Annotated in this window: 84 protein-coding genes and 1 pseudogene (1 of these 85 cut by a window edge); 40 read left to right on the top strand and 45 right to left on the bottom strand. The window is 62.2% G+C overall.

What is annotated here, in order from left to right:
• Positions 1 to 131 precede the first annotated feature (131 nt).
• The 5 genes from PSH78_RS25560 to PSH78_RS25540 all read right to left on the bottom strand — a co-directional run bounded on the left by PSH78_RS25560 (position 132) and on the right by PSH78_RS25540 (position 7,138).
• Positions 132 to 596: an SRPBCC family protein gene (locus PSH78_RS25560; RefSeq protein WP_305497606.1), complete on the bottom strand. Its 465-nt coding sequence runs from the start codon at positions 594 to 596 to the stop codon at positions 132 to 134.
• Between the two features lie 31 nt (positions 597 to 627).
• The gene (locus PSH78_RS25555; RefSeq protein WP_305497605.1) at positions 628 to 4,053 is read right to left on the bottom strand and encodes a non-ribosomal peptide synthetase; all 3,426 of its coding nucleotides are present in this window, start codon (positions 4,051 to 4,053) and stop codon (positions 628 to 630) included.
• A gap of 10 nt (positions 4,054 to 4,063) precedes the next feature.
• Positions 4,064 to 4,996 (bottom strand): diiron oxygenase, encoded by a 933-nt coding sequence (locus PSH78_RS25550; protein ID WP_305497604.1) that lies wholly within the window; start codon positions 4,994 to 4,996, stop codon positions 4,064 to 4,066.
• Positions 4,993 to 5,769, bottom strand: a complete 777-nt coding sequence (locus tag PSH78_RS25545) for a DUF3050 domain-containing protein (RefSeq protein WP_305497603.1) — start codon at positions 5,767 to 5,769, stop codon at positions 4,993 to 4,995. The genes PSH78_RS25550 and PSH78_RS25545 overlap by 4 nt, the downstream gene beginning before the upstream one ends.
• A gap of 688 nt (positions 5,770 to 6,457) precedes the next feature.
• Positions 6,458 to 7,138: a GntR family transcriptional regulator gene (locus PSH78_RS25540; protein WP_305497602.1), complete on the bottom strand. Its 681-nt coding sequence runs from the start codon at positions 7,136 to 7,138 to the stop codon at positions 6,458 to 6,460.
• A 232-nt stretch (positions 7,139 to 7,370) separates the two neighbouring features.
• Here PSH78_RS25540 and lapG point away from each other — a divergent pair, with 232 nt between their 5' ends.
• Together lapG and lapD are read left to right on the top strand one after the other, a co-directional pair.
• Positions 7,371 to 8,033, top strand: coding sequence for a cysteine protease LapG (gene lapG, locus PSH78_RS25535; RefSeq protein ID WP_370871031.1), 663 nt, complete (start codon positions 7,371 to 7,373; stop codon positions 8,031 to 8,033).
• Positions 8,034 to 8,047: 14 nt separating this feature from the next.
• Positions 8,048 to 9,994 carry a cyclic di-GMP receptor LapD gene (gene lapD / locus PSH78_RS25530; RefSeq protein WP_305497600.1) on the top strand — a complete coding sequence of 649 codons (1,947 nt, stop codon included), beginning with the start codon at positions 8,048 to 8,050 and terminating at the stop codon, positions 9,992 to 9,994.
• A gap of 276 nt (positions 9,995 to 10,270) precedes the next feature.
• On the opposite strand, the gene PSH78_RS25525 is transcribed toward lapD, so the two are convergent.
• Positions 10,271 to 10,609 carry a tryptophan synthase subunit beta gene (locus PSH78_RS25525; protein ID WP_305497599.1) on the bottom strand — a complete coding sequence of 113 codons (339 nt, stop codon included), beginning with the start codon at positions 10,607 to 10,609 and terminating at the stop codon, positions 10,271 to 10,273.
• 120 nt (positions 10,610 to 10,729) lie between these two features.
• Complete coding sequence (locus tag PSH78_RS25520) at positions 10,730 to 23,956, bottom strand: retention module-containing protein (RefSeq protein WP_305497598.1); 13,227 nt, start codon at positions 23,954 to 23,956, stop codon at positions 10,730 to 10,732.
• 360 nt (positions 23,957 to 24,316) lie between these two features.
• On the opposite strand from PSH78_RS25520, the gene PSH78_RS25515 reads away from it, so the two are divergent.
• The 14 genes from PSH78_RS25515 (at position 24,317) to PSH78_RS25450 (ending at position 43,192) form a co-directional block, all read left to right on the top strand.
• Positions 24,317 to 25,666, top strand: a complete 1,350-nt coding sequence (locus tag PSH78_RS25515; RefSeq protein ID WP_305497597.1) for a TolC family outer membrane protein — start codon at positions 24,317 to 24,319, stop codon at positions 25,664 to 25,666.
• Between the two features lie 36 nt (positions 25,667 to 25,702).
• Positions 25,703 to 27,859: a type I secretion system permease/ATPase gene (locus PSH78_RS25510; protein ID WP_305497596.1), complete on the top strand. Its 2,157-nt coding sequence runs from the start codon at positions 25,703 to 25,705 to the stop codon at positions 27,857 to 27,859.
• Complete coding sequence (locus PSH78_RS25505; RefSeq protein ID WP_305497595.1) at positions 27,849 to 29,216, top strand: HlyD family type I secretion periplasmic adaptor subunit; 1,368 nt, start codon at positions 27,849 to 27,851, stop codon at positions 29,214 to 29,216. Before PSH78_RS25510 ends, PSH78_RS25505 begins: the two co-directional genes overlap by 11 nt.
• Positions 29,217 to 29,564: 348 nt before the next feature.
• Complete coding sequence (locus PSH78_RS25500) at positions 29,565 to 30,467, top strand: TauD/TfdA family dioxygenase (RefSeq protein WP_305497594.1); 903 nt, start codon at positions 29,565 to 29,567, stop codon at positions 30,465 to 30,467.
• 37 nt (positions 30,468 to 30,504) lie between these two features.
• Entirely contained in the window at positions 30,505 to 31,530 is a 1,026-nt protein-coding gene (locus PSH78_RS25495) for an ABC transporter substrate-binding protein (RefSeq protein WP_305497593.1), read from the top strand.
• Positions 31,531 to 31,535: 5 nt separating this feature from the next.
• Positions 31,536 to 32,396 carry an ABC transporter ATP-binding protein gene (locus tag PSH78_RS25490; RefSeq protein ID WP_305497592.1) on the top strand — a complete coding sequence of 287 codons (861 nt, stop codon included), beginning with the start codon at positions 31,536 to 31,538 and terminating at the stop codon, positions 32,394 to 32,396.
• Between the two features lie 12 nt (positions 32,397 to 32,408).
• Positions 32,409 to 33,275, top strand: a complete 867-nt coding sequence (locus tag PSH78_RS25485) for an ABC transporter permease (RefSeq protein ID WP_305497591.1) — start codon at positions 32,409 to 32,411, stop codon at positions 33,273 to 33,275.
• Positions 33,276 to 33,715: 440 nt separating this feature from the next.
• Positions 33,716 to 34,204: a cell division protein gene (locus tag PSH78_RS25480; RefSeq protein WP_305497590.1), complete on the top strand. Its 489-nt coding sequence runs from the start codon at positions 33,716 to 33,718 to the stop codon at positions 34,202 to 34,204.
• Positions 34,197 to 35,639 carry a TIGR01777 family oxidoreductase gene (locus PSH78_RS25475; RefSeq protein ID WP_305497589.1) on the top strand — a complete coding sequence of 481 codons (1,443 nt, stop codon included), beginning with the start codon at positions 34,197 to 34,199 and terminating at the stop codon, positions 35,637 to 35,639. The genes PSH78_RS25480 and PSH78_RS25475 overlap by 8 nt, the downstream gene beginning before the upstream one ends.
• 9 nt (positions 35,640 to 35,648) lie before the next feature.
• Entirely contained in the window at positions 35,649 to 38,084 is a 2,436-nt protein-coding gene (locus PSH78_RS25470; RefSeq protein ID WP_305497588.1) for an alpha/beta fold hydrolase, read from the top strand.
• A gap of 410 nt (positions 38,085 to 38,494) precedes the next feature.
• A complete protein-coding gene (locus PSH78_RS25465) occupies positions 38,495 to 39,271 on the top strand; it encodes an efflux RND transporter periplasmic adaptor subunit (protein ID WP_305497587.1) in 777 nt (258 codons plus the stop codon).
• Positions 39,268 to 40,587 (top strand): efflux RND transporter periplasmic adaptor subunit, encoded by a 1,320-nt coding sequence (locus tag PSH78_RS25460; protein ID WP_305497586.1) that lies wholly within the window; start codon positions 39,268 to 39,270, stop codon positions 40,585 to 40,587. The genes PSH78_RS25465 and PSH78_RS25460 overlap by 4 nt, the downstream gene beginning before the upstream one ends.
• Position 40,588: 1 nt before the next feature.
• Complete coding sequence (locus PSH78_RS25455) at positions 40,589 to 42,685, top strand: biotin/lipoyl-binding protein (RefSeq protein WP_305497585.1); 2,097 nt, start codon at positions 40,589 to 40,591, stop codon at positions 42,683 to 42,685.
• Positions 42,686 to 42,700: 15 nt separating this feature from the next.
• Complete coding sequence (locus tag PSH78_RS25450; protein WP_305497584.1) at positions 42,701 to 43,192, top strand: GNAT family N-acetyltransferase; 492 nt, start codon at positions 42,701 to 42,703, stop codon at positions 43,190 to 43,192.
• A 174-nt stretch (positions 43,193 to 43,366) separates the two neighbouring features.
• Here PSH78_RS25450 and PSH78_RS25445 read toward each other — a convergent pair whose 3' ends face one another.
• Both PSH78_RS25445 and PSH78_RS25440 read right to left on the bottom strand, forming a co-directional pair.
• A complete protein-coding gene (locus tag PSH78_RS25445; RefSeq protein ID WP_250964233.1) occupies positions 43,367 to 43,678 on the bottom strand; it encodes a hypothetical protein in 312 nt (103 codons plus the stop codon).
• Positions 43,679 to 43,724: 46 nt separating this feature from the next.
• Entirely contained in the window at positions 43,725 to 44,312 is a 588-nt protein-coding gene (locus PSH78_RS25440) for a phage tail protein (protein WP_305497583.1), read from the bottom strand.
• Positions 44,313 to 44,616: 304 nt separating this feature from the next.
• Here PSH78_RS25440 and PSH78_RS25435 point away from each other — a divergent pair, with 304 nt between their 5' ends.
• From PSH78_RS25435 to PSH78_RS25395, 9 genes are all read left to right on the top strand, one after another.
• Positions 44,617 to 45,462: a sulfotransferase gene (locus tag PSH78_RS25435; protein WP_053117203.1), complete on the top strand. Its 846-nt coding sequence runs from the start codon at positions 44,617 to 44,619 to the stop codon at positions 45,460 to 45,462.
• A gap of 51 nt (positions 45,463 to 45,513) precedes the next feature.
• Positions 45,514 to 51,834: an Ig-like domain-containing protein gene (locus PSH78_RS25430; protein ID WP_305497582.1), complete on the top strand. Its 6,321-nt coding sequence runs from the start codon at positions 45,514 to 45,516 to the stop codon at positions 51,832 to 51,834.
• 39 nt (positions 51,835 to 51,873) lie between these two features.
• Positions 51,874 to 53,388: a TolC family protein gene (locus PSH78_RS25425; RefSeq protein ID WP_305497581.1), complete on the top strand. Its 1,515-nt coding sequence runs from the start codon at positions 51,874 to 51,876 to the stop codon at positions 53,386 to 53,388.
• 15 nt (positions 53,389 to 53,403) lie between these two features.
• Complete coding sequence (locus PSH78_RS25420; RefSeq protein ID WP_305501402.1) at positions 53,404 to 54,189, top strand: aspartyl/asparaginyl beta-hydroxylase domain-containing protein; 786 nt, start codon at positions 53,404 to 53,406, stop codon at positions 54,187 to 54,189.
• A complete protein-coding gene (locus PSH78_RS25415; protein ID WP_305497580.1) occupies positions 54,177 to 55,118 on the top strand; it encodes a sulfotransferase family protein in 942 nt (313 codons plus the stop codon). The genes PSH78_RS25420 and PSH78_RS25415 overlap by 13 nt, the downstream gene beginning before the upstream one ends.
• Before the next feature lie 97 nt (positions 55,119 to 55,215).
• Positions 55,216 to 55,461, top strand: coding sequence for a DUF2789 domain-containing protein (locus tag PSH78_RS25410; protein WP_305497579.1), 246 nt, complete (start codon positions 55,216 to 55,218; stop codon positions 55,459 to 55,461).
• Between the two features lie 224 nt (positions 55,462 to 55,685).
• The gene (locus tag PSH78_RS25405; protein WP_305497578.1) at positions 55,686 to 56,267 is read left to right on the top strand and encodes an alpha/beta hydrolase; all 582 of its coding nucleotides are present in this window, start codon (positions 55,686 to 55,688) and stop codon (positions 56,265 to 56,267) included.
• A gap of 47 nt (positions 56,268 to 56,314) precedes the next feature.
• Positions 56,315 to 57,250, top strand: a complete 936-nt coding sequence (locus PSH78_RS25400) for a sigma 54-interacting transcriptional regulator (protein WP_305497577.1) — start codon at positions 56,315 to 56,317, stop codon at positions 57,248 to 57,250.
• A gap of 278 nt (positions 57,251 to 57,528) precedes the next feature.
• The gene (locus PSH78_RS25395) at positions 57,529 to 58,311 is read left to right on the top strand and encodes a MetQ/NlpA family ABC transporter substrate-binding protein (protein ID WP_305497576.1); all 783 of its coding nucleotides are present in this window, start codon (positions 57,529 to 57,531) and stop codon (positions 58,309 to 58,311) included.
• Between the two features lie 290 nt (positions 58,312 to 58,601).
• Here the strand turns inward: PSH78_RS25395 and PSH78_RS25390 are convergent, their stop codons facing one another.
• A complete protein-coding gene (locus PSH78_RS25390; protein ID WP_305497575.1) occupies positions 58,602 to 59,762 on the bottom strand; it encodes an AAA family ATPase in 1,161 nt (386 codons plus the stop codon).
• Between the two features lie 125 nt (positions 59,763 to 59,887).
• On the opposite strand from PSH78_RS25390, the gene PSH78_RS25385 reads away from it, so the two are divergent.
• From PSH78_RS25385 to PSH78_RS25375, 3 genes are read left to right on the top strand one after another with little or no spacing between them, the layout of a single operon-like run.
• Positions 59,888 to 60,991 carry an efflux RND transporter periplasmic adaptor subunit gene (locus PSH78_RS25385; protein WP_305497574.1) on the top strand — a complete coding sequence of 368 codons (1,104 nt, stop codon included), beginning with the start codon at positions 59,888 to 59,890 and terminating at the stop codon, positions 60,989 to 60,991.
• Positions 60,988 to 62,052, top strand: coding sequence for an efflux RND transporter periplasmic adaptor subunit (locus tag PSH78_RS25380; protein WP_305497573.1), 1,065 nt, complete (start codon positions 60,988 to 60,990; stop codon positions 62,050 to 62,052). Before PSH78_RS25385 ends, PSH78_RS25380 begins: the two co-directional genes overlap by 4 nt.
• Complete coding sequence (locus PSH78_RS25375; protein WP_305497572.1) at positions 62,049 to 65,096, top strand: efflux RND transporter permease subunit; 3,048 nt, start codon at positions 62,049 to 62,051, stop codon at positions 65,094 to 65,096. The genes PSH78_RS25380 and PSH78_RS25375 overlap by 4 nt, the downstream gene beginning before the upstream one ends.
• Before the next feature lie 204 nt (positions 65,097 to 65,300).
• Here PSH78_RS25375 and PSH78_RS25370 read toward each other — a convergent pair whose 3' ends face one another.
• The gene (locus tag PSH78_RS25370) at positions 65,301 to 67,520 is read right to left on the bottom strand and encodes a heavy metal translocating P-type ATPase (RefSeq protein WP_305497571.1); all 2,220 of its coding nucleotides are present in this window, start codon (positions 67,518 to 67,520) and stop codon (positions 65,301 to 65,303) included.
• A gap of 85 nt (positions 67,521 to 67,605) precedes the next feature.
• On the opposite strand from PSH78_RS25370, the gene cadR reads away from it, so the two are divergent.
• On the top strand, positions 67,606 to 68,052 hold the full coding sequence (gene cadR / locus PSH78_RS25365) for a Cd(II)/Pb(II)-responsive transcriptional regulator (RefSeq protein WP_305497570.1): 447 nt from the start codon (positions 67,606 to 67,608) through the stop codon (positions 68,050 to 68,052).
• Positions 68,053 to 68,186: 134 nt separating this feature from the next.
• On the opposite strand, the gene PSH78_RS25360 is transcribed toward cadR, so the two are convergent.
• From PSH78_RS25360 to PSH78_RS25350, 3 genes are all read right to left on the bottom strand, one after another.
• Positions 68,187 to 69,158, bottom strand: coding sequence for a thymidylate synthase (locus PSH78_RS25360; protein ID WP_305497569.1), 972 nt, complete (start codon positions 69,156 to 69,158; stop codon positions 68,187 to 68,189).
• A 49-nt stretch (positions 69,159 to 69,207) separates the two neighbouring features.
• Complete coding sequence (gene lgt, locus PSH78_RS25355; protein ID WP_305497568.1) at positions 69,208 to 70,017, bottom strand: prolipoprotein diacylglyceryl transferase; 810 nt, start codon at positions 70,015 to 70,017, stop codon at positions 69,208 to 69,210.
• A gap of 68 nt (positions 70,018 to 70,085) precedes the next feature.
• Positions 70,086 to 70,868, bottom strand: coding sequence for a sulfite exporter TauE/SafE family protein (locus PSH78_RS25350; RefSeq protein ID WP_305501400.1), 783 nt, complete (start codon positions 70,866 to 70,868; stop codon positions 70,086 to 70,088).
• Between the two features lie 144 nt (positions 70,869 to 71,012).
• Here PSH78_RS25350 and PSH78_RS25345 point away from each other — a divergent pair, with 144 nt between their 5' ends.
• Positions 71,013 to 71,759 carry an NRDE family protein gene (locus tag PSH78_RS25345; protein WP_305497567.1) on the top strand — a complete coding sequence of 249 codons (747 nt, stop codon included), beginning with the start codon at positions 71,013 to 71,015 and terminating at the stop codon, positions 71,757 to 71,759.
• Between the two features lie 127 nt (positions 71,760 to 71,886).
• Here the strand turns inward: PSH78_RS25345 and ptsP are convergent, their stop codons facing one another.
• Both ptsP and PSH78_RS25335 read right to left on the bottom strand, forming a co-directional pair.
• Positions 71,887 to 74,166 (bottom strand): phosphoenolpyruvate--protein phosphotransferase, encoded by a 2,280-nt coding sequence (gene ptsP, locus PSH78_RS25340; protein ID WP_305497566.1) that lies wholly within the window; start codon positions 74,164 to 74,166, stop codon positions 71,887 to 71,889.
• A 22-nt stretch (positions 74,167 to 74,188) separates the two neighbouring features.
• Positions 74,189 to 74,668 (bottom strand): RNA pyrophosphohydrolase, encoded by a 480-nt coding sequence (locus PSH78_RS25335; protein WP_003186867.1) that lies wholly within the window; start codon positions 74,666 to 74,668, stop codon positions 74,189 to 74,191.
• Positions 74,669 to 74,811: 143 nt separating this feature from the next.
• On the opposite strand from PSH78_RS25335, the gene PSH78_RS25330 reads away from it, so the two are divergent.
• The gene (locus tag PSH78_RS25330; RefSeq protein WP_305497565.1) at positions 74,812 to 75,468 is read left to right on the top strand and encodes an HAD family phosphatase; all 657 of its coding nucleotides are present in this window, start codon (positions 74,812 to 74,814) and stop codon (positions 75,466 to 75,468) included.
• Between the two features lie 4 nt (positions 75,469 to 75,472).
• Here PSH78_RS25330 and PSH78_RS25325 read toward each other — a convergent pair whose 3' ends face one another.
• The 4 genes from PSH78_RS25325 to ilvA are packed head-to-tail and all read right to left on the bottom strand — an operon-like array spanning position 75,473 to position 79,175.
• The gene (locus PSH78_RS25325) at positions 75,473 to 75,940 is read right to left on the bottom strand and encodes a DUF2269 domain-containing protein (RefSeq protein WP_305497564.1); all 468 of its coding nucleotides are present in this window, start codon (positions 75,938 to 75,940) and stop codon (positions 75,473 to 75,475) included.
• On the bottom strand, positions 75,937 to 77,193 hold the full coding sequence (locus PSH78_RS25320; protein WP_305497563.1) for an SDR family oxidoreductase: 1,257 nt from the start codon (positions 77,191 to 77,193) through the stop codon (positions 75,937 to 75,939). Before PSH78_RS25320 ends, PSH78_RS25325 begins: the two co-directional genes overlap by 4 nt.
• Before the next feature lie 15 nt (positions 77,194 to 77,208).
• Positions 77,209 to 77,622: a DUF2269 family protein gene (locus tag PSH78_RS25315; RefSeq protein WP_305497562.1), complete on the bottom strand. Its 414-nt coding sequence runs from the start codon at positions 77,620 to 77,622 to the stop codon at positions 77,209 to 77,211.
• Between the two features lie 38 nt (positions 77,623 to 77,660).
• Positions 77,661 to 79,175: a threonine ammonia-lyase, biosynthetic gene (gene ilvA, locus PSH78_RS25310; protein WP_305497561.1), complete on the bottom strand. Its 1,515-nt coding sequence runs from the start codon at positions 79,173 to 79,175 to the stop codon at positions 77,661 to 77,663.
• Positions 79,176 to 79,427: 252 nt separating this feature from the next.
• Between ilvA and rpiA the strand changes: the two genes are divergently transcribed.
• Complete coding sequence (gene rpiA, locus PSH78_RS25305) at positions 79,428 to 80,102, top strand: ribose-5-phosphate isomerase RpiA (protein WP_305497560.1); 675 nt, start codon at positions 79,428 to 79,430, stop codon at positions 80,100 to 80,102.
• 139 nt (positions 80,103 to 80,241) lie between these two features.
• On the opposite strand, the gene PSH78_RS25300 is transcribed toward rpiA, so the two are convergent.
• The 4 genes from PSH78_RS25300 to PSH78_RS25285 all read right to left on the bottom strand — a co-directional run bounded on the left by PSH78_RS25300 (position 80,242) and on the right by PSH78_RS25285 (position 84,541).
• Positions 80,242 to 81,156 carry an SdiA-regulated domain-containing protein gene (locus PSH78_RS25300; protein WP_305497559.1) on the bottom strand — a complete coding sequence of 305 codons (915 nt, stop codon included), beginning with the start codon at positions 81,154 to 81,156 and terminating at the stop codon, positions 80,242 to 80,244.
• A 118-nt stretch (positions 81,157 to 81,274) separates the two neighbouring features.
• Positions 81,275 to 82,207 carry an SdiA-regulated domain-containing protein gene (locus PSH78_RS25295; RefSeq protein WP_305497558.1) on the bottom strand — a complete coding sequence of 311 codons (933 nt, stop codon included), beginning with the start codon at positions 82,205 to 82,207 and terminating at the stop codon, positions 81,275 to 81,277.
• 230 nt (positions 82,208 to 82,437) lie between these two features.
• Positions 82,438 to 83,103, bottom strand: coding sequence for a fumarylacetoacetate hydrolase family protein (locus tag PSH78_RS25290; RefSeq protein WP_305497557.1), 666 nt, complete (start codon positions 83,101 to 83,103; stop codon positions 82,438 to 82,440).
• A gap of 43 nt (positions 83,104 to 83,146) precedes the next feature.
• Positions 83,147 to 84,541, bottom strand: coding sequence for an FAD-binding oxidoreductase (locus PSH78_RS25285; RefSeq protein WP_305497556.1), 1,395 nt, complete (start codon positions 84,539 to 84,541; stop codon positions 83,147 to 83,149).
• 204 nt (positions 84,542 to 84,745) lie between these two features.
• On the opposite strand from PSH78_RS25285, the gene serA reads away from it, so the two are divergent.
• Positions 84,746 to 85,975, top strand: coding sequence for a phosphoglycerate dehydrogenase (gene serA, locus PSH78_RS25280; RefSeq protein ID WP_039592617.1), 1,230 nt, complete (start codon positions 84,746 to 84,748; stop codon positions 85,973 to 85,975).
• A gap of 193 nt (positions 85,976 to 86,168) precedes the next feature.
• On the opposite strand, the gene PSH78_RS25275 is transcribed toward serA, so the two are convergent.
• On the bottom strand, positions 86,169 to 86,594 hold the full coding sequence (locus tag PSH78_RS25275; protein WP_305497555.1) for a DUF4399 domain-containing protein: 426 nt from the start codon (positions 86,592 to 86,594) through the stop codon (positions 86,169 to 86,171).
• A 132-nt stretch (positions 86,595 to 86,726) separates the two neighbouring features.
• Here PSH78_RS25275 and PSH78_RS25270 point away from each other — a divergent pair, with 132 nt between their 5' ends.
• Entirely contained in the window at positions 86,727 to 87,293 is a 567-nt protein-coding gene (locus PSH78_RS25270) for a transporter substrate-binding domain-containing protein (RefSeq protein ID WP_305497554.1), read from the top strand.
• Positions 87,294 to 87,453: 160 nt separating this feature from the next.
• On the opposite strand, the gene PSH78_RS25265 is transcribed toward PSH78_RS25270, so the two are convergent.
• The 12 genes and pseudogenes from PSH78_RS25265 to PSH78_RS25210 form a co-directional block, all read right to left on the bottom strand.
• Positions 87,454 to 88,083 (bottom strand): bifunctional 2-polyprenyl-6-hydroxyphenol methylase/3-demethylubiquinol 3-O-methyltransferase UbiG, encoded by a 630-nt coding sequence (locus PSH78_RS25265; protein ID WP_305497553.1) that lies wholly within the window; start codon positions 88,081 to 88,083, stop codon positions 87,454 to 87,456.
• Positions 88,084 to 88,177: 94 nt separating this feature from the next.
• Positions 88,178 to 88,822 (bottom strand): methionine ABC transporter permease, encoded by a 645-nt coding sequence (locus PSH78_RS25260; protein ID WP_305497552.1) that lies wholly within the window; start codon positions 88,820 to 88,822, stop codon positions 88,178 to 88,180.
• Positions 88,812 to 89,936: a methionine ABC transporter ATP-binding protein gene (locus tag PSH78_RS25255; RefSeq protein WP_305497551.1), complete on the bottom strand. Its 1,125-nt coding sequence runs from the start codon at positions 89,934 to 89,936 to the stop codon at positions 88,812 to 88,814. The genes PSH78_RS25260 and PSH78_RS25255 overlap by 11 nt, the downstream gene beginning before the upstream one ends.
• Before the next feature lies 1 nt (position 89,937).
• Complete coding sequence (locus PSH78_RS25250) at positions 89,938 to 90,747, bottom strand: MetQ/NlpA family ABC transporter substrate-binding protein (protein ID WP_305497550.1); 810 nt, start codon at positions 90,745 to 90,747, stop codon at positions 89,938 to 89,940.
• A gap of 191 nt (positions 90,748 to 90,938) precedes the next feature.
• Entirely contained in the window at positions 90,939 to 92,297 is a 1,359-nt protein-coding gene (locus PSH78_RS25245) for an LLM class flavin-dependent oxidoreductase (RefSeq protein ID WP_305497549.1), read from the bottom strand.
• Positions 92,297 to 93,490: an SfnB family sulfur acquisition oxidoreductase gene (locus PSH78_RS25240; protein WP_305497548.1), complete on the bottom strand. Its 1,194-nt coding sequence runs from the start codon at positions 93,488 to 93,490 to the stop codon at positions 92,297 to 92,299. Before PSH78_RS25240 ends, PSH78_RS25245 begins: the two co-directional genes overlap by 1 nt.
• A gap of 23 nt (positions 93,491 to 93,513) precedes the next feature.
• On the bottom strand, positions 93,514 to 94,755 hold the full coding sequence (locus PSH78_RS25235) for an SfnB family sulfur acquisition oxidoreductase (RefSeq protein ID WP_305497547.1): 1,242 nt from the start codon (positions 94,753 to 94,755) through the stop codon (positions 93,514 to 93,516).
• Positions 94,756 to 95,041: 286 nt separating this feature from the next.
• A pseudogene (locus PSH78_RS25230) lies at positions 95,042 to 95,804 on the bottom strand (hypothetical protein); the annotation flags it as partial.
• Positions 95,805 to 96,279: 475 nt separating this feature from the next.
• Complete coding sequence (gene tcyN, locus PSH78_RS25225) at positions 96,280 to 97,038, bottom strand: L-cystine ABC transporter ATP-binding protein TcyN (RefSeq protein ID WP_305497545.1); 759 nt, start codon at positions 97,036 to 97,038, stop codon at positions 96,280 to 96,282.
• Between the two features lie 3 nt (positions 97,039 to 97,041).
• Complete coding sequence (gene tcyL / locus PSH78_RS25220; RefSeq protein WP_305497544.1) at positions 97,042 to 97,707, bottom strand: cystine ABC transporter permease; 666 nt, start codon at positions 97,705 to 97,707, stop codon at positions 97,042 to 97,044.
• Complete coding sequence (tcyJ, locus tag PSH78_RS25215; protein ID WP_305497543.1) at positions 97,707 to 98,507, bottom strand: cystine ABC transporter substrate-binding protein; 801 nt, start codon at positions 98,505 to 98,507, stop codon at positions 97,707 to 97,709. The genes tcyL and tcyJ overlap by 1 nt, the downstream gene beginning before the upstream one ends.
• A 235-nt stretch (positions 98,508 to 98,742) precedes the next feature.
• Entirely contained in the window at positions 98,743 to 99,744 is a 1,002-nt protein-coding gene (locus PSH78_RS25210; RefSeq protein ID WP_305497542.1) for a D-cysteine desulfhydrase, read from the bottom strand.
• A gap of 462 nt (positions 99,745 to 100,206) precedes the next feature.
• On the opposite strand from PSH78_RS25210, the gene betT reads away from it, so the two are divergent.
• Positions 100,207 to 102,168 carry a choline transporter BetT gene (betT, locus tag PSH78_RS25205; RefSeq protein WP_305501398.1) on the top strand — a complete coding sequence of 654 codons (1,962 nt, stop codon included), beginning with the start codon at positions 100,207 to 100,209 and terminating at the stop codon, positions 102,166 to 102,168.
• Between the two features lie 124 nt (positions 102,169 to 102,292).
• Here the strand turns inward: betT and PSH78_RS25200 are convergent, their stop codons facing one another.
• Complete coding sequence (locus PSH78_RS25200; RefSeq protein WP_305497541.1) at positions 102,293 to 103,033, bottom strand: SDR family oxidoreductase; 741 nt, start codon at positions 103,031 to 103,033, stop codon at positions 102,293 to 102,295.
• Between the two features lie 120 nt (positions 103,034 to 103,153).
• Between PSH78_RS25200 and PSH78_RS25195 the strand changes: the two genes are divergently transcribed.
• The 4 genes from PSH78_RS25195 (at position 103,154) to mgrA (ending at position 105,948) form a co-directional block, all read left to right on the top strand.
• Positions 103,154 to 104,044 carry a LysR family transcriptional regulator gene (locus tag PSH78_RS25195; RefSeq protein WP_305497540.1) on the top strand — a complete coding sequence of 297 codons (891 nt, stop codon included), beginning with the start codon at positions 103,154 to 103,156 and terminating at the stop codon, positions 104,042 to 104,044.
• A 129-nt stretch (positions 104,045 to 104,173) separates the two neighbouring features.
• Positions 104,174 to 104,356 (top strand): type II toxin-antitoxin system HicA family toxin, encoded by a 183-nt coding sequence (locus tag PSH78_RS25190; RefSeq protein ID WP_305497539.1) that lies wholly within the window; start codon positions 104,174 to 104,176, stop codon positions 104,354 to 104,356.
• 92 nt (positions 104,357 to 104,448) lie between these two features.
• Positions 104,449 to 104,850, top strand: a complete 402-nt coding sequence (locus PSH78_RS25185) for a type II toxin-antitoxin system HicB family antitoxin (RefSeq protein ID WP_305501396.1) — start codon at positions 104,449 to 104,451, stop codon at positions 104,848 to 104,850.
• A gap of 60 nt (positions 104,851 to 104,910) precedes the next feature.
• Positions 104,911 to 105,948 (top strand): L-glyceraldehyde 3-phosphate reductase, encoded by a 1,038-nt coding sequence (mgrA, locus tag PSH78_RS25180; protein ID WP_305497538.1) that lies wholly within the window; start codon positions 104,911 to 104,913, stop codon positions 105,946 to 105,948.
• A 195-nt stretch (positions 105,949 to 106,143) separates the two neighbouring features.
• Here the strand turns inward: mgrA and tauD are convergent, their stop codons facing one another.
• From tauD to PSH78_RS25145, 7 genes are all read right to left on the bottom strand, one after another.
• A complete protein-coding gene (gene tauD / locus PSH78_RS25175; protein WP_305497537.1) occupies positions 106,144 to 106,986 on the bottom strand; it encodes a taurine dioxygenase in 843 nt (280 codons plus the stop codon).
• Positions 106,987 to 107,033: 47 nt separating this feature from the next.
• Positions 107,034 to 107,873, bottom strand: coding sequence for a taurine ABC transporter permease TauC (tauC, locus tag PSH78_RS25170; protein ID WP_305497536.1), 840 nt, complete (start codon positions 107,871 to 107,873; stop codon positions 107,034 to 107,036).
• Positions 107,870 to 108,664: a taurine ABC transporter ATP-binding subunit gene (gene tauB / locus PSH78_RS25165; protein ID WP_305497535.1), complete on the bottom strand. Its 795-nt coding sequence runs from the start codon at positions 108,662 to 108,664 to the stop codon at positions 107,870 to 107,872. Before tauB ends, tauC begins: the two co-directional genes overlap by 4 nt.
• A gap of 21 nt (positions 108,665 to 108,685) precedes the next feature.
• Entirely contained in the window at positions 108,686 to 109,663 is a 978-nt protein-coding gene (gene tauA, locus PSH78_RS25160; RefSeq protein ID WP_305497534.1) for a taurine ABC transporter substrate-binding protein, read from the bottom strand.
• Between the two features lie 268 nt (positions 109,664 to 109,931).
• Positions 109,932 to 111,515, bottom strand: a complete 1,584-nt coding sequence (gene gshA, locus PSH78_RS25155) for a glutamate--cysteine ligase (protein ID WP_305497533.1) — start codon at positions 111,513 to 111,515, stop codon at positions 109,932 to 109,934.
• Between the two features lie 269 nt (positions 111,516 to 111,784).
• Positions 111,785 to 112,168, bottom strand: a complete 384-nt coding sequence (locus PSH78_RS25150; protein WP_305497532.1) for a PaaI family thioesterase — start codon at positions 112,166 to 112,168, stop codon at positions 111,785 to 111,787.
• Entirely contained in the window at positions 112,168 to 114,492 is a 2,325-nt protein-coding gene (locus PSH78_RS25145; RefSeq protein WP_305497531.1) for a Tex family protein, read from the bottom strand. The genes PSH78_RS25150 and PSH78_RS25145 overlap by 1 nt, the downstream gene beginning before the upstream one ends.
• Positions 114,493 to 114,845: 353 nt before the next feature.
• Here PSH78_RS25145 and ompR point away from each other — a divergent pair, with 353 nt between their 5' ends.
• A protein-coding gene (gene ompR / locus PSH78_RS25140; protein WP_039592639.1) for a two-component system response regulator OmpR crosses the window boundary here: on the top strand, positions 114,846 to 115,343 show its 5' portion. The gene runs 243 nt beyond the window's last position; only the first 498 of its 741 coding nucleotides appear in the window; it begins with the start codon at positions 114,846 to 114,848; its stop codon lies beyond the right edge, outside the window.

The following is a 115,343-nucleotide window of genomic DNA, read 5'->3' as shown; positions in this document are numbered from 1 at the left end:
GCCGGTTTGGCGACTGCTGCGCAGCCGAGCGGGAGCAAGCTCCCTCGCCACGGGGTTTGGGTTGCCCATGAGGGTTTGGGGTGTATGGGCTGACGCTTTCGCGAGCAGGCTCGCTCCCACAGGGATGGTGGTCAGGTGAACATCTTCACCACATTCTCCATCGCTTCATCGGCGAACCCTTGCAGGAAATCCCTGAAGCCCGACGGGGCATGGGCGTCGGTGTGGTCGGCAATGATGGTCCAGGTGGCGCGGCAGCGGTTTTCCGTCAGGGGCTCCACGCGCATGGCCGCCCAGAGGTTGTCGATGCCCAGGGTGTTGTAAATCAGCGTCCAGGTCATGTGCATGGCCTGGTCGTCACGGCTGTTGAGCTGTTCCACCACCAGGTTCTGTCCGTCGACGAAGAATTTCTTGCGCAGGGATCTCACCCCTTCGCCGGTCATTTCGATGCGCTCAAGCGCGGGGATAAAGCGGTTGAACCCGCCAAAATCGCCGACCACTTCCCAGACTCGCGCCGCGTCGGCGGACACTTGCACCGAGGTTTCAACGTGGCAGGCTTGAGGATTCTTGATCAGTGTGTCGGGTTGAAATGTCGTCATGGTCTTGCTCCTTGCTTTGGGGTGGGATGGTTCAGATGAAATCAATGGCCTTGAGGTAGTCCGCGCCACGACGTAGCAGGGCCGGGGATTTTTCCGGGTAGCGCGCACCCATCTGCCGCACGCCGGACCGGGCGTTGTCATGGCGGATCAGCGAGATGTCGCCGATGTCCTCCTCGAAGCCGTTCAGATAGAAACCCAGCACGCCGAACAACGCGTTGTCGGCATCGACCCGCGCCAATTGCCGTTGCCAGTCGGCGACGCTCACCAGGGAAAACGCCCGGCCGCTGTCACGGAACGACGCCACGTAGGCGTCCCAGCTCAGCGGTTCGGGGTTGTGCAGGTTGAACACGGCCTGGTTCGGTTGGTAGCGGCTGGCGTGGAAGGCGATGAAACGGGCCAGGAAGTCCACCGGCATCAGGTCGAAGTTGAGCGACAGGGCCGGCACCTGGCCAAGCTGGATCGAGCCCTTGAGCATCAGCATCAACCGGTTCTTGTGGGGTTGGCAGACCCCCGTCTGGCTGTTGAAGCTGATGTTGCCTGGACGGAACAGATTCACCCGCACGCCAAGGTCACGGGCCCGCTGCAGGATCCGCTCGCCGACCCATTTGGACAGGTTGTAGCCGTTCTTGATGTAGATCGGCGGTGTCTGCGCCGCGGGTTGCTCCAACACCTGGCCATCGGCGTCCAGGGCACTGGAAGCCGAAAGCGTCGAGACGAAGTTGAAGATTTTCTTGCGCCGACCTTCGCACAGGCGCAGGCATTCGAAGATCGGCTCTACGTTGTCCCGCGCCAGGGACTCGTAGTCGAGCACGTGGTTGACGTGGGCCGCGTTGTGCACCAGCGCGCCGAAGGTGCTGTCGATGCGCTGGTAAACGTCGTCCGGCAGGCCCAGTTGCGGTTGAGTAATGTCGGCGGCGTAGACGCTGACGCGACTCAGGTCCAGGTGCTCCAGGCGATTGTCCCGCAGGGCCTGGGCGAACCGTTCGGCCGCGCTTTGCCCGCCGGACTCACGCACCAGGCACGCAACCTCGGTGGCGCCCCACGCCAGCAACGCCTCGACGATGTGCACGCCGAGGAAGCTGTTGGCACCGGTCACCAACACTTTGTGTACGTCACCGCTCTGGCTGATGGGCAGTGGATCAAGGTTGAGCTCCGCCTCGGCGTCAATGAAAGCCTGCGGGCTCAGCGTTGACGTACCGCTCTGTTCGGAGTCGTCGAGCAGCTTCGCCAGGGTGATCAGCGTCGGCGCTTCGATGAAGCGATTGATCGACAGGCTACGGCCGAACGACTGGCGGATGCTCAGCAGCAATTGCGACAACAGAATCGAATGCCCCCCGAGGTTGAAGAAGCTCTCGTCGGTGGCGATGTCCTCGGCCGGCAGTTCCAGCAGCTCGGCCCAAAGCGCTTGCAGCTGGTTTTCCAAGGCGTTCTGCGGCTGGCGTCCCTGGCCTCCGGCCTGGACCGGCCCCGTCGAGGCAAGCAACGCGCGGCGATCAACCTTGCCATTGCTGGTGTAAGGCAGGCTGGGCAGCTCGATGTAGGCCGTCGGGTGCATGTAGCTGGGCAACCTGTCCTGCACATGTTCGCGCAATGCCTGAAGAGCCGCGCCGGGAAGTTCTTGCACAGGGTTCACCAGGAACGCCAGGATCCGCCGTCGTTCATCCACCCCCACCGCCACCTGACGAAACAACTGGCTGTCGCGCAAGCAATGTTCGATCTCCTCGGGCTCGACCCGAAAGCCACGGATCTTCACCTGGTTATCGCGACGTCCACACAGCTCGATCCCAGCGTCCGTCCACTGGCCGATATCACCGGTGCGATAGGCCCGCAGCGTCTGCCCGGTGGGCAGCGTCAGGTTGAGGTAGCGCTCGGCGGTCAGCCCCGGGGCGTTCAGGTATCCCAGGCCGACGCCCGGCCCGGCGATGTAAAGCTCACCGGGCGTGCCGTCGGGCACCGGTTGCCGTTGCTCGTCCAGAATCAGCACTCGGCCATTGGCGATCGGGCTGCCAAGGTTGCGGTTGTTGTCGCCGCTGTCGAACTGCCGCGTGGTCGCCAGCACCGTGGTTTCGGTCGGGCCATAGATGTTGTGGAAGCGGCACTGTGGCGCCAGTTGCTCGATCACATACGGCTCGCAGACATCCCCTCCGGTGACCAGGTGTTCCAGCCCCAGCGGCGCGTCCAGCGGCAGTACGCTCAACAGTGCTGGTGGCAGGAAGGCGTGGCTGATGCGTTGTGCGCGAAGCAACGCGACCAGTTGCTGCGGGTCGCGGCGCTGGTCTTCGCTGGGCACGACCAACAATCCGCCCTGGATGAACGTCGGCAGGATGTCCAGCAGCGACGCGTCGAAGTTGATGGTGGAAAACTGCAGTGCGCGACTGTCGCGCTTCAACTCGACATGGTCGCAGTACCACGCGCAGAAATGGCTGAGGTTGCGCTGGCTGAGCAACACGCCTTTGGGCTGGCCGGTGGTACCGGAGGTGTAGATCGCCACGGCCGGCTCGTCGATGCCCGTCACGCGCCGGATTGTCGAGAGCGGGATGGCCGGTTTCGAAGAGGGCAGTCGATGGACGTCCAGCCTGGGTATTGCGCAGTCGTCCAGATCGCTTTGCAGGTCATGCAGCAGCAGATCGGCCCGGGCATTTTCCAGGATGAAGCGTCGCCGCTGCGCCGGGTGTTGCGGGTCCAGCGGCAGATACACCGCTCCGCATCCCAGGACCGCCAGGATCGCTGCATACAGCGGCGCGGATTTGGGCAGGCACACGCCGATCACCTTCGGGCGATCAGCCGCGCCCGGCAGGATTTCCAGCATCGATTGTTGCAACCTGAGCGTCAGGTCGCGCAAGGATCGGTAGTCGATGAGCTGACCGTCGACCCACAGGGCCGGTTGCGTCGGCTGATCAAGCATGCGTTGTTCGATTCTGTGCATCACCGGCACTTGGGCGGCGGCCAGGAGCCAGGGCACCGGGGCGCGGTTGAGGCGATGTTCGAAAGCCAGCGGCTCCAGCGCATCGAGGCCGTGCAGGGGCTCGTCTGCAACGGCGGTTTCCAGCATCGGCCAGGTGTCGAAGCGGGTCTCGTCCCGCGAGAGCTGGCTGACCAGCCGGGCGCCGTGCTCGACCACCGCCGCCACAGCGCAGAGGCGCAATGACTGACCGTTGCCCCGGCTTGGCGGGGCAATCACGGCCTCGGATAACAGGCGCTGTGCAGCGTCGCGGAAAACCACCACCGGTTGCGGCAATGCCTGGCCTGGCACCGCCTGGAGCGCCACGCGCACATCAAGTCGAAAGCGCGCCTGCGTGGCACACGGCAGCGTACCGTCATCGATCGACAGGTCGACCGCGCCGTGGCCGGTTGGCGATCGAGAATCCCTGACCGAGTGACCGTGAAGTTCAAGTTCCCGGGCCAGTTCGGCCATGGCCTGGCTGGTGCCGGATAGCGCAATTTCGAGGCGTTTCATCGAAAGCTCCTCATGGTGTCAGGTAGTCGGCCAGGGCTTCGCGCACGCATGGTGATGCGAGCATCGAGCTGGTGCGAAAAAAGCGTGTGATGTTGCCCACTAGCGGGTGAAAGTGATTGATCGGGTACGCCAACGCACTGGCGTCATCCCGCAGCGACTGACGTACCGATTCATCGACGGGCAGATGGGCGATCAGCTCGAAATCGAACTGTTGTTGCAGGTCGCTCGCCAGGTACTCGGCAATGAAGCCGGGCATCAGTTGCGCGATGGCTTGGCGGTCTTCTTCCGGTGCGGCGCGCCAGTAAATCTGCACCAGCCGTGTCCAGAAACCGGAGTGTCGGCCCTCATCCTGCAAGTGGTCCGCCATCAAGCCCTTGATCGAGGCCTTGACCGAGTCATCCCGGGCAAAGGCCGCCACTTCGTTGGTCACCGTGTTCTCGGCAATGGCGATGCAGATCAGCTCCACGGCACTGAGCAAGCGCTCCGGTGCCCGCGCCAGCGTGGCCGGGACCGCGCGGCTGAGTTCGATCTGGTCGGGCAGCGGGATCGGCTCGATGCCGGTCATGTCGATGGTCTGTTGCATGAAGTCCATGGCCACCAGCGCGTGATAGTCCTCATCCACCACCACAGTCATCGCGTCGTAGCGACAGGCGAACGGAAACTCGATGCCGAAGCGGTTCTTGGCGATGCGCCGCGCGGTGTGGTCCACCAGCTCAGTCTCGAAAATCACCACGTCATTGATGAATTTGTAGAGGCTCTGCACCAGGACAAAATCGCGCAACTGCGGGCAGTGGCTGAGAAAGGTCTGGCTGTGCACAAGAGGCTGACGGCTCATGGGGAAGATCAGCTTGTCGTCATCCTCGACCCGGCGCCGTGGTCGGGTACGGATGGTGGCGCGGCTTTCCCAGGTGTCGGCGAAGGACTGGTATGAAATGGCGTTCATGGCGTCACCTGCGCAACGGGCAGGGCCATGCTCTGGCGCAAGCCATCCCACAACGCCGCGCGGCTATGGACGGCGGCGAGGGCGGCGGCAAGGACTTCGCGCTCGCGCTGCGGGTCGCCATCGATCAGCCGTGCGAGCAATTTTTCCGCAGCCGGGCCGTGGTCTTCGGAGTCCACTTCGATATGCCGTTGCAGGTAATAACGAAACGTCGGTGCCTGGTCCAGGCCGATGCCCCAGGCATCCAGCATGCGTTGGAACATCTGCGGGATGACGCTTTCGCGACCGTGCACGAACGCGGCAGCCACGCTGTGAGCCGGGGCGTGCAAGGCAGTGTGCAAAGTCTGGCGTACGAAGCGCGCTGCAGCCGGGTCTACCTCGACGCTGTCCAGCGCGGTCTCGGGGCTGACGCCTTCCTGTTGCAGGGCAATGAATTGCTCAATGGCCCGGGTATCCGCGCCGACCTCGCGCATGGCGTCGAGGTACAGCTCGAAATGGCTGCAATAGCCCGCTCCGGGACGGTCATCGGACTCTTCCCCCAAGACGATTTCATTGATCAGCCGTGCTGCGTGCGGGTCGGCCGGAGGCAGCCACGGCAACTGGATACAGGTCAGCTCGCGCTGCAGGCGCTTGGTCAGGGACATGAAATCCCATACGGCAAAAACATGACTTTCCATAAAGCGGCGCAACAGGTCGATTGATGTTATTTCAGAAAAAACCGGGTGTTCACCAAGTGCGAGTTTCTTCAGGAATAGTTGCTCTTTGGTTGGCTGCATTGGAACGTCCTCATCAATGATTTTTGTCCGGAAGTTGCTTCGCCAGTTTTTTCGGTGCGAGCGAGTGCGTGAACCGGAGTCCATGTTTTCTTGATACAGATGTTTTATCTTTGCTCAGGGCTGAAAGGCCTGTTGGAGGCCTTTCTGTCATGAGTTCTGGGATCGAAGGCAACTCGACGTAGAAAAAGTTAGTGCATGTAACAAAGGCTCTGCAAGTTATTTTTTATATATTTAAGTTGACGTATTTCTTGGGCGTGAAGAGGGCTGTTAAAACTTTTCATACAAGTTTTATTGGGTCGAAGTTGCTCCTTCCGATTTATAAGTATCAGAATCGAATGGTACGAGTGAATGCCTCACCCGGAGCACTTCAGAGAACGGGAATCAAGTAAGTGATGTTTTGTGGGCGGGAGACCGACCAGACTTGCGGGTCATCTCGCCGTTCGGACGACGCTCCTTGCGTGATGGCTTCGATTCGCCTGGGCCACAGCCAGGCGCTGACTTCTTCAGGTCTTTTTTGAATCGATAAACGCAAGAGTGAGCCCAAATGGATGGCAGTTCCATCGGACTGACGTCGCGATGGAACGCGGGCGCAGTCAGACCGCGCCGGGCAGGGCCATGGGGGGTCTGGGAAGGATGTGTAAGAAAGTGCTACGCCGGCCGCGTCGCCGGCGCAGAGATGGGGTTGCGCTTATTGGTTGAGGTATCGGCGCATGGTGACGGAGGCTTTTTCCAGGTGCTGCTCCAGCAAGGCGACCGCGCTGTCGACATCCTTCGCCACTGCGGCTGCGAGCATCGCGCGGTGGTCGTCCTGGGTCAGCGTGCCCAGGCCCATCGATGACATGTGAAAGCGCAGGAAACGCTCTTCCTCATTGAGCTCGTGCTCGACCAGGTCAAGCAGCTTGGCGTTGGGTGCCCTGTGGTAAAGCGACATATGAAACAGGCGGTTGAGCCTGGCGATCTCGGCGTAGTCGGTTTGCGCTTCGAGTTGCTCGATGTACTGGGCGGCCATCGCCAGGTCGTTATCGTTGAGCAGCGGAACGGACAGGCGCAGGGCGAAGCTTTCCAGGACCGAACGCAAGGCATAGGTCTCGATCGCATTGCTGGTGATCAGCGGAGCCACCACGGCGCCCTTGTGCTGTACCACGTTGAGCAATGACTGCGCCTCGAGTTGGCGTAATGCCTCGCGTACCGGCATGCGGCTGACGCCGAACAGATCGGCCAGTTCCTGTTGGCGTAGCGCGGTGCCACTGGGCAGGCGACCATCAAGAATGGCTTCACGCAGGGAGCTCTCGATGATGGCGCGGGCCTGGGAGGCGGGAATGGGGCCGTTGACCTGGATAGTGCTTAACGGGTTGGGCTTCTTTGTCACGACAACACCCTGACTGGTAGTAACGAAATTGGATCCAAGCCAACATTAGTTACAGATTGCCAAGCCGTCAAAGTCTCGCGGCGCCGGTTCCTGAACTAAAGTTTAGACTGCTTGCGGTGATTGCATCCTGCCATTGTCTTTTGCCCGGCCAGGCTTCACCATCCAACGAATTTTCCAACGGCCCTTTTCGGACGTATTCCCCTTGGCTGCACCTTTTCCTGTCCTCAGGTCCATGCGTTGGCTGTGTTCGGCATTGTTGCTGGCCGGCCTGCTGCTGGGCGGCCTGCGGGCCGATTGGGACTTTGCGCAGATCAGCCGCCGGGCGCAAGCGTTATATGGGCCTTTGGGCGAAGGGCAGCAACGGATCGACGCGTGGCAGCAACTGTTGGCGACCCAGAAGCAGATTCCGGAACTGGAACAACTCAAGGTAGTGAATCTGTTTTTCAACAAGCAGGTGCGCTACGTCGAAGACATCGACCTGTGGCGTGAGGTTGATTACTGGGAAACCCCTATCCAGGCCTTATGGAAGGGCGCAGGTGATTGCGAGGACTACGCCATCGCCAAATATTTCAGCCTGCGCCGGCTCGGGGTGTCCAGTGACAAACTGCGCATCACCTACGTCAAGGCCTTGCGGCAGAACCGGGCGCACATGGTGCTGACCTACTACGCCACGCCCGATGCCATGCCTTTGGTACTCGACAGCCTGATCGACGGTATCCAGCCGGCCAGCCAGCGAACCGATCTGCTGCCGGTCTACTCTTTCAATGCCGAAGGGCTGTGGCTGCCGGGCGCCAAGGGCAACAGGAAAGTGGGTGATACCAAGCGCCTGTCCCGCTGGCAGGATGTGTTGAAAAAAATGCAGGCCGAAGGTTTTCCGGTCGAGACGACTAACTAGGAGCGCGCGCTCAGATGTCCTTGTTCAAACAGCTGTTGATCGCTATCTGTCTGTTCCTGGTGGTTGCCTTCAGCGGCAGCTTCATGGTCAGCCTGGAAAGCTCGCGGACCCAGTACGTCAATCAATTGCGCTCGCATGCGCAGGATGCGGCCACGGCGCTGGCCTTGTCGCTGACGCCGAATATCGACGACCCGGCAATGGTCGAGCTGATGGTCAGCTCGATCTTCGACAGTGGCTACTACGCGAGCATCCGCGTGGTCGACGTGAAGAACGACAGCACCATCGTCGAACGCACCGGCATTCCGGACGCCGGCAACGTGCCGCAGTGGTTCATCAAGCTCATTGGCCTGGAGCCGGCCGGTGGCGATGCGCTCGTCAGTCGGGGCTGGGAGCAGGCGGCACGGGTCGAAGTGGTCAGCCACCCTATGTTCGCCCTCGCCAAGCTGTGGCAGAGCGCGCTGGGCAGCCTGGGCTGGCTGTTGCTGTGCGGCGCTGTGAGCGCGGTGTTGGGGGCCTTGTTGCTGCGCCGTCAGCTCAAGCCGCTGGATTACATGGTGCACCAGTCCCATGCCATCGCCCGCCGGGAGTTCCTCAGCTTGCCGGAGCTGCCGCGTACCCCTGAGCTGCGCCGGGTGGTGCAGGCGATGAACCAGATGGTCGAAAAGCTCAAGGCGCTGTTCCAGGAGCAGGCCGAGCGCAGCGAAAAGCTGCGGGTCGAGTCCTATCAGGACAACCTCACGGGCCTGGCCAACCGACGTTACTTCGAAATGCAGCTGCATGCCCGGGTGAGCAATCCCGAGCAGGCCAGTTCCGGTTATCTGCTGTTGTTGCGGGTCAGGGACCTGGCCGGGTTGAACCAGCGGCTGGGCGGGCAGCGCACCGACCAGTTGCTCAAGGCCGTGGGCGAGCAATTGCTGCGTGAATGCGCGCGTTATCCGGAAACCCATAACCTGGTGACGCGCATCCGCGGCGGAGAGTTCGCCGTGTTGGCGCCCGGGCTGGTGCGCGAGGAAGCCTTGCAACTGGCGCAGAATCTCGAAGGCGCGTTGGCGAGCCTGCACGCCACCGGCGCGACGGACGTGGCGTCGGTGGCCTCCATCGGGCTGGCGCCGTTCGTCCACGGCGACTCACCGCAAGCGGTGCTCCAGCTCGGCGACCAGGCGCTGGCCCAGGCCGAAACCCAGGGTGAACCGGGCTGGGCCTGCCTGGATCACAGCGCGTCGGCCAGCGTTGGCGATGATCACCATGCCTGGCACAACCTGCTTGACCAGGCGCTGAGCAACCAGCGTTTCGAGCTGTATTTCCAGCCGGTGGTGGCCGCTCAGGAAACCCAGGTGGTGCTGCATTACAAAGTGCTCTCGCGGCTGCTCGACGATCAGGGCCAGAGCATTCCCGCCGGGCGTTTCCTGCCATGGCTGGAGCGCTTCGGCTGGACTGCGCGCCTAGACCGCCTGATGCTCGAACAGGTGCTCAAGCAAATGGCCGGGCACGAGCAATCCCTGGCGCTCAACCTGTCCTCTGCCACGCTGGCCGACCCACAGGCGTTGAACAAGGTCTTTGAAATCCTGCGGGCTCACGGCAATCTCGGGCCGCGCCTGACCCTGGAGATCGGTGAGGAGCAATTACCTGAGCAAGCGGTGCTGGAGCAGTTGACCCGGCAGTTGCGCGAGCTTGGTTTCTCCCTGAGCCTGCAGCGTTTCGGCGGACGGTTCAGCATGATCGGCAATTTGTCGCGGCTGGGGCTGGCGTATCTGAAGATCGACGGCAGTTATATTCGCGCCATCGACCAGGAGAGCGACAAGCGCCTGTTCATCGAAGCCATCCAGCGCGCCGCCCACAGCATCGACCTGCCGCTGATTGCCGAGCGGGTTGAGACGGAAGGGGAACTGGCGATGATTCGCGAGATGGGGTTGTTTGGGGTGCAAGGGCAGTTGGTGGGCGAGCCTAAGCGTTGGGGGTGAGTGCTGCGTTGTCTGTCAGTGAGCCTTCGCGAGCAGGCTCGCTCCCACATGGTTTTTTGTTGGGCTGAAGTTTGAAATCTATCCCCATCCACTGTGAGAGCGAGCCTGCTCGCGATGGCGTCAGCCCGGACACCGCACAAACCGTGGCGAGGGAGCTTGCTCCCGCTCGGCTGCGCAGCAGTCGCCAAACCGGACAACACGATCCGCCTGGAGAAATGCAGGGGCCTGCTTCGCAGCCCAGTGGGAGCAAGCTCCCTCGCCACGGTCAGCGGTGAATCAGATCAACCCCTTCTCATCGTCATCGATCAACCGACTCAACCCGCCCAGCGCTTCCCGTGCCTGGTTGCGGTCCATCAGCTTGGCCTGGGCCGCTGGTGGCAGGTCGGTGACGCGGATCACGCCTTTGCTGGTGAGTACCTGAATCAGGTCGTCGAGTACCCGGATCATCTCCAGGTCGCTCTGCTTGAGTTGCTTGAGGCTGTTCTCTACCGCCTGGTTGGCGAACCAGTCCTGGATCTCATGGTTGTCGGCCGGCAAGGTCTCGGTGGCCTCGGCATAAGCGGCGGCTTCGACGCGCACCAGCAGGCCTTGCGCATCGCGTTGCACATAAAACATCGGGCATCCCTCATGTATGAAGCGGCGTCATGCTGGGCAGCATAGGCCAACTGTGGGGAGTATGAACACTTATCCTGTGGCGAGGGAGCATGCTCCCTCGCCACAGAGTCCGTGTCAGGTTCAGCTGTTGTTGTGATCGATCTTGATGGTCGGGTCACTGCCGGCGATGAGCGAGTTCAGGTTGATGTTCGACCAGTTGTTGCCTTCCAGCTTGATCGTCACGTCCGGCGTCGCCGCAGTGTTGGCCGCGTTGAATTGACCGGTAGTGCTGACTTGCAGGGAAGACACGCCATCGACCGTGCTGATCTTCAGGAAGTGGTCGATGGTGCTGCCGGTTTCGCCCTGCAACAGATCCCGCAGGTCGATCCGGTCACCGTCGCCGGCCTTGAAGTCCTTGATCACATCGGTACCGGTGTCGCCGGATTTCCAGACGAAGGTATCGCCGCCCAGGCCACCGATGAGCGTGTCGTTGCCCTTGCCGCCGATCAGGGTGTCACTGCCGCTGCCACCGAGCAGGATGTCATTGCCCTTGCCGCCGTCGAGCAAATCGTTGCCGCCCTGGCCGAAGAGAATGTCGTTGCCGGCACCGCCCAACAGGGTGTCGTTGCCATCGTGGGCACCGGACACATCGAACGCGGTGTAGTGCTCGGTGATGTACTGGTGCACGTTGCTGGTGGTGACTTTGCTGACGTCGACGCCGCTTTGCTGGGCCACGAACGACTGGATCGCCTGGTAACCCTCGCCGGCGATGCCGTTGAAGCTCACCAGGTCGCCGAACAGGATGTCGTTGCCGTCGCCGCCATTGACCGTGTCGGCACCCGGCAACGTCGCTTCGGTATGGCCGATGATCGAGTTGGCCAGGTCCTTGGGGTCGATGTTGGTTTGCGGCTTGCCATCGGAGTCGTACGGCTTGAGATCGTCCAGGGTCACGCCGTTGTTCAGGCCGATGGCTTCAACGTTGCTCAAGCCCTTGAGCAGAGTGAAGCTGGCCGCTGAGCCGGTTGCTGCTGAGACGTCGCCCCACCCGCCGCCGTCCAGGGTAGAGAACTCGAACGTGCCGTTGCCCTCGGCACGCACCGTGCCGACGTAACTGTCATTCCAGTTCTTGCCGCTCTTGGTCGACAGGTACATGTCGCCATTTTCTTCGATGGTGAATTTGTGTGTGCTGTCGATCGTCTGGGTGTAGTACTTGCCAACGGTATAGTTGGACGCACTCAGTACGTCGTCGAGCTTGACGGTACCGTACAGCGTCGGGTTCGTCTGTTCGCCGGACTGGTAGCGCGTTGGCTCACCGTCGGTGATGAAGTACGTCAGGTTCTTCGCACCGGTATTGCTCAGGGCCTGGGTGCTGTTGAAGAAGTTCGCGGTGGTCTTGAACACGTCTTCATAGTTGGTATTGCCGCCGGACACCATCGAGTCGAGCACGCTCTTGAGCAGTGTCAGCGCGTTCGGATCGTTGAGGTTGACCGCAACGTTCTTGTTGACCTGGTTGTCGAAGTCCGCCAGGAAGATGTTCACCGTCCCGGAGTTGCTGCCCAGGCTCTGCTTGAGCGTGTTGAACACCTGGGTCAGCGAGTTCTTCGCGGCTGTAACGGACGACGAACTCATGCTGCCGGAGCTGTCGACCATGAACGCGATGTTGTAGTTGACGCCCGGTACCACGGTCAGGCCGCCGATGTCGGCGATCACGATGTCGTTGCCGTCGGTACCGGTGACATTGTCGCTGCCGGAGGTGGCGGTGACAGCGTTATAGGTCGCCGGGTAAACGGTGACCGGGATCTGCGCGGTCGTCACTGCCGACCCGCCGAGGGATTCGGTGGAGGTCGACGTTACGGTCAGGTTGATCTGGCCGCTGAAGTAGGTCGGTGGCGTCAGGTTGAGGCTGCCCAGGTTCCAGCCGGTGAGCGAAGCTTCGCCGTTGGCGCCGACGGTTGCGGTGTGTCCCGCGCCATCGCTCAGCACACTGCCTTCCGGCATGCCACCGATTTTCACGCTCAGGCTTTCGGAGCCGTCGGTGTCGGTCAGGGCGGTGGTGATCTTCGACAGCTTCACGCTGCCGCCTTCAGCACCTTCGTTGAGCTTGTAGCCGTCGTAGTAGCCTTCGCCATTGGTGCCGTGCAGGTCGGAAACGGAAACCCCGGCATTCACCAGGTCAGCCACGCCGGTATACAGCGGTACGCCTGCGCTGCTCAGGTCCACCGGCGTGCTGCCGTTGACCGACAGGTTCACGTCATAACTGCCTGGGCCGGTCTGGTTGTGGTGGTAGATGTCCAGGGTGTAGTAGCCGCTGGTGGTCGGCGTGAACGAACCGTTCAACTGGCCGCCCGCACCCCAAGTGATGGCCGCGGCGGTCTTGCCACCGATGGTCACCAGCAGACTGTCGTCGCCGGTGCCGCTGAAGGTGTAGGTCTTGCCGGCTTCGAGGAAAATCAGGCCCGAGGTCTTCGACGCGGTGCCCGGGTTGACGTTGCCGTCGTTCTGAACGTTGCTCACATTGGTGCTGCTGTTCGGCGTGCCGGCGGCATCGATCACCGACTTGAGCGTGCCGGCCGGCGCGCCGTTGCCATCGGTGCCCAGGCCCGACAGGCCGGTCCAGACTTCCTTGATCAGGCCGGTGGAGGTCACGTTGTTGCCGGCGACGTTGAGGGTCGGCGCGTCGGCGGTTGGCGTGATGTCGATCTTCACGGTGCCGGTGTTGCCCAGAGCCTGGCCGTCGGTTGGCTGGAACTTGATCTGCGCGTAGTCAGCCTGCTTGTTGCCCACGCCGCTGCCGCCGTAGCCATCGGCCCCGGATTCGTTGGCATCGGGTGTGAAGCGCAGCTTGCCGGCGTCGATGTCGGCCTTGGTGAAGGTCTGGTTGTTGGCCACGTCCTTCCACGTCGCCCCGTCCAGGTACTGCAACTTGCCATCGCCTGGCAGCCCGGTGATTTTCACGCCCTGGCTGGCGGCGGAACTGTCCACATCGCTGACGCCGAAGCTCGACCAGCCGAGGATCAGCGAGGTGTCCTCGGTGCCGGTCACGGAGCCGCCGGAGGCAACCGGAGCATCATTGACACCGACCACGTTGACCGTGGTGGTGGCGGTATTGGAGTAGCTGACGCCATCGGTCACTTTCACGGTGATGATGCGCGGCACGGTGCTCGGGTCGTCGCTGTTGTTGATGAAGCTGATGTTCTTGATCTGCTGCATGTAGTCGGCCAGCGTCGCATTGCCGGTCAAGGTCAGCGTCACGGTGCCGTCGGTGCTGTTGGCGTTGATGCTGATGCCATTGACGCTGTTGCCCAGATTCAGCGCATCGCCGGGCTGACGGTTGGTCAGCACGACAGTGGCGCCGGTCAGCATCGTGCTGTCCGGGTCGGTGATTTTCAGGTCAGTGTCGCCGATCGATACGCCTGGGCCCGCGGTGCCTTCGGTGAAGGTCACCTGGTAATCGGCGCCGGTCTTGCCGCTGGAATTGTTGGCATCCAGATCGAGTACCGGCGCCGCATCGTTGTCGATGATCGAAGTGCTGACGCTGCCGTTGGTGCCGCTGACTGCCAGGTTCTCGAAGTTGCCGCCGGTGGCCGAGTCGATCTTGACCACGAAGTTCTCAGTGCCTTCGGTGATCTTGTCGTCCAGGGTCGCCACGTTGAAGCTGGCGCTGGTGGCGTTGGCCGGGATCTTCACGGTGTAGACACCGGTGAAGTCCGAGCCATCGGCGGCGGTACCGCTGTAGACGATCTTGACCGTTACCTCGGTTTGCGCCGGGTTTGTCAGGTTGACCGTATACGTGGCGGCCTGGCCTTCGGTGACCGAACTGCTGCCGGTGATGCTGACGGTGGTGTTGTCAGGCGTGTCGGTCACGGCGGTCACGGCTGGCGTGGTGCTCGGCACCAGGTGCTCGAAATTACCCCCGGTGGCCGTCTTGATCGTTGCTTCGACGTTGCCGGCGTCTTTGTAGACGTCGTCCTTTGGCGCATCGACGGTTACGGTGCCGGTCTTGGCGCCGGCGGCGATGTTGATCACCGCGCCGTTGCTCAGGGTCACGGTCACTGGCGAACCAGCGGCGTTGGTGAGGGTCGCGGTATAGGTGATCTGGCCGCCCTCGGCAACCGAGTTGGTGGCGCTCAGGCTCAGGCCGGTGGTGTCCTGGACATCGGTGACGGTGGTGCCGGCAGGCTTACCATCAATTTCCATGTTTTCGTAGTTGCCGCCCTTGGCGTCGTCGATCTTGACGCTGAGGTTGCTGCCGCCCGCCAATGCATCGTTAGGTGCGGTGAAATTCACCGAGCCAGAGCTGGAGCCAACTGGGATGGTGATGCTTTGACCATTCGACAGCGTGACGACCAGCGGAGCGCCGGTGACTGGGGCGTTCACCGAAGCGGTGTAGACCACAACGCCGCCTTCACCCACGGAAGGCGTGGCCGTCAGGCTGACAGTCGAAGTGTCGAGCGTATCGGTGACGTCGGTCACGGCTGGTGCAGTGCTCGGCACCAGGTTTTCGAAGTTGCCACCGACAGCTTTATCGATGCTGACTTCAACCTTGCCGGCATCCTTGTAGACGTCGTCTTTCGGTGCATCGACAGTCACGGTGCCGGTCTTGGCGCCGGCGGCGATGTTGATCACCGCGCCGTTGTTCAGGGTGATGGTCACCGGCGAACCGGCGGCGTTGGTCAAAGTGGCGGTGTAAACAATCGAACCACCTTCTGCTACGGTGCCGGTTGCGGACAGCGTCAGACCGGTAGTGTCTTGAACGTCCGTAACGGTCGTGTCCGCAGGCTTACCGTCAATTTCCAGGTTTTCGTAGTTGCCACCTTTCGCGTCGTCGATCTTGACGCTCAGGTTGCTGCCGCCCGCCAATGCATCGTTAGGTGCGGTGAAATTCACCGACCCGGAACTCGAACCAACCGGAATGGTGATGGACTGGCCGTTGCTCAAGGTCACTACGAGCGGAGCGCCAGTGACTGGAGCGTTTACGGATGCTGTGTAAACCACAGTGCCGCCTTCGCCAACAGTCGAAGTCGCGGTGAGCGAAACGGTGCTGGTGTCGAGTGTGTCGGTGACGTCGGTCACCGCTGGTGCGGTGTTAGGCACCAGGTTTTCGAAGTTGCCACCGACAGCCTTGTCGATGCTGACTTCAACTTTGCCAGCGTCTTTGTAGACGTCGTCCTTCGGAGCATCAACAGTCACGGTGCCAGTGGTGGCGCCAGCGGCGATGTTGATGACCGCGCCGTTGCTCAAAGTGATGGTGACCGGCGAACCTGCTGCGTTGGTCAGGGTGGCGGTGTAAACGATGGAGCCGCCTTCAGCGACAGTATCAGTCGCGGACAGGGTCAGACCGGTAGTGTCTTGAACGTCCGTAACGGTCGTGTCCGCAGGCTTGCCATCGATTTCGAGGTTTTCGTAGTTGCCGCCCTTGGCGTCGTCGATCTTGACGCTCAGGTTGCTTCCGCCCGCCAACGCATCGTTAGGCGCGGTGAAGTTCACTGAGCCAGAGCTTGCGCCAACTGGGATGGTGATAGATTGGCCGTTGCTCAAGGTCACTACGAGCGGGGCACCGGTGACTGGAGCGTTCACCGAGGCGGTGTAAACCACAGTGCCGCCTTCGCCCACGGAAGGGGAAGCCGTCAGGCTGACAGTTGAGGTGTCGAGGGTGTCGGTCACATCGGTCACGGCCGGTGCTGTGTTCGGGACCAGGTTTTCGAAGTTGCCGCCCGTAGCTTTATCGATGCTGACTTCAACCTTGCCGGCATCCTTGTAGACGTCGTCCTTTGGCGCATCGACGGTTACGGTGCCGGTCTTGGCGCCGGCGGCGATGCTGATCACCGCGCCGTTGCTCAGGGTGATGGTGACAGGCGAGCCGGCAGCGTTGGTCAAGGTCGCGGTGTAGACGATGGAGCCGCCTTCGGCCACGGTGTCGGTTGCAGACAGCGTCAGACCGGTAGTGTCCTGGGTATCGGTCACTGCGGTGTCCGCAGGCTTACCGTCGATTTCCAGGTTTTCGTAGTTGCCGCCCTTGGCGTCGTCGATCTTGACGCTGAGGTTGCTGCCGCCCGCCAACGCATCGTTTGGTGCGGTGAAGTTCACCGAGCCGGAGCTTGCGCCGACTGGGATAGTGATGCTTTGGCCATTCGACAGCGTGACGACCAGCGGAGCGCCGGTGACTGGAGCGTTCACCGAAGCGGTGTAGATCACTACGCCGCCCTCGCCAACCGTCGAAGTCGCGGTGAGCGAAACGGTGCTGGTGTCGAGTGTGTCGGTCACATCGGTCACGGCTGGTGCGGTGTTGGGCACCAGGTTTTCGAAGTTGCCGCCAGTAGCTTTATCGATGCTGACTTCGACCTTGCCGGCGTCTTTGTAGACGTCGTCTTTCGGAGCCTCAACAGTCACGGTGCCAGTGGTGGCGCCAGCCGCGATATTGATCACGGCTCCGTTGCTCAGGGTGATGGTGACAGGCGAACCGGCGGCGTTAGTCAGGGTCGCGGTGTAAACAATCGAACCACCTTCCGCTACGGTGTCGGTCGCGGACAAGCTCAGGCCGGTAGGGTCTTGAACGTCCGTAACGGTCGTGTCCGCAGGCTTACCATCAATTTCCAGGTTTTCGTAGTTGCCGCCCTTGGCGTCGTCGATCTTGACGCTGAGGTTGCTACCGCCCGCCAACGCATCGTTAGGTGCGGTGAAATTCACCGAGCCGGAGCTTGCGCCGACCGGGATGGTGATGCTTTGACCATTCGACAGGGTGACGACCAACGGGGCGCCGCTGACTGGAGCGTTCACCGAAGCGGTGTAAACCACAATGCCGCCTTCGCCCACGGAAGGGGAAGCGGTCAAGCTGACAGTCGAAGTGTCTAGGGTATCGGTGACGTCCGTCACGGCTTGAGCAGTGCTTGGCACCAGATTTTCGAAGTTGCCACCGGTGGCTTTATCGATGCTGACTTCAACTTTGCCAGCGTCTTTGTAGACGTCATCTTTCGGCGCGTCGACGGTCACGGTGCCGGTCTTGGCGCCGGCGGCGATATTGATCACCGCGCCGTTGCTCAAAGTGATGGTGACAGGCGAGCCGGCTGCGTTAGTCAGGGTAGCGGTGTAGACGATGGAGCCGCCTTCGGCGACGGTGTCGGTTGCAGACAGTGTCAGACCGGTAGTGTCTTGGGCATCAGTTACTGCGGTATCTGCAGGCTTGCCGTCGATTTCCAGGTTTTCGTAATTGCCGCCCTTGGCGTCGTCGATCTTGACGCTGAGGTTGCTGCCACCCGCCAATGCATCGTTAGGTGCGGTGAAATTCACCGACCCGGAACTCGAACCAACCGGAATGGTGATGCTTTGACCATTCGACAGCGTGACGACCAGCGGGGCGCCGGTGACTGGAGCGTTCACCGAAGCGGTGTAAACCACAGTGCCGCCTTCGCCCACGGAAGGGGAAGCCGTCAGGCTGACAGTCGAAGTGTCGAGCGTATCGGTGACGTCGGTCACGGCAGGTGCAGTATTCGGGATCAGGTTTTCGAAGTTGCCACCGGTAGCCTTGTCGATGCCGACTTCCACTTTTCCGGCGTCTTTGTAGACGTCGTCTTTCGGCGCGTCGACGGTTACGGTGCCGGTCTTGGCGCCGGCGGCGATGTTGATCACCGCGCCGTTGCTCAGGGTGATGGTGACAGGCGAACCGGCGGCGTTGGTCAGGGTCGCGGTGTAAACAATCGAACCGCCCTCGGCGACGGTGTCGGTTGCGGACAGGGTCAGGCCCGTCGTGTCAGTCGAGTCGGTGACTGAGGTGTCCGCAGGCTTGCCATCGATTTCGAGGTTTTCGTAGTTGCCGCCCTTGGCGTCGTCGATCTTGACGCTCAGGTTGCTACCGCCCGCCAACGCATCGTTAGGTGCGGTGAAATTCACAGAGCCGGAGCTTGCGCCGACCGGGATGGTGATGCTTTGACCATTCGACAGGGTGACGACCAACGGGGCGCCGGTGACTGGAGCATTCACCGAAGCGGTGTAGACCACAACGCCGCCCTCGCCAACCGTCGAAGTCGCGGTGAGCGAAACGGTGCTGGTGTCGAGGGTGTCGGTGACGTCGGTCACGGCTGGCGTGGTGCTTGGCACGAGGTTTTCGAAATTACCGCCAACGGCCTTATCGATGCCGACTTCCACTTTTCCGGCGTCTTTGTAGACGTCGTCTTTCGGCGCGTCGACGGTTACGGTGCCGGTCTTGGCGCCGGCGGCGATGTTGATCACCGCGCCGTTGCTCAGGGTGATGGTGACAGGCGAACCGGCGGCGTTGGTCAGGGTCGCGGTGTAAACAATCGAACCGCCCTCGACGACGGTGTCGGTTGCGGAAAGGGTCAAGTCCGTGGCATCAGTCGAATCGGTGACTGCGGTGTCCGCAGGCTTACCATCAATTTCCAGGTTTTCGTAGTTGCCACCTTTCGCGTCGTCGATCTTGACGCTGAGGTTGCTGCCACCCGCCAACGCATCGTTTGGTGCGGTGAAGTTCACCGAGCCGGAGCTTGCGCCGACTGGGATAGTGATGCTTTGGCCATTCGACAGCGTGACGACCAGCGGAGCGCCGGTGACTGGAGCGTTCACCGAAGCGGTGTAGATCACTACGCCGCCCTCGCCAACCGTCGAAGTCGCGGTGAGCGAAACGGTGCTGGTGTCGAGGGTATCGGTCACGTCAGTGACGACGGGTGCAGTGTTAGACACCAAATTCTCAAAGTTACCGCCAACTGCCGTGTCGATGCTGACTTCAACTTTGCCGGCGTCTTTGTAGACGTCATCTTTCGGTGCGTCGACAGTCACGGTCCCAGTGGTAGCGCCGGCGGCGATGTTGATCACCGCGCCGTTGCTCAGGGTGATGGTCACCGGCGAGCCGGCAGCGTTGGTCAAGGTCGCGGTGTAGACGATGGAGCCGCCTTCGGCGACGGTGTCGGTTGCAGACAGTGTCAGACCGGTAGTGTCTTGGGCATCAGTTACTGCGGTGTCTGCAGGCTTGCCGTCGATTTCCAGGTTTTCGTAGTTGCCGCCTTTGGCGTCGTCGATCTTGACGCTCAGGTTGCTGCCGCCGGCCAATGCATCGTTAGGCGCGGTGAAGTTCACTGAGCCAGAGCTTGCGCCAACTGGGATGGTGATGGATTGGCCGTTGTTCAGGGTGACGACCAACGGGGCGCCAGTGACTGGAGCGTTCACCGAAGCGGTGTAAACCACAGTGCCGCCTTCGCCCACGGAAGGGGAAGCGGTCAAGCTGACAGTCGAAGTGTCTAGGGTATCGGTGACGTCCGTCACGGCTTGAGCAGTGCTTGGCACCAGATTTTCGAAGTTGCCACCGGTGGCTTTATCGATGCTGACTTCAACTTTGCCAGCGTCTTTGTAGACGTCATCTTTCGGCGCGTCGACGGTCACGGTGCCGGTCTTGGCGCCGGCGGCGATATTGATCACCGCGCCGTTGGTCAAAGTGATGGTGACAGGCGAGCCGGCTGCGTTAGTCAGGGTAGCGGTGTAGACGATGGAGCCGCCTTCGGCGACGGTGTCGGTTGCAGACAGTGTCAGACCGGTAGTGTCTTGGGCATCAGTTACTGCGGTATCTGCAGGCTTGCCGTCGATTTCCAGGTTTTCGTAATTGCCGCCCTTGGCGTCGTCGATCTTGACGCTGAGGTTGCTGCCACCCGCCAATGCATCGTTAGGTGCGGTGAAATTCACCGACCCGGAACTCGAACCAACCGGAATGGTGATGCTTTGACCATTCGACAGCGTGACGACCAGCGGGGCGCCGGTGACTGGAGCGTTCACCGAAGCGGTGTAAACCACAGTGCCGCCTTCGCCCACGGAAGGGGAAGCCGTCAGGCTGACAGTCGAGGTGTCGAGCGTATCGGTGACGTCGGTCACCGCTGGTGCAGTGTTAGGCACCAGGTTTTCGAAGTTGCCACCGGTAGCCGTGTCGATGCTGACTTCAACTTTGCCAGCGTCTTTGTAGACGTCGTCCTTCGGAGCATCAACAGTCACGGTCCCAGTGGTAGCGCCAGCCGCGATGTTGATGACCGCGCCGTTGCTCAAAGTGATGGTGACCGGCGAGCCCGCTGCGTTGGTCAGGGTCGCGGTGTAAACAATCGAACCGCCTTCCGCTACGGTGTCGGTTGCGGACAGGGTCAGGCCCGTCGTGTCAGTCGAGTCGGTGACTGAGGTGTCCGCAGGCTTGCCATCGATTTCGAGGTTTTCGTAGTTGCCGCCCTTGGCGTCGTCGATCTTGACGCTCAGGTTGCTACCGCCCGCCAACGCATCGTTAGGTGCGGTGAAATTCACCGACCCGGAACTCGAACCAACCGGAATGGTGATGCTTTGACCATTCGACAGCGTGACGACCAGCGGGGCGCCGGTGACTGGAGCGTTCACCGAAGCGGTGTAAACCACAGTGCCGCCCTCGCCAACCGTCGAAGTCGCGGTGAGCGAAACGGTGCTGGTGTCGAGGGTATCGGTCACGTCGGTGACGACGGGTGCAGTGCTAGGCACCAGATTCTCAAAGTTACCGCCAACTGCCGTGTCGATGCTGACTTCAACTTTGCCGGCGTCTTTGTAGACGTCGTCCTTCGGAGCATCAACAGTCACGGTGCCAGTGGTAGCACCGGCGGCGATGTTGATGACCGCGCCGTTGCTCAGGGTGATGGTGACCGGCGAGCCGGCAGCGTTGGTCAAGGTCGCGGTGTAGACGATGGAGCCGCCTTCGGCCACGGTGTCGGTTGCAGAAAGCGTCAGACCGGTAGTGTCCTGGGTATCGGTCACTGCGGTGTCCGCAGGCTTACCATCAATTTCCAGATTTTCGTAATTGCCGCCCTTGGCGTCGTCGATCTTGACGCTCAGGTTGCTACCGCCCGCCAACGCATCGTTTGGTGCGGTGAAGTTCACCGAGCCGGAGCTTGCGCCGACTGGGATGGTGATGGACTGGCCGTTGCTCAAGGTCACTACGAGCGGAGCGCCGGTGACCGGAGCATTCACCGAAGCGGTGTAAACCACGGTGCCGCCTTCGCCAACAGTCGAAGTCGCGGTAAGCGAAACAGTGCTGGTGTCGAGGGTGTCGGTCACGTCGGTGACGACGGGTGCAGTGCTAGGCACCAGGTCCTCAAAGTTACCGCCAACTGCCGTGTCGATGCTGACTTCAACTTTGCCAGCGTCTTTGTAGACGTCGTCCTTCGGTGCGTCGACAGTCACGGTCCCAGTGGTAGCACCAGCCGCGATGTTGATCACCGCACCGTTGCTCAGGGTGATGGTCACCGGCGAGCCGGCAGCGTTGGTCAGGGTCGCGGTGTAAACAATCGAGCCTCCTTCCGCTACGGTGTCGGTTGCGGACAAGGTCAAGCCGGTAGTATCAGCCGAATCAGTGATCGTAGTAACCGCAGGCGTAGTGCTCGGCACCAGATTCTCGAAGTTACCGCCGGTTGCGCCAGTAATCGTAGTACTGACAGTGCTGCCATTGTTGTAGACGTCGTTAGCCGGGGTATCGACAGCCACGGTACCGGTGGTCTGGCCGGCGGCGATAGTGATCACCGAGCCATTGCTCAACGTCACGGTCACCGGCGTCTGGGCCGGATTGGTCAACGTGGCGGTGTAGGTGATCTGGCCGCCTTCGGTGATGGTTTCGCTGGCGGTCAAAGTCAGGCCAGTGGCGTCAGCCGAATCAGTGATCGTAGTAACCGCAGGCGTCGTGCTCGGCACCAGGTTTTCGAAGTTGCCGCCGGTTGCGCCAGTGATCGTGGTGCTGACGGTACTGCCGTTGTTGTAGACGTCGTTGACCGGGGTATCCACGGCAACGGTACCGGTGGTCTGGCCAGCGGCAATGGTAATGACCGAGCCATTGCTCAACGTGACAGTCACTGGCGTCTGAGCCGGATTGGTCAGCGTCGCGGTGTAAGTGATCTGACCGCCTTCGGTGATGGTTTCGCTGGCGCTGAGCGTCAGGCCAGTCGTATCAGCCGAGTCAGAGATCGTGGTGACCGCAGGCGTAGTGTTGGGCACCAGATTCTCGAAATTACCGCCGGTTGCGCCAGTAATCGTAGTGCTGACAGTGCTGCCATTGTTGTAGACGTCGTTAACCGGAGTATTGACCGCCACGGTACCGGTGGTTTGTCCGGCGGCGATGGTAATGACCGAGCCATTGCTCAAGGTCACGGTCACTGGCGTCTGGGCCGGATTGGTCAACGTGGCGGTGTAGGTGATCTGGCCGCCTTCGGTGATGGTTTCGCTGGCGGTCAAAGTCAGGCCAGTGGCGTCAGCCGAATCAGTGATCGTAGTAACCGCAGGCGTAGTGCTCGGCACCAGATTTTCGAAGTTACCGCCAGTGGCGCCGGTAATCGTAGTGCTGACGGTGCTGCCGTTGTTATAGGCATCGTTAGCCGGAGTATCAACAGCCACGGTACCGGTGGTCTGGCCAGCGGCAATCGTGATGACCGAGCCATTGCTCAAGGTCACGGTCACCGGCGTTTGAGCCGGGTTGGTCAGCGTCGCGGTGTAGGTGATCTGGCCGCCTTCGGTGACAGTATTGCCGGCGCTCAGGGTGACGGTGGTGGTGTCGACGGTATCGGTGATCTGCGTCACGGCTGGCGTGGTCGGCAAGGTCACGGCGATGCCGGTGCCGCCAGAGGTGCCGGTGACGGTCACGCTGACTTGGCTGGGATCGTTGTAGACCGTGTCGTTCGGTGCCAGGGGCACGTTGACGCTACCGGTCAGCTGCCCGGCCGGGATCACGATCACCGCGCCGTTGGACAGGGTTACGGTCAGGTTGGTTTGCGGCGCCTGGGTCACGGTCGCGGTGTAGACCAGCACGCCCCCGGCCTCGGTCAGGGTCGGGGTGGCGCTCAAGGTCATTGTCGCATTGAGCACGGCGTTGGCGGTGGTATCGGCGTTGTCGTCACCACCCAGGATGTTGTCATCGGTTGCCGCGGCCGCAGCGAGGCCCTCGGTCGGGAAGCCGATGGTAGGGTCGACGCTGCCGGCCGTGGCATCCAGCACGACGAAGCTATGACCGCCGCCCACGGCTCCGCCTGTACCGGCAGCGGTGGCGCCGGCCGCGGTGGCTTCCAGGGCGGTGGTCGGGTCGACACCGGCGGCGATGGCTTGCTGCAGCTCTTCTACTGAAGGCGCGGCTTGGGCAGTGGCCTGTTCGAGGTCGGTGGAAGAGTCCGGCGCACTGGCGCTCCACTGGGTATCGCGGCCCAGGTCGAGCGTGCGGCCATCAGCCAGTTCCAACGTGACGGCGCCGGCAGGGCCGGTGTCCAACTGATCGCCTACGTTAAGGCGATCGCCTTCAATGAGTACGCGCCGAATGCCCTCGGGGGAAACGACGAAAACCTGACCAACAATGCTTTTGACAACGGCAATAACACTGCTCATTGAAGACTCTCCGGGTACCACGTTCAGTAGACTTCCATGGACCCGACAGCCTCGTTGGCCATAGCGGTCTGGACGTTCATGCGCACAAAGGGATAATGTTTTGACGCTGGAAATATGACGATATTTTGACAGCTAGTTCAGGTTATTTTGTTTCTGCCAAACTATTGACCTTATGCTGGCCATCCTAAACAATCGCCCCTGTAATGTCACATTGATATTTAAGCGGCGACCTGTTCTTTCGGTGCGTGTTCCTGCCCCTGTTTTGAACTTTCCGACATACGGTCATTCCGGTTGCCATCATCCGATGCAGCGACACGTTTCGCTGTGATTCAAGACAAGAGTTTCGGGAATTTTCCAACCATGCTTTCGCACCTGTTCAAGGCTTTACCCTTCGCCCTGGCCGCCAGTTTCGTACAAGCACAAACCTTGCCGCAGGCCATGCAACAAGCATTGGATGTTCATCCGGAAATTCAGGCAGGCGTGAACAGCCGCCTGGCGGCGGACTATCAGCTGAAGGCGGCCAAGGGCGGCTACCTGCCTAGAGTGGACCTCGCAGCCGGTTACGGCCGTGAAGGCACCGACAGCGTGACGACCCGTTCGGGGAGTAACAATCATTGGGAAACCCTGAACCGCAGCGAATCGAGCCTGCGCCTGTCGCAAATGGTTTTTGACGGTTTTGCGACGTCCAGCGAAGTCGGGCGTCAACAAGCCAACGTCAGTGCTCGCGCCTATTCCTTGCTCGATGCCTCCGAGCGCACCGGGCTGACCGTCGCCCAGGTGTACCTGGACGTACTGACCCGCCGTGAGTTCGTGCGCCTGGCCGAGGAAAACCTCAAGAGTCATGAGCGCATTTTCGATCAGATCAAGCTGCGCACTTCCCGGGGCGTAGGTAGCGGCGCCGACCTGGACCAGGCCGAGGCGCGCATGGCCCAGGCCCGCAACAACCTGATCACCGAGCAGACCAACCTGGCCGATGCCGAGACCAACTACCTCAGCGCCGTCGGCCAATTGCCTGACCAATTGGAGCGCCCCGCCGACTTTCTGGCGTTGCTGCCGGCGAACCTGACCGAAGCCCGTGCCCAGATGCTGGAAAACAGCCCGGTGCTGCGCTCGGCCGAAGCCGACATTGCCGCCGCCGAGAAGCAGTACGAGGCCGCCAAGTCGAGCTTCTACCCTCGCTTCGACGCGGAACTGGGACGCACCGCCGACAACGACCTGGACGGCCAGAACGGCCACAACAATGAATGGCAGGCCATGCTGCGCATGCGCTTCAACCTGTACGCCGGTGGCAGCAACAAGGCCGACCTGGAATCCAAGTCCTACCTCTCCAACCAGGCGCTGGATATCCGCAACAACGCGCTACGCCAATTGAACGAAGAGCTGGGCCTGGCGTGGAACGCCCTGAACAACGCCAACGCCCAGGTGCCGATCGCCCAGCAATACGTGGATCGCAGTGCCAACGTGCGCACCGCCTACCAGAAGCAGTTCAGCCTCGGCGAGCGGACCCTGCTCGACTTGCTCGACAGTGAAAACGAGCTGTTCAGCGCCTCCCGCCGTCTGGCGGAAATCAAGAACGTGCAGCTGTTCAGCCAGTACCGGATCAAGGCGACCATGGGCCAGTTGCTGAAAAGCCAAGGCGTGGTCGCGCCGTTGGCATCGGTTGTGCAGACCGACGTGAAACCCAAGGTCCAGTTGCCTGGGATGAATTAAGCCATCCATCCGTTTTTCAGCGAAAGAGTGCCGAGCGTGGAATCAGAAGTCAGTCCAGTCGAACTAGTTCACGACCCGCGCACGCTGCACGATGACCCGCTGCTGGATGGTTTGCTGGCGCTCTGCATGCTGCACCAGAAACCTGCCAGCGCGGCGATGCTGACCACCGGCCTGCCGTTGCCCAAGCAACGCTTGAGCGTCGACTTATTGTCGCGCGCGGCGGCCCGTGCCGGTCTGCAAGGCCGGGTGTTGCAACGCAAGCTCGAACAGATCCCGGCCATCGCCATGCCGGCTCTGCTGCTGCTCAAAGAAGGCCGCAGCGCCGTGCTGCTGGGCTGGGCCGGTGACGACCAGGCGCGCTTGCTGCTCAGCGAAAGCGATGGCGGAGAGGTCACCGTCAGCCGCGAGCTGCTGGCCGATGACTACAGTGGCAAGGTTTTCTTCGCCCAACCGCAGCATAAATTTGACGTCAACCACGGCACGCTGATCCCACGGGCGCGTTCCTGGTTTCGCGACACCCTCAAACGCTCCCGCTGGCTGTACGCCGATGCAATCGCGGCCAGCCTACTGATCAACATCATCGCCATGGCCGCGCCGCTGTTCGTGATGAACGTCTACGACCGCGTGGTGCCGAACCAGGCCGAATCAACCCTGTGGGTACTGGCGGTCGGCATTACCGGCGCCTACATCTTCGACCTGATCCTGAAGATGCTGCGCAGTCTGTGCCTGGACCTGGCGGGCAAGAAAACCGACCTGATCATTTCGGCGACGCTGTTCGAGCGCATCGTCGGCATGGCGATGAAATATCGCCCGGCGCGGGTCGGCAGCTTTGCCCAGAACATCCACGAGTTCCAGAGCCTGCGGGACTTCCTTGCCTCGCTAACCCTGACCAGCCTGATCGACTTGCCGTTCACGCTGCTGATCTTCATGGTCATCGCGATCCTGGGCGGGCACCTGGTGTGGATTCCGGTGCTGGCGTTCCCGATCGCCTTGCTGATTGGCTATGCCTTGCAGAAGCCATTGGTAGCGACCATGGAACGAACCATGGCCCTGGGCGCCGAGCGCCAGTCCAGCCTGATCGAAACCCTGGCCGGCCTGGATGCGGTGAAGGTCAACAACGCCGAAAGTGAACGGCAGTACCAATGGGAACAGACCATCGGCACCCTCAGCCGCCTCGAGCTGCGCGTGAAGATGCTGTCCGGCCTGGCGATGAACATCACCTTGCTGATCCAGCAACTGGCCGGGGTGATCATGATCGTCTTCGGTGTCTACCAGATCATCGCCGGCAACCTGAGCATGGGTGGGCTGATCGCCTGCTACATGCTCAGCGGTCGAGCCCTGAGCCCATTGGCCTCGTTGTCGGGCCTGCTGACCCGCTATCAGCAGGCACGGGTAACCATGACTTCCGTCGACCAGATGATGGAGTTGCCCCAGGAACGCAATTTCGACGAGCGCCCGCTCAGCCGCAAAGTCCTGCAGGGCGCCATTGAATGCCGCCAGTTGAACTTTACCTATCCGAACCAGCAGAACGCCGCGCTGAAGAACATCAACCTGGTGATCAAGCCGGGCGAAAAAATCGGCATCATTGGCCGCAGTGGTTCGGGCAAAAGCTCCCTGGCAAAATTGCTGGTGGGGCTTTACCAGCCGGATGACGGCGCGTTGCTGGTGGACGGCGTGGACATCCGCCAGATCGACGTCAGCGAGCTGCGCTACAACATCGGCTACGTGCCCCAGGACATCCAGCTGCTGTCCGGAACCCTGCGCGACAACCTCACTTCAGGAGCCCGCTACGTCGAGGATGAATTGGTGCTTCAGGCCGCGGAGCTGGCAGGCGTACACGAGTTCGCCCGCTTGCATCCGCAAGGCTATGAACTGCAAGTCGGTGAGCGCGGGCAGAACCTGTCCGGCGGCCAGCGCCAGAACGTCGCCCTGGCTCGCGCGTTGCTGCTCAATCCACCGATCCTGCTCTTGGACGAACCTACCAGCGCGATGGACAACACCGGTGAAGAGCGCCTGAAACAACGCCTCGCCGCCGTGGTGGAAAACAAGACCGTGTTGCTGGTGACGCACCGGGCCTCCTTGCTGTCGCTGGTGGACCGCCTGCTGGTGATCGACCGTGGACAGATTCTCGCCGACGGCCCGAAAGCCGCCGTCATGGAAGCGTTGAAGAAGGGGCAGATCAGTGTTGCTTAAATCCGGTTTCAAGGGCGCTGTGGGTCGTTACTTCAAAGGTTCCGACTCGCTGCATGGCCAACCGCTGCCCGAGGTCAACAAGGCGCTGATCGAAGACGCCCCCCGCGTGGTGCGCCTGACGATCTGGGGGATCATCGGTTTTTTCGTGTTCCTGGTGCTGTGGGCCAACTTCGCCGAGATCGACGAAGTGACCAAGGGCGACGGCAAAGCGATCCCCTCGTCCAAGATCCAGAAAATCCAGAACCTGGAAGGCGGTATCGTCGCCGAACTGTTTGTAAAGGAAGGGCAGATCGTCGACGCCGGTGCGTCGTTGATTCGCCTGGACGACACGCGGTTTGTCTCCAACGTCGGTGAAACCGAGGCGGATCGCCTGTCCATGCTGTTGCGGGTCGAGCGCCTGAGTGCCGAGGTCGATGACCGACCGCTGAATTTCCCGGCCGACGTACTCAAGGCCGTACCGGGTCAGGCTGCCAGCGAAGAGTCGCTGTACATCAGCCGCCGCCAGCAGTTGCACGATGAAATCGGCGGCTTGCAGGAGCAGCTGATCCAGCGTCAGCAGGAATTGCGCGAGTTCGTCTCCAAGCAGGCGCAATACCGCTCCGGCCTGGCGCTGCAACGCCAGGAAATCAACATGTCCGAGCCGCTGGTTGCCCAGGGCGCGGTATCGCCGGTGGAAGTGCTGCGGCTCAAGCGTGCCGAAGTCGAGACCCGTGGGCAACTGGACGCGACGACGCTGGCAATCCCTCGCGCCGAGTCGGCGATCAAGGAAGTGCAGCGCAAGATCGACGAGACTCGCGGCAAGTTCCGCAGCGAGGCACTGACCCAGCTCAATGAGGCGCGCACCGACCTGAACAAGGCTCAGGCCACCGGCAAGGCTCTGGAGGACCGGGTGAGCCGTACCCTGGTGACATCGCCGGTGCGCGGCATTGTCAACAAACTGCTGGTCAACACCATCGGCGGCGTAATCCAGCCCGGCAGCGACCTGGTGGAAATCGTGCCCCTGGACGACACTATCCTAGTGGAAGCGAAGATCCGTCCCCAGGACATCGCTTTCCTGCACCCCGGCCAGGACGCCACGGTGAAATTCACCGCCTACGACTACACCATCTACGGTGGGATGAAAGCCAAGCTGGAACAGATCGGCGCCGACACCATCACCGACGAAGACAAAAAAACCACGTACTACATCATCAAGCTGCGCACCGAACGCAGCCACCTGGGCACGCCTGAAAAGCCCTTGCTGATCATCCCCGGGATGGTGGCGTCGGTGGATATCATTACCGGCAAGAAGACCGTGCTGAGCTACCTGCTCAAGCCCATCATCAAGGCCCGGGCCGAGGCGTTGCATGAGCGGTAAGCCCTAGGCTCAGTGCTCGTGGCTTTTGTGGCGAGGGAGCTTGCTCCCGCTCGGCTGCGCAGCAGTCGCCAAACCGGACAACGCGATCCGCCTGGAGAAATGCCGGGGCCTGCTCCGCAGTCCAGCGGGAGCAAGCTCCATCGCCACAGGACCGTGTTGCTCCCACAGCTTCTGCCATATGGTTATGCATTTTTAGTATTTAAATTAACCTTCTTATACCCTTAAAGTCATCCCCCTGCGTACCTGCCGACCAATCGGCGCGCCGCACGACACAAACCGACACGGTGACCCCGTGAGTTTTTGATCGACTGCGCGCCCATTCAAGCGCGCCGTGCGTGGGAGTGATGTATGCCAGCCGTCTCTTTTTCTGCAGATTCAAATGCCGCGGACATCGCGCCGCAATCATTCGAAGTACGCCCATTCAGCGGTGCCGTAGGTGCCGAGATCGTCGGGCTGGATCTGTCCCTGCCGATCAACGATGAGGATTTCGCGCGCATCCACCGCGCGCACCTGGACTATCACGTCGTGGTGTTCCGCGATCAGCGCATTACCCCCGAGCAGCACATCGCTTTCAGCCGCCGTTTTGGCGTGCTGCAAATCCATGTCCTCAAGCAATTCCTGCTGGCCGGGCATCCGGAAATTCTCATCGTCTCCAACATCATCGAGAACGGCCAGTCCATCGGCCTGGGAGACGCTGGCAAGTTCTGGCATTCGGACCTTTCCTATAAGGAACTGCCGAGCCTCGGCTCGATGCTCCACGCCCAGGAGCTGCCGAGCGAGGGCGGCGACACGCTGTTCGCCGACATGCACAAGGCCTGGGACGGTTTGCCCGAAGCACTGCGTAAAGCGATCGAGGGCCGTTCGGCTGCGCATTCCTACACCGCGCGCTACAGCGAAACCAAATTCGAAGGCAACTGGCGCCCGACGCTGACGCCTGAACAGTTGGCGCAGGTCGCCGAAGTCGTGCACCCGATCGTCCGCACCCACCCGGAAACCGGGCGCAAGGCGTTGTTCGTCAGCGAAGGCTTCACCACCCGCATCGTCGGCCTGCCGGAGGATGAAAGCCAAGCCATCCTGGCCGAGCTGTATGCCCACAGCGTGCTGCCCCAGAACATCTATCGCCATCAATGGCAGCCCCACGACCTGGTGTTCTGGGACAACCGCTCGCTGATCCACCTCGCCGCCGGTTGCCCTAGCCATCTGCGCCGCAAGCTGTATCGCACCACTATCCAGGGCGACGCCCCTTTCTGATCGGCTGCGCAACGCGCAAAGAGCCCGGAGAATCACCATGTCCAAACGCATTGCTTTTGCACCGCTGGCTGCGGCTATCGGCCTGGGGTTCAGCTTGCTCGCCGGCAGCCTGGTCGCGCCGGCCAGCGCCCAGGCCGAGGGCGAGATTCGCATCGCCGAGCAGTTCGGCATCGTCTACCTGCTGCTGAACGTGGTCCGCGACCAGCAATTGATCGAGAAGCACGGCAAGGAGGACGGCATCGACATCAAGGTCGACTGGACCCAGCTGTCCGGCGGTGCGGCGGTCAACGATGCGTTGCTGTCGGGCTCCATCGACATTGCTGGGGCCGGCGTCGGGCCGTTGCTGACGGTCTGGGACCGTACCCGTGGCAAGCAGAACGTCAAGGCCGTGGCCTCCCTCGGCAACTTTCCCTATTACCTGTTGAGCAACAACCCGAACGTCAAGACCATCGCCGACTTCACCGAGAAGGACCGCATCGCGGTGCCGGCGGTGGGCGTGTCGGTGCAGTCGCGTTTCCTGCAGTACGCCGCCGCGAAGCAGTGGGGCGACAAGGCGTTCAATCGCCTCGACAAGTACACCCTGGCCGTCCCGCACCCGGACGCCACGGCCGCGTTGATTGCCGGCGGCACCGAGTTGACCGGGCATTTTTCCAACCCGCCGTTCCAGGACCAGGCCCTGCAAAACCCCAACGTGCATGTGGTGCTCAATTCCTATGACGTGCTCGGGCCGAATTCGCCCACGGTGTTGTTCGCCACCGAGAAATTTCGCGATGAAAACCCGAAGACCTACAAAGCTTTCGTCGAGGCGCTGACTGAAGCGGCCGAGTTCGCCCAGAAGGACAAAGGCGCGGCGGCGGACATTTACCTGCGGGTGACCAAGGCCAAGATCGACCGGGCGACTCTGCTGAAGATCATCGAGAACCCACAGATCGAATTCACCGTCACGCCAAAAAACACCTACCCGCTCGCCGAATTCCTCTACCGCGTCGGCGCCATCAAGAACAAGCCGGCCTCCTGGGAAGACTATTTCTTCCAGGACGCCAAACCGCTGCAGGGGAGCTGATTGTCATGAACGCGCCATTGCAAGGCCACGCGGCCAGCAACGCCACCCGCACCGACACCGCGCTGTTGTCGGTGGATAACGTCAGCCTGGAATACCGCACCCCGCAAAGAGTGGTGCGGGCCACCCATCAGGTGAGTTTCGAAGTCGATCCGGCGGACCGCTTTGTATTGCTCGGCCCGTCCGGGTGCGGCAAGTCCACGTTGCTCAAGGCCATTGGTGGTTTCATATCGCCGTGCGAGGGCGAGATTCGCCTGCAAGGCCAAACCGTCAACGCGCCAGGGCCGGACCGGATCGTGGTGTTCCAAGAGTTCGATCAACTGCCGCCGTGGAAGACCGTCAAGCAGAACGTGATGTTCGCGCTGCTGGCGTCGGGCACGCTCAAACGTCGCGAGGCCGAGGAGCGGGCGCTGCACTACCTCGATAAAGTCGGGTTGGCAGCGTTTGCCGATGCTTATCCGCATACCTTGTCCGGTGGCATGAAGGCCCGTGTCGCGATTGCCCGGGCGCTGGCGATGCAACCGAAGATCCTGCTGATGGACGAGCCCTTTGCGGCGCTGGATGCGCTGACCCGCCGCAAGATGCAGGAGGAATTGCTGCTGCTCTGGGAAGAGGTGCGCTTCACGCTGCTGTTCGTTACCCATTCCATCGAAGAAGCGCTGGTGGTGGGCAATCGCATCCTGCTGCTCTCACCGCACCCAGGGCGGGTCCGGGCGGAAATCCACAGCCATCAATATGATCTGCACAGCCTTGGCGGTGTCGGGTTCCAGCACACGGCGCGGCGGATTCATTCGCTGCTGTTCGAACAAGGCCAGTCGCCGGATGCCGAACGCGAGCTGGGTTTTGCCGACATTCGTATCGCGTACTGAGGAGAGCGTTTCATGAGCCAGTTATCGCCTGCGCGCGAAGAATACGAAGTCGATCTGCAACCGCTGACCCACGTACCGCTGGAGCGGGAGTTGCCCCTGGGCCAGCGCCTTTGGCAGCAGGGTTGGTTGCGTAAATGCTTGATCCTGGTGGTGCTGGCGCTGGTGTGGGAGGGCGTGGCGCGTTACCAGAACAACGACCTGTTGCTGCCGAGCTTTTTGCAGACTGCCAGCGCGCTGTATGACGGTTTGCTCAGTGGCGAGTTGCTGGGCAAGGTGTGGATTTCCCTGGTGGTGCTGCTCAAGGGTTATTTGCTCGGCATCGTCCTGGCGTTTGGCTTGACGACCCTGGCGGTGTCGACGCAGTTGGGGCGTGACCTGCTCAGCACCCTGACGTCGATGTTCAACCCGTTGCCGGCCATCGCGCTGTTGCCGTTGGCGCTGTTGTGGTTCGGCCTGGGGCAGAACAGCCTGATTTTTGTATTGGTGCATTCGGTGCTGTGGGCGCTGGCGTTGAACATGTATGCGGGGTTTCTCGGCGTCTCGGAAACGCTGCGCATGGCCGGGCGCAACTACGGGCTCAAGGGCCTGCGTTTTGTACTGTTCATCCTGATCCCGGCGGCGCTGCCGTCGATCCTCGCCGGGCTGAAAATCGGCTGGGCCTTCGCCTGGCGCACCCTGATCGCCGCCGAACTGGTATTCGGCGCCACCAGCGGCAAGGGCGGCCTGGGCTGGTACATTTTCCAGAACCGCAACGAGCTGTACACCGACAAGGTCTTTGCCGGGCTGGCGGTGGTAATCCTCATCGGGCTGCTGGTGGAGAACCTGGTATTCGACAGCCTGGAGCGGGTGACGGTGAAGCGTTGGGGGATGCAAAGGTAAGCCATTCCGTGGCGAGGGAGCTTGCTCCCGCTCGGCTGCGCAGCAGTCGTAAAATCAGGCAATGCGGTGCCTGAAGGAATGCTGGGGCCTGCTGTGCAGGCCAGCGGGAGCAAGCTCCCTCGCCACGGGGTTTTGGGTTGTCTGGGCTGGCGCCTTCGCGAGCGGGCTCGCTCCCACAGGGTGCTTGGCGTCGTCGTGGATATTTCAGCCGACACTGACCCAATGTGGGAGCGAGCCTGCTCGCGAAAGCGGGCTTCAATTCAGCACAGGCCTCATGAAGAGCAACCTCAAGCCGATCCCCTCGCCACAACGGTGTTCGGCTCAGGTTCAAGCGCTCCAGGCAGCGAATTTTATTTATCGCTGTCCGGCCCATTAGCCAAATAAAACGCCTTCCTTTTCCATTAGACTTGCCGCCTCCAAGCAAGCCTTCAGGACACGGAATGCCAGTCCCTCCCAGCCCCCTTCGCAACGCCTTGGTCGTTTGGCTGTACGCTGCGGCCCTGATGCATCTGCTCGCCGGCCTCGTGCTGACCTGGGCCGGTCACTCCGGCTTGCTCGATGATTACCTGAACACCATCGAGCAGGCGTTCTGGGGGGCGGACATCGTGCCGGTTACCGTCCGCACGCAACAAGTCTGGTGGCTGGCGCTGTTCGGCGCCACGTTGCAAAGCTATGCGTTGTACATGCTCGCCCTGGTCCATCTCGGTGATCGCCTGAAAAGTGCCGTGCCCTGGGGCTGGCTGATCGTCGGCATCCTGCTCTGGGCGCCTCAGGACATGCTGGTTTCCGCCCAGGCGCGGGTCTGGTCGCACCTGTGGTTCGACAGCTTTGCACTACTTGTTCTACTGCCGCCGCTGTTCTGGCTTTATCGCCATGATCGCCGCACCGCCCTGACCGACACCACATCGAGTGAGTCGAACCATGCCTGATTTTTCACCGCTGGACTGGGCCGTTGCCCTGCTGATCGCCCAGGCCATCCTCGGTGCGCTGGATACCTTGTATCACCACGAACTCACCGTCGCCTTGCCCTATCGCCACAGTGCGCGGCTGGAACTCTCCATCCACTCCTTGCGCTCGTGTTTCTACGGGATCCTCTTCCTGGGTATCGCGCATCTGGCCTTCGAAGGGACATGGGCGATCGTCATCGCGCTGCTGTTCGTCCTGGAGATCGGCCTGACGCTGTGGGATTTCGTGGTCGAGGACCGTAGCCGCAAACTGCCGCCCATCGAGCGCATCATGCACACGGTGCTGGCGGTCAACGGGGGGGCTTTCTTCGCGCTGTACGGCGTGCAACTGGCGCAGTGGGCGAGTCTGCCGAGCGGCCTGAGCGCCATCGACCTGGGCTGGCGCGGCTGGCTGCTGACCCTGTTCGCCATCGGCGTCACGGCCTCGGGCATTCGCGACGGCTTGGCCGCCTTGCGCATGCAGCGCCAGGGCAAGCCGGGCAACCCGTTTGCCGGTGGTGCCTACAAGCGCGTGCTGGTCACGGGTGGCACCGGGTTTATCGGCGAGGCCCTGGTCAACCAGTTGCTCGACGCCGGGCATACGGTCAGCGTGTTGGCCCGCGATCCATTGAGGGCGGCCTATCTGTTTGACGGCCGCGCCCGCTGCCTGCGTTCGCTGGGCAAGCTGGGCCATGACGAAACCTTCGATGTACTGATCAACCTGGCGGGCGCGCCGGTAGCCGGGCCCCGCTGGAGTTCCAGGCGCCAGGCGCAACTCATCGCCAGCCGGGTCGATACCACCGAAGCCTTGATGACATGGTTGAAGAACGCCCGGCACAAACCGGCGTTGTGGGTTCAAGCGTCGGCCATCGGTTTTTATGGCGTGCGCGACGCCAGCGAAAGCCTCGATGAAAGCGCCAGCCAGGGCGATGGTTTCATGGCCGAACTTTGTTCGCGCTGGGAAGCCTCAGCGCGGCCCGCAACCGAGTTGGGTGTGCGACAGGTGGTGATGCGCCTGGGGGTGGTGTTCGGTCCGGGCGGTGCGTTGCTGCCATTGCTGATTCCGTTTCGCCTGGGGTTCGGCGGCCGGATGGGCGATGGTCGGCAAATCATGAGTTGGGTGCACCGCGACGATGTGATCCAGGTGATCGCCCGTGCCTTCGAGGACGAAAGCCTGAGCGGCACCTACAACCTGGTAGCGCCGGAAACGGTCAGTCAGGCGCTGTTCGCCGAACGCGTCGGCCAGGCGCTCAAGCGCCCGGTGTGGTTCCACATCCCGGCCGCGCCGGTGCGCGCCCTGGCTGGAGAGATGGCCCAGCTGTTTTTCGACGGCCAGCGCGTAGTACCCGATCGTCTCGTTCAGGCCGGTTATACGTTCCGTTACCCGACACTCGACGCTGCCCTGCGCGACCTGGCCTGAGGACTGTCCATGAGCAAGCCGAGGATGTACCTGCTGGCCGGCAACGGTAGCGCTGCCGATTGGTGGGACGACGCGTTGCCGCACTTCAAGCGCTACGACGTGGTGCCGCTGGAGCTGCCCGGCTTCGGCAACAACCCCCAGGCTCCTTGCGAAGACCTTGCGGCCTACGCCCAGGCGTTGCTCGCGGCAACGGTCAAGGGCAGCGCGATCATGGCGGTCGGGGCGAACGCCTTGCTGGTGCTGCACGCCTTGCAACGCCAGCCCGGACACTTCTGCCGCAGCGTATTGCTGGCGCCGGTGGGTGCGTTCTTGTGGCAGCGACGATTGCCGGCATTGATGTCGCCGCTGCCGATTCGCAAGACCATCCACTGGCTGCTGGCGAACAAGCCAAGGCTGTTTGCCGACAAGTTCTCCCGCCAGCAATGGACGCCCGCGCAGTACCAGCGCATGGGCGCCGGCTATGCCCGCTGCCGGGCCTTTGTCCCGCATTGGGATCTGGTCCGCGCCGATACCGCGCTGCCGTTGCTGGAGTGGATCAGCGACCCGGTCGAGCTGGTCTGGGGCGATCAAGACAAGATACTCGGCGTCGCGCAAGCGGCGGCATGGTCGGCCATTCTTGCCCGTGCCGACTTGACCATCAGCCTCAAACCCGGCTGGGGCCACTATCCATGGATCGATTCACCCGCGCAATTCGCCGCCTGGCTGGAGTCCGGCGAGCGCGGGTTCGTCGCGCACACCAAGGGTGGCCGCTTGCGCCTGGCGGAGCTGGCCGGGCAGCCAGTGCCAGCGGCGCTGTCAATCAATGACTGTGGTGATCCACGCTTGCCAGACTTTCTGCGCAGCCAGCCGGATGCTGTCTGGGCCGTGCGTTCCTCCAGTTATGGGGAGGATCAGGCCGATGCGGCCAATGCGGGCTTGAGTACCACCTACTTGCGCGAGCCGACACACAATGTGCCGACACGCATTGCCGAGCTGAGCGCGGCGGGTGTCGAGGAAGTGGTGGTGCAGCGTTTCATCACCCCACGGCTGTCCGGGATCGCCTTTGTGCGTCACCTTTCGGTTGAGCTGGAATGGGTCGAAGGCCATCTGGAGTCGTTGGCCGATGGCAAGGTGAGCCCTGAGCGAGCGATCATTTCCCGTCTCGGCGAATCTTGGAACAGCGGCGCATTCACGCCGGCCCATGGCCTGACCGCCGAAGCGCTGTGGCAGTTTCTCCAAGGCGTGCTGCGGGTCTTCCACTACGTGCCCGGTGATGTCGAATGGGCCTGGGACGGCAAGCAACTCTGGCTGCTGCAATACCGGCCGATCAGCGACTACGGCTGGCGCCGCCACCTGACCGCCGCCAACATCGCCGAGATCCTGCCGCCACAACCCAGCGTTCTGGTGGAGTACGCCCAGCGTCGCGCGGCGGCAAGCATTCCGGCGATCATGGCGCGTTGGGATTCACGGATTTTGCAGGACAACGAGCCTTTCACCGCGGTGTTTGGCGGCGCCTCGTATATCAACAACGACCTCTTTCTCGCCCGGCTGGCCGACTGGGGCATCAGCGCCAGCAGCTATGCCGGCGAGGTCGGTGGGGCAACGCCGCACTTGCCTTGGCGACCGCTGCGCCTGCTGCGGTCGCTGCCGTTGTTTTTGCGCATGCAACGTATCGCTCGTGGCCATCTGTTGACGCTGGAAAACGGTTTGCGACGCTTCGACCGAGAGCTGCACGAACTGACCGTACAAGGCGCGGACGGCCAGCAATTGGCCGACTGGTTTACCCGCTTCTACGTATTCGTGGTGCAGGGCAACCTGTGCATCGCCAGCGCCTTGGCCAGCAGTGGCGGCGACTGGCTGGGGCGGCCACCGACGGCTTATGACAACCTTGAACACAGCCCTCATCGGCTGCCGTGGGAGACCGACCCGGCCACTGCGCGTCCGGTGCCGACGGAGCTGCCATTGCAAGCATTTCCACGATGGCCGTTGGCGATTCGCCTGGCCCATGGCGCCGGCCTGCCGGGGCTGCGCGGTTATTACTTGCAAGTGCGCGAATGGTATCGCGACAACCTGATGCGGATTTTCTTTCGCTTGCATCACGCCATGCCGGCGGTGGACCGGGCCCATTGGTTCGCCCCGCACCCGGACATCCGCAGCCGCGACGGCAGCTTCTGGCAGGACGGTCGTGAAGGCACCGAGCAGGCGAGTGGTTTCTTGATTTACCCGGGGCAGGCTCAAGGTATTTTGGGCGAGGACATCCTGTTGGAGGACACCCTGGACCCTGGTCGCCACGCCCACTATCAAAGCGCCCGTGCGGTGATCGCGCGCATGGGCGGCCGCTTGTCCCACGGCTCGACGCTGCTGCGTGAATTGCGCAAGCCTTCGGCGGTATTGCCTCAGGTGGATGTGGCTTGGTTGGGGCGTGAGGTGGTGTATTGCGATGGGGTGTTGAGGTTGGTGGATTAGGCTGCGCGATGTCTGCCAACCACATAACCTGTGCGAGAGAGCTTGCTCCCGCTGGGTTGCGCAGCAACCCCAAGCAATTTGAATGCGATCTGCCTGATACACCGAGGCGTTAGGGTTTAGGACTGCTGCGCAGTCCAGCGGGAGCAAGCTCCCTCGCCACAAGGAGTGCGTTCAACTCTGGAGTTGTTCTCAATCCCTAAAACGAAAAAACCGGCCGAAGCCGGTGTTTTCACCCCAACGGCCAGAGAATTTAATCTCTGCGTACGGGGTTGAGTGGGGCCATCCTAAGTTGAAGAAATCACGAGGTCAACACTACCGTTGCCACAGAGATTTCCCTCTCTTCACCGCTACTCCCTTGACGCCCCCCACCGCTGTCGTAGACTCCGCCCATCCGTCAGGGAGTAACGGTCATGCGACGTTTGAGCAGTTGGGTTGTGGGATTGACCTTCATAACGTGCGGGGTCCAGGCGCAAACGCCGGCTTCCGACGATCCGTTGCTGGAGAGCAACGCCTCGGCCAGTGTGTCGGGAAACGAGGCGCGAGGGGTGCTTCGGGCGCGGGATCAGGCGGTGTTGGCCAGTGAGTTGGCCGGGCGGATTGTCGAGTTGCCGTTCAGCGAGGGCGAGTCGTTCAAGAAGGGTGACACCCTGGCGCGTTTCGATTGTTCGGCCTATCAGGCCCAGCTCAATGCGGCTCAGGCGGCCAGCCGTGGTGCCGGTGAAGAACTGGCCCATAACCGGCAACTGGCGGCGTTGAAATCCGTCGGGCGTTTCGAAGTGTCGCGGGCCGAGGCGCGGCTCAGCGAGGCCCAGGCGCAATCCCAGGTGTACCAGGTGCAGGTCAAGCGTTGCAGCGTGATCGCGCCGTTCGATGGACAGGTGGTGGCGCGCAAGGTCCAGCGTTATGAAAGCGTCGCGGCCGGCGCGCCATTGCTGGATGTGGTCGATAACCGCACCCTGGAGATTCACCTGCTGGTGCCTTCACGCTGGATGGACAGGCTCAAGCCCGGCCAGCCCTTTACCTTCGTCCCCGATGAAACCGGCAAGCCGTTGCAAGCGACGGTCAAGCGCCTGGGCGCGCGCATCGACGAGGGCAGCCAGACGCTGCTGCTGGTGGCGAACGTGCCGGATGCCAGCGGCCTGCTGTCCGGCATGAGCGGCACGGCGCGTTTCTCGGAGTCGAAGTGAACGCGCCAGTGACGGGCAGTACCGAGCAGGTGTTCGCCCGCTTCCTCGATCTGGAGCGCCAGACGAGGGCTGCGCGTACATCGGAGCAATTGAGTTACAGCCTGGTCAACGACGGCCAGGCGCTGTTCGGCTTTCGCCACGCCGCGTTGTTGATCGCCGGCAAGGTCCAGGCCGTGACCGGCGTCAGTACCGTGGAGCCGAATGCGCCGTTCGTGGCGTTTGTCGAGCAGGCGGTGGCGCAGTTGTTCAAACAGGGCCTGTTGAACCAGGCCCGGGTGATCGCCGCCGATGGGGTGAGCGAATCCATCCGGGCAGACTGGCGCAGCCTGTCGGCCGGGCAAGTGTTCTGGCTGCCGTTGATCGATCATCAGGGCCAGGTGTTCGGCGGTTTGTGGTTGGCCCGCGACCTGCCATGGACGCCGCCGGAGCAAGTGTTGCTGTCGCAACTGGGCGACACCTACAGTCATGCGTGGTTGGCGTTGCAACCGCGCAAGCCATGGCGCCTGCGCTGGACACCCAAGCGCCAGGTTGCGCTGGTGGCGCTGTTGCTGCTGGGCTTGCTGATCCCGGTGCGCCAGTCCGTTTTGGCCCCGGCCGAAGTGGTACCGCTGGGCGGGCAAGTGGTGGCGGCGCCGTTGGACGGGGTGATCGCCGAGTTCCTGGTCAAGCCCAACCAGAGCGTCAAGAACGGCGACCTGTTGTTGCGTTTCGAAAGTACCAGCCTCAAGGCCCAGGCCGATGTGGCCGAGCGGGCGTTGGGCGTGGCCGAGGCCGAACTCAAGGCCAATTCCCAGCGCTCGTTTGCCGACGCTGAATCCAGCTCCAAGATTGACCTGCTGGCGGCCCGCGTCGAGCAGAAGCGCGCCGAGCGCAACTACGCACTTGAACTGCTCAAGCGCAGCGAAGTGCGCGCCGAGCGGGATGGCATCGCGGTGTTTGCCGACGCTGAGCGCTGGCTCGGCAAGCCCGTGCAGACCGGCGAGCGGCTGATGGAAATCGCCGATCCAAACCAGGCCGAGTTACGCATTGAATTGGCGGTGGGTGACGCGATTGCCCTGGAGCCCGGTGCGCAAGTGGCGTTGTTTCTCGACAGCGACCCGTTGCAGCGGCACCTGGCCCGGCTCGAACGTTCGGCCTATGAAGCGCAGCCTACCGCCGCCGGCCAACTGGCGTATCGATTGGATGCGCGTTTCGATGCCACGGCGCCGCGCATTGGCCTGCGAGGCACGGCGAAGGTCTTCGGCGACCGTGCCCCGCTGGCGTTGTACCTGCTGCGGCGGCCGCTGGCCGGCCTGCGCCAGAGCGTAGGCCTGTAGCATGGACTTGCCAAGCCTGCGGCCGGACCTGCAACTGTCCCCGGCGGCCTCAGACCCGGACGGTTCGCCGCAGTGGACCTTGGCCGATCCGGTGCGCGGACGCTATTTCAAGCTGGGCGCGGCGGCGATGCGCATGTTGCGGCACTGGTCCCTGGGCGATCCGGAACAGGTACTGCAGGCCGCGAACCGCGAGCCGGGCCTACCGCTCAATGGGGAATCGCTGGAGCAGTTGCTGGGCTTCTTGCGTGGTCATGACCTGATCAGCGCGATGGACCCGCAACAGCGTGACAGTTATCTGTTCAAGACCGCCGCGCAACGCCAGAGCGTGTGGCAGATCCTGCTGCACCAATATCTGTTTTTTCGCATTCCGCTGTGGCGCCCGGACGCCTTTCTCAATCGGGCCTGGCCCTGGTTGGCGCGGTTCGGCCCCGGGATCCTGCGTTATGGCCTGCCGCTGACCCTGGGTCTCGGCATCTTCCTGGTGTCGCGGGACTGGCAGCGATTCGTCGCGACGTTTCCACACCTGTTCAGCCTGGGCGGTGCGCTGGCGTTCGGGGCGGCGTTGCTCTTCGCCAAGCTGTGCCACGAGTTCGGCCATGCCTTCATGGCCAAGCGCGCCGGTTGCCGGGTACAGAGCATGGGCGTGGCGTTCATGGTGCTGTTGCCGATGTTCTATACCGACGTCAGCGACGCCTGGCGGATCAGGGATCGCCGCGCACGGTTGCTGATCGGTGCCGGTGGGGTGCTGGCCGAATTGCTGCTGGCGTGCATCGCGCTGCTGGCCTGGTCGTTGTTGCCCGATGGGCCGGCACGTACCGCGGCGTTCATGTTGGCCAGCGCGACCTGGATCACCACGTTGATCATCAACCTGAACCCCTTCATGCGCTTCGACGGGTATTTCCTGCTCAGTGATTTCTGGGCGGTGGATAACCTTCAGGGGCGGGCGTTTGCCCTGTGTCGGTGGCGCCTGCGCGAAGCCTTGTTCGGGTATGGCGCGGCAGCGCCGGAACCGTGGTCGCCGAAGATGCGTCGGCGTTTGCTGGTGTGGGGTTATGGCTCGTGGCTGTGGCGGGCATTGTTGTTTTTCGGGATTGCCTTGGCGGTCTACCACCTGTTCTTCAAGGTGCTGGGCATTTTTCTGATGATGGTGGAATTGGTGTGGTTCATTTTCATGCCCATCGTGAATGAGTGGCGGCAATGGTGGAGTCGTCGTGAGCAAGCCCACGGCGGGCGGATGCTCCTGAGTGGCCTGGTGTTGCTGGCACTCCTGTTGGTGTTGCTGCTCCCCTGGCGCAGCGCGGTGGAAGTGCCGGCCATGCTCGAGGCCGGGCGCGCCAGTGCCTTGCATGCGCCGGTGGCGGCGCGGGTCAAGCAGGTGAATGTGCACGACGGCCAGACCGTGGCCCAGGGCGATGTGCTGATTGAGTTGGAGTCGCCAGACATGGCGTCGCGCCTGGCTATCGTGCGCCGAGAAATCGAGATCCAGCAGTTGCAGATGCGCCGTCAGGCCGGGCGCAGCGAAACCGCCGCCGATGCCGGCATCGTCGAACAGCAACTGGCCGAAGCGGTGGCCGATTACCGCGGGCTGGTGGCCCAGCGCGAACGGCTGTTGTTGCGTGCGCCCCATGCCGGCCAGGTGCGCGATGTGTTGCCGCAACTGTCGATAGGGCGCTGGTTGTCTCCCACACAGGCGCTGGCGCGGGTGGTGCAGACCGATTCGCGGTTGCGCGGCTACCTCACCGAAGCCGAGCTTTGGCGGGTCGGGCCGGGTGCCACGGGCCGGTTCATCGCTGACGATCCGATGCACACATCGATGGCCGTGCGGTTGAATGAAATCGACACCAACGGCGTGGCCTGGGTCGAACAGCAAGCGTTGACGTCCGACCATCACGGGCCGATTGCGGTGCGCCGCGACTCGCAGCAACGGGCCGAGCCGGTGCAGGCGCAATACGGCGTGCGCCTGAGTACGGTGGACGCCACGTCCGCTCCGGTGCAACCGCTGCGTGGCGTGGCGGTGTTGCAGGGCGAGGGCGAGTCGGTGTTGGGAGCGGCCTGGCGTCGGTTGGCGGCGTTGGGTGTCAGGGAAAGCGGGTTCTAGGCCTAGGGGGCAAGCATGGATTCGGTGGCGGCAGAGGGGTTGGTGGTGCGTCCATCGCGGGTCAGCGATGGCCCGTTCCTGCAGGGCCTGTACCAGGCGGCGCGGCCGGACCTGCAATGGATCGACGGCGAGCATGAACAGGTACAGCAGGTGATTGCCCAGCAGTTCCAGGTGCAGGAGCAAGGGTTCGGCGAGAACTTCCCCAACGCCATGCATTACGTCGTGGAAAAACTCGGCACTGCAATTGGCGCCTTGAGCACGGATTTCGGCCCCAATGAGATTCGCGTGCTGTACCTGGCCTTCATCCCCCAGGCGCGTGGGCAGGGGTATGGCCGGGCGGTGTTGCAAGGGGTGCAGAAAGCCGCGCAACAGATCCGTTGCCCGGTGGCGACCGTGGTCTGGGCCAGCAACCCCCACGCCCGTCGGCACTACCTGGCGCTGGGCTTCGAAGTGCAAGAGCGCAACCCGGCGGCGGAGAGGTTGGTCTGGTATCCGAAAGGCAACTGACAAAATTATGCAAACACTATGAACCCTGTGGAAGCCGGCTGTGTGGGAGCAAGGCTTGCCCGCGATGAAAGCGCCGCAGTCTCTTGAGGACCGCAGCGCCTGGATCGCGAGCAAGCTTTGCTCCCACACAGTTGCTCCCACAATAGGTTTGTTTTGAACTCGGGTTTTGTGTGATCAGTTAAACGCGATGTAGAAATACCCCAGCGTCGGATCCCGCCCCATGGGTGGTATCCGTGATACGAACACCCCCTCGATCTTGCCCAGTTCCGGCACTTCCAGAGCGCAGAGTCCGTCAACGAATTCAGTACCTTCCAGGCTGTTGAATTCCACACTGAACGGCATCCGCGCGGTGTTCGGCATCTTCGCCCGTGGGCTTTCTTCAAGGGTTTCGAAGCGCACCGGCAGGCAGCTGCCGTCGGGGAGGGTCAGGCTGCCGGTCTGGCCCAGCAGCGGTTGGAAATGGCGGCTATGAACCTGTTGCAGCATGTCGACACTCCAAAAGGCCGGAGGACCGCAGCCCTCCGGCGGTTCGTCAGTTACGGGACGGGAAGTAACCTTGAAGGGCGATGCTGAAGTTGATGGCCAGGAACGGGTTCATGACCGTCATCGGCGTGTTGCCGCCGGTGGGGGCGACCGTGCCGTTGACCGTGGTGGTGACGCCTTGCAGCGGCACTGGCGAAGCGCCTATCTGGTCGGAATAGATCGCCGCCGAGCCCGGCCCGGTGCCCGAGGTGCCGATGAACGAGTTGGTGGCCGTGGGCGTATTCACCGGGTTGCTGGCCGGGTTGGCCAACTGCAGGGTAGTGGAAGCGGTAATGCCGGTGAGGGCGTGGGTGTGGTTGGGCAGGTTGTTGAGCGTTGCCGTGACGTTTTCGGTGCCGGAGATTTCACCGATGACCCGCGGGGTCAGGCCCAGGCCACTGCCTTGGCCCAAGGGCAGGCGACCTTGCAGGTTGGGCAGCATGAAGGTGGTCTGGCCGTTGCCTCCGTAGGTCACGCCGATCAGGGCGAACAGGGTCTGGTACTGGGAAAGGGCGAGCGTCTGCCCGTTGCACAGCGCCCAATCCCTGGGTGCAAAGTTAAAGGCGAACGACTGGATAGTGCCGATGAATACTTCCATAGATTCCTCATCCTTCAGGTGATTGGTTCTTGCAGTGCCCGGACGTGAAGGACAAGAGTGCGATCAGCCCGACTCCTTGATTCCCTGGCCTGGTCACGCACGGCTGAGCGTAGACCGGGATGTTTGATTTTGCCGGGCGAAGCGGGCGGAAAAATGCCGCGACACGGCTTAATCGATTCAGGTTCCCCAGCGACGCTACCGTCTATCCTTTTTACGGCTTGGGATGAATCTGATATCAAAGTACTACTAGGCGAAGATTATTTCCTCGGCTACGCTTGGCGGTACAAAGGGACTACAAACAAAGGTGAATGGATTGCCGCAGTTTCACTTTATTTCCGGTTTGCCGCGCTCTGGCTCGACCCTGCTCTCTGCCATTTTGTTGCAGAACCCGCGCTTTCATGCCGGCATGACCAGTCCCGTCGGTACGCTGTTCAGCAGCGTCCTGCAGCAATGCAGCGCCGGCAGCGAGTTCGGCTCGGTGATCGACACCGACCTGCGCCGCCGCCTCTTGCGCGGCCTCTTCGATTCCTACTACGCCGACAAAGCCGACAAGCCAGTCATCTTCGACACCAATCGCCAATGGTGTGCCCGCCTGCCAGCCCTGCAGGACCTGTTCCCCCAAGCCAAGACCATCGCTTGCGTGCGCAACGTGGCTTGGGTGCTGGACAGCCTGGAGCGGCTCTACCGCGCCAACCCGTTCGAGAACACCAAGCTGTTCAATGACGATGATGAGCGCAACACCGTCTACAGCCGCTGTGAAACCCTGGCCCAGCGCAACCGCCTGGTGGGGTTCGCCTGGACGGCGCTCAAAGAGGCCTATTACGGCGAGAACGCCGAGTCGCTGCTGATCGTTGACTACGATTTGTTGAGCCAGGCCCCGGAGCGAGTGATGCGCCTGGTGTACGAATTCATCGGCGAGCCCTGGTTCGAACACGATTTCAATCACTTGACCTACGACGCACCGGCCTTCGACCAGGCCCTGGGCGTGGCCGGCCTGCATAAGGTCAAGCCCAAGGTCGCGCCGCAAGCCCGGCGGACCTTGTTGCCGCCGGATCTGTTTGAAAAGTATGCCGAGTTGTCGTTCTGGCGCGATGGGTCAGCAAGCGCCGCCAATGTCATTCGTATGAAAACCGACGCCGCCGTCAGCTGACTGCGGTTTTTTTCATTTGCGTTTCAGAAAGTTCGAGTCCAGGTGATCGTCATGTGGTGGAGCAAAGGCAAATCGCGGGTAACCGAGGGCACACAGGCCCTGGCATCGCCAATGATGATGTCCCTGGAGCCGCGAATGCTGTTCGACGGCGCGGTGGCGGCCACCGTGGCCGATGCCGCGCAGCCGGACGCCCAGCCCACTGCCGAGGCGGCCAAGACGCCAACGGCGGACCAGCCGACCGACACCCATGCGCCCCAGGGCCAGGTCGATGCCACCCAGGCCGCCGTGCCGGGCAAATCCGTGGTGTTTGTCGATTCCCGGGTCAAGGATTCCGCCAGCCTGCTCGAAGGCGTGGCGCCCGGTACCCAGGTCGTGCAGCTGGACACCACCAAGGACGGCTTGCAGCAGATCGCCGATTACCTGGACACCCACCAGGGCGTCAGCTCGGTGCAGATCATCGCCCACGGCAACGCCGGTGATTTGTGGCTGGGCAACAGCTACCTGTCGGCGGATAACGTCCAGGCCCGCAGCGAAGTGCTGGCGCAGATCGGCCAGGACATGAACGCTGGCGGCGATATCCTGATCTATGGCTGCTACACCGCCGAAGGCGAGCGTGGTTTGAGCCTGGTGGATTCATTGGCGCAGTTGACCGGCCGCGATGTGGCGGCGTCCAACGACCGCACCGGCCTGGGTGGCGACTGGAACCTGGAAATCGCCACCGGCACCATCGAAAGCGCCAACGTGCTCTCGGCCAATGCCATGAGCGAATACCAGTGGGGCCTGGCCACCTGGACCGCCACCAACAACCTCAATAGCGGCGTGGGCTCCCTGCGCGCCGCCCTGGCGTCCGCGCAGAGCGGCGACATTGTCACGTTCAATACCAGCATGACCGTCGCCCTGACCCAGGTGCTGGTGGTCAACAGGAACGTCACCATCGATGGTGACCTGAACAATGACAACGTCGCCGACGTGACCCTCGACGGCCAGAACCGCACCCAGATCATGCAAGTGACGTCCGGCACCACGGCCACCCTCGATGGCCTGGTGATCACCCGGGGCATGGTGGCAGGCAACGGTGGTAATGGCGGCGACGATGCGCTGGTGTCCCAGGGCGGCGGCATCTACAACGCCGGCACCTTGACCCTGCGCAACGTTACGGTCACCGCGAACGCCGCTTCGGGCGGTGGTGGCGGCGGCGGAGTGACACCGAATTACGCCGGTGGCGGCGGTGGTGGCGGTGGTGCGGTCGGAAGCGGTATCGGCGGCAAGGGCGGCGACACGCTCAACGCCACGGGTTCCAATGGCTCGGCCGGGCAGGGCGGCGCGGGTGGTGGCTTCTTCAACATTGGCGGGCGTGGCGGTTCCACCATGGGTGGCGCCGGCGGTGCGGCTTACCCGGGATACAGCACCGGTTCGGCCGGCGGCACGGCCTCCAGCGGTGGCTTGTCCATTGGCGGTGGCGGCGGCGGTGACGGGTACGACAACTTCGGCGGCGACGGCGGTGGCGCGGTGGGCGGGATCTACAACGATACCGGCGCGACCCTGCGGATCATCGGCAACTCGACCATTTCCAACAACGTCGGCGCCGGCGGTGGCGGTGGTGGCGGCGGGGCGGGCGGTAGCTATCTCCAGGCAGGTGGCGCGGGCGGTGTCGGTGTCGGTGCCATCTGGAACAAAGGCTCGATCCTGATCACTGCCGCCAACTTCGCCGCCCTGGCCGGTAACGTCGGCGGCAGCGGCGTAGGTGGGACGAGCGCGGGCACCGCAGGTGTTTCGCCAGCGTCGGTGGCCAACGTCTACGGCGATGGCGGCACCATCAACACCAACTATGTGCCGGACGAGACGCCGCCCACCGCGACCGTCGTGGTGACCAATACCAACCTGAACTCCGGTGGCACGTCGACGGTGACCATCACCTTCTCCGAAGCCGTGACCGGCCTCACCGCAGCGGACCTGACGGTGCAGAACGGCACCGTCGGCACCTTGACCAGCAGCAACGGTGGCATCACCTGGACCGGTACGTTGACCGCGGCCAGCAACATCGCCGACACCACCAACATCATCACCCTGAACAACACCGGCGTGGCCGACCTGGCCGGCAACGCCGGGGTGGGCACCACCGATTCGAACAATTACATCGTCAACGACACCGTGGCGCCTACGGCGTCCATCGTGGTGAGTGACACGGCCCTCAGGATTGGCGAGACCTCGACGGTCACCATCACGTTCTCCGAGGCCGTCTCCGGCTTCACCACGGCCGACCTGACCGTCGCCAACGGCTCGATCAGCGGCCTGAGCACCAGCGACGGCGGCATCACCTGGACGGCCACGCTGACGCCGGATGCGACTGTCACCGATACCTCCAATCTCATTGTCCTGAACAACACGGGCGTGGCGGACCTCAATGGCAACGCCGGCGTGGGAACGACCAACTCCAACAACTACGCCATTGACACGCAACGCCCGACGGCCACCATCGTGGTGTCTGACACCGCGCTGCGCATCGGTGAAACCTCCGTGGTGACCATCACCTTCACCGAGGCCGTGAGTGGTTTCACCACCGCCGACCTGACGGTCGCCAATGGCACGGTCACCGGCCTGAGCAGCAGCGACGGTGGTATCACTTGGACCGGGACGCTCACACCCAGTGCCAGCGTCAGCGACACCAGCAACCTGATCACCCTGGATAACACCGGCATTGCCGACTTGTCCGGCAACGCCGGCAGCGGGACCACCGACTCCAACAATTACGCCGTCGACACGTTGCGTCCGACCGCCACCATCGTGGTGGCCGATAACGCGCTGAACATCGGCCAAACGTCCCTGGTCACGATCACCTTCAGCGAGGCCGTCACGGGTTTCACCCTGGCGGACATGACCGTGGCCAACGGCTCCTTGAGCGGTCTGAGCAGCGGTGACGGCGGCATCACCTGGACCGCGACGCTCACCCCGAACGCCAGCATCAGCGATGCCACCAACCTGGTCATCCTGGCCAATACCGGTGTGGCGGACGCGGCCGGGAACGCCGGCAGCGGCACCACCAGTTCCAACAACTACGCCGTCGACACACAGCGCCCAACCGCCAGTATCGTCGTGAGCGACACCTCCCTGAGCGTCGGCGAAACCTCCCTGGTGACCATCACCTTCAACGAGGCGGTGGCCGGCTTTACCACCGCCGACCTGACGGTCGCCAACGGCACGGTCACCGGCCTGAGCAGCGGCGACGGCGGCATTACCTGGACCGGGACGCTCACGCCAAGCGCCAGCACCAGCGACACCAGCAACCTCATCACCCTGGATAACACCGGCGTGAGCGACGCGGCAGGCAATGCCGGCAGCGGCACCACCGATTCCAACAACTACGCCGTCGACACCGCGCGTCCGACCGCCACCGTCGTGGTCGCCGACACGGCCATCGCCGTGGGCGAAACCTCGGTGGTGACCATCACCTTCAGCGAGGCGGTGACCGGTTTCACCCTGGCAGACCTGAGTGTCACCAACGGCAGCCTGAGCGGCCTGAGCACCAGCGACAACATTACCTACACCGCGATTTTTACGCCGAGCGCGGGCGTCAGCGATGCCTCCAACCTGATCACCCTCAATAACACGGGGGTGGTGGACGGCGCGGGCAATACCGGCAGCGGCACCACCGACTCCAACAACTACGCCGTCGATACCCAGCGTCCGACCGCTACCATCGTGGTGGCCGACACGGCGCTGAGCGTCGGCGAAACGTCGCTGGTGACCATTACCTTCAGCGAGGCGGTCACAGGTTTCGACAATTCGGACCTGAGCGTAGCCAACGGCACGCTGAGTGCGGTCAGCAGCAGCGATGGCGGCATCACCTGGACCGCGACGCTCACGCCCAGCCTCGGGGTCACCGACGTCTCCAACCTCATTGTCCTGAACAACACCGGGATCAACGATGGGGCGGGCAACACCGGCACCGGCACGACCAGTTCCAACAACTACGCCATCGACACCAACGTGCCGACGGCGACCGTGGTGGTGGCCGATTCGTCCCTGAGCATCGGTGAAACCACCGTGGTCACCGTGACCTTCAACTCGGCGGTCAGCGGGTTCGACAATGCGGACCTGACCGTCAGCAACGGCAGCCTGAGCACCATGAGCAGCACCGACGGCGGCGTCACCTGGACGGCCACGTTCACGCCGAGCGCGAGCATTTCCGATACCAGCAACGTCATTACCCTGGACAACACTGGCTTGATCAACGGCGCGGGCAATGCCGGTGTGGGCACTACCGACTCGAACAACTACGCGGTCGACACGGTGCGTCCGACCGCGACCATCGTCGTGGCCGACACCGCCATTGCCGCCGGCGAGACTTCGCTGGTGACCATCACCTTCAATGAGGCCGTGACGGGCTTCACCGACGCCGACCTGAGCGTCGCCAACGGTACGCTCAGCGGGCTGAGCAGCAGCGACGGCGGCATCACCTGGACCGCGACCTTCACGCCTGCTGCTGGCATCACCGACACCAGCAATCTCATCACTCTCGCCAACGGCGGCGTCGCCGACCTGGCGGGCAACGCCGGCAGCGGCACCACCGATTCGAACAGCTACAGCGTCGATAGCCAGCGTCCGACCGCCACCATCGTGCTGAGCGATTCGGTGTTGAAACCGGGCGAAACCGCCCAGGTGACCATCACCTTCAGCGAGGCGGTGACGGGTTTCAGCAACGCTGACCTGAGCGTGGCCAACGGCACCCTGAGTGCCGTCAGCAGCAGCGACGGCGGCCTGACCTGGACCGCGACGTTCACGCCGACCCTGGGCGTGACCGACGCCAGCAACCTGATCACCCTGGACAATACCGGTGTGAGCGATGCGGCCGGCAACATCGGGACAGGCACGACCGATTCGGCCAACTATGCGGTCGAGACACGCGTCCCGACGGCCACCATCGTGGTGGCCGACAGTGCGCTGCGGATAGGGGAAACCTCGCAGGTCACCATCACCTTCTCGGAAGCGGTCAGCGGTTTCGACAACAGCGACCTGACCATCAGCAACGGCACGCTGAGCAACGTTTCCTCTTCCGACGGCGGCGTCACCTGGACGGCCACCTTCACCCCGACCACCAGCATCACCGACACCAGCAACCTGATCAGCCTGGACACCAGCGGCGTGGTCAACGCCTCGGGCAACAGTGGTGTCGACGTGGTGAACTCCAACAACTACGCGATCGACACGGTTCGTCCAGGCGCGACCATCACCGTCGGCGATACCACCTTGGGCATTGGCCAGAGCACCACCGTGACCATCAGCTTCAGCGAGGCGGTGTCCGGTTTCGACTTGTCGGACCTCAGCGTCGCCAATGGCGTGTTGTCCAACCTCGCCAGCAGTAACGGCGGCCTGACCTGGACGGCAACACTGACGCCAACTGCGGGCGTCAACGATGCCACCAACCTGATTCTGCTCGACGCCAGCACTGTGCAGGACCTGGCCGGCAACGCCGGGGTGGGCATCGCGATTTCCAGCAACTATGCACTCGACGCCACCCGGCCGACGGCGACCATCGTCGTCGCCGATCCGGACCTGACGGTGGGCGAGACGACCCAAGTGACCTTCACCTTCAGCGAAGCGGTGACGGATTTCGACCTGTCGGACCTCAGCGTCACCAACGGTGAACTGGCCAACCTGACCACCAGCGACGGCGGCAAGACCTGGACGGCGACATTCACGCCAACGGTGAACCTCACCGACCCGAGCAACTTCATCGCCCTGGACACCAGCAACGTCAGCGACCTGACGGGCAACGCCGGGGCCAGCGTGGCGGTGTCCAACAACTATGCGATCGACACCGTGGTGCCCAACGACGTGAGGCCGCCACCGGAGTTCCTGACGTCCGACCCGGTCACGGTGATCCCGCCGTCCGAGGTGCCGCTGCAACCGATCGTCTTTACCCCGCCGACCGGCAACCTGGGTTCGCCGCTGGGCTTCCCGCCGCTGTTCGAGCAGCGGGACGTGGGTGGGGGCCTGCGGCCGATCGGGGATATTTTCATCAACCATGGCGCCTTGGCGCCGAGCTATATCGCCCAGGTGTTCAGCACTGACGCCGCCGGCGACGGTAGCGGCCAGGGGTTCCTGGGCTTTGGTGGGGGCGATGGCGGGGTGTTCGGCAGCAGTACGCTTTCAACCCTGTTCGGCCAGGACTCCGCGTCCGAGGGCGAATCGATGGAGGCCTTCGGCAGCCAGTCGATGCAGGGCGGCGATGTGTCCCAAGGGGTGCGCGGGGTGTTCGGGGCGCCCACCCTGGGTCAGCAACTGCAACAGCTCAAGGACACTGAACAACATCAGGTCGACAGCCTGGCAACCGCGTTACGACAGGTCGGCATCAGCCAAGTGCAGGCCTGAATTCTAAAAATATTTGGGCAGCCAGGGGCAATCCAGGGAATGAACAGAAGTCAGAAGTTATTCGGTATGAGTGTGCTGGCGTTGGTGGTGAGTGGATGTGCGGTCACCAGCGATCCGATCGAGCGTAGCGTCAGCGAACAGCGTGCTCGAACCGACCTGCAGAACATGTACAAGGACCAGGAGCCGCTGAGCGGCCCACTGACCCTGCACCAGGCCATGGCTCGGGCGGTGAAGTACAACCTCGAAGGTCGCTTGAAGATCATGGAGGAAGCCCTGGCCAAGCGTCAGCTGGACCTGGCCAGTTTCGACATGCTGCCGCGCATGGCCCTGGACGCCGGGTACGTGGGCCGTAACAACGTCAGTGCCTCCAGCAGCCAGAGCGTGGAAACCGGTACCCAGTCCCTGGAGCCGTCGACCTCCCAAGACCGTGACCGCGAAGTGGCGGACCTGACCATGGTCTGGAACGTGCTCGATTTCGGTGTCAGCTACATCAGTGCCAAGCAAGCCGGGGACCAGCGGCTGATCGTGCAGGAACGTCGGCGCAAGGTGATCAACACCATCGTCCAGGACGTGCGTTCAGCCTACTGGCGCGCCATGGCCGCCGAGCGCCTGCTCAAGCAGATCGACAGCCTGGTGGTCCGGGTCGAGGCGGCACGTGACAACAGCCAGAGCATGAGTGAACAGCGCATCGGCGACCCGGTGCAAGCCCTGGGTTACCAGCGTTCGCTGATCCAGGCCACCCGCCAACTGGAAGAGCAACGCCGGGCGCTGTCCCTGGCCAAGACCGAACTGGCGACGCTGATCAACTTGCCCCTGGGCACCGAGCTGACCCTGGCGACCCAGGATGAATACACCATCCCGGAACTCAAGGTCGACCTGGCCCGTCTCGAACAGGAAGCCCTGGCCAGTCGTCCGGAATTGCGCGAGCAGGATTACCAGACTCGCATCACCGCTGCCGAAACCCGCAAGGCCATGTTGCGCCTGCTGCCGGGGCTGGAGTTTTCCGCCGGCGGGCACTACGACAGCAACTCGTTTTTGGTGGAACAAGGCTGGGCCGACTATGGCGTGAAAGTCACCTGGAACCTGTTCAACGTGATCTCCGCCCCGGCGGCCATCGACGTGGCCAAGGCCGGTGAAGAAGTGGCGTCGGCACGGCGTCAGGCGATGTCAATCGCCGTGCTGGCGCAGCTATACGTGGCCAATGCCAACTATCGTGAAGCCCTGCGCCAGTTCAAGACCAGCCAGCAACTGTCGGACATCGATGGGCAGATTGTCGGTCAATTGCGTAGCCGTCACCAGGCTGCCGGCATTGGCGAGTTGGACCTGATCCAGGGTGAACTGAACACCTTGCAGGCCGACCTGCGTCGGGACTTGGCTTATGCCGACTTGCGCAACGCCTACGGGCAGATCTTTGCCAGCGCCGGCCTCGATCCACTGCCGAACGAAGTGCAATCGACCGAGGTCCAGTCGATTGCCACGGCGCTGGCCAACCGCGAAGCGGCCTGGGCCCAGGGTGATATCACGCTGCCGAAGCCTGCCACGGTGACTCAATAACCGGGCGCAACCATGATGACGCGCCCGGCGTTTTCCCGGCTGCCGGTGGCGGTGAACCTGCCGTTGCTGTTGCACGCACTGGCGGCCATTGACGACGCACGTTGGCAGGGGCACTTCAACAGTGCCTATCACAGCGGCGACTGGAGCGGCGTGGCGCTGATATCGGCGGCCGATGCCGTTACCGAACTGTCGCCCGGGCACGGTCAGCCCGTGCATCGCGCGCCTTGGACAGCGGACAGTCGCTGGCAAGAGGCATTGCATGACTGGCCCCTGGAGATTGTCTCGGCCCGGCTGCTGCGGTTGGGCCCCGGTGGGCGCATCCACGAGCATCGCGACTATGATCTGGGCGGGCCGGATGCTGATCTGCGCCTGCACGTGCCGCTGCTCAGCCCACCTGACGTGGTTTTTTTCCTGGATGGACACATTATTCCGATGGCGGCCGGCGAGTGCTGGTTTCTCGACCTGGCGCGGCCCCATCGCGTTGTGAATCGAAGTGCTCATTCGCGGGTTCACCTGGTGCTCGATTGTCGCCCAGGGCCGTGGCTGGCCCAGCAGATTGCCGATGGGCTACCCACCACACCCGCCGCGGGCGTCGGGCCAAGCGACTTTGTCCGTTTTCAGCAGCGCGTGGAAACCGATCCTCATCTCGCGCGAACCTTGCAGAACTTGCATGAGCTGGACGCTTTCATTGACTCCGCCCTGGCACTGGGGGCCGAACAAGGGCTTCACTTCACCCGGGAGGAATTGCGGGCTGCGATGCGCACCGGTCGCCAGCAGTGGAGAAACCAGTGGAAGACCTGAATCTGCACGGCTGGTTGCCGATCCGCGTATGGCAAGAGGCCGGGCAGTGGCGGGTCGATTGGTGCTGGTTCGGCGACATGCGACTGTCACAGCCGTTCTTTGGAGATGCGGTGGAAGACGCCCTGCGCCTGCCCTTCAACCAGGCGTTCCGCCGCCAGACACCCTTGGAGGTGCTCGGTCAGTGGCAACGACAAAGCCCGGGCCTGGCGCCCACTGCGTTCATTTTCCATGCCTCCCGTTGCGGCTCGACATTGATCAGCCAGATGCTTGCCCAATTGGACCATCACATCGTCATTTCGGAACCACCGCCCCTGGATACGCTGCTGCGCAGTGATTTGCCGTTGCCCGAGCGGTGCGTGGCGCTCAAGGGCTTGATGTCGGCCTATGGGCAGCGCCGCCGAGGCGTGGAGCAACGGCTGGTGGTCAAGCTCGACGCCTGGAACATCGGTGAACTGCCATTGTTGCGTGAGTGCTTTCCCGACACGCCCTGGTTGTTCGTGTACCGCGACCCCTTGGAAATCTCGGTCTCCCACCTGCGCCGTCCCGGCATGCACATGGTGCCGGGGATGATCGGGGCGACGGTCCTGGATGATGGATTGCCGTTCGCCGGCCAGGAAGATTTCATTCCGCGCCGGGTGGGACGGTTATTGGCGACGGGCTTGGAACACTGCCACGCATTGGCTGGAATGGCGGTCAACTACACCGAACTGCCTGAGGCGATGACGGGCAGGCTGGCGGCGTTTTTCGGCCTCGATGAAGGGCAGTGCAAACAAATGTTCGCAGCGGTCGGGCAACATGCCAAGCAGCCGGCGCAGGTGTTTGTTGGCGACAGCGAGGACAAGCGCCGGGAGGCTTCGGCGCTGTTGCGTGAGCGGCTCCTGCGCTGGGCGCAGGAGCCCTATGAGGCGTTGAACTCACTCCCTCCGTAGCGGGATTCAAACCCGCCCTCGCCACGGTGTGCTCAGCTCCAAGGGGCTAGACTGCAGGAATAGCGCCCAGCCATCCATTCATGCCCAGGAGTCCCGCATGGAAACCCCGATCCATACACTTCCCGCCCTGTTCAAACAACTCGGCCTGCCTGACGACGCCGTCAGCATCGATCAGTTCATCGCCAGCCATTCGCCGCTCAAGCCCGAGCTGCACCTGTCCGATGCGTTCTTCTGGAGCGAGGGTCAGCGGCAGTTGCTGCGCGACGAAATCCTTGAAGACGCCGACTGGGCGGTGGTGGTGGATCAACTCGACGTGCTGTTGCGCAAGGGCCGGAGCGAGTGACTCTCGGTGAAAAAACTGTGGCGAACTGTGGGAGCGAGCCTGCTCGCGAAAGCGGTATGTCTGCCGCACCTATGTTGATTGATGGTCCCATTCGCGAGCAGGCTCGCTCCCACTGAGATATTCTTTTTATTCTATTTAAATATTACCAAATAGCTTCTTATTCCTTAAATAATATAACTCTCCTCCTTATACTCGTCCGGGAACAGACACGCAGGAGAGCACCCATGCGCAACGAATCGATTCGCTACCTGATTGTGCCGGGCTGGCAAGGATCGCCGGAAAATCATTGGCAAACCCACTGGCAGAACAGTTTGCCCAACAGTGCCCGGGTCGAGCAGGCTGACTGGCTGACGCCACGGCGTGAAGACTGGGTCGCCGCGCTGGCTGAAGCCATCGCCAGCGACAGCACACCGGTGATCCTGATCGCCCATAGCCTGGGTTGCATCACGGTGGCCCATTGGGCCGCCACCGCGCCGGTGCCATTCCTGCGGCAGGTGCGTGGCGCGTTGCTGGTGGCTCCGGCGGATGTCGAACGCCCCGCCTGTGCCCCGGCGCTGCGCAACTTCGCGCCGATTCCCACGGACCTGTTGCCGTTTCCCAGCCAAGTGGTCAGTTCCGACAACGACGCGGCGATCAGTGCCGCGCGTGCCGTGGAACTGGCGCGAAACTGGGGGGCCGAGGCCGGGATCCTGGCCGGGGCGGGGCACATCAATGTGACGTCCGGCCACCAGCGTTGGGAGCAGGGTTTCGCTTATCTCTATCGTCTGCAAAACCGCATGGAGCATCACGCCCTGCGTCGCGCCTGAATTTTAATGCCCTCCGTCTCGCCGGCGGTTTGGGGCGGGAGCCTGCCATGAGCCTGCATGAAACCTTCGGTCAGCCCTTGCTGACCTTTCCCGACTCGGAAAAAAGCCCCCTGAGTATCCGTGCCAAGGCACTGGTATTCGTCGACCCGCGTTCGCGGCAGTTGCGCCAGGAGCTGGAACAACTGGCGCCACGGGCGATTTCGGTGCTGATCCGCGGTGAAACCGGCACCGGCAAGGAGTTGCTGGCACGGCACATCCATCGCGAGAGCAATCGCGGTGGGCTGTTTGTTTCGGTCAATTGCGGCGCTATCAGCCCGACCTATGCCGATGCCGAATTGTTCGGTTATTCCGCCGGCAGTTATAGCGGTTCGGCCAGCAGCCGGGCCGGGTGGTTCGGCTCGGCCAACGGCGGCACGCTTTACCTGGATGAAATCGGAGACTTGCCACTGCCGATCCAGATCAAATTGCTGGCGGCGCTGGAAAATCATGAGGTCACGCGTGTTGGCGCCCAACAACCGAGCCCGGTGGACGTGCGCCTGGTAGCGGCCACCAGCATCGATCTGGCGCAAGCGGTGGCCGCTGGAAAATTTCATGATCGGCTTTATCACTACCTGAGCGAGGGACAGCTTGAATTACCCGCCTTGCGTGAAAGGGTGGGTGATGTCCTTTCTCTCGCCGAATACTTTCTGGGCATCTACAGCCAACGCCTTGGCCTGGCCGTGCCGCTGATCAGCGAAGCGGCGCAACGGACGCTCGAACGCCACGATTGGCCGGGCAATACCCGCGAATTGGAAAACGTCGTTCATTTTGCGCTGTTGGTAAGTGCCGGCGATGAGATTTTGCCGGAGCATCTGAATTTGCCGTCCCAGCTGCCGGCCTTGGAACTGGTCGAACGGCAGGTGGAGCAGGTTATTGCACAGGGCTCGCAAGCTGAGCGCACCGCCTTCAAGGCGCTGCTCGATCGCCTGGGCCAAACGCTGTAGACCAGGATATCCATTTGTGGCGAGGGAGCTTGCTCCCGCTGGGCCCCGCAGCGGATCCTAGATTTTTGCGATTGCTGCGCAACCGAGCGGGAGCAAGCTCCCTCGCCACAAGAGCGATTTCGCTATATGAGGAAAATGAATATGAACTTGAATAAAAGATATTGTTAAGGCATAAAAAATGTCGGTATCTTCCGCATCACGCCAGAGATAGCACTTCGCTGGCACACCCACATTTGGCCGTCGTCCGTGACGACAGTGATATTCGATAAGGACACTGCATGAAAAAGGTTCTGTTGTTCACCGCATTGGCGGCAGCCCTGACCTCGGGCCTGGCCCAGGCGGCGGAGAAACTGGTTGTGGCCGCCACACCGGTACCCCACGCTGAAATCCTCGAGCTGATCAAGCCGGCCCTGGCCAAAGAAGGCGTGGATCTGCAGATCAAGGTGTTCACCGACTACGTACAACCCAACGTACAGGTTGACCAGAAGCGTCTGGACGCCAACTACTTCCAGACCCTGCCTTACCTCAAGAGCTTCAACGAAGGCAAAGGCACCAACCTGGTGACGGTGATCGGCGTCCACGTCGAACCGTTCGGCGGCTACTCGAAAAAGGTAAAAAGCCTGGCTGAGCTGAAGGACGGCGCGACCATCGCCATCCCTAACGAAGGCAGCAACAGCGGTCGTGCCCTGATCCTGTTGCAGAAGGCTGGCCTGATCAAACTCAAGGACCCGAAAAACGCCCTGGCGACGCCGAAAGACATCGCCGAGAACCCGAAGAACTTCAAGTTCAAGGAACTGGAATCAGCCATGCTGCCGCGTGTGCTGGATCAGGTCGACCTTGACATGATCAACACCAACTACGCTCTCGAAGCAGGTCTCAACCCGGCCAAGGATGCCTTGGTGATCGAGGGTTCGGATTCGCCTTACGTGAACTTCCTGGTGGCCCGCCCGGACAACAAGGACAGCCCGGCCATCCAGAAACTGGCCAAGGCGCTGACCAGCCCGGAAGTGAAGGCGTTCATCGAGAAGAAATACAGCGGCGCGGTACTGCCGGCGTTCTGATCGGCGCGGTAGACCTTTTCGCAGTTACAAACGCCGACGGCTGATACAGCGTCGGCGTTTTTTTTGTGCTCAACATATCGTGTAGCGACACGGCTTACCCGTGGCGAGGGAGCTTGCTCCCGCTGGCCTGCGCAGCAGGCCCCAGCGTTTTTGCAGGCAGACCGCATCAGCCGGTTTTGCGACTGCTGCGCAGCCGAGCGGGAGCAAGCTCCCTCGCCACGGGGGGGCAGCCACATTTTGACCCACTGTGGGAGCGAGCCCGCTCGCGAAAGCGGTTTGTCAGTCACTACTTATTCAGGCCAATGCCACGCCGGCTCATCCAGCATCCGCTGCCCGACGATTGCGGTCTGTCCCAAGTCTTTTTCCAGCACGATGCAATTGCAGTTTTCATTCTGCTCCAGCGCGGCGATCAGGCGTGTGGCATGGGACACGACCCAGACCTGGCAATTGGCCGAAGCGCGGATGATCAAGCGCGCCAAGGCCGGCAACAGATCCGGGTGCAGGCTGGTTTCCGGTTCGTTGAGCACCATCAGCGAGGGCGGGCGCGGCGTGAGGAGGGCGGCTACCAGCAGCAGGTAGCGCAGGGTTCCATCGGACAGCTCGGCGGCCGACAACGGTCGCAGCAGGCCGTGTTGCTGGAACGCGATGGCGAAACGTCCGCCCTGCAATTTGTCGATGTGCAATCGGGCCCCGGGAAACGCATCGCCAATGGCGGCGTGCAGGGCTTCGAAGTCGCCTATCTCCAGAATCGTTTGCAGCGCTGCAGCCAGGTCGCGTCCGTCGTGGTGCAACACCGGGGTGCGAGTGCCCAGTTGCGGCTGGCGCACCGGGGCGTCGGCGTCGCTGCGAAAGTAGTCGTAGAAGCGCCAGCGACGAATGAACTCGCGCATCTGCAAGACTTCGGGCGAAGCGCGCAGGCTGCCGACCTGGTCGAACAGGCTATCGAAGGTCGGGGTGTGTTGGGCCAAGACGTCCCAGGAACGGCGTTCGCGGGCGCGAATCATCGGCCCGTTGCGGTCCACCAGCAGGCTGGCAGGCCTGTACACCGGCCCGGCCCAGATGCATTCGCGCTTGATTTCAGGGTCCAGTGAAAACGCCGAACTGCTGAGCTCCGGCGGGCCCAGGGCGATCGAATAGCTGAAATTTTCACCGGCAAATCCAAGGCGCAGACGTATGCTGCCCTGACGCACAATTCCCTGGACAGGCACATCGCCGTTACGCATGCGACGGCTGACTTCTTCCGGACCGGCCCAGAAGGTCGAACCCAGCCCACCTTCACGGGCCAGGGCATTGACCACGCCACCCTGCGCCGTCTCCGCCAGCAGGCGCAGGGCGCGATACAGGTTGGATTTGCCACTGCCGTTGGGCCCGGTGATCAGGTTCAGCCTGCCCAGCGGGATAACCAGTTTGTTGATGGACCGGTAGTTGGCCACCGCCAGGGTCGTGAGCATGCGAATTCCCTTCGTACATGGATGTCACAGACGAGTCTGCCCGATTCCTGTGCATTCGGTGAACCCTGTTCTAAGCTCACAGTCGTATCGTCACTGGTACGTCCGTACAACGCAAAGGAGTCTGCATGGCTGGTCCCGGAATCAAATTGATTGTTGGCTTGGGCGTGTGTGCGGTGTTGACGGGGTGCGGTGACAAGAAGCCCGAGGAAAAAGCCTTGCCACGGGTTTTCGTGCAGCAGGCCATACCTTCCGAATACGCCGCCTCGGTGACGCTTACCGGCGATGTCCAGGCTCGAGTGCAGGCTGACCTTTCGTTTCGTGTCGGCGGCAAGATCATCGAGCGCAAAGTCGACGTTGGCGACCGGGTCTCGGCCCGGCAAGTGCTGGCCCGGCTCGACCCGCGGGACCTGCAGACCAACGTCGATTCCGCCGAGGCCCAGGTGGCCGCCGAACAGGCGCGGGTCAAGCAGAGTGCAGCGGCATTTGTGCGCCAGCAGAAGCTCTTGCCCAAGGGCTACACCAGCCAGAGCGAATACGACGCGGCCCAGGCACAACTGCGCAGCAGCCAGAGCGCGCTGGCGGCGGCCCAGGCACAACTGGCCAATGCCCGCGAACAGCTGAGCTACACCGCGCTGATCTCCGAGGCGCCGGGCATCATCACCGCGCGCCAGGCCGAAGTGGGCCAGGTGGTCCAGGCCACGGAGCCGATCTTCAGCCTGGCCCGGGACGGCGAGCGCGACGCGGTGTTCAACATCTACGAGTCGCTGCTGAGCGAACCACCATCGGCCCCGGACATTGTCATCAGCCTGCTCGACAACCCTGCCATCAAGACTACCGGTACGGTGCGCGAGATCACCCCGGCGGTGTCCGCCGAGACCGGCACCGTGCAGGTCAAGGTCACGCTCAACGACTTGCCCGAAGGCATGCGCCTGGGTTCGGTGGTCAGCGCCACCGCCAAATCCGCAGGAAAAACCGCCGTGGAACTGCCCTGGTCGGCACTGACCAAGAATCTCAGTAATCCGGCCGTGTGGCTGGTGGACGGCGAGGGCAAGGCGCAATTGCACAACGTCACCGTCAGCCGCTACCTGACCGGCAAGGTCATTGTCAGCGACGGGCTCAAGGGCGGCGAAAAAGTCATCATTGCCGGCGGGCAGTTGCTTCATCCGGGCATGCGCGTCGAGATCGCTGAAAACAGCTATGAGAAAAACCCGACGGGAGCCCAGCCATGAAGCGCCTGTGGATGGTCGCGGCCGGCCTGCTGCTGGCCGCCTGCTCGAAAGAAGAAGCACCGCCGGAGCCGGTGCGGCCGGTGTTGTCCATTGAGGTCCGGGCCTTGGACCAGCAGGCCCTGGGACGCTTCGCCGGGAATATCCAGGCGCGCTACGAGACCAACGTGGGTTTCCGTGTGCCGGGGCGCATCGCCAGTCGCAACGTCGATGTCGGCGCGGAAGTGAAGAAGGGCGACCTGCTCGCGACCCTCGACCCCACCGACCAGCAGAACCAGTTGCGTGCCGCCCAGGGCGACCTGGCGCGGATCGAGGCGCAGTACATCAATGCCCAGGCCAATGCCCGTCGCCAGCAGCAATTGTTCGACCGTGGCGTCGGTGCCCAGGCGCAACTGGACATCGCCCAGACCGACCTGAAGACCACCGCGGCCTCCCTGGAACAGGCCAAGGCCACGGTGGAACAGGCCCGCGACCAGCTCAACTACAGCGAACTGCATACCGACCATGACGCGGTCGTCACTGCCTGGACGGCCGAGGCGGGGCAGGTGGTGACCGCCGGCCAGCAAGTAGTGACGCTGGCGCGCCCGGACGTCAAGGAAGCGGTGATCGACTTGCCCGCCGGGCTGGCCGAGCGCCTGCCCGAGGATGTGGTGTTCGAAGTCGCCGCGCAACTCGACCCGGCGACCCGCACCACGGCCATCGTGCGCGAGATCGAGCCTCAGGCGCAAAGCGCCACCCGTACCCGCCGCGCGCGCCTGACCCTGACCGATACGCCGCCGGGCTTTCGCCTGGGCACCGCCATCAGCGTGACCCTGAGCTCGGCCATCGAACCGCGCATCGAGCTGCCGCTCAGCGCGCTGCAGGAAGTCGACGGCAAGGCGCGAATCTGGCTGATCGACCCGCAGAGCCAGACAGTCTCGCCACGAGAAGTACAGATTATCGAGCGATCGGCCGGTTCGGTCCTGGTCGCCAACGGCATCAAGCCCGGCGACCGCGTGGTCAGCGCCGGGGTGAACAGTCTCCAGCCGGGGCAAAAAGTGAAACTCGACGAGGACGCACGATGAAAGGGCCTTTCAACTTATCCGAATGGGCCCTGCGGCATCAGTCTTTCGTGTGGTACCTGATGTTCGTCGCATTGCTGATGGGCGTGTTCTCATACATGAACCTGGGCCGCGAAGAAGACCCGTCGTTCACCATCAAGACCATGGTCATCCAGACCCGCTGGCCCGGCGCGACCCAGGAGGAAACCCTCAAGCAGGTCACCGACCGCATCGAGAAAAAACTCGAAGAGCTCGATTCCCTCGATTATGTGAAGAGCTACACCCGGCCCGGGGAGTCGACGGTGTTCGTGTATCTGCGTGATACCACCGGCGCCGAGGAAATCCCCGAGATCTGGTACCAGGTCCGCAAGAAGATCAATGACATTCGTGGCGATTTCCCTGAAGGCTTGCAAGGCCCTGGGTTCAATGATGAGTTCGGCGACGTGTACGGTTCGGTGTATGCCTTTACCGGCGACGGCCTGTCGATGCGTCAGTTGCGCGATTATGTCGAACAGGTGCGCGCCGAAATCCGCGACGTGCCCGGCCTGGGCAAGGTGGAAATGGTCGGCGAGCAGGACGAAGTGCTGTACCTGAATTTTTCCACGCGCAAACTCGCCGCACTGGGCATCGACCAGCGCCAGGTGGTGCAGAGCCTGCAGTCGCAGAACGCCGTGACCCCGGCCGGGGTGATCGACGCCGGGCCGGAGCGGATCTCCGTGCGCACGTCCGGCCAGTTCCAATCGGAAAAGGACCTGGCCAACGTCAACCTGCGCCTCAACGATCGTTTCTATCGCCTCGCCGATATCGCCGACATCCGACGTGGTTACGTCGATCCCGCCACGCCGATGTTCCGCTTCAACGGCACGCCGGCGATCGGTCTTGCCATTGCCATGAAGAAGGGCGGCAACATCCAGGAGTTCGGCAAGGCGCTGCATGCGCGTATGGACGAACTGACCGCGGACCTGCCGGTGGGGGTCGGCGTGCATACGGTGTCGGACCAGGCCGAAGTGGTGGAGGAAGCCGTCGGCGGCTTCACCAGCGCCTTGTTCGAGGCGGTGATCATCGTTCTGGTGGTCAGTTTCATCAGCCTCGGCATCCGCGCCGGGCTGGTGGTGGCCTGCTCGATCCCGCTGGTGCTGGCGATGGTGTTCGTGTTCATGGAATACAGCGGCATCACCATGCAGCGGATTTCCCTCGGTGCATTGATCATCGCCCTCGGCCTGCTGGTGGACGACGCCATGATCACGGTGGAAATGATGGTCACGCGCCTGGAAAAAGGCGATTCCAAGGATCAAGCCGCGACGTTCGCCTATACCTCGACCGCCTTTCCGATGCTCACCGGAACCCTGGTGACCGTGGCCGGTTTTGTGCCCATCGGCCTGAACGCCAGTTCGGCCGGCGAATACACCTTCACCCTGTTCGCGGTGATTGCCGTGGCGATGCTGGTGTCCTGGATCGTCGCGGTGCTGTTCGCCCCGGTGATCGGCGTGCACATTCTCAGCGCCGACGTAAAGCCCCATAGCAACGAGCCGGGACGGGTCGGACGGGCGTTCAACGGTGGCCTGCTGTGGGCGATGCGCAATCGCTGGTGGGCGATCGGCATCACCGTGCTGCTGTTCGCGCTGGCGGTATTCAGCATGCGCTTCGTGCAGAACCAGTTCTTCCCATCCTCGGACCGCCCGGAAATCCTCGTGGACCTCAACCTGCCGCAAAACGCCTCGATGGACGAGACGCGCAAGGCGGTCGATCGTCTGGAAGCTACGCTCAAGGGCGACCCGGACATCGCGCGCTGGAGCACTTACATCGGCGAAGGCGCCATTCGCTTCTACCTGCCGCTGGACCAGCAACTGCAGAACCCGTACTACGCGCAACTGGTGATCGTCAGCAAGGATCTGGAGTCACGCGCGGCCCTCAGCGAACGCCTGCAAAAGCGCCTGCGTGAAGATTTCGTCGGCATCGGCAGCTACGTGCAGGCGCTGGAAATGGGCCCGCCGGTCGGCCGGCCGATCCAGTACCGGGTCAGCGGCAAGGACATCGACCAGGTGCGCAAGCATGCCATCGAGCTTGCCACCGAACTGGACAAGAACTCGCACATTGGCGAGATCATCTACGACTGGAACGAGCCGGGCAAAGTACTGCGCATCGACATCGCCCAGGACAAGGCGCGGCAACTGGGATTGTCTTCGGATGACGTGGCCCGGCTGATGAACAGCATTGTCAGCGGCTCGCCGGTGACCCAGGTCAACGACGATATCTACCTGATCGACGTGGTGGGTCGCGCCGAAGACGCCGAGCGCGGTTCGCCGGAAACCTTGCAGAACCTGCAGATCGTCACACCGGGCGGGACCTCGATCCCGCTGCTGGCGTTTGCCACGGTGCGCTACGAGCTGGAACAACCACTGGTGTGGCGCCGCGACCGCAAGCCGACCATCACCATCAAGGCTGCCGTGCGCGATGAAATCCAGCCGACGGACCTGGTGCGGCAACTGCAACCGGACATCGACAGGTTCGCCGCCAAATTGCCGGTAGGCTACAAGGTCGCCACCGGCGGCACGGTGGAGGAAAGCAGCAAGGCCCAGGGGCCGATCGCCAGCGTGGTGCCGCTGATGCTGTTCCTGATGGCGACGTTCCTGATGATCCAGTTGCACAGCGTGCAGAAATTGTTCCTGGTGGCCAGTGTCGCGCCCCTGGGCTTGATCGGCGTGGTCCTGGCGCTGGTGCCGACGGGCACGCCCATGGGCTTTGTGGCGATCCTCGGGATCCTTGCGCTGATCGGTATCATCATCCGTAACTCGGTGATCCTGGTGACCCAGATCGACGAATATGAACGTGACGGCTATGAACCCTGGGATGCGGTGGTGGAAGCGACCGAGCACCGGCGCCGGCCGATCCTGCTGACGGCGGCGGCGGCGAGCCTGGGGATGATCCCGATCGCCCGGGAAGTGTTCTGGGGCCCGATGGCCTACGCGATGATCGGCGGGATCATCGTCGCCACGCTGCTGACGCTGCTGTTCCTGCCAGCGCTGTATGTGGCCTGGTACAAGATCCGCGAGCCCAAGCGTGATTGACACGGCAGCCTTCGCTGCCCTTGTGGCGAGGGAGCTTGCTCCCGCTGGGCCGCGAAGCGGCCCCAATAAGGCCTGCTGCGCAGCCCATCGCGAGCAAGCTCGCTCCCACAGGGATCTTTAGTGAACACATATTCTATGAGCAACAAAGAACCACTGTGGGAGCGAGCTTGCTCGCGATAGGGCCCTTCCAGTCACCGTCAATCTTTACTTGCGCAACAACCGCAACCCATTGAATACCACCAGCAAGCTCACCCCCATGTCGGCAAACACCGCCATCCACATGGTGGCGAACCCGGCGAAGGTCACCCCAAGGAATATCGCCTTGATCACCAACGCCAGGGCAATGTTCTGCTTGAGGATGCTCGACGTCTGCCGCGACAGCCGGATGAAGGCGGGAATCTTGCGCAGGTCGTCGTCCATCAGCGCGACGTCAGCGGTCTCGATGGCGGTGTCGGTGCCGGCCGCCGCCATGGCGAAGCCGATTTCCGAGCGGGCCAGGGCCGGGGCATCGTTGATGCCGTCGCCCACCATGCCGACCCGGTGACCTTCGGCATAGAGCTTCTCGATGACTTGCAGCTTGTCTTCCGGCAACAGGTCGCCGTGGGCTCGGTCCATGCCTACCTGTGCGGCAATCGCCTCGGCGGTGTGGGCGTTGTCGCCGGTCAGCATCAGCGTCTTGATGCCCAGGTCATGCAACTGCCGGATCGCTTCGCGGCTGGAGTCCTTGACGGTGTCGGCCACGGCAAACAGCGCCAGAGGCCTGGTGCTGTCGAGCAGCAGCACGACGGACTTGCCTTGTTTTTCCAGGGCGAAGAGTTTCGCTTCCAGCTCGGGAGAGCACAGGCCCAGGTCTTCCACGAGGCGATGGTTGCCCAAGTGATAGGTCTGGCCGCCGATGTCGCCGCGAACGCCGCGCCCGGCAAGTGCCGCGAAGTTATCCACAACCTGCTGCGCCAGTTGTTTATCCACAGCCGCGTGGGCAATCGCCCGGGACACCGGATGGTCCGACCGCGCCGCGAGGCTGGCGGCCAGGGCCGGTGCGGTGGTTTCCACGCTCGGGTCGAGTGCCAGGTAATCGGTCTGCACCGGTTTGCCGTGGGTGATCGTGCCGGTCTTGTCCAAGGCCAGGTAATCGAGCTTGTGGCCGCCCTCCAGGTACACGCCGCCCTTGATCAGGATGCCTTTGCGCGCCGCTGCCGCCAGGCCGCTGACGATAGTCACCGGAGTGGAAATTACCAGCGCACACGGGCAGGCGACCACCAGCAGGACCAGCGCCCGATAGATCCAGTCGAACCAGACTGCGCCCATGAACAGCGGCGGGATGACGGCCACAGCCAAGGCCAGGGCAAACACCGCCGGGGTGTAGATTGTCGAGAACCGGTCAACGAAGCGCTGGGTCGGTGCCCGGGCGCCCTGGGCCTGCTCCACGGCATGGATAATCCGCGCCAGGGTGGATTGATCGGCCGCGGCGGTCACGGCGTATTCCAGTTCGCCGGCCTGGTTGATGGTGCCGGCGAACACTTTGTCGCCCACGGTCTTGTCCACCGGCAGGCTTTCCCCGGTGATCGGCGCCTGGTCGATGGTCGAGCGACCTGCGACCACATCGCCATCCAGCCCGACGCGTTCACCGGGGCGAACCCGCACCCGCGCGCCAAGGGCGATGCTCTTCACTTCCTGGACCTGCCAACTGCCATCGGCCTGCTGCACGGTGGCCTGTTCCGGCGCCATCTGCATCAGGCCGCTGATGGCGTTGCGCGCGCGGTCGAGGGACTTGGCCTCGATCAGTTCGGCGACCGTGAACAGGAACATCACCATCGCCGCTTCCGGCCATTGGCCAATCAACACCGCGCCGGTCACGGCGATGCTCATCAGGGCGTTGATGTTCAGGTTCAGGTTCTTCAGGGCGATCCAGCCCTTCTTGTAGGTGGCGAGGCCACCGCTGAGGATCGACACCAGCGCCACCAACGCGACAACCCAGTTCGGCGCCGCGTTGGTGAAGTGAATCACCTCGGCGCCCAATGCCGTGACGCCGGACAACGCCAGCGGCCACCATGGTTTGACTGGGGCGGGCGGGGTGTGAGTCGGTTTGTCCTGGCCGGCCGTCAACGGTTCCGCCTGCATTCCCAAGGATTCGATGGCCTTGATGATCGGCGTGTCGCTGGGCAGGTCATGGGTTACGCCCAGCACGCGGTTGATCAGGTTGAATTCCAGTCGCTGCACGCCTTCAAGTTTGCCGAGCTTGTTCTGGATCAGAGTCTGTTCGGTGGGGCAGTCCATGGCTTCGATGCGGAAACTGCTCAGCCGCGCACCGTCCGTCGGCGTTTTGTCGAGCGTGACTACCGCCGGCGCTGCCTTGGATGAGCAGCAGGAGTGCCCGTGCTCATGGCCATGGGCGGGTCGGGGTGTATGGATGGAATCGTTCATCGGGTTACGTCCGTGAAAAGTGCCTGTTGCGCAGTAAAGACCCTGTAGCCACTATAGGGTCAAGCACCTATTTGGAGTTCATCCGATGAAGATTGGCGAACTGGCGAAAATCACCGACTGCCAGGTCGAGACCATCCGCTATTACGAACGTGAGGGTTTACTGCCGGAACCGGCCCGCAGTGAGGGCAATTACCGCGTCTACACCCAAGCCCATGCCGAGCGGCTGACGTTCATCCGCAACTGCCGGACCCTGGATATGACTCTGGAGGAAATCCGCAGCCTGCTGGCCCTGCGCGACAGCCCCCAGGACCAATGCGAGAGCGTCAACGCACTGATCGACGAACACATCCACCACGTCAAGGCGCGCATCGACGGCCTGCAGGCCTTGCAGGCGCAACTGATTGACCTGCGCCATCGCTGTGGCGAAGGGCCGGATCTTGAGCAGTGCGGGATCTTGCAACGGTTGGAGGTGAGCGGGGCGGTGGCGCCGGAGGTGGAGCATTCACATGTGGGCAGGAGTCATGGGCATTGACCTGATTTTGAAATAACGGAGAACCAAGTCGGAGCGAGCCTGCTCGCGAAAGCGGTGGATCAGTCACATAAATATTCGTATGTGATGACGCTTTCGCGAGCAGGCTCGCTCCCACAGAGGGATGGTGGTGTTTTCTAGACCGCCATCGGCGCGGTCATCGGCGCATGGTGCTGGTAGCCTTCGAGGGAGAAGTCGCTCGGTTCGACCTGCTCCAGCCACTCGGGCTGGTACACGCCGGTCTTGGCAAACTCCGGCACGCGCTCGGAAATCACCAGTCGGGGCATCGGGAACGGCTCGCGCGTGAGCTGTTCATTGAGCATGTCCAAGTGGTTTTCGTAGACGTGGGCATCGCCGATGAAATAGGTGAACCAGCGCGGCGTATAACCGGTCAGGCGACCAATCAGGCTTAGCAGCGCGGCGCCTTCGGTGAGGTTGAACGGCGTGCCCAGGCCCAGGTCGTTAGAGCGGATGTAGAGGGTCAGGGAGATTTCCCGGGTCTCGACATTCGGATGGAACTGATACAGCAGGTGGCACGGTGGCAGGGCCATTTCATCGAGCTGGGCGCAGTTCCAGCCGTGGAACAGGATGCGCCGGCTGCCCGGGTCCTTGATGATGGTGTCGACGCACTGGCGAACCTGATCGATGGCCTTGTACAGCACCACGTAGGCCTGGCCGTTTTCTTCGCCTTCGGCGATCTGCCGGTAGCCCTGGGCCAGCGTCTGCTCGATGGCGGCCGGGTTGCTCAGCGGGATCTGCTTGTAGGCCGGCCACTTGCGCCATTGTACGCCGTAGATCTCGCCCAGGTCGTCCTCGCCCTGGCGGAACGGGTTGGCCAGCCATTGCGCGTTTTCGTTGGCGTTCTGGTCCCAGACCTTGCAGCCCAGTGCCCGGAACTCGGCGGCGTTGTTCACGCCACGCAAGAAACCGCACATCTCGCCGATCGCCGACTTGAAGGCCATCTTGCGCGTAGTGATGGCGGGAAAGCCTTCCTTCAGGTCATAGCGCAGCATCGCGCCAGGGAAACTGATGGTGTTAACGCCGGTGCGGTTGGCTTGCTTGGTGCCGTTCTTGATGACGTGCGCCACCAGGTCGAGATATTGCTTCATGAGTTACCTGTGTCCTTGAACCCGGGGCCAGCGCTCCGGGGTCCGAATTTTAAACCTTGGCCGCCGCAGCCGGTGCACGGTTGTAGGCCAGCCAGATCAGCGCCAGGCCACCGATGATCATCGGCAGGCATAGCACCTGGCCCATGGTCAGCCAGTTCCACGCCAGATAGCCGAGCTGGGCGTCCGGTACGCGGACGAACTCGACGATGAAACGGAAGATCCCGTAGAACAGCGCAAACATGCCCGACACCGCCATGGTCGGCCGCGGCTTGCGCGAGAACAACCAGAGAATCAGGAACAGTGCCACGCCTTCCAGGGCGAACTGGTACAGCTGCGACGGGTGGCGCGGCAGTTGGGCCGGGTCGCTGAACGGCGGGAAGACCATCGCCCACGGCACGTCCGTCGGCTTGCCCCACAGCTCGGCGTTGATGAAATTGCCGATGCGCCCGGCGCCCAGGCCGATCGGCACCATCGGTGCGACGAAGTCCATCAGTTCGAAAAACGACTTGTTGTTGCGCTTGCCGAACCACAGCGCCGCCAGCATCACGCCGATGAAGCCTCCGTGGAACGACATGCCGCCCTTCCAGACTTCAAAGATCAGCGTCGGGTTGGCCAGGTAGGCGCTCAAATCGTAGAACAGTACATAACCCAGGCGTCCGCCAACGATCACGCCCATGGACAGCCAGAACACCAGGTCCGAGAGCTTCTCTCTGTTCCAGGTCGGGTCAAACCGGTTGAGCCGGCGCGAGGCCAGCCACCAGGCACCACCGATACCGATCAGGTACATGAGACCGTACCAGTGGATTTTCAGCGGGCCGATGGCCAGGGCAACCGGATCGATCTGCGGGTAAGGCAGCATTGATATTCCTCGTGAACGTCAAAAATACCCGGGCGAAGCTGCCACCTCGGGATTAAGCCAGGATTGCGTCAGAGCAGGAAACTCAAGCCCACACTGAACAACAAAGCGGCGAATAGCCGCTTGAGCAAGCGCGGCGACAGGCGATGGGCCAGTCGCGCGCCGAAACGGGCGAAAATCATGCTCGTCAGGGCGATGCCCAGCAGTGCCGGCAAATATACAAAACCGAGACTATGGGGCGGCAACAGCGGATCCTGCCACCCCAGAATCATGAAACTTAACGCACTGACCAGGGCGATGGGCAGCCCGCAGGCCGACGAAGTCGCCACCGCTTGTTGCATCGGCACGCTGCGCCAGGTCAGGAACGGTACGGTCAGCGAACCGCCGCCGATACCGAAAATCGCCGAGGCCCAGCCGACAACCGTGCCGGCCAGGCCCAATCCGACCTTGCCCGGCACGGTACGGCTGGCCTTCGGCTTGAAATCCAGCGCCAGTTGCAGGGCCACGAGCATGGCGAATACGCCGATGATTTTTTGCAGATGCGGGCCGGAGATCGCTTCGGCGGTAATGGCGCCGAAACCGGCACCGATCAGGATCCCGACGGTCATCCAGGTAAAGATCTGCCAGCGCACCGCGCCTTTGCGGTGATGCTCGCGTACGGCATTCACCGAGGTAAAGATGATCGATGCCAGGGACGTACCGACAGCCAGGTGCGTCAACACCTGCGGGTCGAAACCCTGCAAGGTGAAACTGAACACCAGCACCGGGACGATGATCATCCCGCCGCCGACGCCAAATAGCCCGGCGAGTACACCGGCACAGGCGCCGAGCAGCAGATAAAGCAGAAATTCCACCAGCGTCGCCTCGACCATCGCAAACAAGAGCGGCATGGTAACGGATCGAGGGGCCTGGGCTCCACTGAAGGCGATGGATGCGTTGGTGATGTGTGGGTAGAGTAGGCACGAAAGCGGAGCTCGGATTTTTAACAGGACAACCTGATGTGCCTGATCGTATTTGCCTGGCGGCCCGGCCACGCCCAGCCGCTGATCGTGGCGGCCAACCGCGACGAGTTCTATGCGCGCCCGACGCTGCCACTGGCGCAATGGCCTGACGCGCCGCACGTGCATGCCGGTCGCGACCTGGAAGCGGGCGGCACCTGGCTCGGGGTCGGCGCCGGGGGCCGCTTTGCCGCGCTGACCAACATCCGCGACCCGGGCCAGCTCCCGGCGTTCAAGTCCCGCGGCGAACTGGTGGCGCGGTTCCTGACCGGGAATCTGTCGATCGTCGATTATCTGAGCGAAATCGTGCCGCGCGCCGCCGAGTACGGTGGCTTCAACCTGTTATTGGGCGACGGCGTCGAACTCTGGCACTACAACGCACGCGATACACGCCCGCAGGCGTTGGCCGAAGGGATCTACGGATTGTCCAACGCCGGGTTGAACACGCCCTGGCCGAAATTGCTCAAGGCCCGGACGGCGTTGAGTGAGGTGCTGCATGACCCGCAACCCCAAGCGCTGCTGGCGCTGTTGAGCGATCCGCAACCGGCCCCGGTGGCCGAGCTGCCGGACACCGGCGTGGGACTGTCCACGGAAATGCTGCTGTCGAGCGTGTTCATCGCCAGCCCGGCCTACGGGACGCGGGCGAGCACGGCGCTGATCGTTAATGCTGACGGGACGCGGCAGATGGTCGAGCGCAGTTTCGGGCCGCATGGGGGGCATTTGGGGGAGGTGGAGCTGCTCGTTTAATGCCGCCGATAACCCCGTGGCGAGGGAGCTTGCTCCCGCTGGGCTACGAAGTAGACCCAAAGCTTTTGGGCGGGCTTCGCCCGCCAGCGGGAGCAAGCTCCCTCGCCACAAATGCTCGCCGCAGGATTCAGAGGGTCTTGTTCGAAGCCGGGTTGATCATCCGCGCCAGCCCGAGGTTTTTCAGCGCCAACTGCAAGGAGCTATGGATCACCTGCGGATTGTCGATGGTCATCAGCTCCGCCAGCAGCTCCTGGGCCTTGCTGAGGTTGATCTGGCGCAGCATCCATTTCACTTTCGGCAGGTTGGTGGCGTTCATCGACAGGCTGTCGAAGCCCATCGCCATCAACAGCACCGCCGCCGCCGGGTCGCCAGCCATTTCGCCGCAGATGCTCACCGGCTTGCCCTCGGCATGGGCGTCGCGCACGACGTTCTGCAAGGCTTGCAGCACGGCCGGGTGCAGGTAGTCGTAGAGGTCGGCCACCCGTGGGTTGTTGCGATCCACGGCCAGCAGGTACTGGGTCAGGTCGTTGGAGCCTACCGACAGGAAGTCCACCTGCCGCGCCAGTTCCTTGGTCTGGTACACCGCTGCCGGAATCTCGATCATCACGCCCACCGGCGGCATGGGTACGTCGGTGCCTTCGTCGCGCACCTCGCCCCAGGCCCGGTGGATCAGGTGCAGGGCTTCTTCCAGCTCATGGGTGCCAGAGATCATCGGCAACAGGATGCGCAGGTTGTTCAGGCCTTCGCTGGCCTTGAGCATGGCGCGGGCCTGGACCAGGAAGATTTCCGGATGGTCGAGCGTCACGCGGATCCCGCGCCAGCCGAGGAACGGGTTGTCTTCCTTGATCGGGAAGTAGGACAGCGATTTGTCGCCGCCGATGTCCAGGCTACGCATGGTCACCGGTTGCGGATGAAACGCGGACAATTGTTCGCGGTAGATCGCCAGCTGTTCCTTTTCGCTGGGGAAGCGCTGGTTGATCATGAACGGCACTTCGGTGCGGTACAGGCCCACGCCCTCGGCGCCACGCTTCTGCGCCCGGGCCACATCGGCCAGCAGGCCGGTGTTGACCCACAGGGGCATGCGATGGCCATCGAGGGTTATGCACGGCAGGTCGCGCAGGGCATCCAGGCCCAGGGAGAGTTGCTTCTCTTCCTCCACCACATCGGCGAACTGCTTGCGCAACACGTCGCTGGGGTTGGTGTAGACCTCGCCGTGGTAGCCGTCGACGATCATCTGGATGCCGTCGACCTTGGAATACGGCAGGTCCACCAGGCCCATCACGGTGGGAATGCCCATGGCCCGGGCCAGGATCGCCACGTGGGAGTTGCCCGAGCCCAGTACCGAGACCAGGCCCGCCAGCTTGCCTTCCGGCACTTCGCCGAGCATCGCCGGGGTCAGCTCTTCGCTCACCAGGATGGTGTTATCGGGGTAGACCAGGGTCTGCTGACGCTCTTGCTGCAGATAGGCGAGCAGGCGGCGACCGAGGTCCTTGACGTCGGAGGCGCGCTCGCGCAGGTAGGCGTCGTCCATCAGTTCGAAACGGTTGACGTGGTCGGTCACCACCTGGCGCAACGCGCCCTGGGCCCATTGGCCGGTCTTGATGACCGTGGTCACTTCGCTGCCCAGGGAGGCATCGTCAAGCATCATCAGGTAGACATCGAACAGCGCGCGCTCTTCAGGCCGCAGTTGCGTCGCCAGCTTGGCGGACAGGGCGCGCATGTCGGCTCGCACGCCTTCGATGGCGGTCTTGAACAAGCCCAGTTCGGCATTGATGTCGGCGATGGTCTTGTCCGGCACCACGTCGAGGTCGGCGGGCGGCAGCATGACCACCGCAGTGCCCACCGCCGCGCCCGGTGAACCCGGCACGCCGACGAACTTGGCTTCCTGGATGCCCTTGCCCTGGCGGCCCAGGCCGCTGATCGAGCCGGTGGCCTCGGCGTGGGCGATAACGCCGGCGAGTTGCGCGCTCATGGTCACGAGGAAGGCTTCTTCGCCCTCGTCGAACTGGCGGCGCTCTTTTTGCTGGATGACCAATACGCCGACGACGCGGCGGTGGTGAATGATCGGCGCGCCGAGGAACGATGCGTAGCGCTCTTCGCCGGTCTCGGCAAAGTAGCGATAGCGCGGGTGATCGGCGGCGTTTTCCAGGTTCAGGGGTTCTTCCCGGGTACCGACCAGGCCGACCAGACCTTCGTTGGGCGCCATGCTGACCTTGCCGATGGAGCGCTTGTTCAGGCCCTCGGTCGCCATCAGCACAAAACGGTTGGTCTCGGGGTCCAGCAGATAGACCGAGCAGACCTGGCTGCCCATGGCCTCTTTGACGCGCAATACAATAATCCCCAACGCCGCCTTGAGATCCTTGGCGGAGTTAACTTCCTGGACGATCTTGCGCAGCGTATTGAGCATGGCTCGGGGTCGAACTCCGTCGTCAGTCGCGCGTCAGCAGGCGCGGGGCAAGCTCTTTGAGAGCGCGTCGATACACCTCGCGCTTGAATGTCACCACCTGGCCCAACGGATACCAATAACTGACCCAGCGCCAGCCATCGAATTCCGGTTTACCGGTCAAATCCATCCGCACCCGCTGCTCGTTCGAGATCAGGCGCAGGAGAAACCATTTCTGCTTCTGGCCGATACACAGCGGTTGGCTGTGCGTGCGGACCAGGCGTTGCGGCAAACGATAGCGCAACCAGCCTCGGGTGCAGGCGAGTATTTCGACATCCTCTCGCTCCAGCCCCACTTCTTCGTTCAACTCGCGGTACAAAGCCTCTTCCGGCGTCTCCTGGGGGTTGATCCCGCCCTGTGGAAACTGCCAGGCGTCTTGATTGATACGGCGAGCCCATAGCACCTGTCCGGCATCATTCGTAAGAATGATCCCCACATTGGGACGGAAACCATCGGGATCGATCACGGCAACAACCTCGCAAACGCATGTCGCCGCATTGTTCCACAAAGGTTGTGAAAGCAGCAACGAGGCTGCCCACCTTATGTGCACTCTTGTGAAAAGTCCGTATTCTGGGCGCCTTTCTCAAGAAATTTCAGCGAGTAACTGCAATGCGGCTGGCTTTATTCGACTTGGACAACACGCTGCTGGGCGGCGACAGCGACCACGCCTGGGGCGATTACCTCTGCGAGCGCGGGTTTCTGGATGCCGTCACCTACAAGGCGCGCAACGATGAGTTTTACCAGGACTACCTGGCCGGCAAGCTGGACAACGCCGCGTACCTGAATTTCTGCCTGGAGATCCTCGGCCGTACCGAGATGAAGGTGCTGGCGCAGTGGCATCTCGAGTACATGCGCGACTGCATCGAGCCGATCGTGTTGCCCCAAGCCATCGAGCTGCTGAAGAAACATCGTGATGCCGGCGACAAGCTGGTGATCATCACCGCCACCAACCGCTTCGTCACCGCGCCGATTGCCGAGCGTCTGGGCGTCGAAACCCTGATCGCCACCGAATGCGAAATGATCGACGGTCGCTACAGCGGGCGCAGCACCGACATCCCCTGTTTCCGCGAGGGCAAGGTGACCCGGCTGAACCGCTGGCTGGAGGAGACCGGGTATTCGCTGGACGACAGCTACTTCTATAGCGACTCGATGAACGATTTGCCGCTGTTGGAAGCAGTGACGCACCCGGTGGCGGTCGATCCGGATCCGAACCTGCGGGCCGAGGCCGAGAAACGCGGTTGGCCGGTGATCAGCCTGCGCAACTGACCTGTCACGCAGGCTTTGCCACCATCAGGTAGAAGATCACCATGAACGCCAGGAACGCCGGCCAGCCCAGCGCGAACCACCAGCGCATGTAGGTGCTGGCCTTGAGCGGCATGGGCGTGCCGTCCTGCAAGGCTTGCTCGGCCATTTTGTGCACGCGGATCTGCAACCAGACCACCGGCAGCCAGCAGACGCCCGCCAGGCAATAAAGGCCGATGCTCCACATCAGCCAGCTCTGTTGCAGGGGCCAGCCGGCCACATGCATCAGGGCCAGGCCGCTCAGCGGCTGGAACACGGCCGTGGTGGCCGTGAACGCCCAATCGGCGAAGACCAGATGCTTGAAGGTGACGGCAATGACTTCAAGCTTGCCGCTGCGCCAGGCCCGCAGCGCATAGTAGGCGGACCCGGCGCCCAGGCCGAAGAGGATGGTCGAAGACAGGATGTGCAGGGTTTTCAGCAGCAGGTAAATGCTCATCGGCGCGGTTCAGTCCAAAGCAGCCATAAAGTGGCGACTATCAGCACCAGGTTCTTGGCGACAGCCGCATAAGGGTCAAACCAATAGTGCGGCAGGATAAAACTGATGCACAGGGTATAGCCGAGCATCAATCCCAACTGCAACCGCAATGCCTGGCGGCGCCAGCGCTTGAATAGCATGCCCAGGCCCAGCGCGCCGTCAAACAGCGCGCCGGCGATTACCGCAAGCTTCGCCCAGGCGCCGTGGACACCGGCTTCGGCCATGATACGCACGCCCCAATCATAGCCGGGGCCGAGGCAGACGATGGCGGTACCCAGCCAGATGATCGCCAGTACCGCGAGCATCAGCGGGCGGATCGCTCTGAGGCTGCTCTGGGCTGCGTTCGGCCAATTCTGCAAGCGGGTTTGTACAGGGGCGACGTAATACCCGCAGATTGACGCGAGTGCCGCGGGGTCGGCCAGATTGTCCCGTTGTGCCAAGGCCAGGCTTTGGCTGTTCAACGCCCGCCAGCCGAACCGATCCCCCAGCCGGCTACCCGGTCCAGTCAACAGCGCAGGAGCCTTGGTGTAGCGGGCCGGCGCCCAACCTTGGGCGGCGCGCAGATGATCGATGAGTCGGGCCAGCGTCATCGGCTCCGGTCCTACCAGCGGCAACACCACCGACTCGGTCGGCCATTGCCGCAGCAGGGCGAGCACCGCGCCCACCAGATCATCGACATGTACAGGCTGGATGCGCGCTTGAAGATTCAGCAAGGGAATCAATGGCCACGGCGAAAGGCCTTCCATCCAGCCGCTGCTCGCGCCGCCTGGTCCCACCACCAATGACGGCCGCAGCACCACCGATACGCTGTCCAGCGTACAAAGATATTCGTCGGCCAAGCCTTTGCTCGCCAGGAACGGCACGTCCGATTGCGCACTCGCGCCCAGCGCGGAAATCTGCAGGATCCGGACGCCGCGGCGCGCGGCCTGGTCGAACAGCGCTCGCGCGCCACGATCCTGGACCAGGCTCAGGGCCTGGGTGTCGACGCTGAGCAGGCCGGCCGCGTTGATCAGCAAGTCGACGTCCAGGGGCAGGTCAAAGTGTTCAGGGTTGCCTGCCAGTACGCCGAGATCCAGCTGCCGCCATTCAACCCCGGGCCAACCTGGCGCCTGGGGTTCACGACTGGTTGCGATGATCGAGTGACCAGCGCTGTGCAACGCTCGCAGCAGATGGCGCCCGATAAAACCGCCGCCTCCCACCAGTAGGATCTTCATGACCGTCCCTGTCGCTTAAATCGGCTTGGCACCCATCAGTGCGGCAATGGACAGGAAGCCGACGCCACCGATGATCGCCAATGCCAGGGTAAACCTGCTGCCGCCACCGCTGCCCAGGCGCAGACGATTGAGCCTTGCCAGCAGCCAGAAAACGCAGAGCGTCGCCACCGTGTAGATCACGCTGGAGCCCAACAGCCAGCTTTGCCCCAACGGCCAGCCCACCAGGTGAACCAGCCACCAGCCGGTGAACGGCATGCTCAGGATGCAGACCAGCACCACGCACCAGGCCAACAGCCAGGGACGCCGCAGCGTGCTGGCCGGTCCCTCGCTGCGTTTACGCCAGGCCAGGACGGCAAGGGCTACACCGCAAGCCAGGAGCAGGACCGTGGCCGCGACGTGCAGGACTTTCAAGGTCAGCAGAGTTTCCATGGGATTTCCTTAAGGCCGATGTCCTTCAGCGTAGCCCTTCAACCAAGAAACAGCTGATAGGCCGGGTTGTCGCTTTCATCCCAATACGGATAGCCGATTTCTTCCAGGGCGGCCGGGACCAGGTGTCGTTCATCGTGGGGTACTTGCAGCCCGGCGACCACGCGACCATCCGCCGCGCCATGGTTGCGGTAGTGGAACATCGAGATATTCCAGCGCCCGCCCAGCTTGTTGAGGAAGTTGAACAACGCGCCCGGACGCTCCGGGAACTCGAAACGCAGCACCACTTCGTCGATGACGTGGGCAGCATGGCCGCCGACCATGTGACGGATGTGCAGCTTGGCCAGTTCATTGTCGGTCAGGTCCAGCACCGGGAAGCCTTGCTCGGTCAGGCTGGCGATCAACTTGCTGCGCGGATCGTTTTCCGGATGCGTCTGTACGCCGACGAAGATGTGCGCTTCGCTGCCGGTGTTGTAGCGGTAGTTGAATTCGGTGATCTGGCGTTTGCCGATGGCTTCGCAGAAGGCCTTGAAGCTGCCCGGCTGCTCAGGAATGGTCACGGCGATGATCGCCTCGCGCCCTTCGCCCAGCTCGGCGCGCTCGGCCACATGGCGCAAGCGATCGAAGTTGACGTTGGCGCCGGAGTCGATGGCCACCAGGGTCTGGCCGCTGATGCCCCGCGATTCGACGTACTTCTTGATCCCGGCCACGCCCAAGGCGCCGGCCGGCTCGGTGATCGAGCGGGTATCGTCGTAGATATCCTTGATGGCTGCGCAGATCTCGTCGGTGCTGACAGTAATCACTTCGTCCACGTAGTGCTTGCAGATATCAAAGGTGTGCTGGCCGATCTGCGCCACGGCCACGCCATCGGCGAACAGGCCGACGGTCGGCAATACCACGCGCTCACCGGCGGCCAGGGCCGCTTGCAGGCAATTGGAGTCGTCGGGCTCGACGCCGATGATCCTGATCTCGGGGCGCAGGTATTTCACGTAGGCTGCGATCCCGGCAATCAGCCCGCCACCGCCCACCGGGACGAATATCGCATCGAGGCGCCCGGGGTGCTGACGGAGGATTTCCATCGCCACGGTGCCCTGCCCGGCGATGGTATGAGGGTCGTCATAGGGATGGATATAAACGTAGCCTTTTTCGTCGACCAGCTTCAGCGAATACGCCAGCGCCTCGGGGAACGAGTCGCCATGCAACACCACTTTGCCGCCGCGGGAGCGTACGCCTTCGACCTTGATTTCCGGGGTGGTCTTGGGCATGACGATGGTGGCTTTGACGCCCAGCACCTTGGCCGCCAGCGCCAGGCCCTGGGCATGGTTGCCCGCCGAGGCCGTGACCACGCCACGAGCGCGCTCTTCGTCGCTGAGCTGGGTCAGCTTGTTGTAGGCCCCGCGAATCTTGAACGAGAACACCGGTTGCAAGTCTTCACGCTTGAGCCAGACGTCATTGCCCAGCCGCTCGGAGAGCTGGCGGGCGGTCTGCAGCGGGGTTTCAACGGCAACGTCATAAACGCGCGAGGTGAGGATCTTCTTGACGTACTGTTCGAGCATCGGAAAGCATCACTGAGCGGGTTGGGCAGGGCCAGGGAGTCTAACCCGGCTTTTGGCCGGGCGACCACACGAATTAAGTGGTCCGAGGGTACCGAACCCCTGTGGCGAGGGAGCTTGCTCCCGCTGGATCGCGAAGCGGTCCCGGAAAAAGCGATGAGCGCTTCGCACTCAAGCGGGAGCAAGCTCCCTCGCCACGGTTTCTGCGCCTATAATGCCGGCCTTTCGTTCCCTCTCGGCACCCTCGGAGCCCGCATGACCCAGGACCAACTCAAACAGGCCGTGGCCCAGGCCGCCGTCGACCTCATTCTCCCGAAGCTGGATGACAAGAGCGTCGTCGGGGTCGGCACCGGCTCGACCGCCAATTGCTTCATCGACGCGCTGGCGCGGCACAAGGGTGCGTTCGACGGCGCGGTCGCCAGCTCCGAAGCCACCGCCGCGCGCCTCAAGGGCCACGGGATCCCGGTGTACGAGCTCAACACCGTGAGCGACCTGGAGTTCTACATCGACGGCGCCGATGAAAGCGATGCGCACCTGAACCTGATCAAGGGCGGTGGCGCTGCATTGACCCGCGAGAAGATTGTCGCGGCAGTCGCCAAGACCTTCATCTGCATCGCCGACGCCAGCAAGCTGGTGCCGGTACTCGGCGCCTTCCCGCTGCCGGTGGAAGTCATCCCCATGGCCCGCAGCCACGTCGCCCGTCAGTTGGTGAAACTGGGCGGCGATCCGGTGTATCGCGAAGGTGTGCTGACCGACAACGGCAACATCATCCTGGATGTCCACAACCTGCAGATCACCAACCCGGTGGAGCTGGAAAGCCAGATCAACGCCATTGTCGGCGTGGTCACCAACGGCCTGTTCGCCGCACGTCCGGCGGATGTGCTGTTGCTGGGGACTGCTGAAGGGGTGAAGACGCTGCGGGCTGAATAGCCCGGCGGATAGTTATTGGTTCACACCGGACCCTGTGGGAGCGAGCTTGCTCGCGATGACGAAGGCACATTCGACATCCATGCAAGCTGACCCACCGCTATCGCGAGCAAGCTCGCTCCCACATGGGGTCTGTGCGAGCTTAGGGCTGCGCCTTCTTGAACACATAAAACAGATTCGGCTCACTCACCAGATACAGGTTGCCATCGTCATCCATGGCCAGGCCTTCAGCCTGGGGGACGGTTTTCTGCAGGCCGTGGCGGCCCTTGCTCAACGACAGCGTGCTCAACGGACGGCCGTTGATATCCAGCTCGATGATCAACCGCGACTCGTCGGACAGCGCCATCAGGTGACCGCTGCGCTCATCGTATTGCAGGCTTGAAAGGTCGCGCACAAAGAGCCCGGCGTCACGCTTGGGATTGTTGACGACGTGCACCGCATAGGATTTTTCCGGGTTGTGGTGGGGAAACCCGTGGACCTCGTAGATCAGCATCGGGTCGCGCTCCTTCGCCACGAATAGCCGCTTGCCCAGGGAGTCGTAGGCCAGCCCTTCGAAACCCTTGTTGCTGCTCATGTGCACCCCGAGCGAGATCTGCTCGGCTTCGGCCGCGTCCAGGAACCGGGTGTCGTCGTCCAGATGGATCTTGATCAGCCGTTGTTGGCGCTCGTCGGTGATGACATAGATGTTCTCGCTGATGAATTCCACCGCTTCCGAATCACCAAACCCGACCAGGGCTATGCGCCGCAAGATCTTGCCGTCCAGCGACAGCTCGATCAGCTCGGGATTCTTGTTGGTCACGGTGAACAGGGTCTTGCGGATCGGATCGAAGGTCAGCGCCGAAACGTCATCGTCCAACCCTTCGATCACCTGCGCCTCGAGCGCGACCTGGTACTGATCCAGTGCGATTGCCTGCTCGTTGACGGGGTGCCACAGGCTGCTCATGTTGAACCAGACGCGTTCGAACAGGCGCAGGTACTGGCCCACCGCGATCAGGGCGATCAACATGATGGCCAGCAACAGCAGGAACAGTGGCTTGGGACGGACAAGTCGACGCATGTAGGAGGGCTCGGATAAAAACAGGTGGTTGGAAATACCACGACTGCCTGAACTGAAGCTTAATGGCCGCGTGCCACATCCTACACGATGGTGGGAAATGTCTTACAAAGTCGCGCTGTCAGTGCTGTTTTTCGAAACGGTAGAACAGGTTCGGTTCACTGACGATGTAGAGGGTGCCGGCTTCATCGACAGTGACGCCTTCGGCCCGAGGGATCGTGTCCTTCAGGCCGTTGAAGCCGCCGAGCAGGGTCATGAAACTGACCTGATTGCCTGCTTCGTCCAGTTCCAGCAATAAATGGGAGTCGGCCGATAGCACCAGCGTGTGGCCGGTGCGCGGGTCTACGGCCAGGGCGGACAGGTTGCGCAGGTCGAGTTCGTTGCTGACATGGATCTGCTTGTCGCCCTTGAGCGACTGGCTCCCGTCGCTTTTCCAGGTGAACAATGCCGGTGGGCGCTCTTCGCCAAGGATCAGTTGCTGGTTCTTCGGGTCCCAGACGATGGCTTCGAATCCCTTGTTCTGGTTCTTCGACGTGCCCAGGTCATATTGGGGGAAATCCTTGATGTTCAGCTCGCGGGTATTGGCGTCGACCTGGATGATCGACAGCGTGTGCTTGCGTTCATCGGTGATGGCCAACAGGCCGTTTTCCATGAAAGCCACGCCTTCAGGGTTGCCCCAGCCCACCAGCGGCATCTTGCGCAATACGTCACCCTGCAGGTTCAGCTCCACCAGGAACGGATTTTTGCCCATCACCGCGAACAGGGTCTTGGTCTGTGGGCTATAGGTCAGGTCGGACGCTTCGTCGTCTTCCATTCCCGGGAGCGCCTTGGCGTCAATGACAGCGTGGTAATCAGGTAGCCAGATGCTTTCCCGGCGCTCGGCCTGGCTCTGGAAGCGCTCCGACACCCAAAGCAGGCCCCGGTCATCCCAGTGCATGGCGAATGCCAGGCCATAAGCGCTGGCGCCCGCGATCAGCAGCCAGACATACCAGGGCAGGGCGAAGCGAGAGCGGCGGGATGTTTTGGGGGTGGGCAGTGCTTGGGTCTTGGCCATCAGGGGACACGTTCCAGGGAATTCGGCTAGGGGCTGGCTGGCTCAGATGCCGCATTGCCCGGAATTATCCGGATGGCATGTGAAAAAAACGGTAAATGGCCGGATGGCCGCTCAGGCTAACCTGTGGGAGCGAGCTTGCTCGCGATAGCGGTGTGTCCGACATGTTGATGTCGGCTGACATGACGCTATCGCGAGCAAGCTCGCTCCCACAGGATGGACAGATGCAGCTGTTAACGAACACTGCTCTCGAAGCGGCTCGCGCCCGGCAGTTCCAGCACCAGCTCGTCACCGACGTTCAACGGCCCGACGCCGGCCGGCGTGCCGGTCAGGATCACGTCGCCGGCCTGCAGCGAGAAACAGCCGGCCATGTACTGGATCATCGGCACGATGGGGTTGAGCATCAGGCTGCTGTTGCCGTCCTGGCGCACTTCGCCATTGATGACCAGGCGAACGGGGATGTCGGTCAGGTCGGCGAAGGTGTCCTTCGAGACAAACGGGGCGATCACCGCCGCGCCGTCGAAAGACTTGGCGACTTCCCAGGGCAGTCCCTTGCCCTTGAGCTCGGCCTGCTTGTCCCGCAGGGTCAGGTCCAGGGCCGGAGCGAAGCCGGAGATCGCGTCCAGCACTTCCTCAGCGCTGGGCCGGGTCGACAGCGGCTTGCCGATCAGCACGGCGATTTCCGCCTCGTAATGCACCGACCCGCGGTCGGTGGGAATGCTGAAACCGCCTTCCAGCGGCACCACGCAACTGCCTGGCTTGATGAACAGCAACGGCTCGGTGGGCACCGGATTATCCAGTTCCTTTGCATGCTCGGCATAGTTGCGGCCAATGCACACCACTTTCCCGATCGGGAAATGAATACGCGTACCGTCGACATACTGGTGCTGATAGCTCATAACCGACTCCTGCCTTTGGATTTTCATCAGGTGTTTATAAGGGTCAAACCGCGAAGATCTTGCCCGGGTTCATGATGCCGTTGGGGTCGAAGACTGCCTTTACCGCTTTCATGTACTCGATCTCCACCGGCGAGCGACTGTAGGTCAGATAGTCGCGTTTGGTCATGCCCACGCCGTGCTCGGCGGAAATCGAGCCGTTGTACTTCTCGACGGTTTCGAACACCCATTTGTTCACCGTCGCGCACTTGGCGAAAAACTCATCCTTGCTCAGGTTTTCCGGCTTGAGGATGTTCAGGTGCAGGTTGCCGTCGCCGATGTGGCCGAACCAGACGATTTCGAAGTCCGGGTAGTGTTCGCCGACGATTGCATCGATTTCCCGCAGGAATGCCGGAACCTTCGAGACGGTTACCGAGATGTCGTTCTTGTACGGCGTCCAGTGGGAGATGGTTTCGGAGATGTACTCGCGCAATTTCCACAGGTTCTGCAACTGGGTTTCGCTCTGGCTCATCACGCCGTCGAGCACCCAGCCTTGTTCGACGCAGTGCTCGAAGGTTTCCAGCGCGTGGTTGGCGACTTCTTCGGTGGTGGCCTCGAACTCCAGAAGGGCGTAGAACGGGCAGTCGGTCTCGAACGGCGCCGGCACGTCGCCACGACCGAGGACCTTGGCCAGAGCCTTGTCGGAGAAAAATTCGAATGCGGTCAGGTCCAGTTTGCCCTGGAAGGCATGCAGCACCGGCATGATCGAATCGAAATCCGGCGTGCCGAGCACCATCGCGGTGAGGTTTTTCGGTGCCCGGTCCAGGCGCATGGTGGCTTCGACCACGAAGCCAAGCGTGCCCTCGGCGCCGATGAACAGCTGGCGCAAATCGTAGCCGGTGGCATTCTTGATCAGGTCCTTGTTCAGCTCCAGCACGTCGCCCTTGCCGGTAACGACTTTCATGCCCGCCACCCAATTACGCGTCATGCCGTAGCGAATGACTTTGATCCCGCCGGCATTGGTGCCGATATTGCCGCCAATCTGGCTGGAACCGGCTGAAGCAAAATCCACCGGGTAGTACAGGCCATGTTCCTCGGCCTTGTTCTGCAGTTGTTCGGTGACCACGCCCGGCTGGCACACGGCGGTGCGGTCGGTCAGGTTCACGTCGAGAATCTGGTTCATGTAGTCGAAGGACACCACGACTTCGCCATTGGCCGCCACGGCCGCGGCGGACAGCCCGGTACGTCCGCCCGAAGGGACCAGCGCGACCTTGTGCGCATTGGCCCAGCGCACGATGGCCTGGACCTGTTCGATGGTCTTGGGAAAGACGATGGCCGTCGGCGCCGGAGCGAAATGCTTGGTCCAATCCTTGCCGTAAGCATTCAGGGAGTCGGCATCGGTCAGGACCTTGCCAGGCTCAACCAGGGTCTTCAGCTCATCTATCACGGCAGGATTGGTCATCGACAGAACTCTCGAACAATTCATGGTCATCCTGAGAACGCTTCACGTCGCAGGAATGGGTGTTTGCGGGGGGCATATGCTAGCATACCGACCCCGCAGCGTAGTGCCCAAAGGCTGTTCTGCGGCGACGGCTGTCACGCCGGTCGGGCCGGCCCAGGCTGCCCGATTCCCTGCCATTTTTCTCCGGGACACAGGTTTACGCAGATGAGCAAGACTTCTCTCGATAAGAGCAAGATCAAGTTCCTTCTTCTCGAAGGCGTCCACCAATCGGCTGTCGACGTCCTCAAGTCGGCGGGCTACACCAGCATCGAGTACATCACCAGTTCTCTGCCGGAAGCCCAGCTCAAGGAAAAGATCGCCGATGCTCACTTCATCGGTATCCGCTCCCGTACTCAACTGACCGAAGAGATCTTCGACCACGCCAAGAAACTGGTCGCGGTCGGCTGCTTCTGCATCGGCACCAACCAGGTTGACCTCAACGCGGCCCGTGAGCGCGGTATCGCGGTGTTCAACGCGCCGTACTCCAACACCCGTTCCGTTGCCGAGCTGGTGCTGGCCGAGGCGATCCTGCTGCTGCGCGGCATCCCCGAGAAAAACGCTTCCTGCCACCGTGGCGGCTGGATCAAGAGCGCGGCCAACTCCTTCGAAATCCGCGGCAAGAAGCTGGGTATCGTCGGCTACGGCTCGATCGGCACCCAGTTGTCGGTACTCGCCGAAGGCCTTGGCATGCAGGTGTTCTTCTATGACACCGTGACCAAGCTGCCGCTGGGCAACGCCACCCAGGTCAACGACCTGCACGAATTGTTGGGCATGTCCGACATCGTCACCCTGCACGTACCGGAAACCCCGGCCACCCAGTGGATGATCGGCGAGAAGGAAATCCGTGCCATCAAGAAAGGCGGGATCCTGATTAACGCCGCGCGTGGCACCGTGGTCAAGCTCGACGCCCTGGCCGAAGCGATCAAGGACAAGCACCTGATCGGCGCCGCCATCGACGTGTTCCCGGTAGAGCCGCGCTCCAACGACGACATCTTCGAGAGCCCGCTGCGTGGCCTGGACAACGTGATCCTGACCCCGCACATCGGCGGTTCCACCGCTGAAGCCCAGGCCAACATCGGTCTGGAAGTGGCGGAAAAACTGGTCAAGTACAGCGACAACGGTACCTCGGTATCGTCGGTGAACTTCCCGGAAGTGGCTCTGCCCGCTCACCCTGGCAAGCATCGCCTGCTGCACATCCACGAGAACATCCCGGGTGTGATGAGCGAGATCAACAAGGTCTTCGCGGAAAACGGCATCAACATTTCCGGCCAGTTCCTGCAGACCAACGAGAAGGTCGGCTACGTCGTGATCGACGTCGATGCCGAATACTCGGACCTGGCGCAGGAGAAGCTGCAGCACATCAACGGCACCATTCGTTGCCGCGTGTTGTTCTAAGCGGGCTGGGTTTGCAATAAAAAAACGGGAGCCCTGAATGGCTCCCGTTTTTTTCTGACACAACCTGGAAACCTTGTGGGAGCGAGCTTGCTCGCGATCGCGCAGTGTCAGAAAAAGATCTATCGACTGAACCACCGCTATCGCGAGCAAGCTCGCTCCCACAGGGGCCTGCGTTGTGTCAGTCGATACGGCGTTACTTCACATTCACCGTGATTTTCTCGGAGACAATCGACGGGTCGAATGGCATATGGCCGCTGTCGCCCAGGATCAATTGCAAGGTGTGCTTGCCCGGGGCCAGCTTGATGGTGGCCTCGGTTTGTGCCTTGCCGAAGTGCATGTGGTGGGCGTCGGTCGGAATCGGCGCGCCTTCCTTCGGCACGTCGTCGACATCGATCAGCAAATGGTGATGGCCAGTGTTCTTGGTCACATCGCCCGCCGGAGCCAGGGCGATATTCTTGACGCCGAACTTGACCTTGAATTCCTGGCTGACGGTGGCGCCATCTTCCGGGGAAACGATGAACACTTCTGCGCCCTTGGGGGCCGGGGTCGCCGCTGTTGCCAGCATCGAGGTGCCCAACAACAGGCCAGCCAACGCGGCACGAGACATAAAGCTTTTCATTTTTTTCTCCAGTTTTTCGATGAAATCCGCTGAGTCATGACAACTTCATGAACAATCGTTGTCGAAGCCTGCAACAACCATAGCAAAGCGAGCCTGAGACGAGCGTCGCTTGTAAAAATTCTAGGAGTGACCATGCGTTTCCTGCCTGGCCTGATCTGCCTGCTACCTCTTTTGAGCCCTTTGGCCCATGCCGAATTGATCGACGATATCAACGACCGGGGCGAGTTGCGCATCGCTCTTGAGGCCAACACGGCGCCCTTCAACTTCAAGGAAGACGGCAAACTCACCGGCTTCGAAGTGGAGCTGGGCGAAATGCTCGCGAACGAACTCGATGTACGGGCCGATTTCGTTGTCACCGATGCCGAGGATTTGTTGGCCGGTGTAGAAACCGGCAAATACGACGTCGCCATCAATCACATAGCACTGACCCCGGAACTGGCGGATCGTTTCGATACCAGTACCCCCTACAGCCAACCGGATGCGCAGTTGCTGGCGAGCAAGGACGAGTCGCAACGTCCGCTGGTCATGGCGCAGTCGTTCCAGGCGCAGGATAAGAAAGGCCCGCCGCCCAGCCTGGTGATTCCGTTCCAGAAGGACAACCCGGCGTTCAAGGCCAGCCTGGACAATGCCCTGGCGCGGATCAAGGAGGATGGGCGGCTTGAGCAGTTGTCGCAGAAGTGGTTGAAACAGCCGGAGTGAAGCTTCCAGGCGATGAGGCCAAGCCTTCAAGCTTCATTGACTATTGGAGCGCTATCGCGAGCAAGCTCGCTCCCACATTGGAATTGCGCTGCTCACAGATCATGAGTTCACAACTGATCGAATGTGGGAGCGAGCTTGCTCGCGATGGCGCCCTCAAGTCCTAAGCAGGTTTACGCCACACACTCGCCAACCAAGGCTGCTGTTCCCGTGGCAGCCCCGCTGGCCGGTAATAATGCTCCAGCTCCACAAAGCCTGCTGCGCCCAGCAGCCTGCGCCAGGCGTCGAGGTCGTGGTAGGCGCCGAAGCGCTGGCCGTTCCAGCCTTCCTGGTTTTCGCCGCGAGGATTTGAGCTGAACAGCACGCCGCCAGGCTTGAGCGTCGCGTGCAGTTCTCTGAGAACCCGTGGCAGTTCCTGGACAGGAATATGAAACAGCACCGCGTTGGCGAAAATTCCATCAAAGCGTTCGGCCGGCAGGTCGAGCTTCAGGAAATCCTGTTGCCGCACCTCGCACCCGCTGTCCTGGCAGGCCATCCGGGCGAATTCTTCGGAACCGTCCAGGCCGACCGCGACATGGCCCATGCCGGTGAACGTACGCAAATCCCGCCCCGGACCGCAGCCGAAGTCGAGAATATGAAACGGTGCCTGGGCCTGAATGTGGCGCAGCAACGCATCGATGTTCTGGCTGACATCATGATCGCGGGTGCCTTCGCGAAAATTATCGGCCACGGCGTTGTAATGACCCAGGGTCGTGGCGGTGATGACGTGCAGGTCTTCGGCAGTGTGTTTCATGATCGCGGGCTTTGCTGGGGAGTGTTTGATGACTATACCGCAAGCCCGCCGGCCGCCAATCGCGAGCAGGCTCGCTCCCACAATGAGTCGCGCTTCAGCGTTTGTTCAGGCCGCGCGCCAGACGATCGCCCCCCAACTGAATCACCGCGACCAGCGCCACCAGCAGCACGATAACCGTGAGCATGATCTGGCTGTCGAACCGCTGGTAGCCGTAACGGTAGGCGATGTCACCCAGGCCACCGGCGCCGATCGCCCCGGCCATGGCCGAGGAATTGATCATGGTCACCAACGTGATGGTAAAACCGCCGACGATGCCTGGCAGCGCCTCGGGCAGCAATACGTGCCAGACGATATGCCAGCGCCGGCAGCCCATGGCCTGCGCCGCTTCGATCAGGCCGTGGTCGACTTCCCGCAGGCTGACTTCGGCGATGCGGGCAAAAAAAGGCGTCGCGGCGATGGTCAGTGGCACCACCGCAGCCCACACGCCGTAGGTCGTGCCGACGATCAGCCGGGTGAACGGAATCAGCGCCACCATCAGGATCAGGAACGGGATCGAGCGAAACAGGTTCACGAACGCGCCCAAGGCACGGTTCAGCGCCGGTGCCTGGTAAATGCCGCCCTTGCCGCTGGTGACCAGGATAACCGCCAGCGGAATGCCCGCCAGCAACGCGATCAATGACGACACGCCAACCATGAGGAACGTGTCGATGAAACCCTGCAATAACCGATCAAACCACATAACCCAGCACCTCCACCCGTTGCGCCCATGTAGCTGCCCGCTGACGCAATTCCTCGGCGCCCAGTGAGGAGCCGCTCACGGCCAGCAGTAATTGTCCCAGCCCATGTCCCTGGATCCGCTCGATGCCGCCGTGCAACAGTCGCACCCGGCCACCGAGGGCGCCGAACAGGGCTGCGAGGTCCGGTTCATCGCGGGCGGTACCGGTGAATTGCAGGCGCAGCACCGTGGCGGCGTCCGCCGATGCCGGTTGCGGCTGCAAACGATTCTGCAGTTCTTCAGGCAGCGCGTGCTGCAACGGCGCCAGCAGCGTCCGGCTGACCTCATGTTGCGGGTTGCCGAAGACTTCCCAGACCGGCCCCTGCTCAACGATCCGCCCTTGTTCCAGCACCACCACCCGGTCGCAGACTTCGCGGATCACCGCCATCTCGTGGGTAATCAGCACGATCGTCAGGCCCAGACGCTGGTTGATCTCCCGCAGCAGGCCGAGGATCGACTGAGTGGTCTCCGGATCCAGCGCCGAAGTGGCCTCGTCACACAGCAGGATCTGCGGATCGTGGACCAGCGCCCGGGCGATGCCGACCCGCTGCTTCTGCCCGCCTGAGAGTTGTGCCGGATAGGCCTTGTGCTTGCTATCCAGGCCCACCAGTTCGAGCAGCTCGCGGACCTTGCGCTGGCGTTGCTCCTTGGGCACCCCGGCGACTTTCAGCGGCAGCTCGACGTTCTGCCAGACGGTCTTGGCCGACATCAGGTTGAAATGCTGGAAGATCATGCCGATGCGGCGGCGCAGCTCGACCAGGTGATCTTCATCGAACTCGCCGATGTCCACCTGATCGATCAGCACCCGACCGCTGGTGGGTTGTTCGAGGCGGTTGATGGTGCGGATCAGTGATGACTTGCCGGCGCCGCTGCGGCCGATGATGCCGAACACCTCGCCGCGCTGGATCGCCAGGTCGATGCCGTGCAGCGCGTTCACCGGTCCTTGGGCGCCCCGGTAGGTTTTGCCCAGTCCGACAAAACGCACGTGGGCGCGGTTGAGCTGTGGGTGCAGCTCGGTGCTTTCGGCGCTTCGGCGCGTGGGCGTTTGCTGTTCAAGCAAAGCGTTGACGGCATTCATATCAGCTTTCCCAGCCGGCTTGATAGAGCTTGCCATGGGCCTTGTCCAAGGCTGCGCGCACGGCCGGGGAGTGCTGATAGATATCGACGAACTTGATCAGCCGCGGGTCGCTTTTGCTCTTGGGCTGGATCACGAACTGGATGACGTATTCCTTGTGATCGAGGCCGTCGAACAGCAACGCGGACGTCGCGTCGAAGGTGTTCGCCAGGCGGATATAGGCCGGATAACCCTGCACCAGATCGGCGTCTTCATAGGCGCGCACCAGTTGCACGGCTTCGACCTGCAGGATCTTGATCTTCCTTGGGTTGGCGACAATATCGTCTTCGGTGGCCTTGTAGCCGACGCCCGGCTTGAGCTGGATCAGCCCGGCCTTGGCCAGCAGTTGCAAGCCGCGACCGCTGTTGATCGGGTCGTTGGCAATGGCGACGCTCGCGCCTTCGGGCAGCTCGTCGAAGCTTTTATATTTTTTCGAGTAGAGGCCGACGTTGTTGATGATGCCCGGCGCGAACGGCACCAGGTCGAACCCAGCGGCGGCCTTGGCGTTTTCCAGGAAGGGAATGTGCTGGAAATAATTCACGTCAATGTCACCCGAAGCGAGGCTGACGTTAGGCGCGATCCAGTCACTGAATTCCACCAGCTCAACCTTCAGGCCTTGTTTGCCGGCCTCTTCGACGGCGGCCTCCAGAGGAATGGCGAAGGCGGCGGTGGTGCCGATTTTCAACGGCGCGTCGGCGGCGAACAGCGCTGAACTGAACAGGCCGAGGGCCAGGGCCAGTGCTTTGACTGGCAGGGTCAGGAGTTGCTTGGTCATGTTGGTTGTTCCAGTCATTTTTGGGTAAAGAGGTTTTTGTGGTGAGGGGATTTATCCCCGCTGGGCTGCGAAGCAGCCCCAAAGCCAGTGCCGTCAGCCTGATACACCGCAGCTTCAGATTTCAGGGCCGCTTCGCGCCCCAGCGGGGATAAATCCCCTCGCCACAGGTTGGTCAGGGCTGCTCCACGGGGTCATCGCCGGTAGTTCGAGCCAGTGTGTTGGCCGGGTAGTCGCGCTTGCGCGTGAAACAGCTTTTCCCGCAACGTCCCCCCGTCGTATTCGGTCTTGTACGACCCGCGGCGCTGCAGCTCGGGAATCACCAGGTCGATGAAATCCACGTAGCTTTGTGGCGTGACGATGCGGGTCAGGTTGAAGCCGTCGAGGCCGGTCTCGGTGATCCACGATTCCAGCTCGTCGGCGACCTGTTCGGGCGAGCCGACAACGGTGATGTAGCGACCGCCCAAGGCGTGTTGCTCCAGAAGCTTGCGTCGGGTCCAGTCGTTGTTCTGCAAGGTCTTGGTCGCGGACTGGATGGCGTTGCTCTTCACGTACTGAATCGGTTCGTCCAGTTCGTACTCGGAAAAGTCGATGCCCGTCGACGCGGAGAAATGCGCCACGCCGGCCTCGGCGCTGGCATACCCCAGGTACTCGGCATGCTTGGCCCAGGCCGCTGCTTCGGTCTCGCCGACAATCACGTTCAGGCCCATGAACACCTTGATGTCCTCTGCATTGCGCCCGGCCGCGACGGCGCTGGCGCGAACCTTGTCCACCTGGGCCCTGGTCGCCGGCTTGTTCTGGCCGCTGATGAACACGCACTCGGCATGGCGCCCGGCGAACAACAGCCCGCGCTCGGAGCTGCCGGCCTGGAACAGTACCGGTGTGCGTTGGGGCGATGGCTCGCAGAGGTGATAACCCTCGACCTGATAGAACTCGCCCTGGTGCCTGACCTTGTGCACTTTTTCTGGCTGGGCGTAGATCCGTTGCTGGCGATCGTTGAGCACCGCATCGTCTTCCCAGCTGCCCTCCCAGAGTTGGTAGAGCACCTCCAGGTACTCGTCGGCCTGGTCATAACGGCGGTCGTGCTCGACCTGCGCGCCAAGGCCCATGGCTTTCGCGGCGCTGTCCAGGTAACCGGTGACAATGTTCCAGCCAACCCGGCCGCGGCTCAGGTGGTCCAGCGTGCTCATGCGTCGGGCGAACAGGTACGGCGGCTCATAGGTGAGGTTGGCGGTGAGGCCGAAGCCGAGGTTGCGGGTGACGGCAGCCATTGCCGAGACCAGCAGCAACGGGTCGTTGACCGGCAGCTGGATCGACTCTTTCAGCGTGACATCCACCGATTGCTGGTAAACGTCATAGACCCCGACGATATCGGCAATGAACAACCCGTCGAACAGACCGCGCTCCAGTAGCTGGGCCAGGCCGGTCCAGTATTCGAGCGTGTTGTACTGGGTCGAGGTGTCCTGCGGATGCGTCCACAAGCCGTGGTTGATATGGCCGATGCAGTTCATGTTGAACGCGTTGAGGAGGATTTTTTTCTTGCCGAGGGCCATCAGATGGTCCCTCGCAGCGGTGGTTTTTCGTCGTTGAGGTAGAAATTGCCGACCGCGTGATATTTCCAGCGCACCGGGTCATGCAGGGTGTGCACCCGGGCGTTGCGCCAGTGACGATCCAGGCCATGTTCGGCCAGGGTCGCCTGGCTGCCGGCCAGTTCGAACAGCGTGCTGCCGGCGGCCAGGGAGATTTCGGTGCTGATGGCCCGGGCTTCGGCCACGGCAATCGAGGCCGCCGCCACCGTTTCGGCATTGGTGTCGGCCTGGGCGCGGTCGAGGAATTCGCCGGCGCGCTCCAGCAAGGCTTCGGCGGCGTGCAGGCGAACGCCGAGGTGACCGAAGCTCTTGAGCGTATGCGGATCCTGGGTGGCGACATCGCTGGTGGCGTCGATCCACGGCCGGGTTTTGCTACGGACAAAATGCAACGCATCTTCATAGGCGGCGCGGGCAATGCCGGTGTCGATGGCGGCATGGAGAATCTGCGCCAACGGGCCCACCGGAGTAGGGCGTTCGAAGGCGCTCTGGAACGGCACGATGTCTTCGGCAGCGACATGCACGGCTTCGAACACCACCGAGCCGCTGCCCGTGGTGCGCTGGCCGAAACCGCTCCAGTCATCGATGACTGTCAGACCCTGGCTGTTGCGCGGAACGAACGCCAACTGCTGCACGCCGTTCTCGTCCACCACCGAAGTAGGGATGCGCTGGGCATAGATCGCCCCGGTGGCGTAAAACTTGCGACCGTTGATGCGGTACCCGTCGCCATCGCGAAGCAGTTGGGTGGTGCGCTCGTGAGCAGTCCTGGTTCCCAGCTCCGCCAGGGCGTTGCCGAACCGCTGACCAGCCAGCACTTCGGCATACAGCCGTTGCTTCTGGGCTTCGCTACCGTTTACCCGCAGCACTTCCAGGGCGTAGTAGTGGTTCTGGGGGATTTGCCCGAGCGAGCCATCGGCCTGGGCGATCAGCGCCACGACCTTCGCCAGCGTGACGTTGGAAACGCCCGCGCCGCCGTAGGCCTTGGGCACGCTGATGCCCCACAGGCCGGAGCGGGTGAAGGCTTCCAGCTCCGGGTGCGGCAGGCGCCGTTCGCGATCGCGCAGGGCGCTGTCGCGCTTGAAGTCATCGGCCAGGTCGCTGGCGACAATGAGGGCTTGTTCATCGCTGGTGATCACCGCGACGTGTTGGGAAAGCGTCATGTGCTGCTCCAGTGGTCGGGTCGTCAGATCCAGGAATGTCGGGCGGGCAAGGTCCCGTTCAGGTGGTAATCGCCGATTGCGTGGTATTTCCAGCGCACCGGGTCGTGCAGGGTGTGGACCCGCGCGTTGCGCCAGTGGCGGTCGAGGTTGAACTCGGCAAGGGTGGCGCGGCTGCCGGCCAGCTCGAAGAGTTTTTCGCTGGCTTGCAGGGCGATTTCGGTGGTCAGCACCTTGGCTTCGGCGACGGCTATCGAAGCGCGGGCGGCGGACTGTGCAGTGATCGGCGCTGCGTTGACCTGGTCCAGTACGTGTCCCGCCTTGCGCAACAGAGCCTCGGCGGCATGCAGTTCGATTTTCAGCTTGCCAACGTCGGCGATCACGTACAGATCGTCGCTGGCCCGCTCGACCTTGGCGTCGATCCAGGGTCGGGCGCGTTCGCGAACGAAGGCGATAGCGTCGTCGATAGCGCCGCGGGCGATGCCCAGGTCAATCGCCGCCTGGATCAACTGCGAGAAGGCGCCTTGCACGTTTGGCGTTTCGTTGATGCGCCAGTTGTCCAGGACCAGTTCGGCGTCGACCCGCACATTGTTCAGCAGCACGGTGCCGCTGGCCGTGGTGCGCTGGCCGAAGCCCGACCAGTCGTCGACGATGCGCAGGCCCGGGGTGCCGCGCCGGACGAACGCCAGCACTTGGCGACCTTCGTCATTCAATGCCTTCACGGCGACCCAGTGGGCGAACAGGGCGCCGGTGGAGTAGAACTTCTGTCCATTGATGACGAAGCCATCGCCATCGGCGGTGATCCGCGCCTTGAGGTCCAGGGTGTTGCGGGTGCCGCGCTCCGGCCCGGCGTTGCCGATGCGCCAGCCTTCGAGCACGCTCTGGAGGAGAATTTTCTTTTGCCGTTCGGTTCCCGTGGCGAGAATCAGCTGGAGCACGCCGAACTGGTTCTGCGGGATCTGCCCAAGGGCCGGATCGGCTGCGGAAATGATCGCGAACACTTCGGCGATGGTCACTGAAGAGACTTGCGGCCCGCCGTACTCACGAGGAACGGCAATGCTGCCAAGCCCGCTGCGGGTGAATTGCTCGATTTCCGCCCAGGGCAGCTTGCGCTGCTGATCGCGGCGCGCGGCCTGCTGGCGAGCAACCTGTGCGAGTTCATGCGCGGCCTTGATTGCCTCGGCATCGGTGCGCAGCACCTGTGCCGGCAATAACAATGGAGCGACATCCAGGTCGCTATGGACCTTTGCTTGCGCCAGATCGGACATTACAGCCACTCCGTGGCTGCGTGCAGTGCCTTGGCGCCCTGCACTGGGGCGATTGTGTTCCGTACCATACCCACCTCACATCTCAAGAAAACACCGCGATGAGTGCGGTGGCGAAAATCAAGAATGTCCGGTGGTCCGGTCGATATACCCTAAACGCGTATAAAATGTTTTTGAACTATCTTTTAGGAATATCTATAGGCTGGATTTAAATTCAGGGAGCCCGCATGGGCGAAACGGCTCTTGTGGTGAGGGAGCGGACATCCCTGCCACAAAAACCGATTACTTTGTGACGGCGCGCTTCAACGGCCATCAACGACGCTTTGGACGGGGCTCTTCAGATACGCATTCGCGCAACCGATCTTCAATGTCCGCGGCGGTGCCCAATGGGAGGTGTTGCCTACCCGATCAAGGATGCAATAGGTCACTTCCAGGCGCAGGTCTTCGCCGGCTTCGGTGATTATTTCCGGTGGCACCCAGACATGGATCGGCTGGCCCACCTCGCAAGGTTTGATCCGAGGCAGGTCCATGCGCACGTCGCCCCAGCGCACGGTGATCGCATCGTCGGCGGCCATGTTCAGGTAGGGCTCGATGGTCAGCGGTACGCCACGCTTGATCTGATTCGGATTAACGCCCTGGCGACGGATGGCCTGGGGGATACGCACCGGTGCCAGGCTCTGGTTTTCATCGCCGATCAAGGTCGAAGGCCGACCCCCGGGGCAATCGAGTTTGACTTGCACCCGTTGCGGGGCCGACAGCGCCGGCCCACGCCCAACCCGCATGACGCGATAATGGATGCATGACGTCCCGTTGACGACGAAGCTTTCCGGTATCCGCAGCGTGATGCCGCCATGGGTATCCGCCTGGGATACCTGGCGGGAGCCGACGTAGCAGTTATCCCAGAACAGTTCGATCAGATCGCCCGCATCCATGCCGGAATAAGGTGTGATGAGCACTTCCAGCCGAGCGGCACTGGTGATGTTGATACCGGTATGCAGGGCATTGGCCAGCGCGGGCGCGGCCAGTTCGAGGATCGGTGACGTACATGTCATGGTGTTCTCCTTGGTGTCCATATCGAGCTGTTTCATAAAGGTCAAAGGCACGGATAAACGCGGCATTGTTTATTGCGTTGCAATAAAATCATGAACTTTCTGTGCAGGACTGGGGGAATAAAAAATAATGCGCGTCGCCTGTTGGCTTCTAGATAAGGGGTGGGCAGTTACAGTGTCAATAGAAGCGCGGGATTAATGCTCGATTGATTAACTCTTCAGAAGTTTCCTACGCGTTGCAGTTAATAATGCGTGCCGTCAGACGCCACTTTCCTTGCCCCGGCGTCTGTCGTATTGCTTGCGGTAGCTGAAGGCGCGAGACGATGGGCGAACGGTCCGACATAAGTGTTACGCAAGGTATGCGCATGTCGTGCTGACAAGTTTCTAAACTGAGGGCGGGGCTGTAAGTTGTTTCGTAGCGGTCAGGAGTATGACATCCAAGTTACCCACTTCCTTCCATGGAAGTGTGCCGGATAACTTATTGCGCGGCGTGTGCGGAGAGGAACTTGCTGAGGAATTGTCGAGTACGCTCTTCTTTAGGGGCCGCGAACAAAGCCTTGGCTTCCCCTTGCTCGACGATCACACCTTTATCGAAGAACACCACGCGATTGGCCACGTCCCGGGCGAAGCCCATTTCGTGGGTGACGATCACCATGGTGCGTTTTTCTTCGGCCAGGCCGCGAATGGTCGCCAGTACTTCGCCCACCAGTTCGGGGTCGAGGGCCGAGGTCGGCTCGTCGAACAGGATCACCGCCGGCTCCATCGCCAGCGCCCGGGCAATTGCCACGCGCTGCTGCTGGCCGCCGGACAGGCGCCGTGGGTAGGCATCTTCCTTGCCGGCCAGCCCGACCTTGGCCAGGAGCTTGCGCCCCAGGGCTTCGGCTTCGGCACGGGGAATTTTTTTCACCACCTGCGGGCCTTCGGTGACATTTTCCAATGCGGTGCGATGGGGGAACAGGTTGAAGTTCTGGAATACGAACCCTACCTGCTGGCGCAAACGCCTGACCAGGCCCTGTTGCTGGTTCAGCGGGCGGCTGCCATCGATCTCGATGTCGCCGACCTTGATCCGGCCACTGCTGGGTTCTTCGAGGAAGTTCAGGCAGCGCAGGAAGGTGGTCTTGCCCGAGCCGCTGGGGCCGATGATCGCTACCACCTCGCCTTCTTCGATCTTCAGGTCGATGCCGTTGAGCACCACCTGACCCTTGAACTGCTTTGTCAGTTTTTCCACGACAATCATCGGTCAGGACTCCTGGTCATGCCGATTGACCCGGGCTTCCAGGACGTTCTGCAAGTGCGAAAGCACGGTGGCAAGAACCCAATAGATCAGCGCGGCGGCAAGGTACATGGTGAAGATTTCGAAGGTTCTGGCGGTGATCAGCTGCGCCTGGCGGAACAGCTCCGGTACCTGGATGGTCGCCGCCAATGCAGTGTCCTTGACCAGGGAGATGAAGCTGTTGCCCAACGGTGGCAGGGCTGTGCGTGCGGCTTGCGGCAGGATGGCCCGACGCAGGGTCTGCGCGCGGGTCATGCCGATACTGGCCGCCGCTTCCCACTGGCCGCGTTCGATGGAGCTGATTGCGGCCCGCAGGATTTCGCAGGCATAGGCGGCCATGTTCAGTGAGAAACCAATCAATGCCGCTGGCAGTGGGTCCAGCTCGATGCCCAGTTGCGGCAACCCGTAGTAGATCACGAACAACTGCACCAGCAACGGCGTGCCGCGAAAGAACGACACGTAGATGCGGGCGATCCAGTTCACCGGTTTGAAGCGCGACAAGCGCATCAGCGCCAGGCCAAACCCGAGCAGCAAGCCGAAGAACATGCCGCCCAGGCTGAGGATGACCGTGTAATACGCGCCCTTGAGCAAAAAGGGCGCGGAGTCCAGCGCGAGTTGAAGAGCTGCTTCCATTATTGAGTGACGTCAGCGCTGAAGTATTTTTCCGAGAGCTTTTTCAGCGTGCCGTCGGCGCGCAGTTTTTCGATGGCCTTGTTCACGGCTGCCAGCAGCTCGGGCTCGCCTTTGCGCAGGGCAATGCCAGACTCCTGGCGAGAAAAGGCTTCGCCGGCTGCTGTCGTGTCCTTGGCTTTCTTGGCGTATTCCAGCGCGGCCAGGCGGTCGATCAGGATGGCGTCGATGCGGCCGACACGCAGGTCCTGGAACTTGGTTGGGTCATCGTCGTAGGTCTTGACCTGGGCGCCCGGTACTTCTGCCTTGACCCACTGCTCATAGTTGGTGCCCAAGCCCACGCCGACTTTTTTGCCGTCCAGGTCAGCGGCCTTCTTGATGTTCAGTTCGTCGGCTTTTTTGGTCAGTACCAGCGCCTGGATCCCGGAAACAGTGTACGGCTCGGAGAAGTCGTACTTTTTCTTGCGCTCTTCGGAGATGGTCACCTGGTTCACCACGGCGTCAAGACGCTTGGATTCCAGGGCGGCGAGGATACCGGCCCACGGGGTCGTCTGCAGCTTGACCTTGACCCCCAGTTCCTTGGCCAGGGCTTCGGAAAATTCCACTTCGAAGCCGGTCAGCTTGCCGCTGTCATCAACAAAACTGAACGGTGGGTAAGTGCCTTCCAGGCCGATCTTGATTTCACCAGCGTCCTTGATTTTCTGCAGCTGCTCACCGGCAACCGCTTGGCCCATCAGCCCGGCGCTCAATGCCAGGCCCAGCGAACCCACCAGCAGGTTGCGACGTAATGCGGAAAAATTCATGACAAGCCCCTGTATTTTTATGATGACGTTTATCTGGAAGAGAAAGGCGTAGCCGCGATCCGAAAGAATTGCCACATCCTGCCCTAAAAGCAGGCTTTGCGTCTCGTGGCAAATACGCCTGCGGCGCGACTATAGGTCGGGTCGTATAGATTGGAAAATAATATTAAATCACGACCATATTCCAATATGTAATCAACATCTTGTGGGAGCGGGCCTGCTCGCTCCACAGCGACATTTACCGAGCCTGGAACACCGAGTCATAGGCAAACAGCGCCGGTGCACCGCCGGTATGCAGGAAGATGATCGGGCCGTTTTCAAAGCGGTCGCGACCGATGCCGTCGAGCAGCCCGGCCATGGCCTTGCCGGTATAGACCGGATCGAGCAGCAGGCCTTCCTGACTCGCCAGCAACTTGACCGCCGCCAGCGTACCGGCGTTGGGCTCGCCGTAGCGGGGGGCGAAATACTCGTCCCACAGGTTCACCTTGAAGGCCGGCGGCAGGGCCATTTCCAGCAACTGCGCGGTACGTTCGGCGAGCCCCTGGACTTTCGGAAACTGGTCCTCCTCGCTGCGTGAAACCGTCACGCCTATCACCGGAAGGTCCGGCAGGGTTTCGCTCAGTGCCAGCGCCAGGCCGCCATGGGTGCCGGCACTGCCAGAGGCCAGCACCACGGCGGAAAATTCAAGCCCGGTGTCCTTGATCTGTTCGGCCAACTCCAGACCTGCGCGCACATAGCCCAAGGCGCCCAGGGCATTCGACCCGCCAATTGGCACCAGGTAAGGTTTTTTCCCGTTGCTACGCAGGCGGCTCGCAAGGGCCTGCAACTGTTCGTCGGCGTTGTCCAGGTTTTCAACAAGTTCGACCTTGGCATCGAACAGCTCCAGCAACAGCCGGTTGCCGTTGCCCAGGTAATTGCTTTCCTCGGTACTGATGGGGTTTTCCAGCAGCGCCACACAACCCAGGCCCAGCTTCGCGGCCAGGGCAGCGGTCTGACGGACATGATTGGACTGGATCGCGCCGGCAGTGACGAGCGTGTCGGCGCCTTGGGCCAGGGCGTCGGCGGCAAGGTATTCAAGCTTGCGCAACTTGTTGCCGCCCAGTGCCAGAGGCGTCAGGTCGTCGCGCTTGACGTAGATGTCGCGACCGAGCCAGGCGGAGAGACGGTCGAGTTTTTCCAGAGGCGTCGGATGGCTGAGCAGGTCGAGACGATGGAAGCGAGACAACTGTTCTTTGATCATGAGTCCGTACTGGCTGTAGGCGATATCCGGACTATAGGCAGCTGAGTATTCACCGGCAACCGGCATGTGGGCGTTGGGGACATGGATAATGATAAACCCCTGTGGGAGCGAGCCTGCTCGCGAAAGCGATGGACCAGCCAATGAAGATGTCGATTGTCAGCACGTCATCGCGAGCAAGCTCGCTCCCACAGGGGTTGGCTACGTTTGAACGAAATCACTTCAGGCAACGTCATACCCACCCATGGGCTAGTGTAGGAAACGTGCCATTGAGCCCTGCGATTAGTCCTTGGCAGCCTATTCATGTTTAACTTGAACGTTCATTCAAGTTAAACCATTGGTTTGCTGCCCGCTCACAACAGGAGGCTTGCCTTTGCCGAGTCCGTTTGCGCACGTCATGATTTCGCTTTGCGAGGTGCTTCGTCGATGAGTACTTCGTCCCTCCCATCCAGCGGCCTGGTCCGCATGAATCCGCCGGTGTTTTATTTCGCCGCGACCTTCATCCTGATGTTCGGCCTGGTCGTCATTGCCGTGCCGGAGCAGGCCGGCGCCTGGTTGCTGGCCGCGCAGAACTGGGCGGCCAATACGGTCGGCTGGTATTACATGCTGGCGATGACCCTGTATCTGGTCTTCGTGGTGGTCACCGCCTTGTCCGGCTACGGCAAGATCAAGCTCGGTGCCGACCACGACGAGCCCGAGTTCAGCTACCTGTCCTGGGCCGGCATGTTGTTCGCCGCCGGGATCAGCATCACCTTGTTTTTCTTCTGCGTTTCCGAGCCCCTGACCCATCTGGTCCAGCCGCCCCAGGGCGAAGCCGGCACCGCCGATGCGGCGCGCCAGGCGATGCAGATCCTGTTCCTGCACTGGGGTTTGCACGGCTGGGGTGTGTTCGCTTTCGTTGGCATGGCCCTGGCGTACTTCGCCTATCGGCACAACCTGCCGCTGGCCTTGCGGTCGGCGTTGTACCCGCTGATCGGCAAGCGCATCAACGGGCCGATCGGTTATGCGGTGGACGGTTTCGGCATCATCGCGACCGTGTTCGGCCTTGGCGCGGATATGGGCTTTGGCGTGCTGCACCTCAATTCCGGTCTGGATTACCTGTTCGGCATCGCTCACACCCAGTGGATCCAGGTCGGGCTGATCGTGCTGATGATGGGCGCGGCAATCATTGTCGCCGTTGCCGGCGTCGACAAGGGCGTACGCGTCATGTCCGATATCAACATGCTGCTGGCGTGCGCGCTGTTGCTGTTTGTGCTGTTCGCCGGACCGACCCAGCATCTGCTCAATACGCTTATCCAGAATCTCGGCGATTACCTCGGCGCCCTGCCGATGAAGAGTTTCGACCTGTATGCCTACAACGAGCCCAGCGACTGGCTGGGCGGTTGGACGGTGTTCTACTGGGCGTGGTGGATCGCCTGGTCACCGTTCGTGGGGCTGTTCATCGCACGCATATCCCGTGGCCGGACGATCCGTGAATTCGTGTTCGGCGTGCTGCTGATCCCCCTGGGTTTCACCCTGGCGTGGATGTCGATTTTCGGTAACAGCGCCATCGACCAGGTCCTGAACCATGGCATGAGCGCCCTGGGCATGTCGGCCCTGGACAACCCGTCGATGAGCCTTTACCTGCTGCTGGAAACCTACCCGTGGAGCAAGACGGTAATAGCGGTCACGGTGTTCATCAGCTTCGTGTTTTTTGTCACGTCCGCCGACTCCGGCACCGTGGTGCTGTCGACGTTGTCGGCCAAGGGCGGCAGCCCCGATGAGGATGGGCCGAAATGGCTGCGGGTGTTCTGGGGCGCGATGACTGCCCTGGTGACCAGTGCCTTGCTGTTCTCCGGCAGCATCGATGCCTTGAAGTCGGCCGTGGTGCTGACGTCCTTGCCGTTCTCGCTGATTCTGCTGCTGATGATGTGGGGCCTGCACAAGGCGTTCTACCTGGAGTCGCAGAAGCAGATCGCGCAGTTGCATTCCCTCGCGCCGGTGTCGGGCTCCCGGCGGGGCACTGGCGGCTGGCGCCAGCGCTTGAGCCAGGCGGTACATTTTCCTTCCCGCGACGAGGTGTATCGCTTCCTCGATACCACGGTGCGCCCGGCTATCGAGGAGGTGAAGGCGGTATTCGCCGAAAAGGGTCTGACGGTGATGACCCAGCCAGACCCGGCCAACGACAGCGTCAGCCTGGAGATCGGCCACGGCGAACAGCATCCGTTCATCTACCAGGTGCAGATGCGGGGTTACTTCACGCCGTCCTTCGCCCGGGGTGGCATGGGCTCCAAACAGATCAACAATCGTCGCTACTACCGCGCCGAAGTACACCTGAGCGAGGGCAGCCAGGACTATGACCTGGTGGGGTATTCCAAGGAGCAGGTCATCAACGACATCCTCGACCAGTACGAGCGGCACATGCAGTTTCTGCATCTGGTGCGCTGAAAAAATAATCGGCATCGCACCGACGCCATCGCGAGCAAGCTCGCTCCCACAGGGTAATGGGACAACCCTTGTGGGAGCGAGCTTGCTCGCGATGGCGGTTTCACTGGCTGCGCAAAGCCAAGCCTCAGACCAGCCCTCCGTTAGCCCGCAGGATCTGGCCGTTCACCCAACCAGCGGCCGGGCTTACCAGGAATGACACGATGCTGGCGATGTCTTCCGGCTGGCCGAGGCGTTCCAGGGGCGGCATCTTGGCATAGTGCTGGACCTGCTCTTCGCTTTTGCCCTGCATGAACAGCTCGGTGGCGACCGGCCCCGGGGCCACGGCGTTGACGGTGATCTGGCGACCGCGCAGTTCCTTGGCAAACACCTGGGTCAGGGATTCCACCGCGGCCTTGCTGGCGATGTACACCGAGTAGCCCGGCAGGTTCATGCCCACGGTACTGCTGGAAAAATTCACGATGCGGCCGCCATCGTTCAGCCGGGTCGCGGCCTCGCGCAGGGTGTTGAAAGTGCCACGGGTGTTGATGGCGAACGTGCGGTCGAACAGCTCATCGCTGTGCTGCGCCAACGGCATGACCTGGAGGATGCCGGCGTTGTTGATCAACACATCGACCCTGCCCAGTTGCGCTTCGACTTCATCGAACATCCGGCTGACGTCGGCGGCAACCGACACGTCGGCCTTCACCGCTATGGCCGGGTGCCCGGCCTGACGCAACTGCACCGCCAGCTGCGAGGCCTCGGTGGCGCTGCTGGCAAAGTTGATGGCGACGGCAAACCCGTCGCTCGCCAATTGCCTGGCTATCTGCGCGCCGATCCCACGGGAGGCACCGGTGACGATGGCGACTTTGGCGTTTTGAGCAGTCATGGCAAGGATCTCCTTCAGATTTCGTGATGGGTTGAAGCGAGATTCACATGTTTACGCGCAGCGATAAATGCAGGAGAGTTGCCTTGACTGTTCAATATTTCTCAACAATCAGGGCTTCAGATGGACCAGGTCAAGGCGATGAAGGTGTTTGTCCGCATTTACGAACGCAGCAGCTTCACCCTGGCTGCCGAAGACCTGAACATGCCCCGGGCCACGCTGACCCACACCCTCAATCAATTCGAAGCCTGGCTGGGTGTCCGTCTGCTGGAGCGCAGCACACGCAGGGTGCGTCCGACCCTCGATGGCGAGGCCTACTACCCGCGTTGCGTGCAATTGCTGGCGGAACTCGAAGAAGCCGAGCTGGCGTTTCGCGGCGTGGCGCCCAAAGGCAAGTTGAGGGTGGACCTGCATGGAACCCAGGCGCGGTATTTCGTGATCCCCGCGTTGCCGCAATTCATGACCCGCTACCCGGATATCGAATTGTTTATCAGTGAAGCGGACCGCTTCGTCGACCTGATCGCCGAGGGCGTCGATTGTGTCGTGCGCTCCGGTACGTTGGCGGATTCGTCGTTGATCGGCCGGCGTGTCGCCAATCTTCGCCAGATCACCTGTGCCAGCCCCGCTTACCTGCGCCAATACGGTGAGCCGAAAAGCCTGGAGGATCTCAAGCAGCACAGGGCGGTGAACTACGTCTCGCGCACCACCGCCAAGCTTTATCCATTCGAATTCATGGTCGACGGCGAGCTCAAGGAGGTTTCGATCGGGGGCACGTTGTCGGTGTCCGGGGCAGAAATCTATGCGGCGTCGGCGATCGCCGGCATGGGCCTGATCCAATGCCCGTATTACCGAATGGAGGAGCCGATCCGCCAAGGCCTGATCCGCGAAGTGCTCGCCGCGACGCCTCCACCGTCGATGCCGGTGTCGGTGGTTTATCCACACAACCGACACATGTCACCGCGGGTACGGGTGTTCGTGGATTGGGTGGCGGAGGTGTTTGCGCAGGCGCGATGACTGGATTGTGGTAACGGTGCATCAGTTGGAAGAGTTGAGCTAATATTTTTCAGAGTGTGTATTGTGTGTATCAAAACCCTCTTTCACAGCTAGAGTTTCCCGGCAGAGCTGTCGAATAAGGCATAGGTGATGCGAAGCCGGGAAATGATCAGGAAGATTGAGGAGGATGGTTGGTATCTGGTGGCGGTCAAGGGTAGTCATCATCAGTATAAACACGCTTTCAAGGCTGGGAGGGTGACGATCAAGCACCCTGACGCCGATCTGCCCAGAGGCACGATCAATAGCATTTTGAAACAGGCGGGCCTGAAATGAAGGTCATGACCGATTACGAAATCCCCGATGGGGATGCATTGTTATCAGACCGGTTGCTGCGGTTGCCGGGTCTGGAGGAAGGATTCGTCCACATGAAATTTCCGGTCGTTCTGCACAAGGATGCCGATTCCGAATACGGCGTGACGGTCCCGGATGTGCCGGGTTGTTTTTCCGCAGGCAGTACGGTGAGCCAGGCATTCGAAAATGTGAGAGAAGCGCTCTCGTTGCACTATGAAGGCCTGATAGCCGACGGCGAACCGCTGCCAAAGATCCATGAAATTGACGATCATCTCGACGATCCGCAATACGCCGGGGGGATATGGGGCGTGGTTGAGTTTGATGTCACGCCCTATTTCGGAAAGTCGGTGCGGTTCAACGCCACACTGCCCGAGCAATTGCTTGAGCGTATCGATCAAACCGTGCGACGAGACCAGCGTTACAGCTCGCGTTCGGGTTTTCTGGCAGCAGCGGCCTTGCGCGAACTTTCGACCTGACTGGTGCGTCTGTGAAATGTTAGCTTCTGCCACCCGCCGTCCGAACAGAGAGCTTTTTCGATGACCTACACCGCTGCGCAAAACCGCTACGAATCCATCCCTTACCGCCGCGTCGGGCGCAGCGGGCTGGTACTGCCGGCCTTGTCACTCGGCTTGTGGCACAACTTCGGCGACAGCACGCCGATCGACACTCAGCGGGCCTTGTTGCGCACGGCATTCGACCTGGGTATCAACCACTTCGACCTGGCCAACAACTACGGCCCGCCCTACGGCAGCGCCGAAATCAATTTCGGCCGGTTGCTGCGTGAAGATTTCCAGCAATACCGCGACGAACTGATCATCTCCAGCAAGGCCGGCTGGGACATGTGGCCAGGCCCTTATGGCCAGGGCGGCGGTTCGCGCAAATACGTGCTGGCCAGCCTTGACCAGAGCCTTCAGCGCCTCGGTCTCGACTACGTGGACATCTTCTACTCCCACCGTTTCGATCCCGACACGCCGCTGGAAGAAACCGCCAGCGCCCTGGCCACCGCCGTGCAGCAGGGCAAGGCCCTGTACATTGGCATTTCTTCCTATTCGGGCGTGAAGACCCGGGAAATGGCGGCGCTGCTCCAGGAATGGAAAGTGCCGCTGTTGATCCATCAGCCGGCCTACAACCTGCTCAACCGTTGGGTCGAGAAGGACTTGCTGGACGCCACCGAGGAACTGGGCACCGGCGTGATCGCCTTCACGCCGCTGGCGCAGGGCCTGCTGACCGACAAATACCTCAAGGGCATTCCCGCCGATGCGCGGGTCAATCGCCCGGGCGGCGGTTCGTTGCAGGCCTCGCATCTGTCAGAGGAAAACATCGCCCACGTACGCGCCCTCAACGAGATCGCCCAGCGTCGCGGTCAAAGCCTGGCGCAAATGGCCCTGGCCTGGACATTGCGCGATCCGCGTGTCACCTCGGCCCTGATCGGCGCCAGCCGACCGGAGCAGATCGTCGAGAACGTCGGAGCGCTGCAGAATCTCGAGTTCAGCGCCGAAGAACTGGCCGAGATTGACCGGTTTGCCCAAGAGGGCGGGATCAACCTGTGGGAGAAACCTTCTACAGCTGAGTAATTCCAGCCGGTTTATCAGATTGAACGCAGGACCCGTGGCGAGGGAGCTTGCTCCCGCTGGGTCGCGAAGCGGCCCCAAGTTCATGTTGCTTGCGCATGATGAACTGATCCGAGATTTTGGGGCTGCTACGCAGCCCAGCGGGAGCAAGCTCCCTCGCCACGGGGATATGGGTCGTTTGGAAGATTCAGGCAGGCCTCACCTGAAAAACGGCGCATCCCCCAACACTGTCGCCCGGTGCATCACCCGCCGGTTGGGGCGGTAGTCGTCCACGGCGAAATGCTGCGTCACGCGGTTGTCCCAGAAGGCCACGTCGTTGGCCTGCCAGCGCCAGCGAACGGTGAACTCCGGACGCGTCGCATGGGCAAACAGCAATTTCAGGATCGCCTCGCTTTCGGTTTCCGACAGCTCGTTGATGCGCGTAGTGAAGCCTTCGTTGACGAACAGCGCGCGGCGGCCGCTCACCGGATGAGTGCGAATCACCGGATGCGACAGCGGTGGATTCTTGCGCCGTGCTTCTTCCCAACGTAGCCGGTCTTGCGCCGTGTTGCCAAAGCGCTCGAGCGGAAACGAACGGGTAAAGTCGTGGGTCGCCGTCAGGCCCGCCAACAGGCTTTTCAACGGTGCCGACAAGGCTTCGTAGGCCGCGATGCCGCTGGCCCACAACGTATCGCCGCCGAATGCCGGCAGCAGCTTGGCGCTGAGTACCGCGCCCATGGCCGGGGTCGGCAGGAAGGTCACGTCGGTGTGCCACACCGCGTTGTCGCGCACATCGGTGACGGCCGTGTCGAGCACCAGCACTTCGGGCTGCTCCGGCACGTTGGGGTAGATCGGGTGGATGTGCAGGTCGCCAAAGTACGCGGCGAAACGGGCCTGTTGCGCGGGTTCGATCGGCTGGTCGCGGAAGAACAGCACCTGATATTCGAGCAGTGCCTGCTCGATGGCGTCACGGTCTTCCGGCGCCAGTGGCTGGCTGATATCGATCCCGCTGATCTGCGCGCCGAGGGCAACGCTCAGGGGGGTAACGGTTGGACGGCTCATCGTCGTTCTCTCGGATCGGCGCCGAATGTCGGCGTGGTCATCAGGGTTCAGTGGGCCTGGCCGTGCCACGGCACCAGTTTGCGTTGCAGGGCGCGCAGGCCCATTTCCATGGCGAAGGCGATCAGCGCAATCATCAGGATCCCCAGCACCACCACATCGGTGACCAGGAACTGCGCCGCCGACTGCACCATGAACCCCAGGCCGCTGGTGGCCGCGATCAGTTCGGCGGCGACCAGCGTCGACCAGCCCACGCCCAGGCCGATGCGGATACCGGTGAGGATGTCGGGCAGGGCGCTGGGTACGATCACATGGCGAATCAGTTGCGCCCGCGTGGCCCCCAGCGATTGGGCTGCGCGCAGTTTGGCCGGGTCGACGGTGCGCACGCCGGTTGCAGTGGCGATGGCGATCGGGGCGAAAATCGCCAGGTAGATCAGCAGGACTTTCGACAGCTCACCGATGCCGCACCAGATCACGATCAGCGGCAGGTAAGCCAGGGGTGGAATCGGTCGGTAGAACTCGATCAGCGGATCGAGTACGCCACGGGCGATACGGTTGGCACCGATGGCGATACCCACCGGCACCGCCGTCAACACCGCGAACAGCAGGCCCAGGCCAATCCGCCCGAGGCTTGCGCCGAGGTGCTGCCAGAGTGTGGAGTCCATGTAGCCGCTGGTAGCCAGCAGCCAGCCTTTTTGCAGCACGGCGGAGGGCGGCGGCAGGAATAGCGGTTCGATCATGCCGCTGGCGGTAACGGCCCACCAGACCAACAGCAGCACCACCAGCGTCAGGCCGCTGATCCATCGCGTGCTCAGGGTACGGCGCGCGAGGACTGGAGGGCGGGCGGCCACGGCGTCGCTGGCCACGGCTGGAACTTCATAGCTGCTCATGCGCGCTCCTGTTGCCGAGTGGCGCTGCGTTGGGAGAACACTTTTGCAAGCACATGCTCGCGGGTTTCGATGAAGCGCGGGTCGGACTTGATCGACCGCGCCGATTCCCCCGCGCCGTAGCGACGCCCGAAATCCAGGCTCAGGCGCTCGACGATCTGCCCCGGATCGGGCGCCAGCAGGATCAGGTCGGTGGCAAGGAATACCGCCTCTTCAATGTCATGAGTAATCAGGAACACCGGTTTGGCGGTACGTTGCCAGACTTGCAGCAGCAGTTCCTGCATCTGTTCACGGGTGAACGCGTCCAGGGCGCCGAAAGGTTCGTCCATCAGCAATAGCCGTGGATCGGCCGCCAGCGCGCGGGCCAGTCCGACGCGTTGCTTCTGACCGCCCGACAGCTGCCAGACACGGCGCTTTTCGAAACCGGCCAGGTCCACCAGGGCGAGCATTTCCCGAGCGCGAGCCTCGCGTTTCTCTCTGGCAACTCCCGCCAGTTCCAGGCCGAACCCGACGTTCGCCAACACGTCTTGCCAGGGCAACAGCGCATCGTCCTGGAACACTACGCCGCGCTCGGCACCCGGGCCCCTGACGGGAACACCGTCCAGAGTAATCTGTCCGGCGCTGGGTTCCACGAACCCGGCAATCAGGTTGAGCAGCGAAGTCTTGCCACTGCCGGAGGGGCCGAGGGCAACCAGCAACTGCTGCGGGCCCAGGGTCAACGAAATATCCGCCAGTACCGGTTTCGTTGCGCCGGGGTACTGTGCGCTGATGCGCTCCAGCTGTAGCAAGGCCATCTCGACGTCTCCTGTCTTTGATCAGCGGGTAATGTATTTGGCGCTGACGTATGGCGCGTAGTCCGGCAGCACGGCTTCAACCTTGCCTTGCTCCTTGAGGAACGCGGCGGTGTTGGTGATGGCCTGGGTGGTTGGGGCACCGAGGCTGACCACCTGGTCGGCGGCCAACGGGAATACGTTGCCTTGCAACAGCAATGGGATGTCGCTGGCCTTGGCGCCGGAGAGTTTCACCAGCTTGTCGATGTTCGATGCGTCGGCCAGCCAGGCTTGCGGGTCCTTGCGGTACTGGGCGTAGGCATCCAGGGTGACCTTGGCGAAAGCCGTGACGATCTCGGGATGCTTCTGGGCGAAGTCCTTGCGCACGATCCAGGCGTCGAAGGTTGGCGCGCCGAACTGGGCCAGTTCAGCGGAGGTGATCAACACCTTGCCGTTTTCCTTGGCCACGCCCAGGGCCGGGTCCCAGACGTAGGTGGCGTCGATGTCGCCGCGCTTCCAGGCAGCGATAATGGCCGGTGGCGCGAGGTTGAGCACGGTGACTTTCGACGGGTCGATATTCCAGTGTTTCAGCGCGGCGAGCAGGCTGTAATGGCCGGTGGAAACAAACGGCACGGCGATTTTCTTGCCGATCAGGTCCTGCGGGGTCTTGATGCCGGAGCCATCACGGGCAACCAAGGCTTCGGCGGCGCCGATCTGGGTGGCGATAAGGAAGGTTTCCACCGGAACCTTGCGGGTGATGGCGGCGGTCAGCGGGCTGGAGCCCAGGTAGCCGATCTGTACGTCGCCCGAGGCGATGGCGGCGATGATGTCGGCGCCGTTATCGAATTTTCGCCAGTTGATCCTGGCCTGGGTGGCTTTCTCATAAGCGCCGTCGGCCTGGGCGACTTTGGCCGGGTCGACGGTGGTCTGATAGGCCACGGTCAGGTCGGCCGCCTGGGCGAAAAGGCTCGCCGCGGCCAGGGAGGCGGCCGCGAGAAGGCGAAGGGGGAAACGCAAAGACATGGGGAAGCTCCTCAACAGGCCGCCGGAGAGTCGGCGTTGGAGGAGACTAAATGATCTAAGAATTAGTAAATAAATAACTTTTTCGAATTAGCTTATTTTCGAAAAATTCTGCTGAGAATGGCTCAGGACCCTTGTGGCGAGGGGATTCATCCCCGTTGGGTCGCGAAGCGACCCCAAGGATTTCGGCTGCAAGCTGTGGCGAACAGCGTAGCCTCTAGGGACTGCTCCGCAGTCCAGCGGGGATAAATCCCCTCGCCACATTGGCGACTCAGTTACTGATCGCCAGAATGCTCGCCTGATACGAACCCACGAACACGTCGAAATCGCCGACTTCGTTCTGCTCCAGCTCGGTTTGCTGGACCAGCGACTGGCGTGCGGTGTTCTCGAAGGTGACCTGTTCCTCGGTCGACAACGGCTCGGCGCGGAAGAATTCGGCGTGGGCCTTGCTCTGGCGCAGGGAGAACTCGGCGAAGCTCTCCCCGTGCTCGGCCATGGCGGCCAGCACCTGGGCGGATGGCGTCAAGGACGGGTCGCGAACCTTGGCCCGTTGCGCATCCAGTGCCTGACGGTGTGCCTCGCCACCCTGGCCCTGGTCAAGCAACGCCGCCAGCGGAGCGATTTTTTCCAGCAATTCCAGGGCCCAGGCCTGCATATCCACGGGTTGGCCCTGGCGTTGCAATTGCAGGCCAGGCTTGCGGCCTTCCTTGACCACGGTCAGGAAGTTGCTCGTGGCGTTGCTGCACTCGTTGTTTTCCAGCTGCGGGCTGTCGTTGAGGCCGCAGTACAACAGGAACGCATCGAGGAAGCGCGACTCGGTCAGGTCGATGCCCATTGGCAGGAACGGGTTGATGTCCAGGCAGCGCACTTCGACGTACTGGATTCCCCGGGCCATCAGCGCCTGGATCGGCCGCTCGCCGGTGTAGGTCACGCGCTTGGGGCGGATGTTGGAGTAGTACTCGTTTTCGATCTGCAGGATGTTGGTGTTGAGCTGCACCCATTCGCCGTTCTGGTGAGTACCGACGTCGACATAAGGTGCATAGGGGGTTGCCACGGCTTTGCGCAGGCTGTCGGTGTAGCTCGCCAGGTCGTTATAGCAAGGTGTCAGGCCGGCTTGGGCGTTGCTCTGGTAACCCAGGTCGCTCATGCGCAGGCTGGTGGCATAGGGCAGGTACAAGGTGTCCGGGTCCAGTTGCTCCAACTGGTGCGGACGGCCGCGCAGGAAACCTGCGTCCAGGGCCGGCGAGGCGCCGAACAGGTACATCAGCAACCAGCTGTAGCGGCGGAAATTACGGATCAGCGCGATGTAGGCCGAGGACTGGAAGTCGCGGTCGCTCACCTCGCTGGCCTCGTCCTGGCGCAGCAGGGGCCAGAGCTTTTCCGGGAGGGAGAAATTGTAGTGGATCCCGGCGATGCATTGCATGGTCTTGCCGTAGCGCAGGGCCAGGCCCTTGCGATAGACATACTTGAGTCGACCGATATTCGAGGTGCCGTAGTAGGCGATCGGAATGTCTTCCTCGGCCGGCAGCGGACACGGCATCGAAGGGCTCCACAGGTACTCGTCGCCGAGCTTGCTGTAGACAAACCGGTGGATCCTGTCGAGGCTGTGCAGGGTGTCGGCCGGGTTGGCCAGGGCCGGCGTGATGAACTCCAGCAGCGACTCGGAATAGTCAGTAGTGATCTGTTCGTTGGTCAGCGCCGAGCCCAGGGATTCGGGATGCGGGGTCTGCGCCAGGCGCCCGTCGCCCGTGACGCGCAGGCATTCACGTTCGATACCGTGCAGGCACTGCTCGAGCAGGGAGAGGTTGGCGCGCTCGCCGAGCAGGGCCAGGCGGCGGTTTAAAAGGTCGCTCAAGTTGAATTCCTTCACGCGTCAGTCGCCCCAATATGGGGGTGGGCAAGACGGTCTACAAGGGTGAAGTTGAAACTGGCGTTTTCGCCTGGTTTTTGTGCCAAAGGCCAACCACCGCAACCCCACTGAGGGAGCGAGCTTGCTCGCGATGGCGGTGTCTCAGTCAACTTTATATTGACTGGTCCATCGCTATCGCGAGCAGGCTCGCTCCCACAATAGAGGTCGGCACGGCATTCATGGCGTCGAAATTACCCTAAATCGATGACAGCGAGCTATAGGACAGCGAACGTGCCTTGCGCTTTTGCGACCAGTTTGTCGCCCTGCATCACCTCGGCCTCGACCACCAGCGTGCGCCGGCCCGGGTGGATGACCCGGGCGGTGCACAGCACTTCGCCGTCGGACACGGCGCGAATGTAGTTGATCTTGCACTCGATGGTTGCGCTCTGCTGGTCAAAGCCATGGACGCTGGAGCAGGCCAGCCCCATGGCAATGTCCACCAGGCTGAACAGCGCCCCGCCGTGGAGCTTGCCACCGCGGTTGCGCAACGGAGGCTCAAGGCTCAGAGCGACTTGCGCCACCCCGTCCCCGAGGCTCTGCAGACGGCAGCCGAGCAGCTTGAAAAACGCGCTCTCCACCAACCCGGCCGGCGCTTCCATCAGCGTTTCTTCAGTTGCTTGGCGTTGGCGAACAGCGAGGCCATGGCGTTATTCGCCGGGGCCGCGGTGGCGGTTTCCTTGCGCGGCGCGGTGTTCTGCGACTGGCGTGGCGCGGCGCCTGGACGGGCACCGCGGGCGCCGTCGATTTTCTCGCCCGGCGTGTCGCTCATGCGCATCGACAGGCCAACGCGTTTGCGCGGGATGTCGACTTCCATGACCTTCACTTTCACCACGTCACCGGCCTTCACGGCTTCGCGAGGGTCCTTGATGAATTTCTCCGACAAGGCCGAAATATGCACCAGGCCGTCCTGGTGCACGCCGATGTCGACGAACGCGCCGAAGTTGGTGACGTTGGTCACCACGCCTTCGAGGATCATGCCCGGTTGCAGGTCCTTGAGGTCTTCGACGCCTTCCTGGAATTCAGCGGTCTTGAACTCCGGACGTGGGTCGCGGCCCGGTTTCTCCAGCTCTTGGAGAATGTCGGTCACGGTGGGCAGGCCGAAGGTTTCGTCAGTGAATTTCTTCGGGTCCAGGCGCTTGAGAAACGCCGCGTCGCCGATCAGCGAGCGAATGTCGCGGTCGGTCTGGGCGGCGATGCGTTGCACCAGTGGATAGGCTTCCGGGTGAACTGCCGAGGAGTCGAGCGGGTTGTCACCATTCATGACGCGCAGGAAGCCGGCGGCCTGTTCGAAGGTTTTTTCACCCAGGCGCGGGACTTTTTTCAACGCGGCGCGGGTCTTGAACGCGCCGTGTTCGTCGCGGTGGGTGACGATGTTCTGCGCCAGCGTGGCGTTCAGGCCGGAGATACGCGCCAGCAGTGCTACCGAAGCGGTGTTCACGTCCACGCCCACGGCGTTCACGCAATCCTCCACCACGGCGTCCAGGCCACGGGCCAGCTTCAATTGCGATACGTCATGCTGGTACTGGCCGACGCCGATGGATTTCGGGTCGATCTTCACCAGCTCCGCCAGTGGGTCCTGCAGGCGCCGGGCGATGGACACCGCGCCACGGATCGACACGTCCAGGTCCGGGAATTCCTTCGAGGCCAGTTCCGACGCCGAATAAACCGAAGCGCCGGCCTCGGAGACCATGACCTTGGTCATTTTCATGGCCGGGTATTTCTTGATCAGCTCGGCGGCCAGCTTGTCGGTCTCACGGCTGGCGGTGCCGTTGCCGATGGCGATCAGGTCCACCGAGTGCTTGGCGCAGAGGGCGGCAAGGATAGCGATGGTCTGGTCCCACTTGTTATGCGGCACATGCGGGTAGACCGTGGCGTGGTCCAGCAGCTTGCCGGTGGAATCGACCACGGCCACCTTACAGCCGGTGCGCAGGCCCGGGTCCAGGCCCAGCGTGGCACGCGGCCCGGCTGGTGCGGCCAGCAGCAGGTCGTGCAGGTTGTGGGCGAACACGTTGATCGCCTCGGTCTCGGCGTTGTCGCGCAGTTCGCCCAGCAGGTCGGTTTCCAGGTGGGTGTAGAGCTTGACCTTCCAGGTCCAGCGCACCACTTCGGCCAGCCACTTGTCGGCGGCGCGGTTCTGGTTCTGGATGCCGAACTGCTGGCCGATCATGCCTTCGCACGGGTGCATGGTGCCGGGCAATTCTTCGCCGACTTTCAGCGATGAACTGAGGATGCCTTCGTTGCGACCGCGGAAAATCGCCAGGGCGCGATGGGACGGCATACTCTTGAGCGGTTCGTCGTGTTCGAAGTAATCGCGGAACTTGGCGCCTTCCTCTTCTTTGCCGGCGATGACGCGAGCACTGAGGATCGCCTCCTGCTTGAGGTAATTGCGCAATTTCTCCAGCAGGTTCGCGTCTTCGGCGAAGCGCTCCATGAGGATGTACTTGGCACCTTCCAGGGCAGCCTTGATGTCCGCCACGCCTTTTTCGGCATCGACGAAACGTGCGGCTTCGGCTTCCGGCGCCAACGTGGGGTCATTGAACAAGCCGTCGGCCAGTTCGCCGAGGCCGGCTTCCAGGGCAATCTGGCCCTTGGTGCGGCGTTTCTGCTTGTAGGGCAGGTACAAGTCTTCCAGGCGGGTCTTGGTGTCGGCCAGCTTGATGTCGCGTTCCAGTTGCGGGGTCAGCTTGCCCTGCTCCTGGATGCTCGCCAGGATGCTGATGCGCCGTTCGTCGAGTTCTCGCAGGTAGCGCAGGCGCTCTTCCAGATGACGCAGCTGGGTGTCATCGAGGCTGCCGGTCACTTCCTTCCGGTAACGGGCGATGAAAGGCACCGTGGAGCCTTCATCGAGTAGCGCGACGGCCGCTTCGACCTGTTGCGGGCGTACGCCGAGTTCCTCGGCGATGCGGCTGTTGATGCTGTCCATAAAACCACCTGACAAATTGTGAAATCAGGCCCGCCGCCACAGTAACAGGGCGCGGCGAGGCTGGTTGAGCGGCCTGGCTTGCGTCGCTGCCGGGGGCAGGGGACGGCCAGTGACCCGCTGAATTCAAAAAGTGCTGCCTGGCCAGGGAGAACGGTGCGCCGGTATAACGATCCGGCATCCCCTGGCGCAAAAGGCCGCGCATTATAACCAGCGTTCCGCTGTTCGGGGGGTGTCGTGACCTGCGGGATGGATGGGTGAGCTACTGAAGATAGAGGAAAAATCTGCTAACAATGCACTCGGTGCGTATAACGGCAGCTAAGCCATAATGCGCGCCAAGATCAAAGGAGCTTCCTATGAGCAGCACCGCACAAACTGCTGAAGGCGAAAAAATTCTGATTGTTGACGACGATCCGGGGCTGAGCAGCCTGCTGGAGCGCTTTTTCGTCAGCAAGGGCTATCGCGCCCGCACCGTACCGAACACCGAGCAAATGGACCGGCTGCTGGCCCGTGAGGTTTTCAACCTTGTGGTCCTCGACCTGATGCTGCCTGGCGAGGACGGCTTGACGGCCTGTCGCCGCTTGCGAGGCGCCAACAACCAGATCCCGATCATCATGCTCACTGCCAAGGGCGACGAACTGAGCCGTATCAAGGGCCTGGAGCTGGGCGCCGACGATTACCTGGCGAAGCCGTTCAACCCGGATGAGCTGATGGCCCGGGTCAAGGCTGTCCTGCGTCGCCAGTCGGCGCCGGTGCCGGGCGCACCGGGCAGCGAAGACGAGAGCGTGACCTTCGGCGACTATGAACTGTCGCTGGCCACCCGCGAGCTCAAGCGCGGCGATGAGATCCATATG

The organism is Pseudomonas sp. FP198 (assembly GCF_030687895.1).
Classification (GTDB): Bacteria; Pseudomonadota; Gammaproteobacteria; order Pseudomonadales; family Pseudomonadaceae; genus Aquipseudomonas.
This window is presented reverse-complemented; position numbering and strand designations above follow the sequence as displayed.

Coding starts and splice junctions, on each gene's coding strand:
- PSH78_RS25445 (WP_250964233.1), bottom strand. CDS start 43,678: ATGCTGCAACAGGTTCATAGCCGCCATTTCCAACCGCTGCTGGGCCAG.
- PSH78_RS25485 (WP_305497591.1), top strand. CDS start 32,409: ATGAGCCAGTTATCGCCTGCGCGCGAAGAATACGAAGTCGATCTGCAA.
- PSH78_RS25240 (WP_305497548.1), bottom strand. CDS start 93,490: ATGACGCTTTCCCAACACGTCGCGGTGATCACCAGCGATGAACAAGCC.
- PSH78_RS25495 (WP_305497593.1), top strand. CDS start 30,505: ATGTCCAAACGCATTGCTTTTGCACCGCTGGCTGCGGCTATCGGCCTG.
- PSH78_RS25400 (WP_305497577.1), top strand. CDS start 56,315: ATGAGCCTGCATGAAACCTTCGGTCAGCCCTTGCTGACCTTTCCCGAC.
- tauB (WP_305497535.1), bottom strand. CDS start 108,664: ATGGCCTTGCTACAGCTGGAGCGCATCAGCGCACAGTACCCCGGCGCA.
- PSH78_RS25265 (WP_305497553.1), bottom strand. CDS start 88,083: ATGAAACACACTGCCGAAGACCTGCACGTCATCACCGCCACGACCCTG.
- PSH78_RS25185 (WP_305501396.1), top strand. CDS start 104,449: ATGAAATTTCCGGTCGTTCTGCACAAGGATGCCGATTCCGAATACGGC.
- PSH78_RS25555 (WP_305497605.1), bottom strand. CDS start 4,053: ATGAAACGCCTCGAAATTGCGCTATCCGGCACCAGCCAGGCCATGGCC.
- PSH78_RS25285 (WP_305497556.1), bottom strand. CDS start 84,541: ATGACCAATCCTGCCGTGATAGATGAGCTGAAGACCCTGGTTGAGCCT.
- PSH78_RS25315 (WP_305497562.1), bottom strand. CDS start 77,622: ATGGAAACTCTGCTGACCTTGAAAGTCCTGCACGTCGCGGCCACGGTC.
- PSH78_RS25470 (WP_305497588.1), top strand. CDS start 35,649: ATGAGCAAGCCGAGGATGTACCTGCTGGCCGGCAACGGTAGCGCTGCC.
- PSH78_RS25560 (WP_305497606.1), bottom strand. CDS start 596: ATGACGACATTTCAACCCGACACACTGATCAAGAATCCTCAAGCCTGC.
- PSH78_RS25500 (WP_305497594.1), top strand. CDS start 29,565: ATGCCAGCCGTCTCTTTTTCTGCAGATTCAAATGCCGCGGACATCGCG.
- PSH78_RS25190 (WP_305497539.1), top strand. CDS start 104,174: ATGCGAAGCCGGGAAATGATCAGGAAGATTGAGGAGGATGGTTGGTAT.
- tcyN (WP_305497545.1), bottom strand. CDS start 97,038: ATGATTGTCGTGGAAAAACTGACAAAGCAGTTCAAGGGTCAGGTGGTG.
- cadR (WP_305497570.1), top strand. CDS start 67,606: ATGAAGATTGGCGAACTGGCGAAAATCACCGACTGCCAGGTCGAGACC.
- PSH78_RS25235 (WP_305497547.1), bottom strand. CDS start 94,755: ATGTCCGATCTGGCGCAAGCAAAGGTCCATAGCGACCTGGATGTCGCT.
- PSH78_RS25200 (WP_305497541.1), bottom strand. CDS start 103,033: ATGACTGCTCAAAACGCCAAAGTCGCCATCGTCACCGGTGCCTCCCGT.
- lapD (WP_305497600.1), top strand. CDS start 8,048: ATGTCCTTGTTCAAACAGCTGTTGATCGCTATCTGTCTGTTCCTGGTG.
- lapG (WP_370871031.1), top strand. CDS start 7,371: ATGCGTTGGCTGTGTTCGGCATTGTTGCTGGCCGGCCTGCTGCTGGGC.
- PSH78_RS25545 (WP_305497603.1), bottom strand. CDS start 5,769: ATGCAGCCAACCAAAGAGCAACTATTCCTGAAGAAACTCGCACTTGGT.
- betT (WP_305501398.1), top strand. CDS start 100,207: ATGAATCCGCCGGTGTTTTATTTCGCCGCGACCTTCATCCTGATGTTC.
- PSH78_RS25320 (WP_305497563.1), bottom strand. CDS start 77,193: ATGAAGATCCTACTGGTGGGAGGCGGCGGTTTTATCGGGCGCCATCTG.
- lgt (WP_305497568.1), bottom strand. CDS start 70,017: ATGCTGCCTTACCCGCAGATCGATCCGGTTGCCCTGGCCATCGGCCCG.
- PSH78_RS25390 (WP_305497575.1), bottom strand. CDS start 59,762: ATGCTCACGACCCTGGCGGTGGCCAACTACCGGTCCATCAACAAACTG.
- PSH78_RS25245 (WP_305497549.1), bottom strand. CDS start 92,297: ATGGCCCTCGGCAAGAAAAAAATCCTCCTCAACGCGTTCAACATGAAC.
- PSH78_RS25300 (WP_305497559.1), bottom strand. CDS start 81,156: ATGCGTCGACTTGTCCGTCCCAAGCCACTGTTCCTGCTGTTGCTGGCC.
- PSH78_RS25425 (WP_305497581.1), top strand. CDS start 51,874: ATGAACAGAAGTCAGAAGTTATTCGGTATGAGTGTGCTGGCGTTGGTG.
- PSH78_RS25290 (WP_305497557.1), bottom strand. CDS start 83,103: ATGAGCTATCAGCACCAGTATGTCGACGGTACGCGTATTCATTTCCCG.
- PSH78_RS25145 (WP_305497531.1), bottom strand. CDS start 114,492: ATGGACAGCATCAACAGCCGCATCGCCGAGGAACTCGGCGTACGCCCG.
- PSH78_RS25150 (WP_305497532.1), bottom strand. CDS start 112,168: ATGGAAGCGCCGGCCGGGTTGGTGGAGAGCGCGTTTTTCAAGCTGCTC.
- PSH78_RS25420 (WP_305501402.1), top strand. CDS start 53,404: ATGACGCGCCCGGCGTTTTCCCGGCTGCCGGTGGCGGTGAACCTGCCG.
- rpiA (WP_305497560.1), top strand. CDS start 79,428: ATGACCCAGGACCAACTCAAACAGGCCGTGGCCCAGGCCGCCGTCGAC.
- PSH78_RS25455 (WP_305497585.1), top strand. CDS start 40,589: ATGGACTTGCCAAGCCTGCGGCCGGACCTGCAACTGTCCCCGGCGGCC.
- PSH78_RS25525 (WP_305497599.1), bottom strand. CDS start 10,609: ATGTTTTATGTGCAACGCGATGCGCAAGGCCTGCTGGTGCGCGTCGAA.
- tauD (WP_305497537.1), bottom strand. CDS start 106,986: ATGAGCCGTCCAACCGTTACCCCCCTGAGCGTTGCCCTCGGCGCGCAG.
- PSH78_RS25330 (WP_305497565.1), top strand. CDS start 74,812: ATGCGGCTGGCTTTATTCGACTTGGACAACACGCTGCTGGGCGGCGAC.
- PSH78_RS25195 (WP_305497540.1), top strand. CDS start 103,154: ATGGACCAGGTCAAGGCGATGAAGGTGTTTGTCCGCATTTACGAACGC.
- PSH78_RS25520 (WP_305497598.1), bottom strand. CDS start 23,956: ATGAGCAGTGTTATTGCCGTTGTCAAAAGCATTGTTGGTCAGGTTTTC.
- PSH78_RS25450 (WP_305497584.1), top strand. CDS start 42,701: ATGGATTCGGTGGCGGCAGAGGGGTTGGTGGTGCGTCCATCGCGGGTC.
- ilvA (WP_305497561.1), bottom strand. CDS start 79,175: ATGCTCGAACAGTACGTCAAGAAGATCCTCACCTCGCGCGTTTATGAC.
- PSH78_RS25480 (WP_305497590.1), top strand. CDS start 33,716: ATGCCAGTCCCTCCCAGCCCCCTTCGCAACGCCTTGGTCGTTTGGCTG.
- PSH78_RS25465 (WP_305497587.1), top strand. CDS start 38,495: ATGCGACGTTTGAGCAGTTGGGTTGTGGGATTGACCTTCATAACGTGC.
- PSH78_RS25395 (WP_305497576.1), top strand. CDS start 57,529: ATGAAAAAGGTTCTGTTGTTCACCGCATTGGCGGCAGCCCTGACCTCG.
- PSH78_RS25405 (WP_305497578.1), top strand. CDS start 55,686: ATGCGCAACGAATCGATTCGCTACCTGATTGTGCCGGGCTGGCAAGGA.
- PSH78_RS25270 (WP_305497554.1), top strand. CDS start 86,727: ATGCGTTTCCTGCCTGGCCTGATCTGCCTGCTACCTCTTTTGAGCCCT.
- PSH78_RS25260 (WP_305497552.1), bottom strand. CDS start 88,822: ATGTGGTTTGATCGGTTATTGCAGGGTTTCATCGACACGTTCCTCATG.
- tcyL (WP_305497544.1), bottom strand. CDS start 97,707: ATGGAAGCAGCTCTTCAACTCGCGCTGGACTCCGCGCCCTTTTTGCTC.
- tauA (WP_305497534.1), bottom strand. CDS start 109,663: ATGTCTTTGCGTTTCCCCCTTCGCCTTCTCGCGGCCGCCTCCCTGGCC.
- PSH78_RS25475 (WP_305497589.1), top strand. CDS start 34,197: ATGCCTGATTTTTCACCGCTGGACTGGGCCGTTGCCCTGCTGATCGCC.
- ptsP (WP_305497566.1), bottom strand. CDS start 74,166: ATGCTCAATACGCTGCGCAAGATCGTCCAGGAAGTTAACTCCGCCAAG.
- PSH78_RS25380 (WP_305497573.1), top strand. CDS start 60,988: ATGAAGCGCCTGTGGATGGTCGCGGCCGGCCTGCTGCTGGCCGCCTGC.
- PSH78_RS25275 (WP_305497555.1), bottom strand. CDS start 86,594: ATGAAAAGCTTTATGTCTCGTGCCGCGTTGGCTGGCCTGTTGTTGGGC.
- PSH78_RS25490 (WP_305497592.1), top strand. CDS start 31,536: ATGAACGCGCCATTGCAAGGCCACGCGGCCAGCAACGCCACCCGCACC.
- tcyJ (WP_305497543.1), bottom strand. CDS start 98,507: ATGAATTTTTCCGCATTACGTCGCAACCTGCTGGTGGGTTCGCTGGGC.
- PSH78_RS25325 (WP_305497564.1), bottom strand. CDS start 75,940: ATGAGCATTTACCTGCTGCTGAAAACCCTGCACATCCTGTCTTCGACC.
- PSH78_RS25210 (WP_305497542.1), bottom strand. CDS start 99,744: ATGATCAAAGAACAGTTGTCTCGCTTCCATCGTCTCGACCTGCTCAGC.
- PSH78_RS25515 (WP_305497597.1), top strand. CDS start 24,317: ATGCTTTCGCACCTGTTCAAGGCTTTACCCTTCGCCCTGGCCGCCAGT.
- serA (WP_039592617.1), top strand. CDS start 84,746: ATGAGCAAGACTTCTCTCGATAAGAGCAAGATCAAGTTCCTTCTTCTC.
- mgrA (WP_305497538.1), top strand. CDS start 104,911: ATGACCTACACCGCTGCGCAAAACCGCTACGAATCCATCCCTTACCGC.
- PSH78_RS25370 (WP_305497571.1), bottom strand. CDS start 67,520: ATGAACGATTCCATCCATACACCCCGACCCGCCCATGGCCATGAGCAC.
- PSH78_RS25550 (WP_305497604.1), bottom strand. CDS start 4,996: ATGAACGCCATTTCATACCAGTCCTTCGCCGACACCTGGGAAAGCCGC.
- PSH78_RS25430 (WP_305497582.1), top strand. CDS start 45,514: ATGTGGTGGAGCAAAGGCAAATCGCGGGTAACCGAGGGCACACAGGCC.
- PSH78_RS25410 (WP_305497579.1), top strand. CDS start 55,216: ATGGAAACCCCGATCCATACACTTCCCGCCCTGTTCAAACAACTCGGC.
- PSH78_RS25345 (WP_305497567.1), top strand. CDS start 71,013: ATGTGCCTGATCGTATTTGCCTGGCGGCCCGGCCACGCCCAGCCGCTG.
- PSH78_RS25360 (WP_305497569.1), bottom strand. CDS start 69,158: ATGAAGCAATATCTCGACCTGGTGGCGCACGTCATCAAGAACGGCACC.
- PSH78_RS25440 (WP_305497583.1), bottom strand. CDS start 44,312: ATGGAAGTATTCATCGGCACTATCCAGTCGTTCGCCTTTAACTTTGCA.
- tauC (WP_305497536.1), bottom strand. CDS start 107,873: ATGAGCAGCTATGAAGTTCCAGCCGTGGCCAGCGACGCCGTGGCCGCC.
- PSH78_RS25255 (WP_305497551.1), bottom strand. CDS start 89,936: ATGAATGCCGTCAACGCTTTGCTTGAACAGCAAACGCCCACGCGCCGA.
- PSH78_RS25295 (WP_305497558.1), bottom strand. CDS start 82,207: ATGGCCAAGACCCAAGCACTGCCCACCCCCAAAACATCCCGCCGCTCT.
- PSH78_RS25375 (WP_305497572.1), top strand. CDS start 62,049: ATGAAAGGGCCTTTCAACTTATCCGAATGGGCCCTGCGGCATCAGTCT.
- PSH78_RS25385 (WP_305497574.1), top strand. CDS start 59,888: ATGGCTGGTCCCGGAATCAAATTGATTGTTGGCTTGGGCGTGTGTGCG.
- PSH78_RS25250 (WP_305497550.1), bottom strand. CDS start 90,747: ATGACCAAGCAACTCCTGACCCTGCCAGTCAAAGCACTGGCCCTGGCC.